Below are 115,343 nucleotides of genomic sequence, written 5' to 3'. Positions count from 1 at the left end.
TTGTACCATACGAGATAGTCATTGCGTTTTAATTCAGTCGCCTGATTATAAGACTCAATAGCTTCCTCATAGCGTTGCATTTGATGTAATGACCAGCCCCTACCATACCATGCTTCAAAATTGTTAGGACTATATTTAATTACTTGATTAAATGATTCCAAAGCTTCAGGGTAGCGTTGTAAAGTTATTAGGATATTGCTCCTAGATAACCCTGCTTGAGTATAATTTGGCTGAGATTGTACCGCTTTGTCATAAGCTATAAATGCATCTTGGTAGCGTCGCAAATTTACTAAAGCGTTGCCCCGGTTATACCATGCTTCTGCATAGCTGGGTTTAATTTCTAAAACTTTGTCGTATGCAGCGATCGCATCTTCGTACCTTTTTAAATTACGTAGCGCTAAAGCCTTATTATACCAAGCTTCATCGTTATCTTTATGCAAATTAATCGCTTGCCCATAAGCCTGAATTGCTTCATCGTATTGCTTTAAATTACTGAGAACTTCTCCTTTCGCATTCCAAACTTGTGGAGATTTGTTATCTAATTCCAAAGCTTTATCAAAGGAAGCAATTGCTTCTTGGTTACGCTGCAAACTCTTTAATACAAAACCTCTACCTATCCAAGCTTCTAAATAATCTGGCTGAAGTTGAATAGCTTTGTCATAAGCCGTTAGTGCCGCTTTATATTCTTTCAATTGAAACAGCACTTTGCCTTGCCCATTCCAAGCTTCAGCATAATCTGGTCTAATTTTTACTGCTTTTTCATAATTAGATAAAGCATCTTGATAGCGCTGTAAATCATATAAAGTATTAGCTTGCTTATATAATTCTGTAGAGTTAACAGAATTGATAGTATAAACAGCGTAGATAGATGCTGCTGTCACTAATCCCACCAAAAATACTGCACTGAAAATTTTGATAACTATATTTTGTTTGCGTTTATTAATTTGGATTGGATTTTGATTTAATAGGCGAGTATGTAATGTAATTGTTTGAGAAATGGGATTATGCAAATCTTTAAGAGCTTGTAAAGCTTCCGTTGCCGAAGGGTAGCGTTGGCGAAAGTCATAGCGCACCAGCTTATCTATAAAATTTGCAAGTTCATGGCTGACTTGGGCTTGATTTTGCCAAATAATTTCATTCGTATCCGTATCTTTTTCTAGTTGATCGGGAGATAAACCAGTGAGAGCTTGAATGCCAATGATCCCGACTGCATAGATATCGCTGCTGTACTTAGGGTTGCCTTGAGCTTGTTCGCCAGGAATATACCCAGGAGTACCAATCGCAACAGTAAATTTGGTTTTACCATTGAGGCTAATCACCTGAGTCGTGATTTCTTTCACTGCCCCAAAATCAATTAAAAATAACTTGCCATCTTGCTTGCGTCTCAGTAAATTATAGGGATTAATATCGCGGTGGATCACCTTTTGTCGATGAACAAAGTCTAAGATTTGCAAAATTTCTTGCAGCAGAGATATTACTTGCTCTTGACTAAAAGTTTTGCCTGGTGTTATCTCTTGGCTAAGATCGTGACCTTCAATGAATTCCTGAACTAGATAAAATTCTTCTTTTTCCTCAAAGTACGCCAAAAGTTGAGGAATTTGTTCATGTGTCCCTAATTTATACAGAACTTGGGCTTCCGTATCAAATAAACGTCTGGCTGTTTGCAATGTGACTGGATCTGTTGTTTGGAGTTTAAGCTTCTTAACAACACATTGAGGATTGCCAGGTAATTGAGTGTCACAAGCAACATAAGTTTCACCAAATCCCCCTCCTCCCAAGTGCTTAAGAATTTGGTATCGTCCAACAAGTATGTTTCCCAGCATCTGGCTTGTCTAGTTGAATAGATTACAATCTGATTCCGATCTTGCCACAGTTCAATGACAGGAGCACCAGGAGCACCAGGAGCAGGGGAGATGAGGAGAGTGAGGGAATAACTACTAACTACTGTACGGGCGGGTTTAGAAGATAAATTGTCGGTTTTAACCGTTCATATCATCAGCAAAACCCGCACGGCAGTCGCACTCGACGCGCTTAACCCGACGCCAGGTGCTACAACGGGGGAAACCCCCGCAACGCACTGGCTCCGCAAGGGCGCGCTGCCTCCCCTACTAAACAAATGACTAATGACAAATGACTAAATCTCAATGATTCCTATTAGCGATAACATTTTTATTTTTACGCGCAGAAAACCGATTGCTGTTTACTGTCTGATTGGTATTAATATTGCTTTTTTTTTATGGGAACTGAAGCTAGAAATTGGTGGTGAATTAGGTAATTTCATTCATAGTTGGGGTTTAATTCCAGCACAGATCAGTGAGGCGATCGCATATGTAAAATCTGGTAACTTTGCTGCTGGATTATTTGTAATCTCACGTTCTACTTCACTATTATCAGCAATGTTTCTCCACGGTAGTTTTAGTCAAATTTTGGCAAATTTGATATTTTTGTGGGTTTTTGGCAAAAACTTAAATAATATCCTTGGACAGGTCAAATTTTTAGGACTTTACTTGATTGGTGGCATCTTGACACAGTTAGTTCAAATTCTTGTTAATCCTAGCTTGACAGTACCACTGATTGGAGCAAATGGCGCGATCGCATCAATTTTAGGTGCTTATGTCTTCAAGTTTCCTAAGGTGAAAATTGACACTGTGTTGCCACTCCTCGTTATATTTATACCTATGCAAATACCAGCAATTTACTATATATTTTGGTGGTTCGTACAACAGTTATCTTATGGCGTTGGTAGTTTAAATATTCCTGGTGGCGTTAACCCGCATAGCATTAATTATTGGGCGCATGGTGTAGGGTTAGCGATCGGTGCAGTTGGGATGCGATTATTACAAAGACGTTAACTACAACTCTTATTTCCGCGCCCAAATCTGTGTTACACGAGGGATACCAAATACTGTGTTTTCACCAGTAGCTAAAGTCTTAATTTGGGCAACCATCTTGTCAATCTCCTCGCGTGTTGTTAGCCCAGCTTCGATAAAAGCATCAGCTGCTTCTGACAGTGTCAAATCAACTAAACGTTTTTCTTCCCCACGTATAATAGTGGGTTGATACATGGAAACTTCTGATACAGTCAACCCTACTTCTTGAAAAATTCGGTATAACCGAATTCCCATACGAAAGTTCTGATTGCGAATATCGCTAAGAGCCAAAAAAAGCTCGAAACGGCGATTGTAAGCAGGAGAAGGCGGATCGCAGAAAACACAGCTGAAGTCTGCTTCTTCGCACACAAGCACTCCATTTGGTTTGAGAAGCGATCGCATTTCATCCACTGCATCAGCTGGGCGAGTTAGATGCATTAGCAAAAAGCGGCAGTAAACTAAATCAAAAGAGTTATAAGGTAATCCAGTTTTGTAAGCGCTGGCTTCAACAAATTTGATGTTATTCAAAGTGAGAGCTTCTGCATTGCGTTGTGCCTGTTGTAACTGTGCAGAGCTACTATCTACGCTGAGTACTAAACCGCTAGAACCAACTTGCTGGGCAAGCCAGTTGGAGACATTTCCAGTACCGCAACCAATATCAGCTACCTGCATTCCTTGCCTTAATCCCACTCTCCCAAGTAGGAATTCTGTATGGGGCATATGGATTCTGTTCAGAATTTCCAGCCGATACGCGCCTAATTCCCCAGTGGCAAGTGTGTAGCGATCATCCTGTGTCATTTTGTCACCCAAGTTATTACAAGTTGTGACTTCGACTTTAAAATTTTAAAACATCTAACGATTCTTCAATTTCTAACTCTAAAATTATTTCACGTGCTTTTTTTTGTCCTGCTAAATTCCCTTCTCGACGATAAATTTCTGCTGCTTGCCGAAAATTCTCAATCGCTGCTTGCTTATTTCCTAAATTATAAAAAGCGTTGCCGCGATTGAAATAAGCATCAGCATCTTTGGAGTTAATATTTATTGCTTGGGTGTAATCGGCGATCGCTCCCTCATCATCTCCCAATTCATAGCGAGTATTGCCACGATTGAAATAAGCATCAGCATCGTTGGAGTTAATATTTATTGCTTGGGTGTAATCAGCGATCGCTCCTTCGTAGTCTCCTAAGTCAGCGCGAAGATTAGCACGCTTTTTATAAGCATCGCCATCATTACAGAGAATCTCAGTTTCTTGATACAAAACTTCAACTGCTCCTTGATAATTTCCTATGGGAGCAGGAAAGTTATGATTTTGGGAATTTGTAGAATCATCATGAGGATAAATTCTTCTTGCTTGAGTGTAATCCTCAATAGCTCCTTGACGATCTCCAATAAAATAACGCACATCAGCACGGTTTATGTACACCTTAGCGTTATTGGGATTAATTCTAATTGCTTGCGTGTAATCGGCGATCGCTCCTTCATAATCTCCTAGTTGGTAGCGTGCCAATCCACTTTGGTTGTAAGCTTTAACATAATTAGGATTAATCACGATCGCCTGAGTATAATCAGGAATTGCTCCTTCGTAATCTCCTAACTGATAACGTGCCAATCCACGTTTGTAATATGTCTCAGCACAGTTAGGGTTAAGTTGTAATGCTTCGTTATAATGAGTAATTGCTGCTTCATACTGTCCTTTTTCACAGCATTCATCACCCAATTTTACGTAAATTCCATTTAAATCTTCACCCTGATAATGTAAATGCTTATTTGCAATTGGAGAGGAGGAAGGTTTTATGAAGTGTTTAATAGGTGATTTAGAAACTGACTCTGATCTAATTTTATATTTATCAATAATGAGATTATTTTCTTGAGCGGGATTGTAATTTATAGAAGATTGTAACTGTTCGAGATAACACCGTAAACCACCACCGTAGAGCAATTGTTCGATCCCAAAAGAGATTCTACCAGTTTTGAGCTTAATCATTTGAGTGGGGAGAAAACCAGCCAAGAAAAGGTGATATTCCGGTTGTGCTTCATTCACTTCTTCTTGAATCAAAATGCAGACTACAACTGCATTTTTTTCAACTTCTTCTGAGCTAATTGACCATCTGACTCTATCAATATTACCACAACGAGATTTAACCTCAACTCCAATTGATGAATCCGCAGTCAGCGTAAAATCTATTTTGCCATCTCCGCCAAATCGTTTTTCATAATCTACTTCCGTAATAAAATCAGCTAAACGTTCTTTAACAACTTCTTCTCCTAATTTTCCTTTCAGATAGTTGAGAAAAACATCACGAACTGGCAAAACGCGTTTATATTTTTCAGCCATCTGCCAGCAAAATTCTCGTAGTACTCTTAATCTTTCTCCAGAAATTATTGTTAATTCACTATACTGACCTTCGATTTCACAATGCAGCAGACAACCTGATGTTAACCTTTTGATGAAGTCAGATTGAAGCGATCGCAGTACGTTGATCCAGTCCATTTATTATTTCTGCGAATCTTTTGATCAGGTGATTTTATCAATATATCAAATTAATTCAATTTCAGATTGCAAATATAAAACCACACTGCGATCGCGGTGTGGTGAAGTATAGTGTAACGCTTATGATAATTGTGAGTGAAATTCTAACGATGAGCGCGTAGTGTTATCGAAAACTACGAAGCCGACAGACAAAATTTTGGCTATCACGCAGATATAGCTTTGATGACAGCCTCAAGAATAAATTATTGACACTTAAAACTAATCTTGGACTATAGCCTTTGCATCTTTTTTGTAGTACCGCACAAAAAACGCTCTTTTCTAACACTGCTAACTAGTCCAAGATAAACAATGACGGAATATTTACCGTTCTATTAACTATTAAGTCTTTGCTTTATCTTAGTAATCTTGTTACCCTAACATCATATTCAGTGCCTCTTGGATGGTCACTTTTAGCCTGGATAAATGCCATACCATCAGCTTTTTCTTTTGTCTCTGCGTCGATCTCGTAACGTGTCGTTCCGCGTTGAAAGGAATTGCTTACCTGGTCAGAAAATTCTTTGATATCAACAAACACCTCGTAAGTGTGAACCATTTTGGAACCTCCTCGTGCTTGATGCACGAACGATGGAAATAGTCTCTAGTTGTATCTAGTGTATTAACATAAATAAGTCCAAATCTCACAGAAACACAATTCTTCTTAGACAATCACAATTCTTTATAATTTTGTTGCATTTAAACATCTGGTTCTATTCCCAAAGCTCTCAGTTGTGCAGCCAAAGCATCAGCGCGTTGTTGAGCTAATTCTTTCTGCTGGCGTTCAGACTCGGCTTGTTGTTGGGCTAATTCTTTCTGTTGGCGTTCAAATTCTGCCACTTCTAAAGGTGTAGGAAGGATTTGTCCCTCTGCGGTAAACAAACGCAGCTTACGTTCGTAGATACCCAAGTACAACTGCAACTGCTGACTCCACAACCATCCTTGGGGTAATGGTTCCAACTGTTGGTATTGTCCATCAACTATGTGGAACCCATTAAATTCTAAAGTTTCTGGATCAAACCAGAAATAATCTGGGGTGCGAAGAACATCTTGATAAATTTGCTTTTTTAATCCCTTATCTACATCAGCAGTACTCTCAGAGAGAATTTCCACAATCACATTCGGAGTTTTGCCTCCTTCTCCCCAAACTACCCAGCTTCTGCGCGGTTTGCGTTCAGTTCCCAGCACTACAAAAAAATCTGGCCCTCGGAAGTCCCGCGATTTAAGTTGGTCTTGATTATAATAAATTGTTAAGTTGCCGCTAGCGTAGAAATCATTGCGGTTTTGCCAAAAGCATTCCAGGGAGTCTATCAACAGCTGCATTTGCTGTCGGTGCAAATCACTTTCCAAAGGCGGTTCATCACTCCATAAATCTGTGGGTGGAATGATAATATCTTCGCCGATATCTTCTGGGATCTCAAAATCTCTAGCAAGGGACATGGCTGCTGGGTGATTAATCTGCGTTGCTGCTATGAGTTTATCCTAAATAAATTATCGGCATTGCTGATTAAAAATGTGAATTTGTCTCACGCAGAGGAGCCACTGCGGTGGACGGGTTTCCCGGCATAAAGCAAGTGGCGTCCGCAGAGTCGCAGAGAGTAAGAGTTTTAAATGCCTGATTTTTAAATTTCATACCTCTATTCAGCAACGCCAAATTATCTATTCACCCAACCCTGTTCCCTCTTAATGATAAATCTGTCGGAGTTCTTCTAGAGTATTCACGGTTTTGATACTGGTGAGAATCACCCTTAATATATCCACGTCCTGTATCTGAGAAATTTCTGGTAATATTGTTAGTCCTTCGCTGCCAAATTTTAGCTCCAATCCCATTGCAATGCCTTCCAGTAACCCTTCCCTCATGCCTTTTTGAATGCTTCTTCTTTCTACGCTGCTAATATACGGCATTTTCTTTTCCTCCTCATATTGAGTCACTTCCGGATTTACATCAGATTAGTGGGTGGTAAAAGTCTGATTATGCCAGAGTTTTGAGGAGTTGGGGAGGAGTGCGATCGCGCTAAAAGTATTCAAAGGAGCCTATTAAAAGCAAAAATCCCAAATTTAATTTGTCGGTTAAACTACCTCAATCCCTTTTCTCGCAACAGTGCATCAGCCCAAACCGCATCTTGTTCTGACAACGCTGGCACAGCTTCTTGACTGTAATCTACCACCAAATCATAACCAGATACGTCATATACTTCATTTAATAATGCCTGCAAATCTATAACTGGTTCATTATCTCCAGAACGTAAAGGTAGAGGAAAGTTCGGAATTGCGTCTTGTAAATTAAAAGCATATAAATCAGCATAAGGACGTCTATCACCCCGACAAACTAAAATCCGATAATGACTGACAATTCCATTATCAAAAAACGGCATTGGTTCGCCTTTACGTAGCAAATCAATTTCAACCAAATTAGTGCGGCTTCCTAATACCTGTTCGCGCTTTTCCTCATACATCTGTCGTCCTTTTCCAGTACGCTTATTACTAGGAGAAAGAATTTCAATAGTAGTAATTAATGCTTCTGTTCCTACTTCTCTTACCTCTAAATAACCTTCTCTGATTGTTAAAGGCATAGGAATTGTAACCCTCATGGGTTGTTTTGTTGGTGCAGCAATTGCCACATTTGTTGTTTTCTCATCTGTTGTAGTCTGCCGACTTTTGACTGTCACATCAGGAATACCAACAAGCAGAGAATTTTCATCGGTTGTTTCATACATTCGCACTTCTACTGCAACGCGATATTTAGGGCGCAATTGCGGAGACAAAAACCTTGCAATTTCAATAATTAGCCAGTGATGTAATCCTGGAAATAATTCAGGATGTTCTAAATAAGGGTTCATTCCTGGAAATGGAGAAGGCATAAAAGTATCTCCCTGAAACACTCTCTTGTTAGTTCTTCTGCATCTCTATAGTTATTTTCTCTCTCTTACCCCCTCTCATGTCGAACAACAGTGGGAGGTGTAATTCAAGAACAACTAGTCAGCGCAGCACCACATTGATCTTCCCTTGCCAACCAACCTTTAATACCTTGATACTCTACTTTCGCCCATTCTCCCTGACAGCCTAACAATTTAACATTCACATTCACAGGAACTCTTGCCAATTTCTTGCTTTTGCGATCGCTACTAGCGTAAAGATTCACACCATCACTACCATAACCCTGCACTGATATGCCCAACGTCGGCAAATAAACCCATCCCGTTCCTTTAAAACCGCCACTCGCATTAGTTATCTGCACCCATTTTCCTAAAACAGCGATGATTTGTACTGTCTCATAGGTGGGTATTTTTCCCAAAATTTTGTCAGCGGGATTTGCACCACTCCGCACTTTTAAACCTTGCGGATCTTGATGAATGATGTAGGCGTAAATATTGCACTTTTGTTGTTTGATTGTTTTAGCTAAAACACTGCCATTACCAATTCCAGTATTAACAAGCACGCTAATACAACAAAATGTCAATCCCACTAGTAGATTGGATGCTCGATTTGCCACAAATTTTCTCCATTCTTTTTGACACCAGCTATAGCGCTGGTGTCTGATTTTACCTCACATCGTATCCAAACAAATTCGGATCAACTTCTCCCAACTGCAAATCAGCCAAACCATATTCTGCCCATCTTTTCTCAACCATCTGTGCCACTTGCGGATCTGACTCTAGGGGCGCACCCCATTCATGTTCGGTTTCTGGCGGAATTTTGGTAGTGGCATCAATTCCCATCCGCCCGCCCAAACCAATTTTCTCGCTGGCAAAATCTAAACTATCAAAGGGGGTGTTTGGCAGAATAAACACGTCTCGTGTGGGATCGACTTTAGAACTAATTGCCCACACTACTTGACGCGGATCTCTGATATTAATATTTTTATCTACAACAATCACAAACTTGGTGTAGGTAAACTGCGGTAATGCACTCCAAAAAGCCAAAGCCGCCCGTCGTGCTTGCCCTGGATAGGCTTTATCAATAGATATAATTGCCGCTTTGTAACTCAAAGCTTCCATTGGCAAGAAGAAATCGACTATTTCTGAAACTTGTTGTCGCAGAATAGGAGTGTAGATCCGATTGAGAGCGATCGCCATCATTGCTTCTTCTTTGGGTGGGCGTCCGCTAAATGTGGTTAAATAAATCGGATCTTTGCGGTGTGTGATGCAGTGGAAACGAATCAAAGGCGAATCTTCTACACCGCCGTAATATCCCATATGATCGCCAAATGGCCCGTCTGGCAATACTTCTGTTGGAGTAATTGTTCCTTCGAGGACAATTTCCGAATCTGCGGGAACTTCCAAATCTACGGTTTTGCACTTTGCCAGCTGCACGCCGGAACCGCCATAAAGCCCAGCAAATAGCCATTCTGATAAATCTACCGGAATCGGTGTCGCCGCAGCCATGATAATTAAGGGATCTACACCGAGAGCGATCGCTACTTCTAATTTTTTGCCACGTTCGGCTGCTTTGCGTAAATGCCTTGCCCCACCCCGCACTGATAACCAGTGAACAGTCATTGTATTTTGAGATTGTAGTTGTAAACGATACACACCTACATTTGGCGTTCCTGTCTCGCAATCCTTTGTAATTACTAAACCTAGCGTGATAATCTTGCCAGCGTCACCGTAATATGGTCGTATCAAAGGTAACTTATTCAAATCTAAATCTTCACCTTGAATCACCACTTGCTGACAAGCAGGGAAAAAATCCCGCCCTGGTTTCGCTTTCAGCACGTCAAACAGCACCTTACCAAAATCAATCGCCTGGGAAATTTTCTTTGGTGGTTTTGGTTGCTGGAGCAGCGCCAACTTCTTCCCTAGTTCCTCCAACTCCTGGGGATGCTGCATATTCATCGCCCAGCAGATCCTCTCCACCGTTCCCATCAGGTTAATTGCCACAGGTATAGATGAACCTTTGACATTTTCAAATAGTAAGGCCGGGCCACCTTTTTGCAGCATTCGGTTAGAAATTTCGGCAATTTCTAAATTTGGATCGACGGATGCTGTAATTCGCCGTAATTGCCCCTTTTCTTCCAGAAGTTTAATAAATCCGCGTAAATCTCTTGCCATTGTGTTAGACAATATAAATCTTTAAGAACTGTGAAGCGCTTTTTATATTATCCGTTAAAGAAGGCAGAAGTACGTAGGCAAGTCAGACTCCCACGGGCAAATAACCCATAACGAGGCGATGAAAATCTCTTTCCCTGTACCCTGTCACCTATCCCCTGTCCCCTATTTTCAAGACAGAATGTTAATTAAGTTAAGGTAAAAATAAATGGCTTGGCAGTTCTCCAACAATGTCCAAATTTACACTGCTCCCAACCTGCATCAATTCTGCCGCTCTGGTAACCACTTTAGCGCTGGCAACAATTTTCTATCCAGCAAGAACACTGTCACAAACACCAAATAACGAGGGTGATGCTACTCCTCAAACAGGTTGCCTGTCTGGATATTCTGATGGTACATATCGCGGCTCCCGCCCGGTTACTCGCTATGAATTTGCTGCGGGACTAAATGCTTGCTTAAATCAAGTGGATAAACTTCTTCCCCCGCATCGAGAGAACTTGGCGACGAAAAAAGATTTTGAAGTTTTAATCCAACGGCAGAAGGAATTGAACGAACAACTGCGTGGACTCAATCAGCGAGTTGATAGAATCTCACCCGCAAAAAAATAATCTTATCTTGATCCAAAGAAATTTGAGAGCGATCGCTTTAACCGCCAATTTTATACCTATTGGATGGTGACGAAAAGTTTTGTTCCAATATAGAATCTCATGGCTCACCCCACATACGGTCAATGGTGAACCCACAATGAAAAAAATCACGATCAGCCAAGTACTTTGTGGTGCTCTGGCCACTCTGGTAGCTGGGCTGATGCCGATGGAAGCGTTGCACGCTTGCACGCGAGTTGTCTATCTCGGCCCGCAAAGTACAATAGTTACCGCACGCAGCATGGATTGGGCAAGCGACATGGGTACAAACCTCTGGGCTTTCCCGCGTGGCATGAAGCGTGATGGTGCCGCTGGAGCAAAATCGATTCGCTGGACTTCTAAATATGGCAGTGTGGTGGCAGCTGGCTTCGACGCTGGTACAGCCGATGGCATGAATGAGAAAGGGTTAGTTGCTAACCTACTCTATCTAACTGAATCAGAATACGTCAAACCCACACCCAATGATAAGCGCAAACCCCTATCGGTTTCTGCATGGACGCAGTACGTGCTTGACAACTATGCCACTGTTGCAGAAGCGGTGAAGGATTTACGCAAGGAGCCGTTCTATGTGGTTCCGACGATGACACCAGATGGTAAACCTGGACAGTTACATTTGTCGATTTCCGATGCCACGGGCGATTCGGCTATTTTTGAATACGTTGGCGGCAAGCTCAACATTCATCATAGTCGTGAGTTTCAGGTCATGACCAACTCACCAGTATATGACCAACAGATTGCCCTCAATAACTACTGGGAGCAGATCGGTGGAACTACTATGCTGCCAGGCACCAATCGTGCAGCAGATAGATTTGTCCGAGCTTCATTCTATATCAACGCAATCCCAAAAACGTCCAATATTAATGAAGCGATCGCGGCTGTCTTTTCGGTGATTCGCAATGCCTCGGTGCCTTTAGGTATTACGACTCCCGGACAACCCAACATTTCTTCAACGCTCTGGCGCTCGGTATCGGATCACAAAAACAAGCGCTATTTCTTTGAATCCACTCGCAGCCCGAATGTCTTCTGGGTAAACCTCTCCGACATGGATTTCGCTGAAGGAAAGCCGACGAAGAAGCTAACGCTGACAAATGGTGCCGTCTTTGCAGGTAATACAGCAGCACAGTTCAAACCTGCCGAACCCTTTAAGTTTCTGGCGGCAGAAGTAAAGTAAGCACTTTTTAAAATTGGCGGCAAAGCATACTAAAGTTTGGTGTAATTATTACGTAAAAGGCGATCGCTAGATTAGGTATCACAATTTGTAGAACCCAAATTCCGCAAATAGGTTAAGAAATTAGATAATATTTTTGGCAAGATACATTTAGAAATATAAGCTACGTCATAGAAATGACAAAGTAAACAGCAAAGAACGCTAGCAAACCAAATATAATCACCGAACCCACAAGGATCGCTAGCGGATTAAATAAGTGATATTTTCTATACAAATAGTCTGCTTTATTTAGTGATTTTACGTTAATTAGGTATCCAACAATGGCTAACACTAGCAGAAAAACACCGAAGGCGATCGCGCTCAAGCCAATGATATGAGCCAATTGCGTATTAATTTGGAGATTTTGCTTAGGAAACGTCTGATTTAATGCCACGAAAATGCGATCAAATGCGATCCCAAAAGCAATCAGAGATAAGCAATTTTGAATCCAGCTTGTTAATGTCCGTTCAGCAGCAGCACGATTGCGCTGTTTAGCCAATTCTGTAGTGGTGGTAGTCGGTTTTGGAGAAGGGCTAGAATTCATAGTGAGCTTTTCAAGCTAAGTGACGATTAAAATATTGCCTTTACCAAAATCCCAACAAAAGCAAACACGCCAATGCAAACGAGTGCGATCGCAACCGTCAAACCCAAAGAGCGGCGGGGGATGTAGAGATATTCCTCTTGGCGCTGGATGCGATAAAGTTCTTGCTGGTGTTCTATCGCTGCAACAACCATTGCATACGTACCCAAAGCAATGAAAGCAAGTCCTAAAATGCGAGAAAGACGCACGGGGTTGATATCTTGAACTGCTTGAAAGTTCTGGATAGCAGCCACAACTCTGTCAATACCAAAGCCAAAGCCAATCAGGGAAAGGTTGGTGCGAATCCATGCCATGAGAGTACGTTCAGCAGCAGCTCGGTTACGCTCTTTGGCAAGTTCAACTTGAATATTGGGTGGTTTGGGAGGAGGAATAGGATCGTTCATGAAGATACCGCTGATGCCTCAATTGATTTTGTTTAGAATTGAGCAATTTTTATAGTTGCAATGAAAATGGCTAACCTGATATCTTGCACCCTTCTTAATAACCGTAGGGTGGGCATTGCGCGTAACGGCAAAATAAAATTTTGAGTCAAATCTAAGCAATGCCCACCTTATAAAAATCGTAATCAACCTGGTAACGAGAAACTCCCCGCGTTGATATAATTCCCCTCGTTCTAATCGGGGGCTTTATCGCCAGAAGATTGAGAATTCTTTGAGAGCGAATTGACTCGAAAGCCAGGAGCAACATAGTCACTAGACAGATACTCACTGGGGATAGTAGTTTGATTCCCGTCACGAATGGCAGAGTAATGGGGTGAGCAAATTTCGATGTTTGCTTCGTTACACTGATCTTGAATATTTTGGTGTAATTCTGAATAAATTGATTCTAGCTTGGTTGGGTGGTTTGTATAGGCTCTGAGTTCGTAGCTGATGTAGAAATCATTGAGTGCAGTTTGCCAAACAAAGGGAGAAGGTTGGGACAAAATATCAGTAGTTGCAATAGCTGCTGTAATGAGAGTTTCATGGGCAGTTCGCCAAGGTGTGTCGTAGCCTAGAGAAACTGTTGTGTGGATAATAATTGGGGTTTGCTGGTCTCTTAGGAGTGTATTGTAGTTAACAATATTACTCGATAATAGGGCAGAGTTGGGAATAGACACCAACACATTGTTCAAAGTACGAATCCGAGTTACTAGCAGTTGTTTCTCTTCCACGAAGCCCATTAAATCACCAATCTCGACGCGATCGCCAACTTGAAATGCACGGGTGTACACTAACGAAAAGCCTGCAACGGCATTAGCGATCGCACCTGACGAACCAAGCGAAATCAACGCTCCGATCACAATAGAAATAGCTTGAAAAGCTGGAGAATTAGAACCAGGCAAGTAAGGAAAGACAATGGCGATCGCAAAAGCGATGACGATAAAGCACACTAGATGGTACGTTGGTCTTGCCCACTCTGGATAAAATCCTTGAATGGAGAGTGTACCTCGTTCAATATTTTCAAAAATAAATTTTAAAAAGTTTAGAAAATAGCGAGTAATTAAAGCAATCAAACTTATAGTCAGCAATTTTGGCAAATACCCTAAAACTCCATTCCAAATAGATGTCAACGTATTTTGAAGGTGGAAAAACAAACTTGCTCCTAATTGACTTGTTTGAGGAAACAGACTTAATACAAAGGATAGATAAAAGTAGAGCAGACTTAATACAACCGCAAAGTGAATGATTTTCGTAAAACCTTGTAAGAGTGCAGAAATTTGTTGAGACGATAACAGTTCAAGATTTTGGACGCGAAGATTAGGAATCAATCTGTCTTGCTGGGCATCTAACCAATGATAGAACTGGGGCATGATGTTCCATAAAATTAGCAAGATTACAGTTAATAAAATTGTACTGACTATTGCTAAAACTCCAGCGCGAGTTAAGTAGCTAGCACTGCGTTTTTCTCGATACTCATTAATTGCATTTTTGATAATTTGTAAGTATTCATTGGCAAGTGCTTGTCGAGTTTGCTTAACAGCTTTAGCATCCACATCTGAAACAGACATAATGGGAATACTTTGAGCATGAATAATTGTGACTGCTTCAGATTCAACTTCTCTAGTTCTCAACGCCTCAGTGGGAATAGCATCATTATCTGCTAATTGCTGAATACTAGATGAGATTAATTTTGCACGCCGCTCAATAGAAGGTGAAAATAACTTGTCTTGAATGAAAAATAGTGTTTTATTCTCTAGCTCAACAGGTACTCCGTTTATAGGTAATTCGGAAGGAGTTTGAGAGAAACTACATAAGGGAGTAATGATAATTACCAACGCAACAAAAATAGCAGTAATAACTGCTCCAAATGGCTGATTTATTTTGAGGATTAAAGAACACGTCATATTTATTATTTAATCACTGTTGGTAAAGCTAAACTTATTAAATTTCTGCTCATAGCTTTTGTTTTTTTAGATTGTAATTGTGACTTTGCGAAATCTGTCGGTTAATCAAAGCATGGTAAAAATTATAAAATACACAAGTTGGAAGTTTAGTTACAAAAAATAACTACAATATAAGAAAGTTATAAGAAAAATTTTATATCCATAGCATGAAAGCTATTTGATTTATTTCAATAAACTTTTAACCAGTACATTAGAATTAATGCAAAAATCTAGTTCTAGGATAATTAAAACTACAGATGTATACAGTAATGTGAAAGTTTGCATACACAAAAATTCATCATTAAAATCTTCAAAAACTATCACTAAAATATTGTGATATTTTTCTAGACTGTGAGCTTGAACACTCCCTTGTAAATTGAATCGATAAATAATTTAAATATTCTTGCTTATACCCAACTAGTTCGGCAGGGGTGGAATAGTCTTCTATGAGAACTTTGAGAAGTACTGGGAGATAATCTAGCTCCCAATATCCCCGTAAACTAGAGAGTTAGCACTTTCGTAAATTTTTGTAGTAATTTGATAGCCAGAAATAGTAATCATCAATTAAAGATAAATAACTAATCTTGATAAATTAGAGCATCAAAATTAAGGAATTTTCTTATGAATCGTACATTTCGGCGCTACCATCGCCAGATAGCGATCGCTTTATCTCTGCCTTTATTTCTTTCTGCAATCACAGGTATAGGCTACACTATCGCTGATGAATGGTTGCACCAAATCGAATTAGCTACATTTATTCTCAATATTCATACTTTACAAATCTTCCGTTTACAGGCAATCTACCCGCTTTTGACTGGTTTGGGATTATTAGGATTGTTGATTACTGGTTTGAGTATGACAGGATTATTTCGCAAACGTCCAAGTGGATGATAGAAAGAGGGACAAGGAGACACGGTGACGCGGGGACACAGGGAGTAATAAACTACTAACCACTAACCACTAACCAATGACTAATGACTATTAATTATGACTTCTGGCATCTACGCGATCGCGCATATTGGTAATTTAAAACTTTATGTTGGTGAATGTAACAAACTTAGCCAAAAATGGCCGCCTATACTTTCCCAACTCCATCACGGCACATATCCGCATTCGTTACTGCAACAGACATGGAATACACAAGGAGATAAGCGCTACTTCACGTTCCACACCAAGGAAGAAATTCTTGGTGATCCGGAAATTGTAGGTGTTGAAGAACTTTTGGCAGAAGTTGCCTCGTAAAGTAACCCAAAATTCCAGCTAACAACCCCTTCTGTGCTTTGTCTAGAAGGGGTTTGTCATTTTCTCTCAAGAAATTAATGAGATTATATTTCAATTATTTAGTTTTTAGTGTAAGCTCTTTTCTAGAGTTGTTGAATATTATTCTCAACTAGTTTAGGCAGGTGTACAATGACAATCTCTACAAGTCCGCTGTCGGTGGAGCAAGACCTTGCCGACTCGCCTTGGTGGGCTGGCAATGCCAGGCTTACTAACTTATCAGGTAAATTACTAGGCGCTCACGTTGCTCATGCTGGCTTGATCGTTTTTTGGGCTGGAGCTATGACTTTATTTGAGCTAGCCCATTTTAATCCAGCCGCACCCATGTATGAGCAAGGCTTAATCTTACTACCTCACCTAGCTGCTGAAGGTTGGGGTGTAGGTGCTTCTGGTGCAGTTGTCGATACTTATCCTTATTTCGTCATCGGAGCTTTGCATCTGATTTCCTCAGCCTTTCTGGGTTTTGGAGGCATATTTCACTCCCTACGTGGCCCAGAAACTCTAGAAGGTAGATTTTCTTTCTTTGGCTACGACTGGAAAGATACGGGCAAAATGACCACAATCCTTGGTATTCACCTAGTTTTACTGGGTTGTGGTGCATTCTTGCTAGTCGCTAAAGCAATGTACTTCGGTGGTTTGTATGACCCAAACGTTGAAGATGTGCGAGTAATTACAAATCCGACATTAAACCCAGCAGTCATCTTTGGCTATCTATTTGGCGGAATTGGTAAATTCTGGATTGCTGGCGTTGACAACCTCGAAGATGTGGTTGGCGGTCATATTTGGGTGGGTGCAATGTTGATTTTCGGTGGATTTTTCCACATTTTGACTAAGCCTTTTGCTTGGACACATCCACTATTTGTTTGGTCTGGAGAAGCTTACCTCTCCTATAGTCTGGGTGCTTTGGCACTGATGGGCTTTATCGCCACTCTTTTCGTCTCGGTAAACACCACTGTTTATCCCGAAGTTTTTTATGGGCCGGCACTGGTAGTAAGACAGAATATCGTGCCGTACTTTTCATCACTCGATCCTGATCTTGTGACTTCCCGGGCTTGGTTAGCTAATGCCCACTTTTGGTTAGCTTTCTTCTTTCTTCAAGGTCATATTTGGCACGCCTTGCGGGCACGTGGGTTCGATTTTCGCAAAGGTAGGGTGAGTCAGGAAGCAGTGATTCCCCAACCTATTAGCTAAATTAATTTTAATGCTAATAATTTGCAAACTCCTTCAAGTACAAGCTCCCAAAAACTGCAAACTATTCTCAAGGAGTACCAAAAATGACAGCAGTAATTACAGATAGCCCATACAAGCAACAAATACCCGATGTTGGTTGGTGGGCAGGTAACTTTCGTCTCACCAATCTATCAGGTAAATTATTGGGCGCTCATGTTGCTCATGCTGCATTGATTTTGTTATGGGCTGGGGGAATGACGCTGTTTGAGCTATCACGCTTCAATCCCAATCTGCCAATGTATGAGCAAGGATTAATCTTACTACCTCATCTAGCGACTCTCGGTTTTGGTGTCGGTGCTGGTGGGCAAGTTATTAGCACCTATCCCTACTTTGTCATCAGCGTTTTGCATCTGATACCCTCGGTGATTTTGGCTGCGGGTGGCATTTACCACTCCCTACTGGGGCCAGAGGTGTTAGAAGATAATCCTACCTTGGCTGGCTTTTTTGGCTATGACTGGAAAGACAAAGACAAGATGACAACAATCTTGGGCATTCACCTGACGATTTTAGGTTTGGGTGCTTGGCTTCTGGTTGCTAAGGCGATGTTTTGGGGCGGATTGTTTGATCCTTGGGTAGCTGGTGGTGGAGATGTCAGGGTAATCAATCATCCAACGCTCAACCCATTCCGCATCTTTGGCTACCTATTTGGAGTTTGGGGAGCAGATGGAATGGCAGCTGTGGATAACCTGGAAGATGTTGTCGGCGGTCATATCTGGGTTGGTTTAATGTTAATTGGCGGTGGCATTTTCCACATTTTGACTAAGCCGTTTGCCTGGGCGCGTCGAGTTTTGATTTACTCAGGGGAAGCATATCTGTCTTACAGCATTGGTGCTGTTGCATACATGGGCTTTTTGGCGGCATACTTTGCGTTAAAAAATAACACCGTCTATCCGGAAGTTTTCTATGGCCCAGTTAACACGATCGCTACTTCTGATGGCTTAGTTTCCGTGCGTGGTTGGTTAGTTACTTTCCATTTTGTCTTAGCGATCATCTTCTTATTAGGTCATATTTGGCACGCACTACGCGCCCGTGCAATTGAAGCCGGATTTGATTTCAAAAATGGTGACATGATTCAGCCACCGCAAGTAAATCGCCCAATGAGCAATCAAGCAAGTGCAGTTAACTCTTCTGATTTGACACTGAAGTTTTTGAAATATTTGCCAATTTATCGCCCTGGTATATCTCCTCTGGCACGAGGATTGGAAATTGGCATGGCTCATGGTTATTGGTTGGTTGGGCCTTTTGCTACATTAGCCTCATTACGCAATGCTGATGTGGGTAACTTGGTTGGTTTAATCGCCACAGGCAGTTTAATTGTCATCGTCACGATTGGTTTTTCGATTTACGGCACTACCAGCTTTGAAAGACAGGTTGCAACAGTTCCCAGCGTGCCACAAGCTATCAATTCTACGGAAGGATGGAGTCAATTTACTGAAGGCTTTTTGATAGGTGGAATTGGTGGAGCAATCTTCGCTTATCTGCTATTGAATAGTCTTGCTGTGTTTGGTGCGATCGCCTAAGCATACTTCGCTACGAACTTGATTTAGTTATGTAGAGACGTAGAATCCTACGTCTTTACAGAGATTAATGAAACATCTGATTGGAGCAAAATATGTCAAAAGTTGGTCTATTTTTTGGAACTACAACAGGTAAAACAGAGTCTGTTGCAGAGATAATTCAGAAAGAATTTGGTGGAGAAAATGTAGTCACATTACATAACATCATAGATGTAGATGATAGTGACTTTGAAGACTATCAATATCTAATTATTGGGTGTCCTACATGGAATATTGGCGAATTACAAAGCGACTGGGAAGGTTATTTTCCTGAGCTAGATAATATTGATTTTAGTGGTAAAAAGGTAGCTTATTTTGGAACTGGTGACCAAGTTGGCTATGCCGATAACTTTCAGGATGCAATGGGTATATTGGAAGAGAAAATTACCGAACTTGGCGGCACTACAGTTGGATATTGGTCTAAAGATGGCTATGACTTCAACGAATCCAAAGCATTGAGAAATGGTAAATTTGTCGGTTTAGCTCTTGATGAAGATAACCAATCTGACTTAACTGACGAGCGTATTAAAGCCTGGGTTGCTCAACTGAAAAGAGAGTTTGGTTTGTAGTTAATAGTTAATGGTTAATAGTTAATTGTTAATTGCCAATCATTAATTGATGAGTTATCAAATAATAATTGTTAGCGGTTAGCCCTTAGCTGTTAACCATTAGCCCTTAGCAGCCTTCACAAAATCGCAACTCTAATTACTTGCAGGAAAAATATAATGTCTCAACAGCCAGATGTCATTTGGTTAAATACAAGCTCTAGTCTATTGTGCTTTGCTCAACCACTGTTATGTGAATTATCACATCATGTCTCTATTGCCCGGTGGGAATATACTCAAACTCAAGATGAAGCAAGTTCCTTAGATGTTGCAATCCAACTGCTGCATAATTATCTTGAATCAAGCAATCAACCAGTGCATTTGATTGGGCATAGTACGGGAGGATTATTAGGGCTACTATATGCTCGTCAATATCCAGAAAAAGTTAAATCTTTAACCCTATTAGCTGTAGGTGCTGATGCAGCCATTGACTGGCAAGCTCATTACTATAGCCATTGCCCGTACTTGAGTCGGCAAAAGATTCTCAATGCGATGGTGTATAACCTATTTGGCTATCAGAATGAACAAACCATTCAGCGTTTAGAAAGGCTATTGGAGCAAGACTTAGATTGCTCGCTCTCACCTCATTCTTTATTTAAGCGGTTAAGTGTACCTCCCTCTCCAGTTCCCGTACCCTTAATGGTTTGTGGTAGCCGAGACGATATCATTGTAGAATCCGACACTTTGCAAGGATGGCAGCCGTTTTTGATGGAGGGCGATCGCCTTTGGGAATGTCAAAAAGGACGTCATTTTTTTCACTTCTTCCACCCAAAGCTTGTGGCAGAACAAATTCTAGACTTTTGGCAATCCCTACATCGCTCCGATGCAGTTTGTAGGAGCCTGAAAGTTTAAGCATCTCCCTGTTAAGAGTTCCCCCAACCCTATTTTCAAGCTAATTTATTGGTTGCTAAACAACTGTCTGTTACTATCCAAAATAAACACCACAATCTCAAGATTATTACTTATGGTGTGGAATCCAGGACAGTCGTTGTTTGGCGATCGCTATTTTATTGAAAGAAAGCTTGGCGAAGGTGGAATTGGGATTACTTACCTCGCCAAAAACAAACGTGGTGAATTGCGAGTAATTAAAACCCTCAGAGAACAAATCCTAAATCATCCCGCCTGGATAACCAAGCAAGACAAATTACGCCAAGACTTCCGGGATGAAGCATTGCGACTGGCTTTGTGTCGCCATCCTCATATAGTGCAGGTAGAAAACGTCTTTGATGAGGTGAATTTGCCATGTATGGCGATGGAATACATTGAAGGTGAGGATTTAAGTGAGCAAATAACTACAGTAGGCGCTTTACCAGAAACAGACGCACTACTATACATTCGGCAAATTGGCAACGCATTGACTGTAGTTCACGAAAAAGGTTTGCTGCATCGGGATTTAAAGCCGAGCAATATCATGATACGCGCGGGGAAACAAGAAGCAGTACTAATTGACTTTGGTATTGCCAGACAATTTATTCCCGGTGGAGTCCAACAACATACACAAAATCTTACCCCTGGTTATGCGCCCCCTGAGCAGTATGTCCCCGATGCCGAACGAGGAGAATATATTGATGTTTACGCCTTAGCTGCAACACTGTATTCTTTGCTGACTGGACAGTTACCCATGCCAGCACCCGCCAGACTGCAAAACTTTACCCTGCAACCACCAAAAGATTTGAATTCCAGCGTTAGCGATAGGGTGAATAAGGCAATTATGAAAGGGATGGCGCTAAATTACAAATTTCGTCCCCAGTCGGTGCAGGAGTGGTTGGATTTGTTGGGTGCAAGTCCCATACCACCAACACAACCAGTAACATCTCCTCCCTACACACCCCCATCTTGGGAATGCATTCACAATATTTTGGGGATTTCTGGAACAACAGCCCTTAGTCCCAAGGGAGATATTATAGCAAGTGTTGCAGGTAGGATTATTCACTTGTTATCACTAAGTACAGGTCAACTTATCCGCACCCTGACTGGTCATTCCTCAGTTGTTAATTCTATCGCCTTCAGTGTTGATGGGCGAATTTTAGCTAGTGGTAGTTATAGTGATGACTACACTATCAAACTGTGGGAAGTAGCAACAGGTAGAGAAATTCGCACCCTGACTGGTCATTCCTCTTATATTAGATCCGTCACCTTCAGTAGTGATGGACAAATTTTAGCTAGTGGTAGTTTCGACCAAACTATCAAACTATGGGAAGTCGCAACAGGTAGAGAAATTTGCACTCTCCGTCATTTTGACTTGGTTAGTTCTATTGCATTTAGCCCCGATGGAAGTTGGCTTGCTGCTGGAGATACTAGCGGAAATATCAAGATTTGGCGACGCGGATGATTTTAGAACTCGTCAATTAGTCCTGTGTTGGAAGAAGGGAACAGGGAACGGAACTAGAGGCTAGACAATAGAAAAGAAATTTTCATGTTTGGTTGTGGGATTTTCCCGTGATTAGCTGTGTTGCAAGTACTTGCATCGACCTGCAATGCGAATGCATCGGCTTGCAATGTTATTGCATCGGCTTGCAATGTTATTGCATCGACCTGCAATGCGAATGCATCGGCTTGCAATGTTATTGCATCGGCTTGCAATGTTAATGCATCAGCCTGCAATGTTATTGCATCGGCTTGCAATGTTATTGCATCGACCTGCAATGCGAATGCATCGGCTTGCAATGTTAATGCATCAGCCTGCAATGTTAATGCATCAGCCTGCAATGTTATTGCATCGGCTTGCAATGTTAATGCATCGGCTTGTAATGTTAATAGACCTCTTGTATGAATCTTCAAAACCTTACCCTAACCCTTAATAAGGGGAGAGAGTAAGATTTTTTCCCCGTTTTCCAAAGACTGATACCATTTCACTAAATGAGAGATACAAATAATTTTCCCTCTGCCCCTCTGCTGCCTATTTGTATCAACCTTAAAGTAAAACAGTATGAGGGGGTTAATTCAACTTTTGTAAGAGGTCTAATATGGTATTCCTAAATCATTCGTAAACAATAAGATCCCCGACTTCTTCAAGAAGTCGGGGATCTGGCTCTCTCAATTTTCACAACTGATTTAGGGTTGTTATATATAGCTTGACTTAAAGCACTACAATAAAAACACATATTATAAATTGTGTCGCGCTGAGTATGACGACTGTAATTGCTAGACCTTCATCCTTACTTGGAAGTATCAAAGTAGAAAAGTTGGATAGTTTTCACCTGTTCAAATTTAACGATGAACTGCAAGCACGAATGGAAGAACTTTTAGAACGCAAAAAGGTTGATTTACTAACTAGACATCTCCAGAAATTAATTCTGCGTTATCTGAAATCCTTGTAGAGACGCGAAATTTCGCGTCTCTACATTCTTTTTCGGAGATATGTACTCCAGAAGAAGTTATCGAACTTGAAGAAATTGGAGAACTTGATAGAATTTTCACCCATATAAATGCGATGCTAGTAGCTCAAAAATGACGATTGATGATGCTACTAAAGAAATTGTGCGAAGACGAGCGAATTATCTGTGCGAGTATTGCCATTCTCCAGAACGCATTGCCACAACAAGATTTACAGTAGACCATTTGATACCAAAGTCTATTGGTGGTTCTGATGAACTTAATAATTTAGCTTTGGCTTGTCACTGATAAAATAGTAAATAGGACTTGCAAACAATCAATCAAATGTCATAAAAATGCTAGAAATAACCAAAAATTACGTCATGGATGAAAATCAGCAACCTATCGCTGTACAAATTCCTATAGCTGACTTTGAAAAAATTGAAGAAATCTTGGAAAACTATGGCTTGGTACAGCTCATGGAAGAATCGAAAGATGAAGAGCGCCTCTCTAAAGATGAAGCTTGGAAATATTACCAGTATTTGAAAAACAAGAATGTGGAAAGCTGAATATACTAAAAGGTTTTTAAAAGATTTGGCAGATTTACCAGAAGATGTTCAAGCCCGGATAGAACCAATTGTATTTCAAGAACTAGAGTCAGAAAATCCATTTGAATTAGGCTATTTGCAAAAAATGAAGGGCTACGATGATAAATATAAGATTCGTGTAGGCAATTACAGAATAGGTATTACTGTTGACAAAGAAACACAAACATTAATTTGTCAACGAGTTGCACATCGTAAAGAGATTTATAAGATTTTTCCATAAGACAATATTTGCCAATATTTTCTATGAATCTTTGGGTAATTTGTAAATATGCTGACACTCAATCTACATATAAATTAGGCGATCGCAACTAGTTTTGTAGTTTAGTATTCGCATCGTTGTGCTAAAGATGAATTGACAAGCGATCGCCTACACTACAATCATGCGATCGCCCTTTCATCACAAACCCATAACAGAACGATAATGGGGTTCAATTTGGGTAACAGTTGGAGATAGGCGTTGAGTATGCCATTGACTGTGGTTAAATAATTGTTGCCGCAAATTATCAACATCAATTGTTGTCACTTTCCCGTTAGCAACAATTTGTTTGCCATTCACCCAAGCGCTATCAACTACATTACTAGGACGTCCTAAAACTAGTAAACCAATTGGATCTGTACGCGGTAGCAATGATAAGTTGGTGAGGTCATACATTACCAAATCAGCTTTTTTCCCAACGCTGAGGCAACCAAGTTGATCAGCCATATTCAATCCTTTGGCACCGCCTAAAGACGCCATTTCTACCGCCTGTCGGGGTGTAATCCAGTGCTGATAATCTAAGTCGGTGACGTTGTGTAAGATAGAACCAATTTTTATTGCTTCTAGTAAATCTTGAGAGTCGTTGCTAGAAGCTCCATCACAGCCGAATGTCACGTTTACCCCAGCCTGACGATATTTTAAAATTGGGGCAATGCCACTGCCTAAACGCAAGTTACTTAAAGGGTTGTGAACAACGGTAGATTGAGTTTCACTGAGGATAGTAATGTCGCGATCGCTCAAGTGAACGCAATGGGCTAGGGTGGTGCGATAGTCTAAAAAACCGATGCGCTTGAGATGGGTAACAGCAGTACAACCGTATTTTTCTTGGGCTAGCTTTTCTTGCGCTTTAGTTTCCAACAAGTGGGAATGACGGCAAAGATTATACTTTTCGCTTAACTCAATACATCCCGCAAATAAAGCATCAGAACACAGTTGAATCCCCGTAGGAGCCACTAAAATACTGATACCCTCCTCCGGATGATGAAATTGCTTTACCGTCTCTTCAATCACTGCCAGCGTGGCTTGAGTCGGGCGAAAATAAGGCTCATGGTTTTGTTGAGTTTCCCCAGAAGGAATGCCAGCAGTTAAAGATTCGTCTTGAATCAAGGGTGCGACAAAAGCACGAATCCCAACTTCTTGGTAAGCACGAACTGCTGTGGCAATTGTTTCTAACTCTTTGCCGGGAATCAACACCAAATGATCTACGACGCTTGTGCCGCCAGAAAGTAGAGTTTCTACTGCTGTTCCCAAAGCACTGAGGTAAACTTTCTCTAGATCTAGAGGTGCAAAATCGTAAAGTTCTGCCAGCCATAATTCCAGGGGCAACATTGACATTATCCCCCGTTGCCACATTTCCGATGAGTGGGTATGGGCGTTGAAAAATCCGGGCAGTAGTAGTTTATTTTTACCGTTAATCTCGCTGCCCATGACATCCAGATCCGGTGCAATAGCACAAATAGTTCCGTCCACAACTTGTACATCAAAAGTGGCGTAACTATCTTCAACAGGAATTAAAACATTCTTAATTGTAAAGCTCACAATTTTAACCTTAATTAAGTAATGACACGCGACAGAAGGAATTCACGCTAAAAAGTAAAACATGGTGTTGAGCGTTGCAACTTATGAATCTACCTCTTCGGCAATTAGGAGTTCCACCAAATGCTTGGGCAGTCAATCAGGCGATCGCAGATATTACTCGTCCTCCTTTAAACCCACAACCCGTTATCTTATCAACAGAAACTAAATCTCTGCGCCTAGATTTAGCAAAAACTGCCATTCTCGTCATCGATATGCAAAACGATTTCTGCCACCCCGATGGTTGGTTGGCGCATATCGGTGTAGATGTTACCCCAGCACGTCAACCGATAAAACCTTTACAAAACTTATTACCAGAATTGCGAGCAGTTAATGTTCCCGTAATTTGGTTAAATTGGGGTAATCGCCCTGATTTACTCAATATTAGTGCAGGCTTGCGTCACGTCTACAACCCTACAGGCGAAGGCGTAGGATTGGGCGATCCGTTGCCTAGTAATGGTGCTAAGGTACTAGTGGCTGGTAGTTGGGCGGCAGCAGTAGTAGACGAACTAAAACAACAACCAGAGGATATTCGCGTTGATAAATACCGAATGAGTGGATTTTGGGATACTCCGTTAGATAGTATCCTGCGGAATATAGGCAGAACAACACTATTTTTTGCTGGCGTCAATGCCGATCAATGTGTTATGGCTACTTTACAAGATGCTAACTTTTTAGGATACGACTGCATACTAGTCCAAGATTGTACTGCCACAACTTCTCCTGAATATTGTTGGTTAGCAACTTTATATAACGTCAAGCAGTGTTTTGGTTTTGTTACACATTCAGAAGCTATTTTAAAGGCAATTAATGGTTAGTAGGGGAGGCAGCGCGTTGCGGAGCCAGTGCGGTGAAGCAGCCTCCGTCTTGGCGGTTTCCGGCGATGGGGGACTGCTGTACGCCGGAGGCGTTCCCGCAGGGTACCCGGAGGGTGGACGGGTTCCCCGGCATAAAGGAGCCAGTGCGTTGCGCGGGTTCCCCGCGTTGTAGCACCTGGCGTCAACTGGCGTCGGGTTCCCCCGGTTGTAGCGACTGCCGTGCGGGTTTAGAAGATAAGTTATCAGTTTGAACGGCAAGATTATCAGCAAAACCCGCCTGTACAGTAGTTAGTGGTTAATGACTAATAACTAATAACCAATGACTAATGACAAATAACCAATGACTAAAAACATATGATAAATTCTTGTGTTATTCCTGTTGTCAAATCTCCCAAAGATTACCAAGCGTATCGCATCAGCCCCCACGATACAAATCGCTTGGCAATAGTGTTCGATCCGGCAATTGCTAATACTTCTTTGACTTGTTGCGTAGAAATTTTTGATGTTGGTGGTAAAACACCTCCAAATCGCCATCAATGGGCAGTAGAAATGTTTTTTGTTCTTAAAGGAGAAGGCAGAGCAAGTTGTGATGGCAAAAGTATGCCAATCAAAGCAGGAGATAGCTTATTAGTCCCTGCCACAGGTACTCATGTCATTGAAAATACTGGTTCAGGACGTTTGTATACTTTGACTATTATGGTTCCCAATGAAGATTTTGCTGAGTTAATTCGTAGTGGCACACCTGTAGAATTAGATGCAGAAGACATGGCGGTTCTTGGTAGATTTGATGCCTTGATGCCATGTTGAAGATGTTGACAACTACAGATAGGTAAGATGAAATAATTATCGACCACAGATGGACACAGATAAACACAGATATATTTGTAGTTTGCTCGGTATATCTGTGTATATATATGATTTAATTTATCGCATAATCCTCTTAATTTCTACTTTAGGACTGCCGAAGTTCATGAGCAGACATACTCTCAGCTGAGAGGCTTTTAGGTAGCTCAAACACTGAGCAAAATTACCATCGTCCAAAGCTCTAACCGCTTTAAGTTCCACCAGTACGCATTCTTCTACCAGCAAGTCAACAAAATATTCTCCCACCACAATGCCATCATATCGTACTTGTATTTTGTATTGTTGTTTTACCTGGAAACCTGCCTTTCGTAATTCATGAGCCAAAGCATTTTCATACACTTTTTCTAAAAATCCAGCACCCAAAACATTACTTACTGTATACGCACAGCCAATAACCTTCTGCGTAATTCTATTTAATTCATCTGTGTCCATCTGTGTCCATCTGTGGTCGAATTAATAATCCATCATACCCATGCTAAAAATCCTTCCCAAACAAACCACGTCCATGTACACTCGCGACGGAGTGCGCCTGGATGCAGATATTTATCGCCCTGATGCCGATGAAAAATTTCCCGTATTGTTGATGCGGCAACCCTATGGCAGAGCGATCGCTTCTACTGTTGTCTATGCTCACCCAACTTGGTACGCTGCTCACGGTTATATTGTCGTGATTCAAGATGTACGCGGGCGCGGTACTTCTGGAGGAGAATTCCAACTATTTGCCCACGAAATTGCTGATGGTGAAGACACAATCAATTGGGCAGCCAATTTACCTGGCAGTAATGGCACTGTCGGGATGTACGGCTTTTCTTATCAAGGCATGACTCAACTATATGCCGCAGCTGCCAAACCACCAGCCCTAAAAACAATTTGTCCGGCGATGATTGGCTATGATTTATATGCTGATTGGGCTTATGAAGGTGGAGCATTCTGTTTGCAAAATAATCTTGCTTGGGCAATTCAATTAGCTACAGAAACCGCCCGGTTGAACAGAGATGAAAAAACTTATCAAGCTTTATATGCCGCTTCTAGAAATTTGCCTTTGTACGATCCCATCCCCACGCAACCAGAAATCCTGAAAAATTTCGCTCCTGATTCGTTTTATCACGAATGGTTAAATCATTCCCAACCTGATGAATATTGGCAGAGACTTTCACCTAAAACACATTTGCAAGATGTAGATTTACCAATGTTCCACATTGGTGGATGGTTTGATAATTATTTACGCGGCACTCTAAATTTATATCAAGATATGGCAGCACGGAGTCAATATCGCCAACAACTTTTAATAGGCCCTTGGTGTCACTTGCCTTGGGGGCGTAAAGTTGGTGAGGCTGATTTTGGAGTTAATGCCATTAGTCCTGTAGATAGAATGCAAATATGCTGGTTTGACCAATTTCTCAAAGGTATAAACACAGGGTTGTCAGAACAAATGCCTGTTTGGTTATTTGAAATGGGAAGTAACAACTGGCAAGGATTTCCCACTTTTCCTGAATTTGACCACAAATCCTATTTTTTGTCAAGCTATGGACTTGTGAGTGTGCGGGAAGATGAAGGCGTTTTAACCACAACTTGTCCGGAAAATAGTGTTGATGATGTGTTAGTTCACGATCCTTGGCGACCAGTTCCTTCTGTTGGCGGTCATGCGGCAATACCTGCGGGTGTATTTGAGCGATCGCATATTGATAGCCGTACAGATGTCTTAACTTACACTAGCGAACCTCTAGAATCTGACTTGCATTTAGCAGGTGATGTAGTAGTGGCAGTTTTGTGTGGGGCTGATAAACCAAGCTTTGATTTATGTGCTGTCATCTCGCAAGTATATCCCGACGGCAAAGTTTACAATTTGACGCAAGGTTATCTGCGTTGTCGGGATGGCATGAATCGGGTGACTAGAAAAATTCAATTGCAGGCGACTTGTGCGCGAATTCCTCAAGGTAATGCCTTACGCCTAAGTCTAAGCGCTGCGTGCTTTCCAGCCTATGCCATGAATTTTGGCAATCATTCAGCATTTGGTATCGATGCACAAACAATTACATTGACAGTGAGTTCTGGGGGTGCTTCCCTTTCCCAAGTTTTATTACCAGTAGTGGCGCGATCGGACTGAAGTTTTAACAAGGATGTTAGCATTTACATTTTCTAATATTTCAGTTAAATCTCGCCTGCTATTCTTCATAAATCATTTTTCTAGTCATTCCCCCATCAATTACAAAATTTTGCCCAGTAATAAATCCTGCGGCATCAGAAATTAAATACTTAATCATAGAAGCAACATCCTCTGGCTTGCCAACTCTTCCTACCGGATGCTGGCGATGATCGATTTCTCTTAACTGAGGCTTTGTTCTTAATCTAGACTTTTGCCATTCACTCACCTCAATCCATCCGGGACTGATACAATTGACTCGAATATCTGATCCCAGACTCATAGCTAAAGCGTGAGTTAAAGCAACAATGCCTCCTTTGGAAGCAGAATAAGCTTCTGTATTTTTCTCTGACTGTAAGGCACGAGTCGAAGCTATATTCACGATCGCTCCTTTTGAGCGACGCAAGTATGGAATGGCATACTTAGACATCAAAAAACAGCCAGTCAAGTTGGTTTGTATGACTTTATGCCAGTTTTCTAATGATAAATCTTCAACCGGGCCGTTGTCTGGTTGAGCAATACCAGCATTGTTAATCAGTCCATCAATGCGTTGAAACCTATTTACAATGGTTTCTATACATTTTCTGACAGAATTTTCTTGAGAAACATCGGTTTCCACAAATAACAAAGCTGCTGCAAAATTTTTGAACTCTTGCAGGCATTCCTCTCCAGCTTCGCGATCAATATCGGCGATCGCAACCTGGTAACCGCACTCCAGCAAACTTAAGCTAATACATTTGCCGATGCCTTGTGCGCCACCCGTCACAATAATGGTTTGATTTTTTGCCATCTTTGGGTAAAGATTTGTTCCTACACCCTATCAATTAGTTTGCGATCGCTTCACTTCTCACTCTAGATGTTTGTGACACTTTTCCCGTAACTACCATCCGTACACCACCAGCAGGTGTGGTAGTAACACCACGGCGAATCGGGCGTACAGGATGGTTATCTGCTAAAGATAGCTGCCAGCGTGACAAAATTGTTGCCAATACAAGTTTCATTTCATACATAGCGAATGCCATACCCAAACAGCGACGGTTCCCACCTCCAAAGGGCAAATATTCATAGGGTGAAAATTGCCGTTCTAAAAAGCGCTCCGGTTTAAACTGCTTCGGCTGTGGGTATATATCCTCCCGGTGGTGGGTTAAATAAATACAAGGAGAAAATCTTGTACCAGGTTCAAAGTCATAACCCATTACCTGAAATGGTGCTTGCAAAATCCGAGAGAAGGTAAATAAAGCAATGGGATAAATCCGCAGAGTTTCTTGGCATACTGCCGTCAGATAGGGCAGGCGAGTAATTTCACTAGGATCTTTATCCTCACCAATACTTGCTAATTCCTGAAGAAGTTTGTCACGGACTTTTGGTAACTTGTGAATCCAATATAATGCCCATGCTAAGGCAGAAGCGGTGGTTTCATGTCCTGCAAACAGCAAAGTCATCAACTCATCGCGTAATTCTCGATCCGTCATTGGCTGTCCTGCTTCGTCACGAGCTGACATCATTAAACTGAGGATATCTTCACCATTCAAGTTAGGCTGTTGCCGCCGTTCCTGAATTTCAGCGTAAATGAGTTTGTCAACTTGCTCCCGTTTGCGCACAAATTTTCCCCACGGACTCCACGCACCTAAATCTTTTTGCAGCGCCTTCACAAACAAGAAGCTAGATTTTAAAGGCGAATCGAAAGTGTTCAACATTTCACATAGGAGTCGCTGTATTTCCTCAAAACGCTCTCCCTCATCAATGCCAAAAACAGCCCGGAGGATTGCTCGCAGTGAAATTTTTTGCATTGTAGGACGGGCAATGAAAGACTTGCCAACAGCCCAGTCATTTGTAACTTGCTCTGTGATATCGCAAATCAATTTGCCATAAGCCCGCATTCTTTCTCCGTGAAAAGCAGGATTCAACAATCGCCGCTGACTTTGATGGCGATCGCGATCTAGCAACAGCAGCGAATTATCTCCTACCAAAGGATGCAATAGTTGGTTAGCAGATCCAGACTCAAACACTTTCGGATCGGCAGTCATAATCTCTTGAATTGCTTGTGGATTACTCAAGACTACAAATTGACCAAGACCAATTAAGTTTGAGCGAAAAATGTCGCCATAGCGCTTTTGATACTCTTCTAGAGTTTCTAAGGGGCGAAACAGTGTTAAAATTAGCTGTAATGCTGGGGATATTCTTGGCCCATCAGGAAGTTTCATAATAGTTTGAAAGTTACTTATTTATATTTTTCTCCACTATAGCAATATAGCAATTCAAGACGCAGATGCCACTGATTTTTCTTGATGCTCAATAATGTAAATAAATTAAAATAACAAATAAAGTAGTTAGTTTTTGCTCTACTTGTTAAGTATATTATTATAGTTAAAAATAACTCAATACTTTATATATATTGGCAATAAAAATCAAAATTGAAAAATTTATCTGAGTAGATAGACATAATTAAAATTAAAATTTCCTTCCCTAAATAGCAGACAAGAATAATCTTTTTCCTTTTGCCCCCTGCCGTCTACTCTTCGGTTACTCTAAGGTTTGATTTGTGTGTTATTTGTGTCGCTCATGGCGAGGCGATCGCAGATAATTGCACTCAAAAATTGCGTGAAGCTACTGCACGTTTGTTGTAATCTCATGCGCGTTAAATTAACAGTTCGCCCTACTCTTAGAGCAAATGCGATCGCCCCACACCAAATGGCGATCGCTAAATATCTAAATATTGTTATGACTTACGCAAAATCCCTCTCAAATCCTCATTCCTCAGTGTTCTCTGAGTTCTCTGCGGTTTATTATTCTATAACTTGTGTGTAAGTTCAGTCTTCAAAAATCCCTGCTCGTATAGAAATACGAAATCTCACAATTGTTATGTGTGGTTCTTTATTAATTACCTCTCCACTAACTTCAACCAAGATTTGAGATTGGCTGGTAACTCAGAGACAAGACTTAACGGCAGTTGAGATGTAGATAGGGATTGAGCGTAAGCTGGTGTAAGAAACTGTTGGTAAGATTTTGCTTCTGGTGTTAGCTGTTTGACAAACGCTAAACTCACACCTTGCAATAGCTGGCGTAAAGCTTTAGTTTCCTCTCCTCGCCTTTCTCTAACAATGGTATTAGCATTACTTCCCAAATATCTTGGATCACTAATACTCAAATGAGTACCACCGATCGCACTTAACAAATACTTTTCACCCTGCAATTGGCTAAAAGGTGCTATTTGATGCTTCAAGGCTGGGGTAAGAGCATCTTCGGTTCCAGTTAAAATTAAAACAGGCTTACTAACTTGAGTTAATCCGTTTTTTCCAAACAGGTTGCCAACCAGAGGATTAAGTGCGATCGCGCTATTTACTCTTTCATCTTTGAGCCGTAGTTTTTTCCCTGGCAAAGCAGCAGCAGCACATTGCAACCAGTCACCAGGAGCTTCGCCGATAGTTAGAGAATTTTGGCAGAATTGCCGCAACTGTGGCAAGTCAATCTCTCCTCCTACCAATGCCAAGGCGGTATAACCTCCCAAAGAATGCCCAATTACTGTTACTTTGTCTGTATTTAGTTTTCCCTGAAGCGAACCTGGTTGAATATTGAATTTCGTCAGTTCATTCAGTAAAAAACTAATGTCTTTTGGTCGATTCACAAATTCAGATGCTGGTAGTAATTTTGCTAAACTCGCTTTATTGTTGGCTCTTGCCACAGCAGCAACGTTGCTATCTGGATGTTCAATCGCGGCAACAGTTAAACCGTGAGAAGCAAGATGACGTGCTAAATAACTAAAAAATCTGCGGTTTGCTCCAAATCCGGGAGATATGACAACTAATGGATCTTGGGCATTACTGCCGCCCCAATAAATATCTACAGGTATGCTACGATTTCGCTGTTGATCCTGCAAAATAAATGTTTGCTGCTGAATTGTTTCTTTACCGATCGCTGCGGGATCTAAGTTCTTTGGGAGATTGCTATTTTTGGCTGGAAATGATTCCCGCGCCAGCAAGGCTCCAAAAACTTGGCTTTGCCAGTAATTAGGATTAAATTCCACTGCCAAAGACACAGCTTGAGAAGCATCTACCGTAATATTTTCCTCTGGATATGCCCGCAAGAAGCCCAACGGACTCAAACCGTTAGCTTGCCGTAGTGCTAGATTCAGAGCTACTTGCAGGCTCTCAATGCTGCTGCCTGGTATTGCTGCTGTTAATGATGATACAAATTGTTTGCCTGCTGGATTGCGGTTCAATTCATCAAAGAATTTATCTGCAAAAGCTGGATCTACTTGCAAACGCCTTGTTAGCAATTCTCGAACTTGGGGCGTTAATATCGACGAAAATAATTGCAGATTGTCTGGCAGTTTCCCAGTTTTGGCAAATTGTTCTAAATCGGCGATCGCGACAGACTGCTGAAACGGCCCTAAACGAATAGTAACCGTTTCTGCCGCTAAAGTAGAAGGCATTCCCATACCCCAACCGCAAACAACGGTAAGACTGCATAATATTCCTCGCAGCCAATACACTTGACGCCGATATCTACTCAGTTGAGATTTTATATTAGTCATTAGTTAATTAGTTATTGGTAACTAATAACTAATAACTGATTATTCACAACTTTTGTTTCCATCACAAGTCTGGGGACTATGTGCTTGAAAAGCGCCCCCAGTCACAGATACACCTAAAACCCGGTGAATATGGTTCTGATAATACCGAAGACCGTACCGATAGGATTGAAGATAGCGCCTACTGAATCACCAGTTTTCGCTACTCCAGAGCGGTAAACTACCACAACATCATTATTGCGGAGGATGGGATTGGTTTTGTCGTTAATATCAGCAGAAAAATCCATTTTTACTTTACGTTTGGTTACAGAACCATTCGGATTGAGACGGATTAAATCTACAGCAGATCTGCTTGCTCTGGCATCATTAAATCCACCCGCCGCCAGCACAGCTTGATTCAAAGTACTATTTGGCAGCAGTTGTAATCTGCCTGGATTTTTGACTTCCCCAACTACACCCACTGTAATTGTTGCCGGAGATAAAGTAGTTTGGGCTAATTCTTGAGATTCTGCTGGATTCAGTGCGGTAGCAGTAGCAGTAGGAATAACAATCGTATCTCCATCTTGTACGATTATGTCTTGATTAATGTCACCCTCTCGCAACAGTCTCCACAGATCAACATTGATTGTTTGCTCTGTACCAGTTCTTGTCGGACGACGGACTACAATGTTACGAATATTCGCTTCTGGTCTAATTCCTCCGGCAAGTTGAAGTGCTCTTGACAGAGTTGGCTGCCCGGAGGCAACTGTCGCACCAACTGTACCACCAGCAGTATCAGTAGCCCCACCATTAGTTCCCGCTCCTTGGGTGACAAGATAGGTGCCCGGACGGTAAACTTGACCAACTACTGCTACTGAGCGAGGCCTGGTGGGGTCGGCAGCAAAGCTAGCAGCAGATAAATTACGGGCTTCTGCTAAATTTAAAGTAGTTGCTGTTGGTACAAAAATGGTGTCGCCGTCCCTTAAAGTCACATCCTGCGGCAACCTGCCTGATTGTAAGTAATCTCGCAAATCAAGACTGACTATTTGCTCTGGCCCGCGTCCAAGCTTGCGTCGTAATTGTACTCTAGTTATATCTGCCGCCTGAGTAACTCCCTGAGCTGTCGTCAGTGCCGCTAATACTGTGGGATACTGCACCCCAGGATTATCACCTGCACCTCCTTGCAAATTGAGAGCGTAAGCTCCTGGACGTGTCACTTCTCCTGCAACGTTGACATTGATGGGACGAGGTGATAGGAGGTTGACTGAAATCAAAGGACGTTTGAGAAAGCGAGAATATCTTTGCGAAATATCGTCAGCGGCTTGTTCTGGTGTTAGTCCTTCAACAGGAACACTACCAATCAACGGTAGGTTAATTGCTCCGCCAGGAGGAATTGTATACTCGCCTGTGTATTCAGGAACTTCAAATACGTTGACGCGAATGCGATCGCCTCCACCCAATGTGTAGCTAGTATCTACTTGTGTAGACGTAGGTGAGGGTACTGATTGTGAAGGTGGAGCTACAGGTTGTGAAGGTGGAATGACAGGTTGTGAGGGTGGGACTACAGGTTGTGAACGTTGGAAAATTGGTTGTGAAGGTATATTTGTTGGTTGTGAAGGTTGAAATATCGGTTGTGAAGATGGAGCTATAGGTTGTGCTTGTTGAGCAAAACTAGCCCTGGGAAAAGTTATGGAGAAAGCTGTTAACAATGCCATGCCTAAAACGGGCTGGCTAATAATTTTAAGCAAACAAGCGTTGAGCATACAGTCCTCACACTACAACCATGAACAAAAGTGTTGTCTAATCAATCTATATATTGACTATACTTAAGTATTTGAGTTCCTCAATAATCTTATTTTCCGAAAAACCCATGTTTCTCAGGACAACAATTATATATTGGAATTGAATTTTTAGTGAAGTTAATTTAAAGAAGTCTCCTGTGAACACAGTAAAACTAGAAAAATAATAGTGCCAATCATAACATTTCTCTGCACTTGTCAACACCAAAAAAAATTAAATAGTAATACGAATATTTACTGAAATATAGTCTCAATGAAAAGAAGCTTGGCTCTCATCGCTTTCATTTCTCAGTTCAAGTAAAAACGAGTAGCTCAGAAAAGTTTTTAGCAGCCCTTGTATGCAATACTAATGCAACACTCATACAACACAGGAGCACTATGTGCTCGTAATTTTGTTAAATTGCTGCAAAAGTTTATGCAAGCACAGATAAAGAATAGATAAAAAGACTAATTAGTCGAATTTTTGTGTTTTTCAATTTGTTGGATAAAAAACTCTTCTAAAGAAGGACGAAACAATTTCATCGCTAATATTTGTCCACCCATAAGATTAAGACTGGCAACAAAATCATACATATCGCCTTGTAATTCACCTTCCCAAGAAGTATCTGGCTGAAATTCTATATTAGGAAGCCATTTTTGCAGAATTTCCCAGTCACCACCTTGCCCTTGAATATGATATGTGTCACGAGTTCCTAAAAGCTCATTGAGGGAACCAGAGCAAATTAACTTACCTTGAGCGAGAATGGCAACGCGATCGCAAATTAGTTCCACCTCACTCAGCACGTGACTGTTGAAAAAAATCGTTTTTTCAGCAGCTTTGAGCGACAAGATAATTTCTCGCATTTGGCAACGTCCAACTGGATCTAAACCAGACATAGGCTCATCCAAAAATACTACTTCTGGATCGTTAATGAGTGCCTGTGCCATACCCACACGCTGAAGCATACCTTTAGAGTAGCGACGCATCTGCTTTTTGCGAGCATCAGCTTGAGATAAACCAACTAAGTCTAACAGTTGAGGAATCCGTCGGTTTTGCACACTTTTCGGAATTTGGAATAGCCCCGCTGCTAGCTGTAAAAATTCCCAACCCGTCAGATAGTCATAAAAGTAAGGATTTTCTGGCAAGTAACCAATACGTTGCTTGATGGCGCGATCGCCCAATGGCTTGCCCAATAATAATCCCCTCCCAGAAGTAGGACGGATAACTCCAAGTAATAATTTTAACAATGTGGTTTTGCCAGCGCCATTCTGTCCTAGCAATCCAAAGGTCTCTCCCTTGTAAACTACTAAAGAACAGCTTTTGAGAGATACGATTTTTTGATTTAAAAAGAAACCTGCACTGTATACTTTTCGTAACTCCGATGTAAGAACCACTGGGGGTCTATCTTGTGTATTCGTTTCAAAATTAGCAGTGTCTATAATAGACGTCATCTGAGCTTGGCTGTGTCTAAAAATACATTCAATATCTTATTAAATTAAGTATAACGTTGTAAATAAATAAGCATTATTTTATACTACATTTGTAATATAAAGAGCTATTTACAGTACCTATAAGGACAATTGCCCAATCTTGAGACATGGAAAACTTAGCATCACAACTACATCATGTAACTATAAATTTTAAAATAGGTATATTTAATTACTTACTTAAAAAGGGTTTCACTAATTATAATTAATACTTATTATGGTTTGCTTACAATATTAATACTAAGCAAGACTAGTACTAAGCACAAATAATCTGCTCAGATCCACAGGATGGTTGATGTCAATCTTCATCTCAAACCCTTAATTTATTAAAGTCTATAGTTAAGCAAAGATTATCAATTCAGCCCTTATATAGTCATCAATTATTTATTAGTTGAGTTTAAAGATTGAGGAATAATGACTGCAGCCGTTGGTAAACTACCCAATGGCACTAAATATTTCCAATTACCGCAAAAAGTGAGGGAGAGAAATTCATGAGTAAGTACGATAGAATTTTTAACTCAGAAGAGGTTTTGGAGGAATCACTGAGTCCGGAAGAAGCAGTAGCTGCGATCGCAGTTGTCACAGCAGTTGCCGATTCTTCTTTAGAAAATGTAGATGCAGATTTTTTGGTGGATATCCTTTGGGGATTTGAGATTTTTGAAGAATATTCAGATGACGAATTGTTAGAAATAGTTGATAAACTTATATCTCTTGCGGAAGATGAAGGAGTTGGGACGCTGTTTAATACTGCCTATGAATGCTTGGCAGATGAATTAATTCTGGATGGTTTTGCCGCAGGGGTAAGTGTACTAGTAGACGAGGAAGAATTAAGCATTCCTCAAAGTAAAATGACTTTGCTTAAAAATTTACAACAAGGTTTAGAAATTGAGGATGAAGAAGCAAAAGAGGTTATAAACGAAGTAATTGACTCTTTTGAAGAATTAGAAGAAGAAGATACAGACGACGAATATGAAGGAGTTTTTGAACAATTCTTTGAGCAAGAAGTATATGAATCGCCTTTAGGTAACTTTACAGTTATAATTCCCGTTAATCTCCAGCAGGGCGGCAGGGTTGATAGCCAAGAAGGGGCAGTCAGCTTTTCTGATGACTTTGGTACTTTGCTGAGAATAGATTATTATTCCCTACCATCACAAGAGTTTGTACAAATTGACGCTGTAGGACAGGAGGAATATCTGCGATCCATTCTCTTAAACAAGTATGTGCCTGGTGCGATCGCTGCTAATGTGCTAGATGCTTCTGTCGGTTACACCGAATATTTACCAGACACACTAGAGGGTGCTTATTTTGCATTGATTGATATGCCTGGGGGTTCAACAATTTCAAAGACACAAAACAACGGCACTGCCGTGAGGTTAAATGCCTACCGAGGCTTGTTAGCATTTATATACAGAGATTTTTTGTACATCGTCAACAGCCAGCGCAGTTTTTTTGATGGTGAAACTCCTGGTTCTATCAAAGAAGAAGCCCAAGAGTTCAAACGGAAACTTCTCAGTTTTATCAACACCATAACCTTTACATAATTACAAACATCCAACTAGAGGGCGATATTTCAGGAATAGTTACCCCTGGAAGTGTACAAGTATTTGGTGTAATAAGTGATTTTTATAACTTGACTTATGTCCTCCTAATTTTTCAGAGAGTACAAGGCTGCTTATCTTGCTACACTACCCAATAACTAGCATTCTTCACATCTGCAATTACACAAAAACTGACGGAGATAGCCATCATGGCCAAGTACGACAAAATATTTAAATCCGAAGGAACTTTAAAAGAACCAATCAGTTCAGAGGAAGCGGTTGCAGCGATCGCTGTTGTGACTGCGGTGGCTGATTCTTCTCTAGAGGAGGCGGATGTAGAATTTATCGCTGATTCCCTTTGGGAACTTGAGGTTTTTGAAGATTCCTCGGATGACGAATTGATAGAAATGGTGGATAAACTTTTATCCCTGGCTGAGAAAGAGGGAGTAGGAGCGCTGTTTAATACTGCTCGTCAATCCCTTTCACAGGAGATGCTTCTCGATGCTTTTGCTAGCAGTGTCATTCTCCTAGTAGACGAAGATGAATTACGGATTCCTAAAGGGAAAAAAAATTTACTAAAAGAAATCCAAAAAGGATTAGAAATTAATGATGAAGAAGCACAGGAGATTATTGACGAAGTGCTTTCGAGCTTTGAAGACTTAGAAGAGGAAGAAGAAACATAAGCAGCAGAGATTACTTAGGCTTCTTTGACAAGTTCAGTTTACTTAGTTGCCACCAGTGCTCATTGTTTTGAAAAGTGAGCCTACCCTGGCCAAAAAGTCTTACAGTTTCTCTGGCAAGATTTTTATTGGTGAAAGAATAACTAGCACAATAAGGTAGACGGCAGTAGGCAGAAGGTAAAAAGTTTATCATATAAATTTTTCAACCTTCTCAAACGGTATGTTTATTTCCGTCGTGTTGTACTAGTAAATGCGTTCTCATAACTTAGGGGTGATTTTACCAATGCCCTAATTGAGCAGTGGTCATAATCAGTTATGTCAAAATCGCCCCACCCATTAATCGTTCATACCGATATTTCAATTCTTCTTTCATTAAATACCAACGCTCTATAGTTGCATCTATTTGTATAATTTTTTCTGCTGCTTGTCGCGCTAGCATCAACACTTCTTCATCTTCTACTAAACTCGCCAGCGTAAAATCTGGCACACCAGATTGCCGAGTTCCTAGCACTTCACCAGGCCCGCGAAAACGCATATCCATTTCGGAAATAAAAAAGCCATCCTGAGACTGTTCCAATACCTTCAGTCGTTGTTGTGCATCGGGGCTTCTAGAACTGCTCATCAATAAGCAGTAAGACTGTGCGGCACCCCTACCAACCCGCCCTCGTAATTGGTGTAACTGAGACAAGCCAAAACGTTCCGCATTTTCTATGAGCATAACGGTAGCATTCGGCACGTCTACGCCTACTTCAACAACGGTTGTAGAAACCAAGATTTGAGTTTCGTTGTCACGAAATTTACTAATCGCCTCGTCCTTATCTGCTGAACTCATTCGACCGTGGAGTAGCCCCACCCGAAACTCTGGAAAGACACTTTCTTGCAGCTTTTTATACTCCTCAACTGCCGATCGCAAATCCAGTTTTTCAGATTCTTCTACTAGGGGTAAAATTACATAAGCTTGTCTTCCTTGGGCAACTTCTCGGCGGATCAGATCGTAGGCGTTTTGGCGTTGCTGACTCGTTAGCGCCGTTGTTTGAATTTTTTGCCGTCCTGGTGGCAATTCATCAATTTGGCTGACATCCAAATCCCCGTGAATTGTTAGTGCCAATGTCCGAGGAATGGGTGTTGCCGTCATAGTTAAGACATGGGGTTGCTCGCCTTTTTGCTGCAAGCGCGCCCGTTGCTCTACACCAAAGCGATGTTGCTCATCAATTACCACCAAACCCAAACGATGGAAATTAACAGGGTTTTGAATTAGAGCATGAGTTCCCACCAACAAAGGTAATTCTCCCGTTTCCAACTGGGCGTGAATTTCCCGCCTTTTCACTGTTTTAGTCGAACCTGTCAGTAATTCCACGGGCAAATGCAGTAAATTAAACCAACTTACTAACTTGCGGTAATGCTGCTCTGCCAAAACTTCCGTGGGAGCCATAAGTGCCGCTTGATACCCAGATTGAATTGCAGCGAGAATGGCAACTACTGCCACAACTGTTTTCCCAGAACCAACATCACCCTGTACTAAACGATTCATCGGCACTGATTTTTGCAAATCATTGAGAATATCGTTGATGACTCGTTTTTGGGCATTGGTGAGTTGAAAAGGCAGTATCTCGTAAAATCTTTCTAATAGCTGTCCTTGAGGAGCCAGTATGGCGCTGGTTTGAATTTGTTTGGCTCGATGCTGACGTTGCAGTAAACCCAACTGTAGATAGAAAAATTCATCAAACACCAAGCGGCGACGAGCAGGTTGGAGAGTGTCGCTGTCTGGAGGGAAATGAATATTAGCGATCGCGTCCTTCAATTCCATTAACCCATACTTTTCCCGCAATCCACTGGGCAGAGGATCTTTGAGATGAACCACAGCAGCTAAAGCTGCAATCACCGCCTGCCGTACCAAATCTGCTCCGACTCCTTCCGTAAGAGCATAAATTGGCACTACTCGTCCAATAGTTAACGAATCAATCGTATCGCCTGGATGAGCTAAAACTTCCAATTCTGGATCTTCCAGCGTCAGACCGTATTTACTCTCTTTCACCAAACCGCACGCTGCCACAATACTACCAACTGGGTAGCGACGTTTTAAACTTTCTTGCCAAGCACGACTGCTAAAGCGTGTACCTGCGAAAAAACGACTAATTTTCAGCCGACCAGTATTATCCCGTAACAACAGTTCCAAGATTGTTAATTTCTTATTCTTAGGGCTAGTAAAGCAATTACAACTCTTGACTTTTGCCACTATCGTCACCGTCTCGCCCGCCTGCAACTCACAGATATTCACCTGTCGGGCATAATCAATATGGTCGCGGGGATAGTAAAATAACAAGTCGCGTACAGTGTATAAACCAAGACGCGCTAACTTCTCAGCCTTTCTCAATCCAATTTCTGGTAAATCCTTGAGTTTTTGGTCAAGTTTTGGGGCAAGAGTGCGACTAACTTCAGCAACAATTTGAGATTTAGAAAAAGCGGAGAAACTTTTATTTACATTTCCCGCGTCTCCTTGTCGACGGACACTTTGCTCAACGGAGGGAACCTCCGCACGCAAGTGTCCTCCCCTTGTCCCCTTGTCCCCTTGTTCTCTTTCCCCGTGTCCCCGTGTCCCCGTGTCCTCTTGATTCCCCTTATCCTCTTGCTGTTGTTGCAGTTGATATAGATACCTGCGAGTATTGGCTACTAAGTTTTGCCTACCTTCTCGTTCCAGATTGGGATAGCTAGCAAACTGAGTCGCTAGTTCTTGCCAGCGCAGACGCTCAGTACTTGGTAAAGCTGTTGGAAATTTACCAAAAGTGAGGGTGAGAAATTCGCTAAAGCGGTATTGTTTGCCTACCAAATCACTGAAGCCTTGTTCTGCTTCTATCGCCAAGGCTTTTTGTAATCGTATCCAATCTGGTTTGTCGGTAGTCATTGGTCATTAGTCAGTAGTCATTCGTCATTCGTCATTAGCTATTAGACATTTTGGACAAAGGACAAAGAATTAATCATCAAACCAACTAGCACGCCATGCTGATTCGGCTTCAGCAACCGATCGCTCTCGCTGTTTTTTTTGGTAGTCCAGCCCAATTTTATTGAGTTGAGCTATTATATTGCGGATCTGTTTGCGCTCAGACGAAAGTTTTGTGTCGGCAAATTCAATTTCCCCAAGTCGCAGGTTAATAGCCATAATCTGTGTCAGATTCGATTCTTCTGAGTGCTTGTCATTTTCAATTTCTATCACTAAATTTAGAAGGTTGGGCGGGCCTGGTACTACTTCGGCAGATGCTTCTGATACTGCCGCAGCCGCTTCTAAAATTGGTTCTGGCAATTTCTTAGGTAGAATCCCCGCTTTTTGTAACAAAAGATTTGCCTGACGAGAAACTCTTTTGAGCGTGTTTTGGGTAGAACTTTCCAGATACTGTTGCCATTTCATCAGTTCTATTGGATTAGAGGTATTTGGCGTCACCAGAGTTTTTGAGACTAGAGTAGCAGGAGAATCTGCTTCTAAAAAGAGGATATTAGGGATACTATCTTCCTCTACTTCCTCTACTTCCTCTTCTTCCTCTTCTTTATCTGCTTCTGTTGTTTCTTCTGCTTTTATATCTTCTGGTTCTTGTTGCAGCTGTGATTGCTCATGCTCATTTTGAGTCAAAGCTAACAACTGCTCAGTCGCCTGTTTACCCAAATTACGAATGCCCTGTTGTAAATTTTGCCGCTTACTCAAGGTTAATTTCAAAAAATTTTCAGGATACCCTTGAGTACACAGGTGATAGCTAGCCAGAATCAGTTGCTTTTGTAAAGCTTTTCCCAAGCTGGTTAAATAACTGGCATAAGCAGTTTGGAGTTCTTTTGCGATCGCGTCTATCGCCTCTTCTAAGACTGCAATATCCCGCTCTATTCGCTCAATTGGTCTTGCCATATCTTCTCGTTATTGCCCATTTGAACCAGAACAATTTGGTACAAATGTACGCTTACATTATTAGGATCACTATACTAAAGGATTTTAGATTTTGGTTAGATTTACAGTTAACGAAAGACAGGTCAAGCAATTATGGTTGACCTGTCTTGAAATAAGTTGCTCAGTAAGAGAACAACAACTGAAATTATTTGCCACCCATTTGTGCAGCTACTTCTTCAGCAAAGTTAGTTTCTTGTTTTTCAATTCCTTCACCGAGAACAAAGCGAACAAAGCGACGTACTTGAATGTTTTCGCCCAGTTGAGCGATCGCTTGTTTCACTAGTTCATCTACAGTGATACTTTGGTCGCGAATATAAGGCTGATCCAGCAAAGTCAATTCCTTCAGGCGCTTTTCAATTCTGCCCTGAACAATTTTTTCTTTGACTGCCTCAGGTTTGTTGCCTAAGTCATCTCGCCCCATTTCAATTTCTTTTTCCTTGGCGACAACATCGGGTGGAATGTCTGCTACTTTCACATACTCGACATTCGGACAAGCCGCTACCTGCATAGCCACGTTCCGCACCAGATTTTGAAACTCCTCGCGGCGAGCAACGAAGTCAGTCTCGCAGTTCACTTCAACTAACACACCAACTCTACCACCAGTGTGGATATAGCTGCCGATCAGTCCTTCTGCCGCCACCCGATCTGCTTTGGCTCCAGCTTTGGCGATACCTTTCTTGCGCAGCCATTCTTCGGCTTTCGCCATATCACCATCGTTTTCTTTCAGCGCTTTTTTGCAGTCCATCATGCCAGCGCCTGTTTTTTGGCGTAGCTCTTGGACAAGTTTTGCAGATATTTCCGCCATTTTGCCTCAATTCCTACTTGACTGACAGTTGTAATTGCTCTCGGATTTTGAGTATTGTTTAGTTAACAGTAAACAGTTATCAGTTCTCAATATGGTAGCTGTTCGCTGGTAACTGGTAACTGATAACTGACTACTCTTCGTCTTCGTCGTCGGGAATCAGCGAATCACTATAGTCGCTTTCTTCGTAATCGTAATCTTCTTCAGCACCTTCGTAGTCTTCGTATTCCTCTTCTACATCCAATTGACCGTGACGCCCTTCATAAATTGCGTCCGCCAATTTGCCAACGATTAGCTTAATTGAGCGAATAGCGTCGTCATTTGCTGGAATCGGAATATCTACTACATCCGGATCGCAGTTTGTATCCAACATTGATACAATCGGGATTCCCAATTTAATACATTCTTGAACTGCGTTGTATTCCCGTCTTTGGTCTACAATTACAACCACATCTGGGACTTTGCGCATGGTTTTAATACCGCCCAAGTATTTCTGAAGCTTTGCTAACTCTCGGCGTAACATTGAGGCTTCTTTTTTGGGTAGTAAGTCAAGAGCGCCGCTCTCTTCCCGGCGTTCTAAGTCTTTAAGACGGTCTACCCGTGTTTTGATGGTTGCCCAGTTGGTGAGCATTCCGCCCAACCAGCGTTGGTTAATATAATGAGCGCCACAACGAGAGGCTTCTTGAGCAATGATGCCAGCTGCTTGCCGTTTAGTGCCAACAAAAAGAAACTTCTTGCCTTGCTCCGCTTGCGATCGCATATAGGTATATGCTTCTTCCATCAACTGAGCAGTTTGCACCAAGTCAATGATGTGCACTCCGTTGCGGGCGGTGTAGATGTAGGGAGACATTTTTGGGTTCCACCTACGAGTCTGATGACCAAAGTGAACCCCTGACTCCATCATTTGAGCCAATGAAACAACTGGCATATTCTCTGAACTCCTATTCGGGTTAAACCTCCATCCAGGCGTATTTCTTAGTCAGAAACACCCGAAATCCTAGATGTGCGGAATTAAACAACCATACTAGGGTAACATAAAAAATGATGAATTATGAATGCTAAATCATGAATCACAGTACTACTCTTAATTTCATAATTCATGTCTAATATGAATTAGCCGAACTCATCTTGAGTTGCACCAAATTATAGATTGATTGCGAAATCCAATTTTTAGGCGATCGCGACCACAGATAAACACAGATGCACACGGATAAATTATCTGTGTTCATCTGTGTCCATCTGCGGAAAGTTTGAGCGGAGGTTTCCTCCGATCAAAGCTTTCCAAGACAGTGGTCGATTTCTAAAACATGATTTTTGCTTACCGTTTTAATTCACATCAGCCGTAATTCACAATTCATAATTTAGTTGAGCATAGGCTTCATAAACACCTTTAACGTTATACCAATTCAGAAAAATTCGAGCGATTTCTAAAGCCAGTTGGGGTTTACCCAAATTAATCAACCATCGCAAAAATGGAGCCATTGTGCGTTCATTCAACGTGCCGTTAAGCGAGAGAATCCCCCACAGTAAGCGGTGTAACCAAGTCATTTGAATCATCATTCGCACTTCCCAAGTCGGGTGCTTTTGATAAAACAAAACTCCCATGCGTCCCCGCTGAATTTCTTTGTCAATCAGACGGGGAATTTGTTCTAAGTTAAAGGGCGGATGCCAGTGATAACCAACAGCAGCAGGACATTTAACCAGTTTCAAACCCAGGTTTTTAAGCCTTACGCCTAACTCTAAATCTTCCCAGCCATAGAGTTGAAAGCGAGTATCAAACAGTCCTGCTTTTTCTAACCAATGCTTGGGAATGGCTACATTGCCTGTCGCAAAAAAAGCCGCGGAAAAATCTGTGACTTTGTATGGTTCAGAGGTGGGGTTGTCGAAATTACAAGTATTAATCACCGCACCATAAGTGAAAAAGCGATCGCTCCCCATATTTTTTTGTCCCTGCACTAACGCATCAGCATGAGCTTGCAGGAAATTCTCTGTGACGACTAAGTCGCTATCTATAAAGATGATGATATCTCCTCGTGCTTGCTCTACCCCCAAATTCCTTGCAGCAGCAGGCCCTTGATGGTCTTGCTGAAAGGTTTGCACGTGGGGAAACTCGTCTTTGTGTTCTGCTAGCCACTCCAATGTGCCATCAGTGGAGCCATCATCTACTAAGACAACTTCGTAATCACTCACTGAACTGGACACGCTCAACTGTTGTGCCTCCAATGCTTTGAGACACTTTTGCAAAATCGGCTTGCGATTATACGTAGGAATAACAACGCTTAAAAACACAGTCTCACTCACAACACTATTGCCCACTTCTAAGATAGGACAACCTGGATACAAACACTGTTCCTTTACTAAATCTAGTTTTGCAAACTGTTCAATTTGTTCGTCAAGCCAGAATTAAGAGGTGGCAATAAGATAACTTCTGACAATGCACAAAACATGATTTTTGGGAAATAATAAATTATTCATATAATTTCCTATTTTGAAATATTATTTTTAATTTGTGCACATAAAGTTTTTTATTTCTTTAATACAGATTGGACGTTTTTATAGTAAATAGACTATTTTAATATTTGCTTAATCAATAAATAATCTATTTTTAATCATCTAAATTCTATTTAATTAACCATTACATAATCTATTCTTAATATTTATTTTTTAAATTATATTTTGTCGAAATTAAATTCTTCTTACATATATATTGCAAAAACCTTGCTTGGTTTTATTGTCAAAATCAGGCTGTAAGCGATGTTGAATATTGATGTAGATTTTGCTATTGCACTTAAGTTAGTTTTTGAATTCTTTAAAGTTAAAAGTTGAATTTAAAATCGGCTTAGTGTAAGCAAGTTGAAAACAGGGACAGAATTTTTAGATTTTGTAGATGTATTATCTACAAGCTATGTTTTATTTGTTGATTAAACATAATTTTGTAGAGCAAAAATCAAATACTGAAGTTGGATAGTCGTATGTTTTAAAAGATTAATTTCAGTTTTTTCTAATAGGAAATCAAAGAGCAACAGCTTTGATTTTTGAATACATATTTCCCCAAGAAAATCAATAGTAACTTTCTCAATCCTAAATGGAGTATTCAGAATGAAAGGTTCCCTTCATCCTAAAAACAATGTGACAATCAATCCATCCGGCAATGAGTCAATCCGTGATGTGATTGAACGCGTTAGTATGAGTCGGCGGCGGTTCATATTGACAGCGGCAAGCACATCTGTGCTTACCGTTATGGGTGAGGTTTCCATTGGCGGCTTTCTTCACAGTGTTGAAGCAGCACCGATCCCACCAGGGCCAGGATTTGGTGGCATTGGCTTCAAGAGTGTCCCACCGAATCTGAATAACCCAGCTACGGGACTTCTAGAAAAGGATCTTGTCAGTGTTCCTGAAGGTTACAAAGTTGAAGTACTTGTTGCCTGGGGCGATCCGATTATGCCCGGCGCGCCGAACTGGCGATCGGATGCTTCACAAGATGCTGCGGCACAGGAAAAGCAGTTTGGGATGCATACCGATGGGATGCACTACTTCCCACTCAAAGAACGGAGTTTGTTTAGACGGAAGCAGACATCAAATCGCGGTTTACTGTGCGTGAACCATGAATATACCCACGAGGAAATCCTTCATCCTGATGGTCTGACCTTTATTCCAGCAACAGAGACTGCACCTCAATTCGGGCTACCTGGTTCACAAGTCACAATTGAGAAAGTACGCAAATCTCAGGCTGCTCACGGCGTGTCTGTTGTGGAGATATTCAAGACTGGCAATGGCTGGAAAGTCAATCGTAATTCATCTTATGGTCGCCGCATTACCGCCAACACTGAGATGTATATTTCTGGCCCGGCAGCAGGCGATGTACTTTTGAAATCGAAGAAATTCTCACTCACGCCGAATGGCTCGATTGATACTGGCACACTCAATGATGGCTACACGGCATACGGCACACTCAACAACTGTGCCCACGGCTATACTCCTTGGGGTACCTACCTAACTTGTGAGGAGAACTGGAACGGTTACTTTGCTAACCCTACTGAAGATGTAGTTTCGATTCCGGGAGTTGAGAAGTCAGATATCTTGACACTACAAAAACGCTATGGCATCTCAAAAACGGGATTCGGTTATCGATGGCATGAGGTTGATCCACGCTTTGATGCCAGCACAAATCCGCTTGAACCCCATTTGTTCGGTTGGGTAGTTGAAATCGACCCCTACAACCCACAAAGTACACCATTGAAGCGTACTGCGCTTGGTCGCTTCAAGCACGAGAGCGCTCAGGTTGTGGTTGATGACAACAACTATGTGGCTTTTTATATGGGCGACGATGAGCGCAACGAGTATATTTACAAGTTTGTTTGCGCCAGACCTTTAAATCCGTTCAATCGCGCTGCCAACAGCGATATGCTTGATCACGGTGTCCTATACGTTGCCAAGTTTAAGGATGATGGTACTGGTGAGTGGCTTCCTTTGGTATATGGTCAAGGTGGATTGACACCCGAAAACGGATTCAGAAGCCAAGCGGAAGTGCTTGTCAAGACACGGCAGGCAGCGGATCGAGTTGGTGCAACGATGATGGATCGGCCAGAGTGGGTTGCCGTGCGTCCTCGAATCGGCGGATACCAGGAAATTGAAGTTTACTGCACCTTGACAAACAACAATCGTCGCGGAGCTACTCCAGCCTCTTCTAACAACCCTGATGGTACAACAAGCGCAGGCAGTGCCCGTCCTCCGGTCGATGCTGCCAACCCTCGCCCTGACAACCGTTACGGTCATATCATCCGGTGGCGCGAAAATGGGCGTACCGTTCAAGCCACTACCTTCACTTGGGATCTTTTCGTCGAGTGCGGTGATAAACTTGCTTCTGAGCCAAATCTTGTCGGTAATATTAACGGTGACGACTTTGGTGCTCCGGATGGTCTGTGGTTTGATGACTTCGGCCGCCTCTGGATACAGACCGATCAGGCAGGTGACGGTCTCGGCGATTGGAAAAACATCGGTAGTAACGTAATGATGTGTGCCGATCCCAATACTAAACAGATCAGACGTTTCCTAACTAGCCCGATGAACTGTGAGGTGACTGGCGTCATCTCTACACCGGATGGCAAAACTATGTTCGTAAATATCCAGCACCCAGGTGAGGATGCGGTGGCTTCAAATCCCACAAAGTTCAGCAACTGGCCTCACAGTCAAGGATATGGCCCGTCTGGACGCCCGCGTTCTTCAACGATTGTGATTACACGTAAGGATGGCGGCATCATTGGTGGACTGTAAAAGTGTAATTTTGTTTAGCGATCGCTTTTTTTAAGCCAGTTACATACCGTAGAAATTTGTCTATCAAACTCTACGGTATTTTTTTTGCATTTTGTAATTCTTAATTTTTCAAAAAAATATGATATTTTTGCATTCGTGAATGTAGATAATACCAATACAGGTTTCTCTTAAAAGCTTTATATAAAAAATTGGTTTGTGATGAAAATTTAATAAATGCTTGTGTGTGGTTGCAATTACCCAAAATTAAATCATCAGACTGATTCTGTATAGATTTTGGGGTAAATCACTACCAATTATATTGATGATGAAAATATGTAGTGATGAATTGTATATAATAATCACTCACTCTTTGCTTTTTTAACTGGAGAAACTGATGGGTCGTGCCAAAAAGGTTGTGCTGGCATATTCTGGCGGAGTAGATACATCTGTATGTATTCCTTACCTCAAGCATGAGTGGGGTGTAGAAGAAGTGATTACCCTAGCAGCAGACTTGGGACAAGGAGACGAATTAGAAGCAGTTAAAGAAAAAGCCTTAAAATCAGGTGCTAGTGAATCTCTAGTAGTAGATGTAAAAGACACTTTTATCAAAGATTATGCTTTTAGCGCTATTCAAGCCAATGCTCTATATGAAAATCGCTATCCTCTGGCAACAGCCCTTGCCCGTCCGTTAATTGCTAAGGCACTAGTAGAAACTGCACAAAAATACGGTGCTGATGCGATCGCTCACGGTTGTACTGGTAAGGGTAACGATCAGGTTCGTTTTGATGTTGCCTGTGCTGCCTTAAATCCAAATCTGAAGATACTCGCACCAGCCAGAGAATGGGGAATGAGCCGAGAGGAAACTATTGCCTACGGGGAAAGATTTGGCATCCCAGCACCAGTTAAAAAATCTTCTCCCTACAGCATTGACAAGAATTTATTAGGGCGGAGTATTGAGGCTGGTGTACTCGAAGATCCAACATTTGAACCACCAGAAGAAATTTATGAAATGACTAAGGCGATCGCCGACACCCCAAACGAGCCAGAGTACATTGAAATTGGTTTCACCAAAGGCATTCCTACCAACCTCAACGGTGAACACAAAAACCCAATTGAGCTAATCGAGCAACTCAATCACTTAGCAGGAAATCACGGTGTCGGACGTATCGATATGATTGAAAATCGTTTGGTGGGAATTAAATCGCGGGAAATATACGAATCTCCCGCAATGGTAGTTTTAATTCAAGCTCACCGTGATTTAGAAAGCCTAACCTTGACAGCAGATGTCACCCACTACAAGCGGGGCATTGAGGAAACTTACAGCCAATTAATTTACAACGGATTGTGGTACAGTCCCCTAAAAGCAGCCCTTGATGCATTTATTCAAAAAACACAAGAGCGTGTATCTGGAACTGTGAGAGTGAAGTTATTGAAAGGCAACGCTACTATTGTTGGGCGTCGTTCCGAAAACTCTTTGTACACTCCCGACTTAGCAACTTACGGAGCCGAAGATCAATTCGATCATAAGGCCGCTGAAGGCTTTATCTACATTTGGGGTTTGCCTACTCGCATTTGGGCACAGCAAACTAGGGGCTAGGAGGTAGGAGCTAGGGGCTAGGGGCTAGTATGAGATACTTTAACAAGTCAAGAATTCAGAAGCCAGAAGTCAGAATCAAGAATAATTCGCCAAGTCTGTATTCTGTATTCTTCGTTTCATAATAATGTCCATTCTTTAATTTACTAGTCCCTAGTCTCTAGTCCCTAATCCCTAGTCTCTAGTCCCTAATCCTTTGCTCCTAATCCTTCTTGCCGAGCTTCCAACCATATAGGGATAACAATCACAGCTACAAGGATGAGTAATGCTGCGATCGCAAATTGGCTCACCCAGGCAACTAACTGTTCTAGGGAGACGATTTTGCCTGCAAAGAAAGCCAGTGTTACCATCACACTAGCCCAGACGCTGGCCCCCAACAGGTTGAAAAATAAGAATTTTCCAAAGGGCATTTGAGCTATACCAGCCAGTGGAGCGGCAAAAATTCGCAATAAAGCAAAGAAACGCCCAAAAAACACTGCTTTTGCTGCATTTTCACTAAATTTTTCTTTGATATTTAAAAGTCGAGCTTCTGATATTCTAAACAGGCTGCCAACTCGCACTAGTAAAGGCCAGCCGCCAATTCTACCAATCCAATAACCGCAAACCCCCCCAATCGCTGCTCCTGCGATCGCGTCACCTAGAACTAGCCAGTAACTCAGTTCGTGGCTACCAGCCAGGAAACCGCCTACTAGTGTTACGGTTTCACCAGGAATGGGAATGCCCAAATTCTCTAATAAAATTCCCAAAAAAACTGCCCAATAGCCATACGCATGGGCAATTGCTTGGATATTTTCTAGCGAGATGAATTCAACAGACATTCAGCACCGCTGCCTTTACAAATTTTTACTTTTACTATCATCTTGTCTCCTTTTTAGTGAATGTGTCAATCAACAGATTGTGTTTCATGATTTTCCCGTATTGGGGATTGGGAAGAGGACAAGGCGAAAGATTTTCCCCCTCTCCCCCCTCTTCAAGCGCCCCTATCCCCTTTAAAGGAACATACAGAAAGTAAAGCTGAAATCAAAACTCAAAATTCAGAATATTCTCGCAGAACAGAGTTCTTAGCTTGGCTAAAAAAACGTAAACTCACTAAGCATTTTTACTAAAAAAGCAAAAAATTGGTTTTTTAATTACCCAAATTTTATTAATTTATGCAAAATTAGATGGTTTTTCTCAAAAATTTGTTTTATTACTTTAAAATTAGTATTATTAATCACAAAACTTAGATAATATTGGTGGTAATGAGATACCATATACTTAGACTTACTTAGACAAGAATATTTTTCATTTTATTAAAACTTTATAAATAGCTTGGAATTTTATAAAAATTTGTTAAAAGATACAGATGCTACCAAAATTCTTGGGCAGTTATGCCTATATTGGGGTAAGTTAAAACAAATTATACGGCATGAATACTGATATTACTCCTTGCAATTCTATGGCTGTAGATTCCGAAAAGTTTGGATGAAGCAGCAGGTTTAGTCTTTGCAAGTGAGACAGTGTTTGTGCCAAATTTCTGCTTTTTTGTTTTAGTCTTTCAACTACCCAGTTAAGTTCATGACTCTAACATCAGAACATCAAGTGATATTGTTCAAGCCCCAAGGACGCATAGACTTACACGGTGGGATGGCTTTGAGTGAAAAGATGGCTGAAGTTTTACCCCAGCAGGATCAACTCTGGGTAATTGACTTAGCCGAAGTAGATTTCATGGATAGTTCTGGGCTGGTTTCATTGGTTCAAGGGTTAAAAGCCGCCCGTCAAAGTGGTTGTCGCCTGGTACTTTGCAATATGCAAGATCCTGTCAGGTTGCTTTTAGAGCTTACCCAACTGGATTCAGTATTTGAAATTGTTAATACTTACGAAGACATCCCAGAATCATTAACAAAAGCAGTCTGCTGCTAACAGAGACAACAAGTGGATTCATGCAAAAAATAACGACTATAGCAGGTAAGTGACAAAGGCTATAGTTATTTCTTCTCAAAAGAGTGGTATTTTGTCTGCAAGTACCACTCATAATCAACAACCTCAATCCCTCGCTACTGGCAAATACTGTGCAAAATGCTGATTAAGCCAAGGCGCTTAGAGGCATTTTGTACAGACAAAATATTAATCTAACCAGATATTGGGCGCGAAAAGTTGGGTAGATCGATACCACTATGAGAGGCGGTACGAGTTTTTAGGGCCAGGCGGTAACTCACACTTTGCAGTTCTGCTTGCAGCTGGCGGTTTTCTCGTTGTAGCATTGCTACCTTTTCCCTAACTGGAGCCATACGCTCCTCAAACTTACGGCGATAAATTTGAGGTAACTCCTGTACTACTTGCTCTAACATTCGGCTGCGATCGCTTAGTTCTTGCACTGACTGACGCAATTGGTAAATTTCACTATCGCGAGTTGCTATTTGCTCTTGGTAGAACGTCAGCTGCTCCTCAACGGCTTGTATTTGTTCTTGTAAAGCCAGGAGTTCGCTTTGATGACGCTCTGACACCTCAGGTTGAGGCATAAAGTTAGTGTTACCCTTCACTAGTCGGAAGAGTTCTTGAGACAACTGCTGTACTAATTGATCGCGAAGTTGCAATTCTTGGCGCAACTTCGATACTTCTATAGAGAGCGTTTGGATCGTAGATGTATCATTTTGGCTCACAGTGGCAACTAGCTCCCATGTCAGAACTTTTTATATATTTTAAGTAAAAACACGGAAGTGCTAATTTAGGCAAATCCTTCCGAGTACTTGCTAATTTAGCATTCTCGGAGAAATCAGCAAGTAGGAAAATGCAAATTTTTTTACTTTTTTACAATTTTATCTAGCTAGTAGTTAGTAGTTATTGGGAAACAACTAACCACTAGCCTAATTTAGGCTGCTTCTGTGGAAGCTTGGGATTGTTGTACTTGTTGCTTAATAGTCAAGTAGCGAATTACTTCTTCACTCAAACGCATAGCGCGTTCTAAAACAGCGATGATGTTTCCAGGGGCGGTGTAATTCATTTGAATGTAAATACCATCCCGTTGCCTATTAATTTCATAAGCTAAACGCCGTTTGCCGCGATTCTGAATCTGGATGTTGTCAGCCCCTTGTTCTCGAATCAAGTTTTCGTATTTAGAAATTGCCTGTTCTACCTGCTCGTCTCCCAAGTCGGGGCGCAGGATATACATTGTTTCATAAACTATTTGCACGATTTCATCTCCTTATGGACAATAAGGTCGCTGATGTCAATAGGTACTTATTGTTATTTTTAATACAAATTCCCATCAACATCTAAAGCAACAAGGAATTATAATCTTACCAGTTTTCTATTTTAATAATTAGCTAAATTTATTCAGTTAGTCATTAGTTTACGATCTGTGAACTATAGACTATTGACTTTAAAAGGTGATTTGATCTCAAACAGTAGAATATTTATCAGTGTTATGGCCCAGCGCTATGTACGAGTTCAAAATCAAGAAGGACAGATTTACTATGGGTTACTACAACTCTCATTGACGGTGCAGGTGTTAGATGCTCCGCCTTGGTTACAAGGTCAACCTACCGATTTGATTCTGGAACCAGACAATTACCAAATTTTGGCTCCTTGCGCCCCTTCAAAAATTGTGGCAGTAGGGAAAAATTATGCAGATCATGCCGCAGAAATGGAAAGTGAAGTGCCAATAGAGCCGCTCCTTTTTTTTAAACCGCCTACCTCTGTGATTGCTTCTCTGGCAGAAATTCAGTATCCGTACCAGTCGCAAAGAGTAGACTACGAAGGAGAGTTGGCTTTGGTGATAGGCGATCGCGCTATTGATTGCACAGCAGAGGAAGCTCAAACAAAAATTTGGGGTTACACGATCGCCAATGATGTGACAGCGCGGGATTTACAAAGAAAAGATGGACAATGGACGCGAGCTAAAGGATTTGATACTTTCTGTCCTTTAGGCCCGTGGATTGTCCGCGAACTAAGCCCCGGAGCCAGGTTGCAGACTTTCTTGAATGAGAGTGCTACTCCTGTACAATCTGCGACTATCGACCAGATGGTTTTTTCTCCAGATTTTCTGGTTTCTTATATCAGTAAAATCATGACACTTTTACCAGGAGATGTGGTGCTAACGGGTACACCTGTTGGAGTTGGGGCGTTAACCATCGGCGATCGCATCCGGGTGGAAATTGAAGGCATAGGTCGCCTGGAAAATAAAGTGGTGGCTCGTGAAAAGCTAGCGCGGTAATTGCATATACACAGCATCAGAAATAGCGGGGATTTCTGCGTAACGTCCCCACAACGACTGGGCTATGGAATAAACGACTGCGACTACTATGCCTATAAAGATAGTACTTGCTACCGTTTGAAGTGCAAAACTTAAACCAGGAAGCGCTACAAGGCGCACAATAATGCCACACAGATACACAATAATGTTTAATAATAGCGCCTGTAATGTGTTAAACCTAATAAAGTGATTGATTCTTTCGTTTCTTACCACTAAAAGAAACAGAGCAAAGAAAATAATCAGTTCTCCATATGGCCCCAAGATACCGTAAAGAACAAGTACGGGTTGAAGTGGTACAAATAGCACTTGTAGTGCTGGGAATTGTTGGAATAAATATAAGCCAAATCCAAGTACACCAATTAAGGGCAACAAATAAGGCAAGCTAGCAAAAATTCTATCTTTAACCGTTGTAGACCCGCGCCAAGCCATATTGCGTTCTCCTATGGTTAAACTGCAATAGTCATATGAACCTAGAATAACGCAGTTAAGTAACTACTTACATCTTGGGGATTTCAGTTCATTCAATATTAACAATCCGAAAACCCATCATACACTCATACTGGTCAGGCTGCTGTTCAGCAATTTTACGGAGTACATGACCGCAGCGGAGTTGACCTTGACGCCACCGAGGTTGACCACTACTGTCAGCCATTAAACAAGATTGACAAACCTGCTGAGGGGCAAGGATTTGATCCTCCATTAAAATCACTAGCATCCAATCCCTCCTGTAGTTCCTCAATTGTTTCCCATATTTCCTCTTGGGCTAATTGTTTTGACTATGGTTGGCGATCGGGCTGTAGCAGATAATTGATTTAGGTTGACAAATTACAGACTTCGTTAAAATCCCGACTCATCCCTTATCTTCTCTGTTGCTATATTAACTGCCTTTCCTTAGTTTGGAAAAACTTAGCTGATAGCAACCCAAGCATAATTACCCAAGTGGACTTTAGTTTATTGTAAGTTGGATATTTAAATTTGTAGTAAAAACCAATACATAAATTCACGAGAACAAGTTGCAATCAGAAATAGTTCATACTTGATATTAAGAAAAGAGCGTTATGATTATTAACGCACTTATCGAGCTTGCGTCTGGTAATTCAGTTCAGTCAAGACAAATAAATCTCAAAAGTCATCAGTCAATTGTCAATAATCAAAAAAATATTGAATCCTGGACTCTTGAGTTTGGAGTCTTGACTGTGGACTCGAATCTATACGCTGCTGCCTTGTACTTTACATCAACTGTTGTGCAAATTGACCTAAGGATAGCTGAAAGTGACTCTAAATAATTCAGATTTTCTTGCTTCCTCCGATCCGATCGTTGCGGAGTTAATTAACAAAGAACTAAAGCGCCAACGCGATCATTTAGAGCTGATTGCTAGTGAAAACTTTACCTCTGCGGCTGTACTGGCTGCACAGGGTTCAGTGCTGACAAATAAATATGCCGAGGGATTACCCGGTAAACGTTATTATGGCGGTTGCGAATTCATAGATCAAATTGAACAGATCGCAATTGACCGAATCAAACAACTGTTTGGTGCTGCTCATGCCAATGTTCAACCCCATTCTGGCGCACAGGCAAATTTTGCAGTGTTTTTGACACTCTTGGAACCAGGAGACAAAATTATGGGCATGGACTTGTCTCATGGAGGGCATCTTACCCACGGTTCACCTGTGAACGTGTCTGGTAAGTGGTTTAAGGTTGTTCATTATGGTGTGGATCGGGAAACAGAACAATTAGACTATGACCAAGTTCGGGAGCTGGCGCTAAGGGAGCGTCCTAAGCTGCTGATTTGCGGTTATTCTGCTTATCCTCGTGTTATTGATTTTGAAAAATTCCGCAGTATCGCTGATGAAATTGGCGCATACTTACTAGCAGATATTGCTCACATCGCTGGTTTGGTTGCTAGTGGTTTGCACCCCAATCCCCTGCCTTATTGTGATGTAGTAACAACAACTACTCATAAAACTTTACGTGGCCCCAGGGGTGGTTTAATCATGACCCGCGATCCAGAATTGGGTAAAAAATTGGATAAAGCAGTTTTTCCTGGAACTCAAGGTGGGCCGCTAGAACACGTCATCGCTGCTAAAGCAGTATCTTTTGGAGAAGCCCTCAAGCCAGAGTTTAAGACCTATTCTGCCCAAGTAATTGAAAATGCCCGCGCTTTGGCTGCACAGTTGCAAAATCGAGGTTTTAAGCTAGTATCTAATGGAACAGATAACCATTTAATGCTAGTAGATTTGCGTAGCATTGGATTGACAGGTAAGAAGGCAGAACAGTTTTTGAGTGATGTAAACGTCACTACTAACAAAAATACTGTTCCTTTCGATCCAGAGTCACCCTTTGTAACTAGCGGTTTAAGGCTAGGTTCTCCAGCAATGACAACACGGGGTCTGGGAGTTGCAGAATTTACAGAAATTGGTAATATTATTGCCGATCGCCTGTTGAACCCAGATGCTGAAGCAGTTGCCGAAGATTGTCGCCGACGGGTGGCAGCTTTGTGCGATCGCTTCCCCTTATACGCCCATTTGGAAATCTCTGTACCAGCTTTAGCGTAAGGAATTGCTAATAGCTAATGGTTAATAGCTAATAGCTAATAGCCATTAGCTAAACCCAAATAAAAAATGTATCAATTCCCCTACTGATCCGTACCTAAAATGTAGTAGATATAAAAACAAGTACCTCTCGGCATATTTTTATTTCATAACCAACTAAATTTAAGATCCAAATGCCTGCTCAGATTTATCCTCTGATCGCTTTCCTTGCTGCTGCTGTTGTCGTTCTTTGGACTACGCCAGATGTCAAAAACATTGGTATTAAAAGTGGACATTTAGATCAGCCCGATTCCCGCAAAGTTCATCAACGCCCAATAGTGCGGTTGGGAGGAATTTCTATCTTTGCAGGCACCATAACCTCTCTACTAATTGTGTGGTGGCTGGGCGGATTTGGAGTTCAGCCTCCTGATAAAGAATGGCAAATTTGGGGCGTTACTCTGGGCAGTATTGGTTTTTTTCTCATTGGTTTAGCAGATGATTTACTAAGCCTATCTCCGATCGCACGTTTAGTAATGCAAGCGATCGTGGCAGCTGGTGCATGGAAAGCAGGCGTAAGTATAGATTTCTTAAGCCTTCCGACAGGAGGGTTAATTCACCTTGATTGGTTGAGTCTGCCCATCACAGTGATTTGGCTAGTGGGAATGGTAAATGCGATCAACTGGATTGATGGATTAGACGGTTTAGCAGCTGGAGTGTCTGGTATTGCAGCGATGGTAATGTTGGTTGTAGCTTTGTTTATGCAGCAAAGCCCAGCTGCCTTAATCGCCGCGGCTCTAGCTGGTGCAACCTTAGGATTTCTTCGTTACAATTTCAATCCTGCCCAAATCTTTATGGGGGATGGGGGATCTTATTTTATTGGATTTACCCTAGCATCTGTTGGCGTGATTGGTTTAGTGAAAACTGCTGCTGTTACTGCCGTTTTATTGCCCTATCTAATTCTAGCAGTACCAATTGTGGATATGTCAGCGGTAATTTTGGCAAGGCTACGCCGAGGCAAATCGCCTTTTGTGGCAGATAAAAGCCATTTGCACCATAGACTGCTACGTGCTGGTTTGTCCCATAGAAGGACGGTGTTATTCATTTACTCTTTAACACTCTGGGTTGGAAGTTTAGCATTGGCTGTCGCTGGTGTACCTAGTGGTGTTGCTTACGCTTTTGCCGCTAGCTCCTTGCTCAGTTACACTAGCTGGCGAGTTTGGAAACAGTCGCGGCAATCATAGATACTGGGGAGTGGTTAGTGGTAAGCAACCAACTACCAACTACTAATTGTACAGACGCGATGAATCGCGTCTGTATCTACCAACTACCAACTACTAACAATCCCTATTCCCCATTCTCATGAGTGCAGAAATTATTTGTGTTGGGACTGAACTACTACTAGGAAATATACTCAACAGCAATTCTCAATATTTGGCAATTGAGCTAGCAAAATTAGGCATTCCTCACTACTATCAAACAGTAGTAGGAGACAACCCACAAAGGCTCAAGCACGTGATCGAAATTGCTAGTCAAAGAGCAGAAATTCTGATTTTTACTGGTGGACTTGGGCCTACACCTGACGATCTCACCTGCGAAACTATCGCCGACGTTTTTGGCGTCCCCTTGGTAGAACGCCCGGAAATTATTGAGGATATTGCCCGGAAATTCCAACAGCGCAATCGCACAATGACTCCTAGTAACCGCAAGCAAGCTTTGATACCCAAAGGAGCAGAAATTTTACCTAATCCCACTGGCACCGCACCGGGTATCATCTGGCAGCCTCGTCCTGGATTGACAATTTTTACCTTCCCTGGTGTACCGAGTGAAATGCAAAGAATGTGGGAAGAAACAGCAGTACCTTATCTAAAAAGCCAGGGTTGGGGCAAGGAAATCATCTACAGCCGGATGTTAAAATTCTGGGGCATTGGTGAATCTGCTTTAGCAGAAAAAGTTGCTGCCTATCTCAAATTGCCTAACCCAACGGTTGCACCCTATGCCAGTAAGGGAGAAGTTAAGCTACGAGTTTCTGCCAAAGCTACTTCGGAAACCGAGGCACAAGAGTTAATTGCTCCTGTAGAAAAACAACTTCAAGAAATTGCTGGGCTGGATTATTACGGTGCTGATGATGACACACTTGCTTCCGTAGTTGGTCATAGTTTGCGTAAGACAGGAGAAACCCTTTCCGTTGCAGAATCCTGCACAGGTGGTGGATTGGGGCAGATGTTGACCGAAGTATCTGGTAGCTCTGATTACTTTTGGGGTGGGATAATTTCCTATGACAATTCAGTAAAAGAGAGGCTTTTAGGGGTTAATCCAGAAGACTTAGCCAAATTTGGGGCGGTAAGTACTACTGTGGCAGAGCAAATGGCATTGGGAGTGCGATCGCGTCTGGGCACTTCTTGGGGATTGAGTATCACTGGTATCGCCGGGCCTGGTGGTGGAACACAGACAAAGCCAGTGGGTTTAGTATACATCGGTTTAGCAGGGCCAAATGGCGTGGAAAGTTTTGAATATCGCTTTGGTACAGGGCGAAGTCGGTCGTTTGTTCGGCATTTGAGCGCGTGTACAGCATTGGATTTGCTGCGACGGAAGTTGTTGACGAGGTAATAAATATGGTAAGCTTGTCATACTAATGTATGACAAGTAGAAAAGACAATGCGAATTAATGCCCGATTAGATGAAGAGTCTGCTCGCAAACTAGCCTGTATTAAACAGCAAACCAATCAGGCAGTGACAGATGTGATTAAGTCTGCTATTGACTTGTACTATCAAAAGCTTCAGCACCAGCAACAGAATCCCCATAAATTGCTAACAGAAACTGGTTTTATTGGTTGTGGAGAGGCAGAACCAAGTTTATCTGTAAACTACAAGTCTATTTTGAGAGATAACTTAAAAACCAAATATGGTTATAGTTGATACGGGGTTTTGGTTAGCTTTGGCAAATCGAAATGACCAGTATCACGCTCAGGCAATAGCGATACTTGCCAATATAAACGAACCTTTAATTACAACTTGGGCTGTCGTTACTGAAACTTGCTACTTACTCCTCACTACGATAGGCAACCATGCTCAAGTAAGTTTCATAAATAACTTATCTTTAGAAGTAATTACAGTTTTTGATTTGCAACCCCATCATGGCAGACGCATTTGTGAATTGATGGAACAATATGCAAACTTGCCAATGGATCTTGCCGATGCTTCGCTGGTAGTTTTAGCAGAGCATTTAGGGCACGGAAGAATTTTATCGATAGATTTTAGAGATTTTAACGCTTACCGTTGGAAGAATCAGTATCCGTTTGAAAATTTGATGTTGTTGGATGGTTGAAGAGTGGAGGGCGATCGCCACTATCCAGCTACAACTAAACCATCCTGAACACGAATAGTCCGTTTTGTTTGAGCAGCAATATCTGGCTCATGAGTCACAATCACAATCGTAATGCCTTGGTTATTCAATTCTGTTAGCAATTCCATGACTTCGTGGGAAGTTGTGGTGTCTAAAGCTCCTGTTGGCTCATCCGCTAAGACTAAAGCCGGTCGATTTACCAAAGCACGAGCAATGGCAACCCGCTGTTGTTGTCCGCCCGACAATTGGCTGGGACGGTTATTAATGCGATCGCCTAAACCTACCCTTGTTAGGGCTTCAATTGCTCTTTGACGGCGTTGTGGTTTTGGTACATTGGCATAAACCATCGGTAGCATGACGTTATCTAATGCCGTCGCCCGCGACAAAAGATTAAATTGTTGGAATACAAAACCGATGCGTTGATTGCGGATATACGCTAACTCATCATCGTCAAAGGTAGTCAGGTTTCTGCCCTCAAGGACGTAATGCCCTGTTGTCGGACGGTCGAGACAGCCAATAATATTCATGAGAGTGGATTTACCGGAACCCGACATACCCATAATGGCAACGTATTCTCCTTCCTCAATAGATAAATCAATTCCCTTGAGTACTGGGACATCCACTTCTCCTAAGCGGTAGGTTTTGGTGATAGACTCCATCCAAATCATACGATTTTAGATTTTATATTTTAGGTTTTGGATTGTTCTTCAAATTGGCCTTGAATTTTTAATTTTTAATCACTTACGCCTAATGTGAATTAGTAGAACTCACGTTGAGTAGCGCCAAATGATAGATTGATTAAAAAATCCAATTTTATGATGATAACGAACACTGTCTTGGAAAGCTTTGAGCCTCGCTCCGCGAGGAGCTACGCTAACGCCGGAAACCGGCGCACCCTACGGGAAGCCGCAAAGCGTCTACAAACTTTCCGCAGATAAACACAGATGCACACGGATAAATTATCTGTGTTTATCTGTGTCCATCTGTGGTCGATTTCTAAAATATGGCTTTTGCTTGCCCTTTTAATTCACATCTAACGTCACTTCTGCCTCCTGCTTCATTAGTCGCTCCGTAAAGCGGCAATTGGATCTAATTTGGCGGCGTTGCGTGCAGGGATCACCCCAGCCAATAGCCCAACTATGAATGAAAGTCCAAATCCGGCGATGACTGATAAGGGAGAAACGACAAACGGAAACTTGAAAATAGCGGCGGCGGCGGCGGCAATAAGAATACCGGCTCCCATGCCAATGCCTCCTCCAACGGTAGAAATGGCGATCGCTTCTGCTAAAAATTGATTGAGAATGGCTGCATAGGTTGCTCCTACTGCTTTGCGAATGCCAATTTCCCGCGTTCGCTCGACAACGGAAACCAGCATAATATTGGCGATCCCAATTCCCCCAACTAACAATGAAATCCCGGCGATCGCTACCACCATCACCGTAAATAAACTCACCACATTAGTAAAAGTATTGACAATATCAGCTTGATTAGTTAACCGAAAATCATCAACTGCTGGTGGATAAATGTTGTGACGCAGGCGCAATATATTAGTTACCTGAAATTGAGCAGCCTCTAACTGCTCCTGATTGCTAGCTTTAATTAAAATTCCACTGACGGAAATACCTGCCAAAGCATTATTACCAACTAATCTCCGTGACATACTAGTGAGGGGAATGTAAATTTGGTCATCTCTATCCATAGGCCCCTGAGAACCCTTTGGCTCCATTACCCCAATTACTTCGTAAGCTTCTCCCCGAACCCGAATTTTCTCACCAACAGCGTTAGCACCTTCTCCAAAAAGTGTTTTTTGTACTGTAGGGCCAAGAACAGCAACTTGCGTGGCAGTATCAAGTTCTTCTTGAGTAAAAAATCTGCCTGCTTGCGGGTAGACATTTCTTACTTCCGGGTAGTTCAAATCTGTGCCGTAAATTGTTGTGGATGTGTTCTGCCCGCCGTACACAACTTGTGCGTTTCGCTGTAAGTAAGCAGAGACAACCTGAGCAGATGGCGCTTGCTGGGCGATCGCCTCGGCATCTTCCCAAGTCAAAGTACTGGTAGAACCAAGTCCCTGACTGATAAATCCGCTTCTCGCAGCACCAGCTAATACTTGCAAAACATCTGTACCCAATGCTTGTATTTGTTGTTCGACTCCTTTTTGCACACCTTGACCGACAGAAGTAATCGCAATGACAGAGGAAATCCCAATAATTACACCCAGCATAGTTAGTCCGGTGCGTAATTTATTACTCCACAGTGCCTCCGCAGCCATTGACAAGATTTCTACTAATGAAACTGTACGGGTACTCTTTTTTCTGTAAAAACCCTTAAGCATAACAGTTGCATTTAAAACTTATTTTACAGAGATCTGCCACCTCGACCACCACCTCCCATACCAGGCAAGACTCCACCTCGCGGTGTTGATTGCGGTCGCGCTCCTGGTGGGAAGCTCAGTAATACCCTTTCAGTTCCTTGCAAACCAGATTTGACTTCTGTATAGTTATTGACCGTAGCGCCGGTTTTAATCGGAGTAAATACTGTTTTGTTATCTGCTCCTGTCACAAACACACCTGTGCTTCCTTGCTGACGCACAACTGCTGCTGTAGGCACAACAATAGCATTTTGCAATTGACCAACTTGGAAATCAGCTTCCACATTCATCCCTGATCGCAGTAAATTTTGGGAGTCAGAGCCAAGTGAAATTTTGACTTGAAAACTAGTAACATTTTGTTCTACTGTCGCCTGAGCAGCAATTTGACTGACTTTGCCCTCAAAAGTTTTGCCTGGGAAGGCATCTGCTCTAATCTTGACTTTTTGCCCCAGACGTATTTTAGAAATATTTGTCTCAGCTAAATTTGCGACAACTTGATTTGTAGAAGCTAAGGACAATATCGAAGAAGAGGTGGCTGAGGAAACATCACTGCCTGAGGTTGTTGGCGTCACAAAAGCCCCTGGATCGGCGTACTTTTGAGTCACAACGCCATCAAAAGGCGCTCTCAGTACAGTGTCATTGATTTTTGTTTGGATCGTTTGCAACGAACCACGAGCAGAAGTCACCTGAGCTTGGGCTGCGTCAATATCTTCTTGGCGCGTTCCAGCTTTGAGGAGTGCTAGGGCTTGTTCTCTTTGCCTGACTACCGCCCGCAATTGCTCAATATCTTCTGAACGCGATCCTGCTTTTTGCAATGCCAATGCCTGCTGGGCTTCATTCACCTGAGCCTGTACACTGTCACGATCGGCACGTGCTTGGTTTAAAGTTTGAAGGGAAACAGCCCCCGCATTGTACAGCTGCTGATTGCGGCGGAAATTATCTTCTGCTTTTGTCAAAGTGGCTTGAGCATTTTTTAAACGTGCCTCAGCCTGTCCAATATCTTGGGGGCGGTTGCCTGCGATCGCCTTTTGTAAGTTTGCTTTTGCTTCGTCTAATTGTGCCTGTGCTTGAGCAATATCTTGAGGACGATTGCCCGCGATCGCCTTTTGTAGATTCGCTTGTGCTTGTGCTAGTTGTCCTCGTGCTTGGGTGAGTTGCCCTTGTAAATCAGAATCATCCATCTGAGCAAGTATTTGCCCTTGTTTGACTGTATCTCCTTCTTTGACTAACAATGCTTTGAGTACACCTGATTCTTTAGGGCTAACATTAATCGAGCGTTCGGGCTTAACTGCACCATTAGCTGAAACGGCGATCGGTAAGCTCTGCCTTTGTACAGGAGCAGTTAAAATCCTCTGTCTTGCATTGCGAGTGGGAACAATTACCAGTTGACGATACACGGCAAAACCAACTCCACCCGAAAGCAAAAGAATGAGCAGCCAAGATAGCCAACCAGTCCTTTTCTTTTTCTTTGCTTCTAGAAGGAAATTTGATGTGTCTAAGGGGTGCGAGGTATCAATTTTCATTTATCCTGTTCTGTTTAGGAGTACTGGCTACACAGAGGCACTGCTGCAAGAATTCGAGGTAACTGGATTTTGGTAGCTCTAAAGTTGTAATTTTCTTATCTGTATTATTTCAATTATCTATTTATAGAATGTTCCCATTGGCAATTTTGATGTAACCATATACTTAGGTCTCACAATCCTCCAGTAGGAGGAATATCTCTATTGGAAGGTTTCAGCTAACTCTGGGACTTACGCACAAGTCACGGAAGAACAAGAATTAGAAGAGTATTTTGCGTAAGTCCTGTAACTTTGACGAAGTCTAATTTAGATTTGCGTGTTGTGACTACATGATTGCTCGGATGTTCTACTGTTGCTGCAACCCCATCGTATAATTCACTCTGGTGCTAGTGCATAGTGCAAAAGTCCCAATTTTATACATGACCTAAGTCACATATTTTGCTGAGATCTAATCGGATATCTTGACCGATCTATCAGCACAATCAATCGCCAAAGACTTGCTGCATCCTTCACAATTTGTTACAAAAATACAAAGAACTTCTAGAGGCATCAACTCAATGTTCGGCGGACTTACAGGTTTAACAGATCCCAAAGGCACCGACTGGGGAGAGCGGATGCTCAACACCGTTGCGAGCCAAACGATTCGCCACCTATTCACCAAAAGCGAGTCAATAGAAGTCTTTGTCCGCTGTTATCCCTCCAGCAAACTCTTACAAGGCAGTATTGACAGTTTTAAAATGAGTGGTCGTGGCTTAGTGATTCGTAAAGATTTTGCAGTGGAGGAAATGTCTTTTGAAACCGATGCTGTTGCGATTGATTTTGGTTCTGTTTTGAGTGGCAAGTTAAATTTGAAGCAACCAACACAAGCGATCGCCCAAGTCGTATTGTCAGAAGAAGGTATCAACCAGTCTTTTCAAGCAGAACTGGTAAGAAATCGTTTAGTGAATTTATCCTTACCTGCTTTGACAGCCTTATCCGGTGGCAAACCAGTCTCTTTTAGCGAAATCAAGGTGCAGTTGTTACCCCAAAATCGCCTCAAACTTTGGGCAAAAGCAGATTTAAACAACGGCGAACTCGTGCCGTTGAATATGACTGTAACCATAGCTGTAGAAAGGCGCAGACGCATTTCTTTTCAAAACCCGGAAGTTGAACTTGAGCAAGTGCCAGAAGCACAGCGAGAAATGTCTAAAACCTTAAGTCTGGCGCTAGCGGAAATTTTGGATAATATGGTTGATTTAGATCGCTTTGATTTGGATGGAGTAAAAATGCGGCTTAATCGTTTGGAAACCGAGGGAAAACGGTTAATTTTTAGTGGTTATGCGGAGATTGAACGCATACCTCGTAGCGGTTAATTGTTGCGATCGCTCTTTCTAATCCTGCGTCAAAATCCCCACTAAAATCTGCATCAAGACTTCTAAATCGGTGGGAACTCGATACAGCATCAAATCCTGAGTTACCACCCGCGAGGAGCGATGAAAGTAAATTAATAGCACCCTTAACCAAGTTCGCTCCTAACTCCTTGAGAATATCTGCCGGAGCAAATTTCATCAAAAAGTAACTGCGGAAAGTATACGTCTCATTCGGTTTAAGAATCGGGGGACGTGGTGTTCGTTGTGTCAAAGCATATGCTCCCCAAGTACATATTGTTACTCTTTTGAGTGTAGTGCGATCGCATCATTTTGCTAAAAGTGTGTAATGGTAAATTGCAGAAAAGTGATCGGAAAGAAAATGCCAACCTACCAACAGCTACGCACTTGCTTTATTCTCAGCTATCAAAATACTAGAATGTACTTACCAATTTATTTGGTGACAATTGACCAGCGAACAAAACACGTAGTCATTCTTGCAGGCTAAGAAACCGAAATTGTCATTTATCCAAATGGAAAGTGGCGGTACGTATGAGCAAACACAATTTTACAACAATGAATCGTGCAGAATTAAGGCGCTACATCCTAGCCCACAGAGAAGATCAAGAAGCACTACAAGCATATATTGATCGATTTCAAGACCCTGAGGCTATAGTTTTCCCCGCACCTGAATCTGTAGAAGATCTAGAGCATTACCCAGAGCTACACAGACAGTACCAAGACAGAAAACATCAACGTGACTAAAGAGGGATTACTTTAGTAAAATAGCCACAATATAAAAATCTTTTGTCAACTTCGTGAAAACTGACAGTATTTTTTATCGTCTTTTTCAAGAATTCCCCGATATCTTTTTTGAACTCATAGGTGAACTAACACAAGAGGCTAACACCTATCAATTTTCATCAGTTGAAATCAAACAAACAGCATTCAGAATTGATGGTGTATTTCTTCCCACACACGAAGAAAGCCCTATTTACTTTGTTGAAGTGCAGTTTCAAACTGATGCAAATATTTACGCTCGATTGTTTGCAGAAATTTTTCTATACCTACGGCAAAACTCACCACAAAATGACTGGCGTGGTGTGCTCATATATCCCAGCAGTAGTGTAGACACGTCGAATATACAACATTATCGAGAATTCTTTACAAGCCAGCGAGTCCTACGTATTTATCTTGATGAATTAGGTGAAGTGACTTCACTACCTATTAGTATTGCGACTATTAAATTAGTGATTGAAAATGAAGATATAGCTATTTCACAAGCAAGGCAACTAATAAATAGAACTAAACAAGAGATAAGCTCTAAACCGAAACAGCGGCAGTTATTAGAATTAATAGAGACTATTTTGGTTTATAAGTTTCCCAGGATGAGCAGGGAGGAAATAGAAACTATGTTTGGCTTAAGCGAGTTAAAGCAGACACGATTTTATCAAGACGCATTTCAAGAAGGCAAACAAGAAGGCAAACAAGAAGGCAAATTAGAAGCAGTACCTCGGCTATTGGCTTTGGGATTAACTGTAGAACAGATAGCAGAGGCGTTAGGTTTAGAAGTCGCACAAGTCAGGGAAGCCTCACAAAATCAATCCTCCAGTTGATGTAGCAACTATCAGCCTATTGCTAGCCAAAATTTTTCTCTGTCTTCAAGGAATTGATTGTGCCAAACTTGGAGTTAAATTTTGTTAAGATTAGACTCGACGTGAGTCTGCCTTCGCTGCCAATTGCCTACCTTGGAGACACCCGATGTTGCGACTAGAACATATCAGTAAAATTTATCCGACTGGCGAAGTCCTCAAGGATATCAACTGGGAAGTCAAATCTGGCGATCGCATTGGTTTAGTTGGTGTCAATGGAGCCGGAAAATCAACACAACTCAAAATTATTACTGGCGAAGTTGAACCGTCTTCTGGTGAAGTTATTCGTCCTGCCAGCTTACACATAGCTTACCTCAACCAAGAATTTGATGTTGATCCCTCTCGCACAGTCAGAGAAGAATTTTGGACAGTCTTTAAGGAGGCAAACCAGGTAAATCAGTCTTTAGTGCAAGTGCAGCACCAAATGCAAACTGCTTCCCCAGAGGAACTGGAAAAACTGATTAATAAATTGGATCGTCTCCAGCGACAGTTTGAAGCTTTAGATGGTTACGGCTTGGAAGCACGCATTGGCAAGATATTGCCAGAAATGGGATTCGAGCCAGAGGATGGCGATCGCCTTGTCAGTGCCTTTAGTGGTGGCTGGCAGATGCGGATGAACTTAGGTAAAATTTTGCTGCAAGAACCGGATTTGTTGCTGCTAGACGAGCCGACTAACCACCTAGATTTAGAAACTATTGAGTGGCTAGAAAATTACCTGAAAGGATTAACCACACCGATGGTAATAGTCTCCCATGACCGGGAGTTTCTTGACCGTCTGTGTACCCAGATTGTGGAAACTGAACGTGGTGTTTCCACTACCTACTTTGGCAATTACTCGGCATACCTGCAACAAAAATCAGAAAATCAATTAGCGCAATTATCTGCTTACGAACGCCAGCAGAAAGAACTAGAGAAACAGCAGGCGTTTGTTGATAGGTTCCGCGCCAGTGCCAATCGCAGCACCCAGGCAAAAAGCCGAGAAAAGCAACTAGAAAAAATTGAGCGCATCGAAGCACCCACCTCTGATGTCAAAACATTGCACTTCCGTTTTCCGCCTGCACCCCGTAGCGGACGAGAAGTGATAAAAATCAAAGATTTAACTCACATCTACGACGATAAAATTTTATTTTTGGGAGCAAATCTCTTAATTGAAAGAGGCGATCGCATTGCTTTTCTTGCTCCTAATGGTGCTGGTAAATCCACGTTATTACGGATAATTATGGGTATAGAGCAACCCACGGAAGGCAATGTTAGCTTAGGCGAGCATAACGTGATCCCCGGTTATTTTGAGCAAAACCAAGCGGAGGCTTTAGATTTACAAAGAACTGTCATGGAAACTATCCATGATGAAGTCCCTGATTGGAAAAATGAAGAAGTCCGCACGTTACTAGGACGCTTTTTATTCAGTGGTGACACGGTGTTTAAAAAAGTTGTCGCTCTTAGCGGTGGAGAAAAGGCACGTCTGGCGTTGGCAAAAATGCTCTTGCGCCCGGCAAATTTACTGATACTAGATGAACCAACAAACCATTTAGATATTCCAGCCAAAGAAATGCTGGAAGAAGCACTGCAAAATTACGAGGGAACCGCAATCGTTGTTTCTCACGACAGGTATTTTATTTCTCAAGTAGCAAATAAAATCGTGGAAATTCGGGATGGGGAATTCCGTGTATATCTAGGTGATTATCACTACTACCTAGAAAAAATTGCTGAAGAGAAGGAACAAGCTAGACTAGCGGCGATCACTGCCGAAAAAGCTGCCAAGAAAGCTGCTAAAGCCGCAAAAGCAGCTGCGAAAAAGAAATAAAACAGCAGCTAAAATTCATAATTCTGAACACTCCACCCCTCAAGGGTGGAGTTTTGTTTTCACAAGTAGGCTGAGTTTTACAGCTTCTAGCTTCCCTTAACCTTCAAAGATTGGTTCAAAAAACCTAGAAATGACCAACCTAGTAGTTTCTCTGTGTTGCTTTGTCAACATCTAAGTGAGTTTGCCCTGGTAGGGTGAGCAAATCAGTTAAATTTTTGACTCATTCACAGAACCCCCTGATGCAAAAATGCGAAAACTTAAAACTATACCAAAATACCCAACTAGAAAAAATTACACATCAGGGTACTATGCAGCAATTATTAGATTAGTTATTTTAACTACAGATTGAGGTGTGCAATTAGCAGTGGAGCAGAAAGGTACTCTTAAGTTGTAAAACACTTATGCTGACTGCCTTTCAATGAGCTTTATCTGGTTTGGCAACTCAATTCTGACAAGTTCATTGTTTTATTTACAAGGAGTATTCCATGTCTAAGAAAAATACTGCTACCAATAAGCCAGAAAAGGAAGTTCGCCAACAAGAACAGAACCAAACTGAAATCACCGAACTGTCCTTTGAAGCAATGGAAACCATTTCTGGTGGTGCAACTCTGCACAAAAGCTCTCTATTGTAATAAAAAATACATTTTCAGTAAAAGGACTGCAAGCGGTTGAGACCAATTTCTGAAAATGTATGTATTTAAAGTAACTCGTGAGTGAGTTACGTTAAAAAAGCTAGTGCTTTATTAAGTGACGTTAACTATATCTTACTACACTAGCTTTTCCTAAAAATTCCACGCATCTAGCATTTTTTGTCAAGTTATAGTTTTTAGGAAAGTCACAAATGTTTTCCATAGAGAGTTCCCCAAAAGCTTGGTTGCATCAAGTTTATTTAGATTTAGGTAACTTCCAAGCTGTTTCACCCCATCATTATAAAGTTCAGTTTAACTACAATCACTTGGTTGAGCAGACTTCAGTTCCTTACCAAGTGCAAATAATTCTTCCAGAATCTTTCCGAGAGTGTCTCATCCGTGAATCAGGGCTATATCAGTATCAGGTGAAAAATCCCCTGGAACTAGCACCTGAGTTACGCACACCAAGGTGGCAGATATTATGCGATTATTTAACTAATTATTCGGGACTAACTAAAGCTACTCAAATTCTCGTCATTAGGCTGTTAAGTAGCTTGTGTTTTCATCAAGCTGTTGTAGATTATGTGCCACCTATTTCCGAAGCTGAACTAAAAAGCGATCCTAATAATGCGACACTGTACTTCTTACGAGCTATTTCTAATTTAACAATAGAAGCCGATCGCTACTTGCCTTACAATTTTAAAGAATTAGAAATCATCGCCTATAATGCACCATCAGGGCATATTACCAAGATTTTAGCTGGATTACAAATCGTAGTCCAATTAGCCAGAACCTTAAAGGATTTGCAAGGCGCAGAGTATTGGCGCGAGATTGTGACTAAAGAGCTTGATTCTACTTTATCCTCACTGGATGATTTTACCGCCAAACTCTTAATGAGTGTTTATTATCGGTCTTGTGTATTTGTTCCGCTTTTGAAAAAAGAGAAAGAAAAAGTGATTGCAGAGATGGATCTTTGCCAATCTTATGCTGAAAGTTTGATCCCAGAAAATCACGAGCAAGAAATTGTTGCCTACGAGAATCGAAGCAATATACAGGAAAGTCGGACAAAAGAGGCACTCTGGTTGCGAGATTTCGATTTAGCTGAAGAACGCGCTCGCCAGCTCGTCGAAAGAAATATTTCAGATCCAAGATATCGGCTGGAGTTAGGAGAAGTTCTCCTCAAGCGGGAGAAAATTGAAGAAGCTGCCCAAGTTTATCGCAGTGCAACTCGTTTAGGCCCTCCAGGTACTGCCGTAGCTTGGTTTATGGCTGGACAGTGCTACCAGTCATTAGGAGATGTACAGTTGGCTTATGATTGTTACCTCGCCTGTTTGCACTTCGATCCTTTAGCTATTTCCGCCGTCAAGCGTTTGAGCCGAGTTGCATCTTTTTTGGGAGATCGCAAAATTGTTAGTTGGTGTGAATTGCGCTTATCTCAACTAGAGCAGGAAAAACAGAACATGGTAGCTACGGGAAGTAATGCTCCTGCTTATGTACCGGCAGTGCCTACGCTAGTGCAGGCAAGTTAATTTATGGCTGTTAATTTCCCCAACTGAATTGAAAACAAGCTTATGAAGTATCACAATGTACTCCAACATAACGAAGAAGATTGTGGAGCAGCTTGTTTAGCTTCAATTGCCAAATATTATGGACGTACCTTTACACTCAATCGTATTCGGGAAGTTGCTGGTACTTATCGCTCTGGCACAACTTTACTAGGCTTAAAGCAAGGAGCAGAGGCACTAGGATTTACCAATGTCCGAGCAATTAAAGTTTCCCTGAAAGTCATTGATGAGCGTTCTATTTCTCTTCCTTGTATCATTCATTGGAAAGGAAATCACTGGGTTGTCTTGTATGGAAAACGGGGCAAAAAATATGCGATCGCCGATCCTGGAATTCATGGTATCCAGTACCTTGAGCCAAAGTGGCTGCTAGAAGCTTGGACGGATGGCATTTTATTAACTCTTGAACCAGATCCCGTTCACTTTTTGGCTCAAACCGACGATCGAGAAAAAATCGGTGGATTGGGGCTGCTTTTGCGGCGAATGTGGCATGAGCGTTTCCTATTTGCTCAAATATTGCTCCTGAACTTAGTAGTTGGATTAATCGCCTTAGCAGCTCCTTTACTGATCCAAAATTTAACAGATGATGTACTGCTGAGAGGAGACAGTCAATTACTCACTCGCATAGTCATTATCATCTTAATTATGAATTTAATTGGGAGTAGCTTAGATTGGTTACAAGCCAATCTGATCTCTCATTTCGGTCAGCGATTAGAATTGCACTTAATTCTACAATTTGCCAAACAAATTCTGCGCTTGCCTCTGAGTTACTACGAATCTCGTCGGAGTGGGGAAGTAACTAGTCGATTAAGAGATATCCAGTCGATTAATCAACTCATTTCTCAAGTACTCATCCACCTGCCTGGTCAATTTTTTGTGGCTGTAGTTTCTTTAGGATTCATGGCTTATTACAGCATCAAAATGACTATCTTGGCAGCTTTTCTCGCCTTTTTAATGCTCCTCTCTACCTTGATGTTTTTTCCCATTCTGCGGCAAAAAACTCAGAATGTTTTGAATAAAGAGAGCGAAAACCAAGGGATTTTAGTAGAAACATTTAAAGGAGCAACCACACTCAAAACTATTGCTGCTGCTCCCCAATTTTGGGATGAATTTAAATTTCGTTTTAGCCGCCTTGCTCGCACCTCTTTTAGCACCATTCAAATTAGTATTGCTAACAATACTTCTTCTCGTTTAGTCGATAGACTTGGCGGAATTATTTTTTTGTGGCTTGGTGGTACTTTTGTAATCAACCAAGAATTAACCACAGGGCAATTACTGGCACTTTATACTCTCAATCGGAATATTTCTCTATTGATTATTAATTTAGTTACTTTTGCCGATGAATTCGTGCGAGTAGATGCAGCAGCACAAAGACTGATAGAAGTAATTGAAACCCCTGCCGAAAATGCAACAGACAGTGATAAAGCTGTAGTTAAGCTCAGGAGTGATGTAAACATTACTTGTACTAATCTTACTTTTAACTACACCGGACGCATGACGCTTTTAGACGATTTTACCTTGACTATACCGGGAGGAAAAGTTATTGCCCTAATTGGTGAATCTGGTTGTGGAAAAAGTACTTTATGCAAACTCATAGCGGGCTTATATCCTCTGCAATCAGGGAATATTCGCATTGGTGGTTACAATATAGATGATGTTGCCCTTGATTGCTTACGCCGACAAGTTGTTTTAGTATCTCAAGAGCCTCACTTTTGGAGCAGGAGTATTACAGATAATTTTAATATTATCGATTCTCAAGTCACTTTTGAGAATATTGTCAATGCTTGTCAGATGGCTGGAGCAGATGAGTTTATTAGCGATTTGCCAGGTCGATATCAAACTGTTTTAGGAGAATTTGGTGCTAATATTTCAGGTGGGCAAAGGCAACGATTAACTATTGCTAGAGCTATATTTAATGACCCACCAATTCTGATTTTAGATGAGTCTACCAGTGCTATCGATCCCATCAGTGAAACTAAAATTTTAGATAATCTTTTACAACACCGCCAAGGAAAAACGACAATTTTAATTAGCCATCGCCCACGAGTAATTCAGCGTGCTGATTGGATTGTGATGCTTGATAGAGGACGCTTAAAAATTCAAGGTACTCTTGAAGAATTACGCCAAAAACCTGGCGAACATTTGAATTTTCTGATTTCCTAATCCGCAAAAAGTTTGAAATTTACTTAGAGGAATTGTCTATTTTGAATAATACAGAAGAAGCTTTTTTCTTTGTAGATGAGGAACAAGAATTATTACCATCTCTCAGTCGTTGGATGAAGTGGGGTGGGTTGTTGATTGTGGTAACGGTGGGAGTGACAACTATTTTGTCCTCAGTCTTCAAATATAATGTTAGCGTTCAAGCACCAGCTATTATTCGTCCTGATGGAGAATTGCGACTTGTTCAGCCAGGGATTGAAGGACAAGTTAAACAAATTTTCGTGAAAGCAAATCAACAAGTGAAGGCAGGAGATATCCTAGTATCACTGGATGATACTCGCCTACAAATTCAAAAAAGTCAACTGGAAGCTCGCCTGCAACAATCTCAATTGCAGTTGTCACAAATTAAGGCTCAAATTCGCGCTCAAGATGCTGAGATTGTGGCAGAAACAGAAAAAAGCAATCGGGCTATTGTTTCTGCTCAAGCTCAACTGAGTCGTTCTCGTCGAGACTATCGAGATCGACAAATTACTAGCCAAGCAGATGTAGAAGCAGCACAAGCTAAGGTAAACAGTGCTAGAGAAAAGTTGCAACAGACTCAGGCAGAGTTAAAAGCATTCGAGGCTAACTTGCGATCGCTGCAAGCTTCTTTCAATGCAGCGACTGTCAAGCGCGATCGCTATAAAACTGTAGCCGAGCAAGGTGCTTTAGCACTAGATCAATTAGAGGAAGCTCAACTAGCAGTCAATCAGCAAACAGAAGCATTAGCAGCTCAAAAAGCAACTAATCAGGCTCAACAAAAACTAATTGCCCAGCATCAACAAGACTTGACAGCCGCGATCGCTAACTTGCAGAGAGTGCAAGCTTTTCTGAAGCCCGATGCAGCCGAGGTAACAATCGCAACCGAAAAGATTTCTCAAGAGAAAGCCACTATTAGTTCACTCCTAGCAAATCTGACAAAAGAGCGAAATGCACTGATTGAACAGCAAATTGGTTTACAAAAACAGATAAAAATTGATTTTAAAGAACTACAAAAACTTACTTTTGACTTACAACATACTCTCATTAAAGCTCCTGTCGATGGCATTATTTTAAAAATTAATCTCCGCAACCCAGGTCAAACAGTTACAACCAACTCAGAAATCGCTCAAATTGCTCCTAGTAATACCCCGCTAATCATAAAAGCTTTAGTAACGCCTCAAGATGTAAGTAAAGTGAAACCTGGTCAAAAGGCACAGTTTAAAGTTTCTGCCTGTCCTTATCCAGATTATGGTACGCTCACGAGCAAAGTCCGACAAATTTCTCCAGATGCCATTCCTGTTGACAACTATAATGCAGTTTCTCCAACCACAACAAACAATATCGATCGCACTGTTTATGAAGTTACTATTGAACCTGAAACTCTGGCTTTAAAGCAAGGAGTAAACCAGTGCATGATGCAATTGGGGATGGCAGGTAGAGTTGAAATTATTTCTAAACAAGAAACAATTCTGCAAAATTTGTTAAGAAAAGCGAGATTACTGACAGATTTATAGTGAGATTTATGATTATTGTCGGCGCTTCGCATGAATATTTTTCATATGCTTCTTGACAGTATTTATTGTTATGTGAAGTTGAGAAGCAATTTCTTTATATGTATATTTAGCTCGATATAGTTGCCAAATTTCAGTTTCTCTGGGAGTGAAATTATATTGCTCTATTTCCATGCAAATTTGATTTTCTAAGCACTTATATTGATTTTCAATTATTACCAAAAAATATTTTTTCGCCAACCTTTCTAATTTTAATAGTCTTATACAAACTCTAAATGCTTTAAAATTATCTAGTAAAATTTCATCAAATATTATAAAATTGTCAATGTGGATACTTTGATTATTTATTAATTTTTGACAAATCTTCCAGATTGTAGGTGGTACAAAGTTATATTCAAAATATTCTGGATTTATTTGGTAACAGAAAGTATTAGCAGAAGCGTTTGCATAAACTAGATCACCATTGACACCAATAATTAAAATTCCATCATCTAATATTTCTACCATTTCTTCTAAAACATCAAGTGATTCAACCCTATCCTTTAATCTAAAATTTGCTTGATGCATTTCAGTTTCTCTTGGTTTTCGTGGTTTTGATTGCTTCTTAAAATTACTCATATATTTTAGGCAATACCTTCAAAAATCATTAAATATGAGTGATATGTAATGTAAGTGAAACTGGTTGCACTGGAAGAATGAAAACATAAAAAATTAGGAGAGTAGGGGAGAAAAACTACCCGTTTTCTTGTGAGGTTTGTACTTCTAAACTGTAATAAAACTTCATAATTGCCTAAAATTTAAAGGGATCTAAAAGTATTTGGCACATCTTTAAGAACTTTTAAAACATCTTCTTTGCATCTTCTCTGCTCGACTTGATCCAAAATTAAGAACTTGAAGTTGGTTCTCCTTAGAGGGCAAAAACCCTAGCTTTTTGGCACAAACTTTTTCTATGTCATTCATTACAAATACTGAAATCACCTCTGAAGATACTTGTTCCGCAAAAATACAATAAAATTTAGTTAAAATACTTGAGTGTTCAAGCTAGTTCAGCAGATATACAAGTCTATATAGACTGCACAGCAAGCTTTATACGCTTTTTGGTACAAATGCACTTTACTTCTAGTCGAAGAAAATCTAAAAAAGATGGATTTATGCCATAAAAGAAGTTGGTAAGCAGAAATTCACTTGCGGCTGGGGTTAGCAGTGGTATCATTCGGGTATTACAAAAAGTAAAGGGCGATTTTATTATGACCAAAGCACCTGTTGCTCCCGTGGTGCTAGTCATTTTAGACGGATGGGGCTACTGCGAGGAGATACAAGGAAATGCTATTGCCGCTGCTAATACTCCGGTAATGGATAGCTTATGGGCAGCATATCCGCACACCCTTATCCGCACATCAGGAAAAGCCGTGGGGTTGCCAGAAGGTCAAATGGGCAACTCTGAAGTTGGTCATTTGAACATTGGTGCTGGGAGGGTTGTACCCCAAGAGTTGGTACGCATTTCTGATGCCGTCGAAGATGGTTCCATCCTGCAAAATCCAGCACTTGTCAACATTTGCCAACAAGTCAAAAGTCGCAATGGCAAGTTGCACATAGTCGGGCTTTGTTCTGAGGGTGGGGTACATTCGCACGTCAGCCATCTATTCGGACTACTTGATCTAGCTAAAGCTCAAGGAATATCAGAAATTTGCATACATGCCATCACTGATGGTCGTGATACCGCTCCCACAGAGGGTGTCAATGCAATTGCGCTGCTCCAAAATTACATCGAGCGCATTGGGGTAGGACGCATAGTTACCCTCAGCGGGCGGTACTACGCGATGGATCGCGATCGCCGTTGGGATCGCGTTAAACGCGCCTATGACGTGATGACACAAGATAGTCCCGGCAGTGGTTGTTCTGCTTTAGAAATTCTGCAAGCATCATATGCAGAAGGTGTCACAGATGAATTTGTCGCTCCAGTCAGAATTGCACCTGGAGCCGTAGAAGCAGGAGATGGGGTAATATTTTTCAATTTCCGTCCCGATCGCGCCAGACAACTAACTCAAGCGTTTGTTAGTCCGGAATTTAACGGTTTTGAAAGACAGCAAATTACCCCATTGGAATTTGCCACTTTCACTCAGTACGATCCAGACTTAAAAGTTGCAGTCGCTTTTGAACCGCAAAACCTTAGCAATATTTTGGGCGAAGTTATTTCTCAACATGATTTAAAGCAGTTTCGCACCGCAGAGACCGAAAAATACGCCCATGTCACCTACTTCTTCAACGGCGGACTAGAAGAACCTTTTCCAGGAGAAGACAGGGAACTAGTTAACAGTCCAATGGTTGCTACCTATGACAAAGCACCGACAATGTCAGCCGAAGCAGTCACAAATGTAGCAGTAGCAGCAATTGAAAAGGAAATTTACTCTCTTGTTGTGATTAACTACGCTAATCCAGACATGGTGGGACACACAGGGCAAATTGAGGCCACAGTTAAAGCCATTGAAACTGTGGATAGCTGTTTGGGTCGATTGCTGGCAAGCGTGAGCAAAGTTGGAGGTACAGCAATTATCACTGCCGACCACGGTAACGCAGAATATATGATAGATGAGGGGGGTAATCCCTGGACAGCTCACACTACCAACCCAGTTCCCTTAATTGTGGTGGAAGGAGAGAAAGCAAAAATCCCCGGACATGGCGCAAATGTTGCCTTGCGAAACGATGGTAAGTTAGCCGACATCGCCCCCACAATTCTGGAGATTTTACAGATTCCTCAACCGCCAGAAATGACCGGGCGATCGCTGGTAAATTCTGCCGAGTATGATGTGCAATTGCCTCGCACTCCCGCGCAGGTTGGGCTGTAGAAGAATAATGAGTTATGAATTATGAATGAAAATTCAGTAAAATTCATAATTTATAATTCATAATTATCCATTACATTTACATTGCTACCATGACCGTTAGTAACGTCGTACAAGGCATTTGGGTTTTTTCTGCTATAGCTTTGGTTGTTCTGGTCTTACTACATAGCCCCAAAGGTGATGGCATTGGAGCCATCGGCGGACAAGCCCAGTTATTTAGCAGCACTAAGAGTGCAGAAAATACTTTAAACCGAGTTACTTGGGCACTGACAGTTATTTTTCTCGGTTTAACTGTGGTTTTAAGTGCCGGTTGGCTCCCTAAATAAGGGTAGGGGGATAGGGAGATGGGAGGAAAAACCCAACACCCCATATCCAACACTCAAAAAAGTTTTATTTGGCGGCGTTTACTGGCATTTTTAGGATTAGCTGCGATCGCTGGACTGCTCGTTATCTTAATTAACGTGCAGTCTTTTGCTATGTTTCCACAGGCGCGCGATTTTTTAACCAAAACACCACAATATCCAAAAGTTACTAAAATTCCTTCCCCAAAACCCCATTCCCTACCACCCACGTTAGCTCAGTGGCAAGATCCCACTAACAGCGGAGATTATTTTTCCCAAGTAGCACCTACGCAAGTAGGCTATTTAGTCTGGTCGCAATTTCCTGTTACGGTTTACATAGAAACCCCAAAAGCTATCAGCACCCGGCAGGCTGAAACTTGGGTAAATGAAGTTTTACAAGCTGTGCAAGAGTGGAATCCTTATTTACCTCTAAAAGTAGTAGAAACACCTGAAGTGGCTGATATTACAATTTTGCGGAAAGCTCCACCACTTCAGTTTTCCCCAGGCAATAAATTTCCTCGTGCCCGTTCTGCGCTAACTACTTACGTTTTATATACAAAAGAAAATTTTTTATACCATCGCTTTAACATCTTGTTGCATCCCAGTCAAACAGGTAAATATCTTTTGGCAGCAGTACGCCACGAATTAGGACACGCACTGGGGATATGGGGACACAGTCAAATAGAAAGTGATGCTTTATATTTTTCCCAAGTTCGCAATCCACCGCCAATTTCTCCTAGAGATGTAAATACGCTGAAGCGGGTGTATGAACAGCCAACAAGTTTGGGATGGACTTTGTCGAAGGCAGAGAGAACTCAGAGCGCCCTCCGGGTTCACAGTTCCCTGGGCGTGGGAAACCCGCCTTCAGGACTGATTCACCGCACGGCGTTAGCGTAAAGCCCTGCGGGCATGGCTGCGCGGTAAGCGCAGCGTGTCGCTTTGCGACTTAGCTCCTCCACAAGGAGGCTCTGAAGTTCGGTGGGGCAGTAGGCAGAAGGAATGAATTTTATTTAATCAATTTTTGAGAACATAGAAAAAATGCAATCTGAATTCAACTTTTTTCAAAACTGGTATCCTATCTTACCTATTGAAGATATCGATCCCCATCTGCCAACTGCTGCAACTATTTTGGGAATTAACCTCGCAATCTGGAAACCCAAATCATCTGAGACTTATCGAGTTTTTTTAGATCAATGTCCTCACCGTCTGGCTCCTTTAAGTGAAGGGCGTGTTGATGAAAAGACGGGTAATCTAATGTGTAGCTATCATGGGTGGCAATTTGATGTTCAAGGAATATGCACCCACATTCCCCAAGCAGAAAATCCCGAATTGGTGACTAAAAATCAAAAAAATTTGTGCGCGGTGGCGTTACCTTGTCGCCAACAAAATGATTTGCTGTGGGTTTGGCTCGATCCTCAATCTGCAGAACAGGCAGAAACTACACCATTACCTCTGTCACCCCAAATAGATGCAAGCAAAGGTTTTGTTTGGTCTTCTTTTGTACGCGATCTGGAATATGACTGGCAAACACTAGTTGAGAATGTAGCAGATCCGAGTCATGTTCCTTTTGCTCATCATGGTGTGCAGGGCGATCGCAACAAAGCAAAACCAATTCCAATTGAAATTGAGGAATCAACAGCAAATTTGATTGTGGGGGCTACCTCTGGGCGCTTTCAAACCACAATTACGTTTGAGCCGCCTTGCCGTTTGGAATATGCTATTGGTTTTGGCAATGGAGGAAAGCAGATCGGACTAATTACCTACTGCATTCCGGTATCTCCGGGTAAGTCTAGAATTATCGCTCAGTTCTCCCGTAACTTTGCCAAAACACTCCATCATCTCACTCCACGTTGGTGGGATCACATTCATAACCGCAACATGGTTATTGACGGAGATATGATTCTTCTACGTCAACAAGAGTATTTGCTCCAACAACAACAATCAGTTGCCAGCTGGAAAACTGCTTACAAGATGCCTACAAGTGCAGATCGCTTGGTAATTGAGTTTAGGAATTGGTTTGATAAATATTGTCATGGTAGTTTACCGTGGAGCGAAGTTGGAATCAGTGTTCCAGAAAGCTCGAATATCAATGAAAGCCGCGAAGTAGTCTTGGATCGCTACAGACAACACACCCAGCATTGCAGTAGCTGTCGAGGGACACTGAAAGTCATACAGCGCTTGCAAGCTTTTCTTTTGGCATACTTTGTGATTACTGTTTCTGGAGTTGCTATACTTCCCGATGCTCTGCGATTGAAGTTTGGTTTACCTCTTGTTGCGATCGCACTACTGGGTTTGGCAGCTTATAGTTGGCTAAAGTTATGGCTGATGCCTAAGTTTTATTTTGTTGATTACGTACACGCGGAACGGAAATAAAGGGGAACGGGGAACAGATAAAAAAAGCCTCTCAGAACGAGAGGCTAGAACTAGATTCAGCGGAGACAACTTAAATTTATTTACAGCACAAAAGCTACTGCAAGTGCCCCTGCCAGTGCAGAGAATACGCCAGAGACGATCGCTGTAGCAAATAACCACCAAGCTGCCGATGCTGCGGCTTTGCGGGTTTCTTCGGCTTGGCGCTGTGCTTGATGCTTGACTTCTTCTAAGCGCCGCTGGGCTTCTTGTTGGATGCGTTCTGCTCGTTGTAAGACGCTATTACGTGCCCGTTCAATTTGATCGACAATGCGGTTAGCATCTTCCTCAGAAATGTCATCGCGGGAACTCAAGATTGCAACATATGTCTCGCGATTAAAAGCAGACAAGCGATCGCGTAATGCTTCAAATCCTGCTTGTGGATCTTCAAACAACTTGCGCACATCTCGCTTGATCCCGTCGTAGTTGAGTTCCGGACGCTCTAAGGAGTTGAGGTAGTTGCGGATACGGGCAAAAATTCCCTCAATCGTGTCTTGAATACGTCGCTGAATACCCCGCACTTGTTCGACAAAGTTATCACGTACTGATACTATTGTATCTGCAATTCGTGCCGCTTCTTCATCGCTGAGGTCTTCCCGCAGTTTTAACAGGGCAATAATCGTGTCGCGATCAAAGTGGGAAAGGCGATCGCCTAAACTTTCCATACCCACACGCGGATCGTGTAACAACAAAGACAAATCGCGTTTGATGCCTTCTGGATTAAGTTCATCCTTGCCAGTACGCCGGAGATATTCTTCCAGATAATCCCGGAAATTTTGCACTCTTTGCTGTGTCCGAGTGGCTAAACGACGCGGAGCACGTACAATGTTGCGGATTGAGTTTTGTACGGAATCGATGACTTGATTAACTTGCTCTTCGCTCAAATCTTTACGTTGACTGAGCAATTTTACTAAGGTATCTCGATCCACTTGCGATAAGCGTCGCCGTAGAGCGATCGCTCCTTCTTTGGGATTTTCAAACAATCGATTCAAATCCCGCTGAATACCTTCTGGATTGAGTTCATCTTTCCCAGTATTGCGCAGATAATCTGCAATTATGGTCGTGACAGAATCGTACTGTTCCTTGGCTTTATCTAATGCTACTTGCGGCGCGTGGCGAACACTCTGCCACGATTCTTCAACCGAATTAATAATTTGATTTACTTGATCTTCGCTCAAATCTTGCCGCTGACTGAGCAATGTCACTAAAGTATCGCGATCAAATCGAGATAAACGCGCCCGAATCGCCGCCATCCCAGCTTGCGGATCTTCCAGAAGTCTCTTTAATTCGGCTCTAATGGCGTTGGGATTTAGCTCATCTTTGCCAGTATTGCGCAGATATGACTCTAGATTTAACCACAGCGATTCTGCTTGATATTTTGCTTGATCTGCCAGCCCTTTGGATTCTACTAAAACGCGATCGCGCTGTCTTTCCAATTCGTCTAGAATTGCGTCTGTTTCTTCGGGCTGAATATCATTGCGTGACAGCAGTATCTCTCGCATTGATTGGCGATCAAATGCTGATAAGCGCCGAGAGATAGTTTCATAATCTGCATCGGAATCTTCCAATAAAGGTTTAAAACCTTGCGAAATACCTTCTGGAGTTAATTCTGATTTCGGAGTGACGAGTAAATAGCTCTCCACGCGGCGTTGCAAGTCTTGTGCTATCTCTCTTTCTTCCTCGGCGGTAACCGTGACTAACACCGATTGGCGAACAGCTTCCAAATTATCAGCAATTCGTTGGATTTCTGCTTGAGTTAAAAGACCGCGTTGTTGCAGAATATTAACAAAATCGCTGCGGGAAAGTCTCTCTAACTCCCGCCGCACTGTTCCCGGATCGGCAGCAGGATCGTAGATGACATCGCGAAATTCTTGAGCAATTCTGTCCCCGCTCAACTGCCAAGCATAGGTGTTGAGCAAGTAGTTTTCTACATCTGTACGGATAGGACTGTAAGGCTGCTTTGGTGTAGGCAATCCTAACTTATCTGCTTGTTCGGTGGCTTTGTCTTTAGCTGTGGTCAGAATACCTAAGATTTTTTCCACATCCAAATCCGACAAATCAGTACGTCCCAAAACAATACCAGTTAAAGCTGTGATCCCCTGTTGTAATGTCCGTTGGATCGGCCCTGGGGTTGTCTCTTGGGCTGCTTTTTGATCCGCTTCTTTCGCAGAACGCATTTCTGACATCAACTCATCCAGCTTGCGGTTGAGTTCGTCTGTGTTTGTCTGTCCTGGCTGAAGAGACTTGACATAGTCAATCAATTCACCCATCCTGTCTTGGGGACGAGCTTGCCCTCCTACTGTCTGCTGCCAAACACTATATAAGGTATCAGCAATCCGCTTGACTTCTCGCTTGGAAAGGTCGGTACGGCTGCTAACTAAGTTGACAAATGTTTGGCGATCAATGTTGCGAAGGTCACCGCTAGCAGCGATTTCCCTAACTTGGGGATCGCTAAGTAGATTTTCAAAATCCTTGCGAATTTGTGAAAAATCTAGCTCTGGAGGGCGCACCATTTCTAAATAGTCTTCAATTTGGTCGCGCACGCTACTAGGGTCGATCGCACTACCTAGCTCTCGGCGTACCGCAGCAGCCGCAGCTTCAGCAGTTGCCACAACTTGCTGGTTCACGGCTTTTGCACCTAATGCAGCGGTGGCTGTGCCCATAATCGCCTGCAAGCCAGCAGTTGCAGTGTTAATGATATTACCAACGAAAGAACCTACAGTCGTCGAACTAACCCAAACTAGCAACAAAAAGTAGGCACCCCAAATTACCAAACCCAGGATTGCTCCCAGCCCTGGACTGAAAATCACTAAACTAAGCTTGACCGCCAAAAAACAAGCGATCGCTAAAGCAATAGTCACTGTGACTAATGTCCAAAGTCCCACCGCAGTACCTATTTTGCGGATTGTTCCACCGAAACTACCAACTTCTCCGTGGTCTGAGTCCGAACTGGATGGACGTCCCAAGTAAGAAATACCTGCAGCAACGGAAAGATTAGTTAATACCAATTGGATTGCAAAAGCCAGGATCACGCCAGAGAGTAAAGCGGTAAAAAAGCGTGGCCCGGCAGTCAGAACAGATGTTTGTGCTGGCGATACCGGTGCTGGCGGGTCTACTATAACTTGTGCTAGCCAAAATAGTGGTTTATGAAGTCCTAGCGTGATTTCCGTACTCTGAAACATTTTATTTCCTTCCTCTAAGCTTTATGCTAGGTATAAAAAAATACTAACTTTGCCAATCAACTTTTACCTCTTTATCTGTAGCCATACCCAACTCTTTAGCTCAGAATCGTGGAAATTAGCCTCCTACGGCATCCATCGTAGGTCTGATACCTGCATCCGGCATTGGATATAAGTTTTTCTCACTAATGCACTAGCTTTGTATCTGCTGTATCTTTTATGTAAATATACTTAGTTGAAAGTTAAAATTAACATTTATTTAGAGTTCTATTTTTTATCACTCTCTTAAGGTATATTATCTGATTCAAAAAAAGCTGTAAGAATCGGCCATTAGAAGTGCCTGTACTTTGTACCCATAGGAATACGGCAACACAGTTATGGGTAGCTAAATTTAAGTTATGTAAAGAGCAGTTCCAAATTATAAGGTTTAGTTATTAGCACACTAAAAAGTACTAATAACTAACAGTGACTAAAAATAGTCAGCAAAATTAATTTTGGGGGAAAAATGGAATCTCGTCCTTCTACTAATTTGCCACCAATTGCTACAGAATATAACGGCAAAGATCGTAATGCTTTTCTGTTTGGCTGGAATCCGCAAGCTGAATTGTGGAATGGCCGTTTAGCAATGATTGGTTTCCTTGCTTATTTATTGTGGGATTTGGCTGGTTATAGCGTCCTACGTGATGTTTTGCACCTAATTGGTTACTAAATAACTTTTTTGGGTTTGGGGTTAGGAAATTGCACTTCTAACTCAATATATAGACACAAGTAATTGTGCCTTAATCGATCATCATGAACTAGATTCTGGAGACAAAAAAATGCAAACTAAAGAAACTCGTCCTTCTACCGATATACCACCAGTTGCTCAAGCTTATAACGGTGTTGATCGCAATGCTTTTCTGTTTGGTTGGAATCCCCAAGCCGAGTTGTGGAACGGGCGTTTGGCAATGATTGGCTTTTTGGCTTATTTGCTTTGGGATTTAGCAGGTTATAGCGTTTTGCGCGACATATTACATCTTGCTGGTTACTAACCTTCAGTAAATGCAAAACAGTTAATTTTGAAGGAGAAAAACAATGGAAACTAAAGAAACTCGTCCTTCTACCGATCTACCACCAGTTGCTCAAGCTTACAACGGCGTTGATCGTAATGCATTTATCTTTGGCTTTAATCCCCAAGCTGAGTTATGGAATGGGCGTTTAGCAATGATTGGCTTTCTAGCTTATTTGCTGTGGGATTTAGCAGGTTACAGCGTTTTGCGCGACGTATTGCACTTGATTGGATATTAATTAAATAAGAAGTGAGGAGTGGGGAGTTAGGGATCAAAATACTAACTCTTCATTTCTTAATTTCAAGGCGATCGCGTGTGGTAACAGTGAAACTCTCGTTACCAGGTTAAACCTGGTAACGAGAAACTTCTTGTTCCTCACTTTTAGTAGAGTAATTTTTTTGAGATTAAGCAATCGTATATCCAGCGTTGGCGATCGCATTCTTGATTGCTGTTTCTGGTGCGTTAGTTTCTACTAACACTATTTTGGTTTTAGTATCTGCTTGCACAGTAGCGCTAGCATCTATTGTTTGAACCGCTTTAGTAATAGTATCAGCACAAGCGGAACAAGCCATATTAGGAACTTTTAGTTGCAGTGTCATAAGCTGAAATGAGTTATCTGTTGCAGATTGAAATGAGAAAATGTACTTCCCATCATTGCAGTTTGGGTGTGCTGCGTTCAATCTTGAATTAATCATAAAATCTTCACTTAACTGGAGAGTCAAGGGTAAATTTATAATTTACGTTTAATGTGAATTCAACATAAAAAGCTGGTTGTAAACTAGCCCAATTGTTTTTAGGGAAGCGAACACAGATGGACACAGATAAACACAGATAAATCATCGGTGTCATCTCGTGGTTTATCTGTGATCGATTTTCAAAATCTAATTTTTGCCCATAGTTTTTAATTCATATCAGGCGTAATTTAGTGGTTATTAATTCTCTTGTTACTGTAGAGATGCAGTGTTTAAAGCATCGTCGCTTTTGGTTTTGGTAGACGAAACCAAAATGAAGAACCGCCTTGTGAACGAGGTGAATAATGAATCTCACCACCCCAGCGTTCTAAGGTAATGCGGCAAAAATAAAGTCCAAGACCAATCCTACCTGATTTACTTTTAGCTTGGGAAAACTTTTCAAATAAAGTCTCTACCATTTCTGGAGGTACACCGCTACCTTCATCATCTACTCTAACAAGAATATAGTCACCATCTTGTTGTAAATCAACAGTCACTACAGATTCTGGTGGACTGTATCGAAAGGCATTTTCTACCAAATTAGCAATCACCCTATCTAGACGCGATTTATCACCAACAACTTTCCAGTCTGCTGTCCTATCAATATTAGAAGCAAGTTGCAGCTGCATTTTATTCAGAGCAAAAGTAGGGGTTAAAAGTTGAATTACCTCTTGGGCACAAGTGAGTACATTTGGTGCTTGCTTGGCATCAACAGTAAAAGACTCTAGTGAATTTACCTCAGCAGAAAATGCATCTAATATTTCCCGAATCAGCATTTCTTGTTTGAGAGTTTGCATCCTACCAATTTCTAAATGCTCTTTCCCTTTTGATGTTAAATTTTCAAAATCTAGCAGTGCTAGGCAACAATTTATAGCACTTAGATGTCCAGCAATATCATGTATAATACAGTGAATTAAAATTTCCTTTTTTTGAATTTCTTTTAACAAATATTGATAATCTAACTTGTTCTCTCTAGCTTTTTGGATCAGATTTTGTTTCTCTTCATACTCTTCATCTAATAACTCAATTAGAAGTATTTTTTGGTTATTAACAGAAATTGCTGTAGCTTCAAAATGATATTCTTGATTAAATAAATCTTGCTGATCCCATATACCTGATTTTAATTTTTTATTATCATTTCTTGCCCATATCTCTTCAGCATCAATTAAAAAATTTTCTAAAAAAGGGAAATCTTCTTCGGGTATTAGTACCTCCATTTCTGGTTGAACTGGGCGACGACAAAATTGTTGCAACCAATTTGGGGGAGTTCCAGTAAGTTTAAAACGCCCAAGATGCATTCGCTTTAATACTAAAATATTCAAAGTAGCAAAAAGTTCTGATGCGATCAAGTCACTCATATTTTCTAGACACAGTAATACTTTAGTCTTTACTAAAAGTTATTTATTTAAAACTCTTGTTACTTTTTCTTGATTCAAAGTTAAGTCATGTACTTGTTGTTGAATTATCGAGAGTTGCATTTCGTCCAAAGTTGCATCTAACAGTAAAACCCAATCTCCTTCGTCTGAAGGAAAAATATGCACATCTGCACAAATTCCATATTCAGTTTTCATGCGCGGTAAAAATAAAGGAAAATCATCAAGTGGAAGAAGTCCTTCTAGAAAAAAAATCTGTTGTCCGACATTCTCACCTTTTTTGAGATTAGAAATACCGTATACTTCTAACTTTCCACCCCATGAGAACAAACAACCATCTTTGTTGACTAAAAGAAAAGCCAGAGAACGTGTCTCTATCATTAAACTAATAATATAATCACTAACAGAAGCAGGGACATCTTGCATTTATCCCTCCAATATTTTCTGAGCAAGATTTTGGAAAACTTCTTCTACACCTAAGCCAGTTTTTGCACTAGTTTTAATTGCGCTCCAACCTTGTTGTGTTATTGTGGCAAGTTCAGTATCTGTAATTTCCCATTCATTTGTCAAATCCCATTTGTTAAGTACAAGAATAAAAGGTACTTTTCCAATAGCATTCTCTACTATTTTTTGTAAATCGAAAGCTTTTTCTAAGGTGTTTTTCCTAGTACCATCTACTACTAATAAATATCCAGATGAACCCCTTAAGTAGGATATTTGTATCTTCTGAAATTCATCTTCTCCATATAAATCCCATAAAATAAAGTTTATCTGTTTATCTTGAATATTTATGATTTTTTTATCAATTTTTACACCAACAGTAGTTTGATACTTTTCTGAAAAAATACTATGAACAAACCTGGATACTAAACTAGTTTTACCTGTGGCAAATGCACCTACCATGCAAATTTTTTTTTGGATCATATGTGGATCAGCCTTCATTTACGAGTATCTGCCAAGAATATCTTAAATGATACCCTGGGTTGAACTTGTTTATCCTGTTGTGTAAATCCTTGTTTCAATGGCTGACTAGAACCCACACCCACGGCAGTAAAATTACTTGTGTCTACTCCTTGGGAATTTAGATAAAATCGTATTTTATTAGCTCGTTCTTGGCTAAGTATGATATTTCTTGATTCTATTCCGGTGGTGTTAGCGTGTCCGATAATTTGAATACGCACACTCTTACCCAAATATTTAGCAGTATCTAAAAGTTTTTGTATTTCCCTCACTAAATTTGTAAGTTTATTATTTTCACCTGATATAAATTCTGTAGCTCCTTCTACAAAAAAGAGCATTTTTTGTTCAATTTGCTTTTTAGATGACTCCAGTTCACTTATTTCTAGTTCAACTAAATTTTCATCAATATATTGAGTAACACCTGGAATAAAGCGCCATAATTTTCTTGCTGATAAAATCCACTCACGGGGTGCAGTTCCTGTAGCGTAAAGATTACCATTTGCATCTAAGTTCAATGATACGGTTTTTGGTGCTTGTAGCAATTCCTCCGCTCTTTTTTTGGTAAATGGAGCTTCAAAAGAAAGGAAAGGCTCCCATTGAGCGATCGCTTTTTTCGGGTTCAGTTTTACTTGTTTCATCAGCAGTTGGGGATCTGCTGCTAGCGGATCGCGCATTCCAGTAACAAAATATTTGCCATGTCGCTTCTGTGCTTTGATGACGACAATGCCTGGCTGAGAGTTGAGTTTTTCCAAATATGCATTCCAGCGTAGCTGTTCTCTGATGGCAAAAAAACCCCAAATTCCTAAAGCGATCGCACTCGTAGCCAATAAACTCCATGCATAGGCATAATTTTTTTTAACTGGAGTTTTATATCGAGCAGACAGGCAGGCTTGCAGATAAGATTTGCTAGCTGTAAATGGTTCTATATCTCCTTCAAAAGTATTAAGTTCTTGGTTTAACCTGAAATGTATTTTTTCTAGTGCTTCTTGAAAAACTAATCTTAATTCTTCAGGAGCGTTTCCCCGAATAATTCCTGCTAGTATAGCTTGTGGCCCTTCTTCAACCCAAACAATCAGTTCTCCAAACTGTAAACTTTGCAGCGTCTCACCTTTTTTGATATTAAAAGAATCTTTAATAAAATCTTGGATCGCTGTTAACATTGCAGAAATTAAATCCGGATCTTGAGCAGTTACCAAAGGTGCGACGATGTGTTGCAGCAACAATCCAGTTTTTTTGTGAATTAAAAATACCTGTTCCACCCGATAAATCAGCGTGCGTAACAGTACAACTTCGGCAAATGATTTTCCTGTCTGTCGTGCTTCTAACCTCCATTTAAAACTTTGTGGTGACAAACTATGTTCTAGAGTTTGATTCAAAGATTGAATCATCTCATCCAAAGCTGTGGCGATCGCCTTACGAGTAGCTGGCCCTATAATGGGGAAAAACGCCTCGGAAAGAACATTTAAGTCTTTTTTCACAGAAGATTGAATAGCTTGCTCAACTGCAGGCACCATTGCTTCGGCTAGCAGTTTATCTTGTATTGTTCGTAAAATTACAGCTTCCGGAAGCAAGCGGCTGATATCTTCTGCTTGAATTTGTGGATTATTTAATCGCTCATATAATTTTTGTAGTTGTGTTGGCTCAACACCTAAAAGTAAACTGCGGAGTTCCCTTAGTTCATCACTAGATAGATCATAGTTATTTGCAAAGTTTCTGTCGCGACTCCCGCCATTAGAGATTTCGGGAGGCTTTGGCGCGAATTCTTTTTTAGAATAGTCAGTCATTACCAAGAATCTCCCAGATCGGGAATAGGGGATAGAGGATCGGGAGATGCAAAGACATGGAGAATAATTCTTCCACTATCCCCCTCTGCTCCTGAAGCTCCTGAAGCTCCCCTTTTTCCAATAACTTTTCAGAACCTATGATTTGGAGTTTAGCCGCATTGCTAATTCTGTAAACATAGCTGCAAGGGCAGAGCGATCGGTTTTTTCGGCACGAATTTCTTGGGCTTCCCGCTGTAGCAGGGCCAATATTTCTTCGTATTTTTGCCGGATGTCATCGTGTAGCGTTTGAGATTGATTAAGAATTTGCTGACGCAATTCCCGTGCTTTTGTGGTAGTTTGTTCTTCAAATTGAGCTAGTTTTTTGTCTACAGAAGTGGTGAGATTTTTTTGTTCTTCACTCAATGCTTTCACTGCTTCATCGCGTTTTGCTTGCTCGTTTTTTAGTTGTTCTGCTAATGCTTCAATTTCTGTTTTTAGATAGTTTTCCAGGGTATCTAAACGTTTTTTTGTCTCATCCCGCAAGTTACCACATTCTTTAACAAGTCTGTCTTCTAAGCGTGTAAATCTTTTTTCAAATTCTCGTATTTGGTTACCAAAAAGAATCGCCCTAACTTTATCTAAACTGGTACTTTCACCAAAATTATTATTACTAAATGTTGCCGGATATCTCTCCTGGGCTGATAGCCCTGAGGTGGAATCTGTAAAATTATTATTATTATGTTCTTCTTCTGGGAGATTCATACATTTAATCCTTTTTAAAGTTCAATTGATTTTATTTATTTTCGATTATTTATTAGCAATATGGTAATAAAACTGTAAGTTTAGAACTTTGATTAAGATGAGCAGCTTGCAAATTTTTTGCTTATTCTTAAATAGTATCGAACTTTAGCATTTTAGATATATTAGTTTATTACTCCCTGGTAGGATGATGGAATTAAATAGCAAATTGCATCTACCAAAAGGAAGAAATATACTTCAATAATGGAAAATTTTCCGATACCCTGGAAGGGTGCCGCTATACAAACTAAGCCTGCGGAGGCAGGTTAGTACATAGATAATTAGTATGAAATAAGACCAGTAAATTAGTGCCAGATAAAAATTTGTGCTTCCCATGCGCCTAAATCAACTTTCAACTGCCCATTCGCAGATTGAGTATTGTAGTCTTTTGTCCATTCATGCCAATTGCCATTAGCAGGGCAATTGGGAATGCAGTAATTTCCCAGATACCGATCAGAAAAATTTGCTATCACTACAACTCGTGAGCCTTCATCATTCCAACGCACATATCCAAATACATGATTCTCTAGATTTTCGTGGAAAAACTCGATATTGCTTGTTCGCAAAGCAGGATTTTGTGTGCGGAGTGCAATTAATCCCTTGTAATACTCTAATAAGTTGTGATTCAAATCGTTCTTTACTAGAGGCCATTCCACTCTACACTGCTGAGTTGATGATGTTTTGTGGGTGTATTCACCAAACTCTTCTCCCATCCAAATCATGGGAACTCCTGATGCTGTCATCAAAATTGCCACCCCTAATTTCACCCGCTCAAAAGCAGCTGCCTCAAAAATACCGCGATCGCCTAACTCAGCGAAAAGGCGATCATGATCGTGATTGCATAAATAATTGACTACACTAGTTACACCCTGAGGATAATTCTGGCGGGTAGGATCTAAAACTTCTTTGAGTTGCTCCAAATCAAACGTCTCCCCCAACAGATGTGCTTGCAGGCAATGGTAAAAACTATCATGCCAACAGCCATCCATAGGCCCATTAGGAGTAACAAGTTTCGGAGTTTCGGGAATATTTTCACCTATATTATAAAAAGGTTTAGAGCCTGCATATTCTTTGGCTTTCTGAGTAATCCAATACAGGAAGTCGTAGTTATCAAGTTGTTTCAAGGCATCGTAGCGAATACCATCTATGTGATATTCGTGTATCCAAAAGCGCACTACATCATCTATAAATTGCCACGCAGGACGAATGCCTAGATTTTCGTCTTTATACTCGTAATTAAACTCTGGCCCCCAGTAATCTTTTGGATTAGCATTGGGATGGTGGCGATCGCGGTAGTACCAGTAATCGCGGTCAATGTGTAGTAGCGGGTGTTCTTCTGAAGAGTGATTATACACCTGATCTAAGATGACGCGAATACCTCTAGCATGGCACTCATCAATAAAGCGCTTTAAATCTGCTGTTGCCCCGTAGTTAGGTTGGGGAGCAAAAAAGTAGCTGGGTGTATAGCCCCAGTTATATTCGCCAGGAGCTTCATTGACAGGCATCAACTCGATTGCGTTAATTCCCAATTCGTGTAAATAATCTAATTTTTCAATAGCGTTTTGGTATTTACCTTGTTTTTCAGGAGCATCTGTGTCGCTACAAAAATCTGAAACTAGAAGCTCGTATATCACTAATTGCTCATTGCTAGGTAGTGGTTTAGCATCATGTTGCCAAACATATTCATCAACAATTTTTTTACCATTTTTAATCCGTACCAAACCATTGCCTGTTTTATAGTCAATCTCTGTGACGTAGGGATCGTTGATTTCTACCCACTCATTCGACTTGTTTGAGGAACTTTTAGACTGCACCCGAAATTTATATTGATAAATTCCTTCCTTCAGTTCTATCGATGTATAAAAGTAACCTCGCTCATCTTTTTGTAGGGGAATCTCTTGCCACTCAGAAAAAGATCCTAGCAGCGCTGCTTTTTGATTCTGCGGCGCAAATAATTTGAATTCAATGTCATTACTCATGCAGTTCTCTTTTCCCAAACAGCTTGATTGGTTTCCATACGCAGTTTGAAAATACAAATTAAGTGGACTGCGATCGGCTTTTTGATCAAAAGCAAAATCAGCAGTCCACTAGAGCGCGTTCTCCAAGCTTTTACGCTTCTGCTTATAATGCAAAATTAGCTTTTTTTAAGTTGGTTTTGCGTCTCTCTTTAGTTGGGTATTTTTGATAAGTTGAATTCAACTTTTAACTATCACAACCATCTACTCATTCCAACCTAAAGGTGGTTCGATGATATTTTGTTCCACCTTACCGGCACGAGCACCAGGTTTATCAACAATCTTTACCGTACTCGCTTGTGGCCCTTCTTCACCAAGTTCTACGAAACAACTTACACCTGTGCCAATTTCTAGACGCTCAAAGTCATCATGAAGCACGCTATTACGGTGGAAGTAAATTTCTTGTCCGTCTAGAGTTCTCACAAAGCCATAACCCTCTTCTGGAAATAGCTTGGTAACTAGTGCCGTTGTTTGTTGGGTGTTATCTTGAACTTTGGCTCTGTCATACTCATGCTGCTGCTCGCTGAGTTTTTTGAGCTGGCGAACAGCTGCATTAAAAGCATCTCGGATTACCGACTCTAAGGGTGGATATTGGTTGACATCTGGCGGATTGCTCTCGGCTACGAGTTCGTGCCCAGGGGGTACTGTCATGTCAATTCGCACCCGATATGGTGAACCAGCACGCGGGCGATCGTGAATTTTTTCAATAGCAATGTGGCAGCTACTAATGTAGTTACAAACTTGTTCTAGTTTGGCAATCTTTTCGTGAACTAAGGCATCAATAGCATCAGTTTTTTCTAAGTTGCGATAAGTAATTTCTGGTGGAACTTTCATCTTTTATTCTGTTACTGCAATGGATAAACTTTTATCGAAAGTTAGTAGGGGCGGGTTTAGTAGTTAGTTTTGTAGGGTGGGCACTGCCTAACTTTCTTCAAACCCTTATTTTTAGGTTGTGGACACTGCCCACCTTACAGTGAATTGCGTGCGATCGCGCTTAATCTAATTCTTATGGTGTAGATAATTTACTTGCTTTATAGGTTGCAAGTTCTAACCACTTTCCTAATTCACATCTTGCACCAGTTTTTTAATTGCGATTTTTGTAAGGTGGGCATTGCCCATATCGTAAAAATAAGGTTTTGAGCCAAATCTAAGCAATGCCCACCCTACGGTTATTGAGAAAGGTGCATGATATCAGCTAAACATGAATTGCTGATTCCCGATCTCGCTTTGCTGCTTTTTCTAACAAACTTCGCACTTCTTCATCCGAGGTTTGAGGAAAATTCTCGTACCACAAACCAACGCTGTAGAAAGGGGTAGGTGTGACGGCGCAAACAACTTCATCTACTTCAGATTCAAGCTCTTGGCAAGTTTGGGGTGCAGCAACAGGCACGGCAACCACAAGCCGCGCTGGTTGTTGTGTCAACAATGCCATAATAGCCGCCCGCATGGTTGCACCTGTTGCTAAACCATCATCTACTACAATTACGGTGCGCCCGCGTATAACTGGGAAAGGGCGGTTACCCCGATAAAGGCGTTCTCGTCGCTCCAATTCCTGTCGTTGTTTTGCCTCTTCTCGGCTGATTTCTGTCTCTGTCAAACGAAGCGATCGCACTATATCCTGATTCAAAACTCGCACACCACCACTGGCTATTGCTCCCATTGCTAGCTCTGGCTGATCGGGTACGCCTAGTTTGCGCACCACAAAAACGTCCAAGGGAGCATTTAGGGCTTTAGCAACTTCAAAGGCAACAGGTACGCCTCCCCTTGGTAATGCTAACACCAGTACATCTGGGCGGTTAGCATAGGCAGCTAACTCTTTGGCCAAAAATTGACCTGCTGCTGTTCGATTTTTGTATAGCACAGTGTCCACGCTCCTAAAAATGTTTCTTATCGATCTAAAAAAATTTATCCACCACTGAATATGCCAGTGGTGTGGTTATTTAAACTTCCTATTAGAAATTGACAACTAAGCATTCACGCGCATCGTTCCTTGGCTACCAGCTTCAAATAGTGGATTGAACTCTTCTGGAAGTTGGGCGCGAATGTCATTTATTTCACCTTGGCTCACTGCTTCTTGGAGAACTTCTATCACCGCACGAGCATGGAAGACAGCTTGAGGTAATTCTACACCTTCTCTGACACTAACTCGCTGGAAGAATTCATCCAAAGAAAAACGTTCCCCCATTCCTGCGTCTATATGTTGCATATAGTCGGCAATGCCCCTTGGCAGTTGAGAAGCAGCGTTGATCGGCTCGTTGTCAGCCAAGCGTTCAGCGAGTGTCTCCAAGGTTGCACGGGTTGCCACTTCTGCATCGCCCCGTGAACTCAGACGAGCACGATGTTGAACTTGTCCAATAAATTCATCGTGTTGCATTTTCCCTCCTCATAATTTTTCAATTCTTGACTTGGGATGTTCGATGATACCTGTAATCCTTGCTTGAAATTTTTCTTCTGAACCAATCCTAATAAACCTGAAAAAGCCCTTTCCTCCAACTTATGGAAGGTGATTCTCAATTTTATGATCTGCTGAACGAAAGAGTTGTACAAATTCTGGATTTTTGATATTTCTAAAAATTCGAGAAAGCGATCGCACGAAGATCTGAATCGGGAAATTACGTATAAAATCAGGCATGAAGCCTAAATTTGCGTCAAAACAAGGATTTAGCAATTTGAATTAACAAACATAAAAGGTGAAAGGTTAGTAGATAGTAGAAAACCACTAACCACTGTATGGGCGGGTTTAAAAGATAAATTGTCGGTTTTCACCCATAGATCATCAATCAAACTCGCCTCTACCATCCACTAAAGAGTATTGTGAATCAACCTACCACAGGGATAGGTGGCTACTTCTTCTGCACTATCCGCTACGGCAGCAGGTATTTTCTCTGTTGGCTGGGTTTTCGCTGCAAAATAATCTGCCTGCAGTTTTTCTAGCATTTGTTGGCGCTTGTCATACAGTCGCTTTAGAGAACGAGGTTGACATCGGTTAATTACATATGCAGTTACTAGGGGCAGTGCGATCGTGCTGTCGGTGTAACAAACAATCGTGCTGGGTAACTCATCCGGATCAATTTTGCCCCAACTGACTGCTTCTGAAGGCGTAGCCCCCGACAAACCACCAGTATCTGGGCGAGCGTCAGTAAATTGGACAAAGTAATCGTGTCCTCGTTCTTCTAGCCCCAATACTTCATGAATTTGCGGTTGAGTTTGGAGCAAAAAGTTTTTGGGACTGCCACCACCGATAATGACTGCTGCACTCCTACCTTCTGCTTCGCGGGCATGGTAGACGATCGCTGCGGTTTCATTCACGTCAATGGCTGGATCTAATATTAACTGGGAGCCTTCTAATGCTAGGGCAGCAACGTTCATGCCAATAGAGCTATCACCAGGAGAAGATGTGTAAATCGGTACGCCACATTCATAAGCTGTTGCTAACAAGCAAGAATGCTCAATTCCTAGTTGCTTTTCTACCTCCCGAACATACTTGCCTAGCAGATAATGGAATTCCGCAGTTCCCATCCGCTTTTGAAAAGGTTCTGCTTGCAAAATCTTCCGAATAAAAGCATCTGTTTCTAACAATACATCGTAGCTAAAAATAATGTCATAAATACGGATAGTACTTTCTTGACGCAGCTTGACATCGTTTAAAAATGGATTGCCAGCAAATACTTCAAAACCCAAGCCATAGTGCATATCATGATAAAGATTGGCACCAGTACTAATTATCCAGTCAATAAAACCATTACGCATCAATGGGGCGATCGCCGAAACCCCAAATCCTGCTGGTGTCATTGCACCGGAAAGGCTAACTCCTACCGTTACACCTTCTTTGAGTACGTCTTGACTAAGTAGCTGGCATACTTCCCGCAACCGTGCCGAATTGTAGGCAGTGAAGTAATTATCAATCAAATCAACTACCCCAATTTCTTTGGGCATAGGTGTGGGTGTGATTTTCTTGCCCAGCTGTTTTGACATTTTTGATAGTCCCCAAAACGATCGTGAATAAATTATTGCCGATGCGCTTCCTGTCGGTTAAAACCTGCGAGGAGCGCAAAACAAGTTTGCAAGACAAGCACCTTCACGTCAAGAAGAAGGGGGTAGGGGGGGCTTGCCCACACTCTGTTCTCGCTCACAAAACCGTATTAATTTCTTTCAAATAAACTCTTGTAAACGGTTCATCTTCTCCGAGTGTGTACTCTTCTATCAAACCTTGGCGTTGAATGAAAATATTATCTTCTTTTTTAATCACTACAGTTGAGCCATCAATAACATCCCGTACCAACATCATCTCAATTTCAGTGGGATTATTCAGAACCACCATATTGCTACCGTAGTAAAACATACCTTCTTGTTCCAGGGTGTCTTGCTCATACTCAGCAATCAACAAGTCCAACTTGGGATTGCGTAACAAAGTTTGGACGTTGCTATTGTAATCCTGATGCAAAAATTTTTTTGACCGATTAATAAAAACTCCATCACCACAGATAGCACCTATCGTCCAGTCTGGATGCAGTGACAAAATATGGTCAATAGTTTCTTGAAGTTCGTGAACTGAGATTTGGTTAAAGGTAATAATTGGTATCCTGGCGTCAGCACCTGTTTCAAAAAAGGTTTCCAAAATATAGGAAGGCACATCTACGCTTTCACCAACAGCAGGATTAAGATGCATCAAAACACCAGGAGCAGCGTTGATTTCCAAAATTGCAAAGCTACTTTCTTTCCAAGATTGGGCAAGATTTTCAGCTATTACATCAATGCCCAAGCAAACTAACCGAAAATGTTGGGCAACGTCTTGCGCCAAAACAATATTGTCGGGATGAAGAGTACGAGTTGCATCAATGCTCACACCACCTGCCGAGAGATTGGCAACTTTGCGCAGATAAACAGTACGATCTCTTTCAATAATGCTGTCTAATGAAAAACCCTGTTCTTCAAGGTAAAGTTCCATCGCCTCGTCGCGCTGAATTCTACTCATGGGCGAGGTAGGTGTATCTAAGCGAGCGGGTTTTCGATTTTCTCGTTCGATTAACTCGTCAATCGTTGAATATCCATCACCTACAATGGATGCGGGGCGGCGTTCGGTAGCTGCAACAAATCTACCGTTGACGCATAATAAACGATAATCCTTACCGCGAATACTTTTTTCGACAATAATCCGAATTCGCTCGTTTTCTGGAATAGCCTCAACCGCTCTCCTAAAAGCAGATTCTAGTTCATCTTCGTCTTGAATATCGGCAGTGACACCAATTCCTTTATGACCGATTACAGGTTTAACCGCAACTGGATAGCCGATTTTTCTTGCTACAGCAAAAGCTTCTTTTTCAGAAACAACTATATCACCCTTGGGTACCGGAAAACCCAAGGTTCCTAAAAATGCTTTGCAGTCATCTTTGCGGGTAGTAAAGTCAGAATCTAAATGACTATCGCCATCAAATGTCGTTGCTATACCACGAACTTGTTTTTTCCCATAACCGTACTGCATTAATCCTTCTTCCCACAGATAGAAGGTGGGAATACCTTTTTGATGAGCTGTTCGCAATAAGGCGTAAATTGTTGGCCCTCCGTAAACAGACTGCCGGAATCTTCTTTGCAGCACTCGTAATTGTTGTTCAAAGACAATGTCTTCTTCTTGAGTAATCGCTTCAAACCAATCCCAAACAAAGTAAACTACAGCTCGTGTTGTGGCTTCGTGTAGCGATTGCACGGCAATTTTTACGTATTTACCATTCGGTTTGATGCTCCAGCGATCTAGGTGCAAATCCATATCCAACTTTCCCACTTCCGCTACGGTGCAGGCAAATAGCTGGGCGTAGGATTCGTAGGTTTGGTTGCTTAAGTGTGGGTAGCGATCGCTAATAATTGATACATAATCTTCTATAGGTAGAGGTCGCCAATTCTCAGTCAAATTAAAATCAAATACTAATGCTCCTGTATCTAAGTAGGGGTTTGGCCCAATATAATGCTTGAAGTTGAAGATATCAAAAGCATCGGTTTTTCTAGCATTAACCCGGACTGTATCAGTGCTTTTCTGTTGAATCATTAGAATATATACCTTTAACGAAACACCCTGGTATCAGTATGCTGGTTTACTTTGCTCCAGATTTACTGTCTATAAATTTATTAAAGTAAGTATGGGACTGTAAGCAATTGCCTTGCAGTTTACTTGAGCATTGAATCATTATTTATCTGTATCAGTTTAATCCTATTGATAGAATTTTTTAGCTATCTAAAGGTATATTCAAGCTGTATAGAATCTTCCTCACCCAATCAGCCTAAGTACTGGTACTGAAGTTAATATGAACTCTGAATACAGAATTGGTAAATTATTCTGGCTCTTAACAACTGAGGCACTCAACTTTTTTCTTGATCAAAGTTAAATGTCAGTCTCATAAAGATATAACTTTTGAATGGTGCAATATGATGCCAAAATTTATATAAATAAAAATACGCAAAAATTTTTAGGAGACAGCAAAGTATGCATATTACCCAGGCTGCTCTCAGAAATGAAGTTCGCCACCTTGCTGAGGAAGCTTTTCACCGTAAACTCATTTCTGGTTATGGAGATGGCCCAGATAAAAACGAGTTTCAGATTGTATTCCAAGGTAAACCCAGACATTTTCCATTGGAAGAAGCCCATTCTTTTTTAGTAAATCTACTTTTCAACAACCAGACAAATTAGCAAAATTTTTTATTTTTTACGTTTGAAGTATGATTTAACAATCACGGTTGAATAAAAATTTTTATATTTTACTCTCGCTTAGTATATTTTTCATCGAGAGTATTTTTTTATCTAAATAGAAGCCAGAAGTCAAAAGCCAGAAAAAATTCTTCATTGTAACTTCTAAATTCTGTATTCTTATTCAAGAAATACACAGATATTCGACCTCTCAAAAAGTCGGATATCTGGCAGGAAATTCTCATAAATACATATTTTTTTCAAAAAATCTCTAATTAATTAGATATATTTTAAGAATTAGATTTACCCATTTATATTCCCAACTATCAAAATTAACTGTCAGAAGAAACAATATAAATATATCATAAGAATGATGCGATAATAGCAATAAGTATATAAAAATAAAAAATAGAAAATATAGAAATTAAAAAATAGGAGTATTAATTATAATTACGGTTGGTGAAATTTTAGATGTATAAATAACTCGATTAAAAAACAACCGTAAAAATATAAAGTAGAAAAATGATCTTTTGGCTGAGAAAAATATAGGGGTGTATTGTTGTCAGTATTTAATTAGTATTCCCCTAATTTCTACAATCACTTACCTAAGTTCTTATGCAGTTGTGGAACACTGCTAATTAGGTAAGTATATCTTGTTTCTGGTTCTCGTTACCAGATTAAACCTAGCCACGAGGTTTTCGAGGCACTGTCTCCAGGCAGTTAGGACTGGTGCAAGACTCTCATGGGCGACTGCCCACAATCAGGGCATGAAAAATCGACCACCGATACACACAGATAGACACAGATACATACAGATGGGTTACGGGTGTGCTTCGTTAGCTCCCTTTTAACCCTCTTTCAAGACAGATGTAAATTTTCAAATACTGTAAAAATCGTCAACATTTGGTCTTCGACCAAAGAGATGTTTTTATACATTTAATTGTCATGTTTTCCTAATATTAACTCACAATCGGAGGCACTATGGCAGGGGATGGAAGCAAGCGGCAGTTAGTAATTATTGGGGGAGCGGAAGATAAAGAGGGAGATTGCCAAATTCTACGGGAGTTTGTGCGCCGATCTGGGGGTACAAAGGCGCGAATTGTAATTATGACGGCAGCAACAGAGCTACCTAGAGACGTAGGAGAAAATTATATTAGAGTTTTCGAGCGTTTAGGAGCAGAGGAGGTGCGCATAGTTGATACAGAAACTCGTGAAGATGCCTCTTCATCTACTGCTTTAGAAGCAGTGAGGAAGGCAACCGGAATATTTTTTACTGGTGGCGATCAAGCTCGCATTACTAGTATTCTTAAGGATACCGAACTCGATGCAGCGATTCACAAGCGCTTTTCGGAAGGTGCGGTGATCGGAGGCACGAGCGCGGGAGCGGCAGTGATGCCAGACGTGATGATTGTGGAAGGCGATTCCGAAACAAATCCTCGTATTGAAATTGTCGATATGGGCCCCGGTATGGCTTTTCTGCCTGGGGTGGTAATTGACCAACATTTCTCACAACGTGGGCGCTTGGGGCGCTTAATTTCTGCTTTGGCACAGCAGCCTGCCGTTTTAGGCTTCGGTATTGATGAAAATACCGCTATGGTTGTTACTGATAGCCAGATTGAAGTGATTGGAGAAGGCTCTGTCACTATCGTTGATGAATCAGAGGTTATACACAGTAACGTTGAAGAAATTTTGAGAGATGAACCCTTGGCAATATGCGGAGCAAGACTTCATATTTTGCCCCATGGATATAAATTTGACTTAAAAACCCGCAAACCAATTCTAAATGGTCAGCAGTCTATGGCAAATGCTCCTGTAGCTGCTCAACCAGCAAATGCTTAGGGAACTCGGTACTGGGGACTAGGGACTAGGGACTAGGGACTAGGAAGAGGAGCAGACGGAAAGAGGGGAAGAATTCTTCTCCTTGTCCCCCCATCTCCGTGTCCTTTTCCCAATCCCAATCACTAATCCCCAATACCTAACAGTAGTTGGGCTATTTGCTGATTGATGTTTTCCACATCAAAACGTTGACTGGCGATTGTCTGTCCACATTTGGCGATCGCTTCAGTCTCATGGGAATTGCCAAGACAAGCAGTAATTACTTGTGCAAGTTCTTGGGGTTTTCCTGGTGTAACTAAAAAACCATTAACACCGTGTTCTACTAATTCCAATGCACCACCTGATGCAGCTGCTACTACAGGTCTGCCACAGAGCATAGCTTCTACAATTACCCTACCAAAAGGTTCTGGAGCTGTAGAAGTATGCGCCACTAAATCACAAGCTGCCATTAATTGAGGAATGTCTGAGCGAAATCCTAAAAATTTAACTCGGTTTTCTAGTTTCAGGGTAGCGACTAGTTGGTGCAATTGCTGGACGTAATCTTGCTCGCCGAATAGGGCATCACCTACTAAAATTACTGTTACTTGTTCAGGACATTGAGTTAGGGCTTCTATTAATATATGCTGTCCTTTCCAAGGAGCAAGACGGCTAAAATGTCCAACTACAAATTTCCCATTTAGTTCTAGTGTTTCTCGGATTTGATTAACAACAGAACTATCGGTTAGATAATTTTTTGGATTAAAACCGTTGTAGACAATTTCGGTGATATCTGCGCGTCCTCCCGCTTCCAAAAAAGCTATTTTACTAGCTTGGGAATTAGCAATTACTAATGAGGAAAAACGATTTGCAGCCGTGACAGCAATGCGACGGTTAATCTGGCTAAAATGCTCCAGCGTAAGAATATCATGTAAATGATAAACTAGAGGACGGCGGCTGAAAAAACTAGCTACTGCCCCGACAACTAATGCTTTTTGTGTATTGGCATAGATAAAATCATATTTACGAGCTATTTGTGTAACTTTAACAATTAACGGTAGAAGTTGCCCGATACTTCCCAATCCTTTGAGCAGGGAGCTTTCCTTACGAACTTGTATGGCTTGAGTTGTTAAAACCTGAACTGGGATATGATTTTCTTCTAGCAATGTTTTAAATGAACCATCGGCAAATAAACCAACTAGACAAGTATCTTGATAAGGTTTGGCAATGTCTATCAAGCAGAGTTCTGCACCACCGGGTTTACCGCTTTGATCTAAAAAAAGTATTTTCATTTATGTAGGTTGGTAAAAATAAAGTTAACTAATTAAGGTTGTCATTAGTCATTGGTAGGGGCGGGTTTATTTAGATATTTCATCATCCTAAAAAGATTGTTGTTAAAACCCGCCCGTACTTCCAATCATTTTACATTCCTTAACTTAGTTGCTTTTATTCTTGCCTACCTATTTAATGTTTTACGCCTAATAATCTAAAACGGCAGATAGCCATATTTAATACAACCCCGCAATTGCCCGCCCCGCCATGCCAACTCCATTAAACATTGAACTAAGGTAACTTTGTTACGGACTTGTAGCAGCAGGCGTAAAGGCAACATTACCCCTGTTTTGAGTAGGGTTTTCCATGATATCAATTGAGGCATTCCTATTGGTCGATGTTTTTTATACAACACAGCTTCTTGGCAACCCATCTTCCATGCACGATCGCATATACTCATAGTGCTGGTACGGAGCCGAAAATGAACAACTGCGTCTGTGACTTCATATGGTTTTGCTCCAGCTTGTTGCAGTCTCCAGCAGTAGTCAACATCTTCGAGTTGTAATAAAGTTTCATCAAAGCCGCCGATCGCTTCGTGTAGAAAACGCTTGACACCCAAATTATTACCACTCAGCATTGGTAAATAGGGATGATTATATATTCCACTACCTTCCTCGCATCCAAAAACTTGTACTATCCAAGGCTCATTTAACTTCCAGTGTTCATCTCGACCTCCAACAAGGTCATACTTAGATAGAGCCTCACCCATTGCTGCTACCCAACCAGGTGCAACCTCGTCGTCAGCGTCACAAAATGCTAAATATTCTCCTCTAGCAACAAGTGCACCAATATTGCGGGCGTGTGCAGCCCCTGGTTTATAAGAGGCATCGACAATTTGCAGGTTTGGTAATTTTGCTAAATACTCATGAGCGATCGCTAACGTGCGATCGCAAGAACCATTGTCAGCAATAACTACTTCCCAAGCTTTAGAGTATTCCTGTTGTGCTAGTGCTTCTAGTTGCACGGCAAGCGTTTTCTCTGCATTGAAACAAGGTAAGATCACGCTTAATTTCATAACTAATTACATTCCTAACCAGAATTCTTAGTTTGGTAAATTTTTCACGTTAATTTTTTTGATAAGTAAGGCTATATTGTCTGTCATGACCTTACTTTCAAAATATTATTTGCGATTCACTTTTACCATACACAATTTTTTTTTCTTGGCAGGATGAATTTTATTAGAATTAATTATGAACGATAATTAATACTCAATAATTTATGATTTTTGACTATGCTTAAGTATAAGAAGCATCGAATTACTGAGTAATTAAAAAATTTCTATAGCAATCCTAAATCGTTTATTAACAATTTCTGTTCCCTGACCTCATGAGCTAATTTTCAACTCAAAACGGTGATGCTAACATAACTTTTCTGACTGATTGAGCTATTTTATGCCAGTCAAAGTTAGCAACTGCATATTGATAACAGTCTTCTCTTGAAGGTATTGGTACTGTCCTTAACAGCACTTGTTCTAATCTTTCAGCAATAGCTGATGCTTCAGTAGAAGACGTAATTAACTGGGGTGAAAATGGTTCTAAAATTTCTGGCATACCACCTACAGGAGTACACAATACGGGAGTACCACAGGCGAGGGATTCGACTATTGCCAATCCAAAACCCTCAAAAGACTGACTAGGCATTACAGTTACATCAGCTGCTTGATAAGCTATTGGTAATTGCTCATCGGGTAAAAACCCTAAAAATTTGACGCGATCGCTCAATCCTAGTTCTGCTGCTTGTTCTTGGAGCGTTTGTTGCATATGACCGCGACCGGCGATCGCCAGCAAAAAATCAGGTATTCTTGGCTTAATAATTGCGAGGGCTTCCAGCAACTTGTCAATTCCAACTCGGCACACCAAGCGGCGGGTTGTAAAAATAATCGGACGATCTTGCGGCCAGCCTAATTTAGCACGAGCTTCTTGTCGTGATAAATTGGTCTGAAACCGATTAATATCGACTCCACCAGGAATAATGTGGATTTTGTCCCAGGGAACTTGATATTTTTGGTGTAATATTTGACCAAATGCTTTGCTGAGGACGATAAAGCGATCGCTGCGATCATAAGTGCTTTTTTCGATCAGCCGATGTTTTAGCAAAACAGTGATCTGTTGATGAACAACCTCTTGCTTGCTCTCGTATGCCCAAGGCCCGTGAAAATTATAGGTAATTGGTACTCCTTTGGGCAACAAATCTAAAATCGGAAAACTATATAATGCAAAATGCAAATTAATTGCATCTGGCTTAGTCACTCTTGTTTTTTTGAAGTTATTGCGAATAGACCACAGCCGTTGCAAAATAGGAGCATCTGGCGAAGCCAGGTTAGTTAATTTAATCTGCGAATTCGGTTCAGATTCTGGTAAACCAACTCCACATATTTCAATGCGATCTTGATTTGCAGCTAATTTCTGAGTCAGTTCATAAACATATCTTTCTAACCCTCCGGGTGTTTTGGGAAACCATCCTGCTCCCACACAAAGAATATATGCAGATACTGAAGTATCGTTTTCTTGGTTACTTTTCACCTCTTGTTCTCCAATGATCCACTGCTTGCCTTTATATTTGTTTTTACTGATTTTCACCACCTTTTTTGAAAATAGCAAGGCTTGGGTGGTGATTCTACTGATATTCTCTGATTGTAGATATTATCAGTAAATAAAACAGTAAAACCACAGATAGATTTTTAGAATAATTTCTATCTAATTTCAGATGATTTTTACTTTAAGTACTACAGGAATCTATATTTTATCCATAATACAACTATTAATAGTGAATTGAATAGGAATTTTGGATTCAAAATTCAGAATATTTTCTTCATCATGCTGAATTATAGCCACAGATGACTCTATTATCTCTTGGCAAAAGTAAAAACCAGAAAAACATCAATTTTGTTTGTTTTAATGGTGAATTATGTATAAATTAAAATCGCCATATTTATTTCATACATATTTTAAGATGTAATTATGAAGAGAATGTGATCGTCAAATTATTTATATAAAAATACTGAGAAAATATGAGCTTTCAGAATTATTTTTCTGAGTTAAATAAATTTACAATAAAAAAATAATGTATTTTTTATAAAGTTTGTGTAAACTAACGCCTTTAATCTACAATGTCCGATATTTTGTATAAGAATATGATTGACAATGTTAATTATCAATATTGTTAGTAATAAGAAGAATGTAATTTTAGTATATATTTTTTGAGTATAATTAGCCACTGTTAATAAATAAATAAAAATCAATAGACGTTATTGAAAAGTTCTTAGATGTTAGGTGTTATGGATTTTTATTTGAAGGTAAGGTTTTGTAATTAACTAGATATGAACAACAAATTGCTACGTTATCTCAGCAAACTCAGCCGAAAGCAACTTAGTAGAATGCAATTACTCTATCGACAAATCAAGAATTTGTTTTGGGGTAGGAATTTCCGATCTGATCAATATTTCAAGTTTTTACTTAGTCTGATTCTTGGAATCACAACTGCAATTGTAGTTGCAATGTACGTGAGTGCGGACGTTACACCTAAAAATGTGACTGCAAAAGCTACGCCGGAAAGTGTGACTGCAAAAGTAACACCTGACAATGCGATCGCACAAGCTACTCCTGCAAACGTAACTGCGGCAGTTACGCCGGAAAATTTGACTCCAGAAGTTATACCTGAAAATGTGACTGCCGAAGCTACTCCTGAAAGTTTAACTACGCAGGTTGCAGCGGCTGCTAAACCTTACACAACTTCTTGGATTGGTAATTCTTTTGGCGGTGGGAAAAAGTGGGTACAAATTAACGTACACGATATATATGTTACTCCTGACGGTACAGTCTATACCAATACGCCGTGGGATGAAGCGGGGCGAGAAGTTGGAATTTATAAAAATGGCGATGTGATTGGCAAAGCCGAGCAAACCCATGGATGGGGAAGATTCGGGGGAGTTGCGATCGCTGTAGATACAAAATATATGTATGTTGCAATGCACCAGTATCCTGGGGGTAAAGCAGAAGAAGATTATCCTCGCGAAGGAACTGAATGGCATTGTATCCGCCGCTATGACTTATCGGGAGAGCCTGCACCTTTTCCTGGTGGGCGTGGCTGGGATAAAAGTATGTTAATCGTCAGCACTGCCAAGAAAGGTGAAGTGACTGGGTTGGCAATTGCAAACGAACTTTTGTACGCCAGTGACAAATTAGCCAATCGAGTCCGTGTTTACAATAAGGCTACGATGAAGGAAATACGTAACTTTGCAGTTCCTAATCCAGGCAAGATAACGATTGATAAAAAAGGAAATTTGTGGATTCTTCAGCACAAACTTCAACATAAAAATGACAAAACCCCTATCAAACTTTTGCATTATTCTCCAACAGGGAAGCAGTTGCCTGTAGGAATTGCAGATATCGTTGAACCATCAGCGATCGCAATTGATAACCAAGGTAGGCTATTAGTAGCAGACAATGGGCCGCGTCAGCAAATCCTAATTTATGACATTACAAATAAGCCAAAACAGGTTGGCACTTTTGGTATTAAAGGTGGTATTTATGCAGGTAATCGTGGTGAAATTGGCGACTTGAAACTTTACGGTGTTAGCGGCGTCGGTACAGACGCAGCAGGAAATATTTATATTAGTAATGTTGCCTTTGGTTACAATGGTTCAGGTACGGATTTGCGGGCATTTACTCCATCAGGAAAATTAAAGTGGCAGTTGCTTGGTTTGAAATTTGTAGATAGTGCTGATGCCGATCCTGGTACTGATGCGGTAGATGTATATACCAAAGAAGAACATTTCACTATGGACTACCGTAAAGGTAGCGGGAAGGAATGGAACTATAAAGGATACACGTTAGATAAATTCCGCTATCCTAACGATCCACGACTACACATGACGCCTTCAGCTGCTTTTGTTCGTCGCATTCAAGGAAAACGTTTCCTGTATATGTCTGCGGATATGATGGCAGAACGGTTGTTAGTCTATCGTTTTGATGGAGAGACAGCTGTTCCATGCGGCATTTTTTCTAAAACTCATAGTAATTGGCCGACTAATCAGTCAATTAAAGGTAGTTGGTTATGGCGAGATGTGAACGGTGATGGTTCGATGCAGGCTAATGAATATCAAAGCCTGGGTGAAGATGACATTTCTGTTTGGGGTTGGGAAATTGATAGCAAAGGGGATGTTTGGCAAGCAGCAGAAGCTGGCTACATCAAACATTTTCGTTCGCAAGGATTAGATGCTCATGGCTGCCCTGCTTACAGCCGTACTGCTGTAGAAAAGATTCCCATGCCAGCACCTTTTAAAACCCCAACTAGAATCGAGTATATTCCCGAACAAGATGTGATGTATTTGTCAGGATATACAAGCGATCGCCCCAACATAGATGGTGATTGGGGATTAGCAGGTACAGAAATAGTCCGCTACGACAACTGGAGCAAAAAGAGAAATGTGCGCTGGCGAATACCTTTACCTTATGAACCCCATCGCGATCCAAAATTGCACATGAAAGCGATTGATGTGGCTGGGGACAGAGTTTTTGCCGTTAGTAGTAAAACCGCAGAAGTTTTTGTTTACGATGCGAAAACAGGAGCGCCAGTAATACAATTAAAACCCGGCCCGGAAGTTTTTGGCGAAAGTGGCTGGATTGATATACCTTACGGTATCCGCGCTTTTCGTCGCTCAAACGGTGAGTACTTAGTTTTTGTGGAAGAAAATTCCAAAGCGAAGATACTAATGTATCGGATACCGGCATAGGGGATAGGGGACAGGGAACAGGGAACAGGTGATAGGGAACAGGGAACAGGAAATAGGGAACAGGGGATAGATAAGTAAAATATTCCTGTAACCTGTAACCTATAACCTATAACCTCATCGCCATGTCCACATCTGCCACTAACAGTCAAGACACAGCGGCTATCCAAGCAGCACAAGAAGGAGTTGCTATATGCGATCGCTCTCATTGGGGGCGCATTAAAGTTGCTGATGACGATCGCCTCCGCTTTTTGCACAATCAAAGCACTAATGATTTTCAAACACTAAAACCAAATCAAGGTTGCGATACAGTTTTCGTGACATCCACCGCCCGTACAATTGACTTGGTAACAGCCTATGTGATGGAAGATGCTGTTCTGCTGTTGGTTTCGCCAAATCGGCGTGAGTTTTTGATGCAATGGCTAGATCGTTACATTTTCTTTGCTGACAAAGTACAGCTAACCGATGTTACTGATGAAACAGCTACCTTTAGCTTACTAGGGCCGAAAAGTGATGCAATTGTAGAAAAGCTTGGTGCTGGAACTATTATCGGTCAAGTTTATGGAAATCACTTAAGTTTTGATGGGATACGTGTAGCTGTTGGTAGTGGCTTGGCTTCTTTTGGGTATACTTTGATTTTGCCAGTTGCTTTGAAAGAAACAGTTTGGAACAAAATTGTAGAGTTGGGTGCAGTACCAATGAGCGATCGCGCTTGGGAAGAATTGCGAATTACTCAAGGACGCCCTGCACCAGAACACGAACTAACAGATGATTATAATCCGTTGGAAGCAGGTTTATGGCAGACAATTTCGTTTAACAAAGGTTGCTACATCGGACAAGAAACTATCGCTCGTTTAAATACTTATAAAGGTGTAAAACAGCACCTCTGGGGTATAAACTTAAATGCTGGTGTTGAACCAGGAACAACAATTACAGCCGGGGATGAAAAAGTAGGCAAGCTGACTAGCATTACGGAAACTGCGGAAGGCTATCGTGGTTTAGGATATATTCGCAGCAAAGCAGGTGGAGCGGGCTTGCAAGTGCAAGTTGGAGAAGTTGCGGGTGAAATAGTAGAAATTCCCTTTGTTTCTCATGAGTACCCAGAATAATGGGGATTGGGAAGAGGACAAGGTGACACCCAGAAGGAGTGAGGGTATGAAAGAGGGAAGGTACGAGGGTATTTACTCTTATTCTCTCGCTCCCACGCTCCCTCATTCTCCCCCTCTCCCACTCTCCCCCTCCCCCCTCCTCTTCCTAGTCCCTCTTAAAATGGAATAAAAATAGCTTCTTCTTTATCCCATCCCACACCCTGACAAAAGTCATCTATCCAAGCAGTAAAATTAAAAAGTTTCTTAATCGAAAATGAGTTAACATGATCCTGAAATTCTTTTAGTGGCATTTTCACAAGTTTGTCTTTACTTTCCACCTCGTTAGCAATAATTGCAGGTAAAGATTCAAATTCGCTTTCTACCTCGTTAGCAGCAACGACTGAAGGCAAAGGTATGCAGTTACTTTCCTCAAAGTAGCTGGCAAGTACCATCGATGATACAGCTTCAGCATGACTTTCATTCCTGCTAATTAACGTCAGTAATGGAGCAGGTTTGTTGTTGTCAGCTTTTGCGATCGCTGTTAATGAAGGCAAAGGATATAGCTTGCGATCGCCTAAATTTCTATGGTTATACTTTTCACGAAGTATACTCATCACAGCAGAGTCATCAGCATCTTGATGTTCATCTGCATTATTTTCCTTGATTAAGTGCAAATGCTCTTCCGGATTAAAATTGAGATTTAAAGCTGCAACTATGCGATCGGGATTCCTATTTAATTCCAACAAAAAAGGCAGAACTTCATCCAACTGTGGCTCCAAAACTGACAAAGTCGCCAAAATAAAATCAGAGGAAGGACGACGCTGACCATTATAAGTGCCCCAGATACGCATTTTTGTTAACCAGGGACGATTTTTACAATAATACTTTACCCATTGTAGTTTTAAAGATTCACGTAGCTGCTCAATATTCATGAGATATCTCGATTCAGTCAACAAAAGTGCAGACTTCTATCAGCTATTAATAACCTTATCCCTGGGAATGAAACCGATAATAAAGCATCTTTGTCACTTTTTGATTGCCTAACAAATGCTGTTCGACTACCAAAGGCACTTCATCTGGACGGACGCCACTATACCAGATCATATCTGGCAACACCAGCACCATAGGCCCATTACCACATTGTCCTAAACAACCGCTACCCATTACCGTTACCTCAGGGATGGACATAGCCTCAAAAGCTGCTAATACTTTAGCAGCACCTTGTTTGCGGCAGGTGCGATTTTGGCAGATACGTACACATCGATTAGAAACAGGAGGTGTTGCAGGAGAGTTTGATGGTTGAGTGCTAGTCATTTGTCAAGAAGCAAGAGTAGATGTCAATACTAGAGACGCGATTAATCGCGTCTGTACAAAAGTCAAAAGTCCAGAGTTCCTTGCTATTGACCAATAACTAATGACTAATGACTATTCTGTTAATAACCCTTTTGATTGTAACCATTCACGGTTAAAGATGCGTGACTGGTAACGGGAACCGCTATCACACAAGATGGTAACAATAGTGTGTCCTGGCCCCATCTGCTTGGCAAGGGCAACAGCGGCAGCAACATTGATACCAGTAGAACCACCCATAAATAAGCCATCTTTCTGCAACAGTTGATAAACTACCCGTATCGCGTCCTTATCATCAATTTGAATAGCATCATCTGCTGGAGCGCCTTCCATATTTGCAGTGATCCGGCTATTCCCGATGCCTTCAGTAATTGAATTGCCTTCTATTTTAATTTCGCCAGTTTTGATATAGCTGTAAATACCGCTACCCATTGGATCGGCAACCACGCATTTGATTTCTGGATTTTTTTCTTTCAAGAACATGGACACACCCGCATATGTGCCGCCAGTTCCGGTGGATGCAACCCAAGCATCTACTGTACCATCTGTTTGTTTCCAAATTTCGGGGCCTGTAGTTTCGTAGTGGGCGTGACGGTTGGCTAAATTATCAAACTGATTTGCCCAGATGGCGTTTTCCATCTCAGCGGCAATTCTGCCAGATAGCTTAACGTAGTTGTTAGGATCTTTGTAAGGCACAGCAGGAACCGGACGAACTTCTGCACCTAATGCCCTTAAAGCATCCATCTTTTCTTGCGACTGGGTATTAGGAATGATAATCAAGCATTTATAGCCTTTGGCATTGCAGATATGAGCTAGTCCAATGCCAGTATTTCCCGCAGTTCCTTCTACTACTGTACCACCGGGTTTGATTAAGCCTTTTTTTTCCGCATCTTCAATGATATAAAGTGCAGCACGGTCTTTCACAGAACCTCCAGGATTGAGAAATTCTGCCTTAGCGAGAATTTCGCAACCAGTCTCCTCACTGAAGCTATTTAAGCGAATCAGGGGTGTGTTGCCAACGGTGCCTACAAAGCCGTTCTTAATATCCATTTTGAATTAACCTATGTTTTACTATAAAAATTCTTACCTATAGTGGCACTGGGATTGAATGAAGCTTGAGATTATTGCCTAGCGATCGCAGTTCCATTTAAAAATCATGACAAATAGGGCAAACCTTTGCTGCTGTTGTAATGAGAGAGCATTCTACCTTTCAAGTTTAATATATCTGATCGCCCTATTCCCTGTTCCCTTGCCTCTACCCGTAACTTTAATTTTGCCTAACCATTTATACCAATTATGGATACTTCGATAAGCTCAGTACAAGTTTTGGATTTTAAATTTTGGATGAAAACCATTGATTAATAGGCTACTTTAGAATCTTGAAACAAAACTCCCACATATAAATTTAGTATTATTAGTGGTTACAGTCTACTTAAGTGGACTTGGGCTATAAGCCAAGAAATTAATTTCTTGGCGGGCTAGGGTACTAATTGAGAATAGCAAGCCAGTACGAGCTTGAGTGTGCTGCCCTTTGAGCGCCTCTAAAAATCTAGTTCAACCCAGGGAATATACTTAAATTTATTGTTTCAAATTAATATTATGTAGATACGATAATTGCACTGATGGCAGTATAAGTATCTGTAATTTAATTTACATATAAGGCACTACTTAGTGCTGATATTCTTTCATTTGTCTTGGATGGGATGAACTAGGGTGGAATCTGAAGAAGATAAATACAAACACCTCCAACGTATAGAGCATCAACTGCGACAAAAAGAGACAGAACAGCGACTTCAGGAATTGGAAGCGGAAATTCATGCTAAAGATATAAATGTCTATAAACCTATTAAAGATAAACCTGAAGCTTCAGGAAAACTTAGACAGACGCAAGTAATTCTGGGACTTAAATTATTTGCGTTTGCAATTGTAACAATAGCAGCGGTGAAAATAGCGTCAGTTTTGGCAGGAGTAATCATCGTAGGCACGATTGGTTTTGTTGCCTATAAACTCTTTTTTACCGAGAAAAAATAATAATTTTTCAAAAAAAGTAATTAACATGGATTATCAAACAAAAACAGATGTTTTTATTAACGACTTGGAACGAGTTGTTAAAGTAAGACAAGAAGTAGCGATCGCACTAGAAGAAATTGCACAAACAATTGATAAAGCGGAATTAGCTGGAGAGGCAGGCTCTGGTAAATTAAGTTTAGAGCGTGATATTGAAGATATTAAGGTAGTCAGCAAAAATCTCCGCCAAGGCGTCTTTCGCCTATTAGTTTTAGGAGATATGAAACGGGGTAAAAGTACATTTCTCAATGCTTTAATCGGTGAAAAAATCTTACCGAGTGATGTTAATCCTTGTACTGCGGTATTAACAGTTTTACGTTACGGCGCTGAAAAAAAAGTTACAGTACATTTTAATGATGGCAAAAGTCCGCAGAATTTAGATTTTGATGAATTTAAACATCAATATACAATTGATCCAGCAGAGGCGAAGAAACTAGAGCAACAAAATAAGCAGGCATTTCCTGATGTCAGTCATGCTGTAGTCGAGTATCCTTTACCATTGCTGGAAAAAGGAATTGAAATTGTCGATAGTCCAGGATTAAATGATACAGAGGCGCGTAACGAATTATCCTTGGGTTATATCAATAATTGTCACGCAATTCTATTTGTGCTGAGAGCCTCTCAGCCTTGTACATTAGGTGAGCGGCGCTATCTGGAAAATTATATTAGAGGTAGGGGGCTGTCGGTTTTCTTCTTAATCAACGCTTGGGATCAGGTACGCGAAGCCTTAATCGATCCAGATGATGAAGAAGAGCTAAAAGAAGCTGAGGAGAGACTGCGGCAAGTTTTTCAAGCAAATTTGGCTGAATATTGTATTGTAGACGGACAAGATATTTACGATGAGCGCGTGTTTGAAATCTCTTCCATTCAAGCGCTACGGCGACGGTTGAAAGATGCTCAAGCTTCCCTAGAGGGAACTGGCTTTCCTGAATTTATGAAAGCACTCAATACCTTTCTTACCAGAGAAAGAGCGATCGCCGAATTGCGACAAGTACGAACATTAGCAAGACAAGCGTGTGATCGCACTCGTGAAGCAATTCAAAGACGGATACCATTACTTGAGCAAGATGTTAACCAATTGCGAGAACGTATTAATTCTGTAGAGCCAGAATTTACCAAACTCAGAGGTATCCACGAGCAATTCCAGCAAGAAATCAGAAATACTAGGGATGCTCAAGCAAAAGCGATCGCTGACTCATTCAAAACTTATATTTTAAACTTGGGCAATACTTTTGAAAGTGATTTTCTCCGCTATCAACCGGAATTAAATTTATTTGATTTTCTCAGCAGTGGTAAACGAGAAGCATTTAACGCCGCCCTGCAAAAAGCTTTTGAACAATATATTGCCGATAAATTAGCTGATTGGACTTTAACCGCCGAAAAAGAAATCAGTGCAGCATTTGTACAACTATCGAGAAGTGCTGCACAATATGGTGCTTCTTACAGTCAAGTAACAGACCGCATTACAGAAAAATTAACAGGAGAAAAAATCAAAGTCAATCCCGCCACTACTACAGAAGAAGATAACTCTCCAGGGTGGGCAAAATGGGCAATGGGTTTGTTATCATTCACAGGAGGAAATTTAGCTGGTTTTGCAATGGCTGGGGTAGGATTCGATTGGAAAAATATTCTGTTAAATTACTTTACTGTCATTGGGATCGGCGGAATAATTACGGCAATCACAGGTGTTTTTCTTGGGCCAATTGGATTTGCTCTACTAGGTTTAGGTGTAGGATTTTTACAAGCAGATCAAGCGCGAAAAGAATTAGTGAAAAAGGCAAAGAAAGAGTTAGTAAAATATTTACCCCAAGTAGCAAACGAGCAATGGCATACTGTATACAATGCAGTTAAAGAGTGCTTTGACTCTTACGAAAGAGAAGTTAGCAAGAGAATTAACGAAGATATTGCTGCTCGTAAATCTGAATTAAATAATTTGCTCCAGCAAAAAGAAACTCGCGAGATTAATCGCGATACTGAATTAAAGCGATTGAAGATTCTAGAAGAAGATGTTGTAACCAAATTACAGAAAGTTGAATATGCATATAGCAATTTATTAACTTACTACAGCT

General features: G+C 41.2%; 106 protein-coding genes (1 of these 106 running past the window's edge). 51 read left to right on the top strand and 55 right to left on the bottom strand.

Annotated features, from left to right (window positions below; translation table 11 throughout):
• On the bottom strand, positions 1 to 1,823 hold the 5' portion of the coding sequence (locus UYC_RS0122700; RefSeq protein ID WP_016875007.1) for a serine/threonine-protein kinase. 277 nt of this gene lie to the left of the window's left edge; 1,823 of the gene's 2,100 nt are visible here — the first part of the coding sequence; its start codon is at positions 1,821 to 1,823; its stop codon lies beyond the left edge, outside the window.
• A gap of 321 nt (positions 1,824 to 2,144) precedes the next feature.
• On the opposite strand from UYC_RS0122700, the gene UYC_RS0122695 reads away from it, so the two are divergent.
• A complete protein-coding gene (locus tag UYC_RS0122695; RefSeq protein WP_016875008.1) occupies positions 2,145 to 2,852 on the top strand; it encodes a rhomboid family intramembrane serine protease in 708 nt (235 codons plus the stop codon).
• A 9-nt stretch (positions 2,853 to 2,861) separates the two neighbouring features.
• On the opposite strand, the gene UYC_RS0122690 is transcribed toward UYC_RS0122695, so the two are convergent.
• From UYC_RS0122690 to UYC_RS0122655, 8 genes are all read right to left on the bottom strand, one after another.
• A complete protein-coding gene (locus tag UYC_RS0122690) occupies positions 2,862 to 3,668 on the bottom strand; it encodes a methyltransferase domain-containing protein (protein ID WP_016875009.1) in 807 nt (268 codons plus the stop codon).
• Positions 3,669 to 3,705: 37 nt separating this feature from the next.
• Positions 3,706 to 5,361 (bottom strand): tetratricopeptide repeat protein, encoded by a 1,656-nt coding sequence (locus UYC_RS0122685; RefSeq protein WP_016875010.1) that lies wholly within the window; start codon positions 5,359 to 5,361, stop codon positions 3,706 to 3,708.
• A gap of 391 nt (positions 5,362 to 5,752) precedes the next feature.
• Positions 5,753 to 5,953, bottom strand: a complete 201-nt coding sequence (locus UYC_RS0122680; protein WP_016875011.1) for a hypothetical protein — start codon at positions 5,951 to 5,953, stop codon at positions 5,753 to 5,755.
• 140 nt (positions 5,954 to 6,093) lie between these two features.
• On the bottom strand, positions 6,094 to 6,834 hold the full coding sequence (locus UYC_RS0122675) for a Uma2 family endonuclease (RefSeq protein WP_016875012.1): 741 nt from the start codon (positions 6,832 to 6,834) through the stop codon (positions 6,094 to 6,096).
• A gap of 243 nt (positions 6,835 to 7,077) precedes the next feature.
• The gene (locus UYC_RS0122670; protein ID WP_016875013.1) at positions 7,078 to 7,299 is read right to left on the bottom strand and encodes a hypothetical protein; all 222 of its coding nucleotides are present in this window, start codon (positions 7,297 to 7,299) and stop codon (positions 7,078 to 7,080) included.
• Positions 7,300 to 7,469: 170 nt separating this feature from the next.
• Positions 7,470 to 8,255 carry a DUF4058 family protein gene (locus UYC_RS0122665; protein ID WP_016875014.1) on the bottom strand — a complete coding sequence of 262 codons (786 nt, stop codon included), beginning with the start codon at positions 8,253 to 8,255 and terminating at the stop codon, positions 7,470 to 7,472.
• Between the two features lie 104 nt (positions 8,256 to 8,359).
• Complete coding sequence (locus UYC_RS0122660; RefSeq protein ID WP_016875015.1) at positions 8,360 to 8,887, bottom strand: SH3 domain-containing protein; 528 nt, start codon at positions 8,885 to 8,887, stop codon at positions 8,360 to 8,362.
• A 49-nt stretch (positions 8,888 to 8,936) separates the two neighbouring features.
• Positions 8,937 to 10,445: a UbiD family decarboxylase gene (locus tag UYC_RS0122655; protein WP_016879671.1), complete on the bottom strand. Its 1,509-nt coding sequence runs from the start codon at positions 10,443 to 10,445 to the stop codon at positions 8,937 to 8,939.
• Between the two features lie 227 nt (positions 10,446 to 10,672).
• Here UYC_RS0122655 and UYC_RS0122650 point away from each other — a divergent pair, with 227 nt between their 5' ends.
• Both UYC_RS0122650 and UYC_RS0122645 read left to right on the top strand, forming a co-directional pair.
• Positions 10,673 to 11,050, top strand: a complete 378-nt coding sequence (locus tag UYC_RS0122650) for an S-layer homology domain-containing protein (RefSeq protein WP_016879670.1) — start codon at positions 10,673 to 10,675, stop codon at positions 11,048 to 11,050.
• Positions 11,051 to 11,186: 136 nt separating this feature from the next.
• On the top strand, positions 11,187 to 12,257 hold the full coding sequence (locus UYC_RS0122645; protein WP_016879669.1) for a linear amide C-N hydrolase: 1,071 nt from the start codon (positions 11,187 to 11,189) through the stop codon (positions 12,255 to 12,257).
• A 160-nt stretch (positions 12,258 to 12,417) separates the two neighbouring features.
• Here UYC_RS0122645 and UYC_RS0122640 read toward each other — a convergent pair whose 3' ends face one another.
• The 3 genes from UYC_RS0122640 to UYC_RS0122630 all read right to left on the bottom strand — a co-directional run bounded on the left by UYC_RS0122640 (position 12,418) and on the right by UYC_RS0122630 (position 15,217).
• Positions 12,418 to 12,837 (bottom strand): YidH family protein, encoded by a 420-nt coding sequence (locus UYC_RS0122640; protein ID WP_016879668.1) that lies wholly within the window; start codon positions 12,835 to 12,837, stop codon positions 12,418 to 12,420.
• Between the two features lie 26 nt (positions 12,838 to 12,863).
• Positions 12,864 to 13,277, bottom strand: coding sequence for a YidH family protein (locus UYC_RS0122635; RefSeq protein WP_016879667.1), 414 nt, complete (start codon positions 13,275 to 13,277; stop codon positions 12,864 to 12,866).
• Between the two features lie 230 nt (positions 13,278 to 13,507).
• Positions 13,508 to 15,217 carry a mechanosensitive ion channel family protein gene (locus tag UYC_RS0122630; protein ID WP_016879666.1) on the bottom strand — a complete coding sequence of 570 codons (1,710 nt, stop codon included), beginning with the start codon at positions 15,215 to 15,217 and terminating at the stop codon, positions 13,508 to 13,510.
• 660 nt (positions 15,218 to 15,877) lie between these two features.
• Here UYC_RS0122630 and UYC_RS0122625 point away from each other — a divergent pair.
• The 7 genes from UYC_RS0122625 (at position 15,878) to UYC_RS0122595 (ending at position 22,257) form a co-directional block, all read left to right on the top strand.
• Positions 15,878 to 16,147, top strand: coding sequence for a hypothetical protein (locus tag UYC_RS0122625; RefSeq protein WP_016879665.1), 270 nt, complete (start codon positions 15,878 to 15,880; stop codon positions 16,145 to 16,147).
• Positions 16,148 to 16,243: 96 nt separating this feature from the next.
• Complete coding sequence (locus UYC_RS0122620; RefSeq protein ID WP_016879664.1) at positions 16,244 to 16,498, top strand: GIY-YIG nuclease family protein; 255 nt, start codon at positions 16,244 to 16,246, stop codon at positions 16,496 to 16,498.
• Between the two features lie 168 nt (positions 16,499 to 16,666).
• Positions 16,667 to 17,725: a chlorophyll a/b binding light-harvesting protein gene (locus UYC_RS0122615; RefSeq protein WP_016879663.1), complete on the top strand. Its 1,059-nt coding sequence runs from the start codon at positions 16,667 to 16,669 to the stop codon at positions 17,723 to 17,725.
• An 83-nt stretch (positions 17,726 to 17,808) separates the two neighbouring features.
• Complete coding sequence (locus UYC_RS0122610) at positions 17,809 to 19,284, top strand: chlorophyll a/b binding light-harvesting protein (protein ID WP_016875025.1); 1,476 nt, start codon at positions 17,809 to 17,811, stop codon at positions 19,282 to 19,284.
• A gap of 92 nt (positions 19,285 to 19,376) precedes the next feature.
• On the top strand, positions 19,377 to 19,889 hold the full coding sequence (gene fldA / locus UYC_RS0122605; protein WP_016875026.1) for a flavodoxin FldA: 513 nt from the start codon (positions 19,377 to 19,379) through the stop codon (positions 19,887 to 19,889).
• A 156-nt stretch (positions 19,890 to 20,045) separates the two neighbouring features.
• Positions 20,046 to 20,777, top strand: coding sequence for an alpha/beta fold hydrolase (locus tag UYC_RS0122600; protein WP_016875027.1), 732 nt, complete (start codon positions 20,046 to 20,048; stop codon positions 20,775 to 20,777).
• Between the two features lie 112 nt (positions 20,778 to 20,889).
• The gene (locus tag UYC_RS0122595) at positions 20,890 to 22,257 is read left to right on the top strand and encodes a serine/threonine-protein kinase (protein WP_016875028.1); all 1,368 of its coding nucleotides are present in this window, start codon (positions 20,890 to 20,892) and stop codon (positions 22,255 to 22,257) included.
• A gap of 53 nt (positions 22,258 to 22,310) precedes the next feature.
• On the opposite strand, the gene UYC_RS35705 is transcribed toward UYC_RS0122595, so the two are convergent.
• Entirely contained in the window at positions 22,311 to 22,706 is a 396-nt protein-coding gene (locus tag UYC_RS35705; RefSeq protein ID WP_016879662.1) for a hypothetical protein, read from the bottom strand.
• A 347-nt stretch (positions 22,707 to 23,053) separates the two neighbouring features.
• Between UYC_RS35705 and UYC_RS39555 the strand changes: the two genes are divergently transcribed.
• The 4 genes from UYC_RS39555 to UYC_RS0122565 all read left to right on the top strand — a co-directional run bounded on the left by UYC_RS39555 (position 23,054) and on the right by UYC_RS0122565 (position 24,068).
• Positions 23,054 to 23,245 (top strand): hypothetical protein, encoded by a 192-nt coding sequence (locus UYC_RS39555; protein WP_016875029.1) that lies wholly within the window; start codon positions 23,054 to 23,056, stop codon positions 23,243 to 23,245.
• Positions 23,246 to 23,375: 130 nt separating this feature from the next.
• Positions 23,376 to 23,549: an HNH endonuclease gene (locus tag UYC_RS36765; protein WP_016875030.1), complete on the top strand. Its 174-nt coding sequence runs from the start codon at positions 23,376 to 23,378 to the stop codon at positions 23,547 to 23,549.
• A gap of 47 nt (positions 23,550 to 23,596) precedes the next feature.
• Positions 23,597 to 23,809 carry a hypothetical protein gene (locus UYC_RS0122570; RefSeq protein ID WP_016875031.1) on the top strand — a complete coding sequence of 71 codons (213 nt, stop codon included), beginning with the start codon at positions 23,597 to 23,599 and terminating at the stop codon, positions 23,807 to 23,809.
• Positions 23,796 to 24,068, top strand: a complete 273-nt coding sequence (locus tag UYC_RS0122565; RefSeq protein WP_016875032.1) for a type II toxin-antitoxin system RelE family toxin — start codon at positions 23,796 to 23,798, stop codon at positions 24,066 to 24,068. The genes UYC_RS0122570 and UYC_RS0122565 overlap by 14 nt, the downstream gene beginning before the upstream one ends.
• Before the next feature lie 177 nt (positions 24,069 to 24,245).
• Here UYC_RS0122565 and UYC_RS0122560 read toward each other — a convergent pair whose 3' ends face one another.
• Positions 24,246 to 25,643 (bottom strand): amidohydrolase, encoded by a 1,398-nt coding sequence (locus UYC_RS0122560; RefSeq protein ID WP_016875033.1) that lies wholly within the window; start codon positions 25,641 to 25,643, stop codon positions 24,246 to 24,248.
• A gap of 83 nt (positions 25,644 to 25,726) precedes the next feature.
• Between UYC_RS0122560 and UYC_RS0122555 the strand changes: the two genes are divergently transcribed.
• Positions 25,727 to 26,497, top strand: coding sequence for a cysteine hydrolase family protein (locus UYC_RS0122555; protein WP_016875034.1), 771 nt, complete (start codon positions 25,727 to 25,729; stop codon positions 26,495 to 26,497).
• A 354-nt stretch (positions 26,498 to 26,851) separates the two neighbouring features.
• The gene (locus UYC_RS0122545) at positions 26,852 to 27,304 is read left to right on the top strand and encodes a cupin domain-containing protein (RefSeq protein WP_016875036.1); all 453 of its coding nucleotides are present in this window, start codon (positions 26,852 to 26,854) and stop codon (positions 27,302 to 27,304) included.
• A 117-nt stretch (positions 27,305 to 27,421) separates the two neighbouring features.
• Here UYC_RS0122545 and UYC_RS0122540 read toward each other — a convergent pair whose 3' ends face one another.
• Positions 27,422 to 27,793, bottom strand: a complete 372-nt coding sequence (locus tag UYC_RS0122540) for a GxxExxY protein (RefSeq protein WP_016875037.1) — start codon at positions 27,791 to 27,793, stop codon at positions 27,422 to 27,424.
• A 73-nt stretch (positions 27,794 to 27,866) separates the two neighbouring features.
• Between UYC_RS0122540 and UYC_RS0122535 the strand changes: the two genes are divergently transcribed.
• A complete protein-coding gene (locus tag UYC_RS0122535; RefSeq protein ID WP_016875038.1) occupies positions 27,867 to 29,468 on the top strand; it encodes a CocE/NonD family hydrolase in 1,602 nt (533 codons plus the stop codon).
• A gap of 58 nt (positions 29,469 to 29,526) precedes the next feature.
• On the opposite strand, the gene UYC_RS0122530 is transcribed toward UYC_RS0122535, so the two are convergent.
• Together UYC_RS0122530 and UYC_RS0122525 are read right to left on the bottom strand one after the other, a co-directional pair.
• Positions 29,527 to 30,294: an SDR family oxidoreductase gene (locus UYC_RS0122530; protein WP_016875039.1), complete on the bottom strand. Its 768-nt coding sequence runs from the start codon at positions 30,292 to 30,294 to the stop codon at positions 29,527 to 29,529.
• Between the two features lie 34 nt (positions 30,295 to 30,328).
• Entirely contained in the window at positions 30,329 to 31,708 is a 1,380-nt protein-coding gene (locus UYC_RS0122525) for a cytochrome P450 (protein WP_016875040.1), read from the bottom strand.
• A gap of 349 nt (positions 31,709 to 32,057) precedes the next feature.
• Here UYC_RS0122525 and UYC_RS38025 point away from each other — a divergent pair, with 349 nt between their 5' ends.
• Positions 32,058 to 32,312, top strand: a complete 255-nt coding sequence (locus UYC_RS38025) for a hypothetical protein (RefSeq protein WP_127011401.1) — start codon at positions 32,058 to 32,060, stop codon at positions 32,310 to 32,312.
• Positions 32,313 to 32,385: 73 nt separating this feature from the next.
• On the opposite strand, the gene UYC_RS0122520 is transcribed toward UYC_RS38025, so the two are convergent.
• The 3 genes from UYC_RS0122520 to UYC_RS0122510 form a co-directional block, all read right to left on the bottom strand.
• A complete protein-coding gene (locus UYC_RS0122520; RefSeq protein WP_026087479.1) occupies positions 32,386 to 34,029 on the bottom strand; it encodes an alpha/beta hydrolase in 1,644 nt (547 codons plus the stop codon).
• A 122-nt stretch (positions 34,030 to 34,151) separates the two neighbouring features.
• Positions 34,152 to 35,777 (bottom strand): polysaccharide biosynthesis/export family protein, encoded by a 1,626-nt coding sequence (locus tag UYC_RS0122515; RefSeq protein ID WP_016875042.1) that lies wholly within the window; start codon positions 35,775 to 35,777, stop codon positions 34,152 to 34,154.
• A gap of 483 nt (positions 35,778 to 36,260) precedes the next feature.
• On the bottom strand, positions 36,261 to 37,244 hold the full coding sequence (locus UYC_RS0122510) for an ABC transporter ATP-binding protein (RefSeq protein WP_016875043.1): 984 nt from the start codon (positions 37,242 to 37,244) through the stop codon (positions 36,261 to 36,263).
• 527 nt (positions 37,245 to 37,771) lie between these two features.
• Here UYC_RS0122510 and UYC_RS0122505 point away from each other — a divergent pair.
• Positions 37,772 to 38,821 (top strand): tellurite resistance TerB family protein, encoded by a 1,050-nt coding sequence (locus UYC_RS0122505; protein ID WP_016875044.1) that lies wholly within the window; start codon positions 37,772 to 37,774, stop codon positions 38,819 to 38,821.
• A 206-nt stretch (positions 38,822 to 39,027) separates the two neighbouring features.
• Positions 39,028 to 39,501: a tellurite resistance TerB family protein gene (locus UYC_RS0122500; RefSeq protein ID WP_016875045.1), complete on the top strand. Its 474-nt coding sequence runs from the start codon at positions 39,028 to 39,030 to the stop codon at positions 39,499 to 39,501.
• Between the two features lie 310 nt (positions 39,502 to 39,811).
• Here the strand turns inward: UYC_RS0122500 and recG are convergent, their stop codons facing one another.
• The 5 genes from recG to UYC_RS0122475 all read right to left on the bottom strand — a co-directional run bounded on the left by recG (position 39,812) and on the right by UYC_RS0122475 (position 46,544).
• Complete coding sequence (gene recG, locus UYC_RS0122495; protein WP_016875046.1) at positions 39,812 to 42,400, bottom strand: ATP-dependent DNA helicase RecG; 2,589 nt, start codon at positions 42,398 to 42,400, stop codon at positions 39,812 to 39,814.
• Between the two features lie 69 nt (positions 42,401 to 42,469).
• Complete coding sequence (locus UYC_RS0122490; RefSeq protein ID WP_016875047.1) at positions 42,470 to 43,387, bottom strand: hypothetical protein; 918 nt, start codon at positions 43,385 to 43,387, stop codon at positions 42,470 to 42,472.
• A gap of 184 nt (positions 43,388 to 43,571) precedes the next feature.
• Positions 43,572 to 44,231, bottom strand: coding sequence for a translation elongation factor Ts (tsf, locus tag UYC_RS0122485; RefSeq protein WP_016875048.1), 660 nt, complete (start codon positions 44,229 to 44,231; stop codon positions 43,572 to 43,574).
• 130 nt (positions 44,232 to 44,361) lie between these two features.
• Positions 44,362 to 45,156: a 30S ribosomal protein S2 gene (gene rpsB / locus UYC_RS0122480; RefSeq protein WP_016875049.1), complete on the bottom strand. Its 795-nt coding sequence runs from the start codon at positions 45,154 to 45,156 to the stop codon at positions 44,362 to 44,364.
• Between the two features lie 419 nt (positions 45,157 to 45,575).
• A complete protein-coding gene (locus tag UYC_RS0122475; protein WP_026087480.1) occupies positions 45,576 to 46,544 on the bottom strand; it encodes a glycosyltransferase family 2 protein in 969 nt (322 codons plus the stop codon).
• Between the two features lie 783 nt (positions 46,545 to 47,327).
• Between UYC_RS0122475 and UYC_RS0122470 the strand changes: the two genes are divergently transcribed.
• Positions 47,328 to 49,502: a PhoX family protein gene (locus UYC_RS0122470; RefSeq protein WP_016875051.1), complete on the top strand. Its 2,175-nt coding sequence runs from the start codon at positions 47,328 to 47,330 to the stop codon at positions 49,500 to 49,502.
• Between the two features lie 373 nt (positions 49,503 to 49,875).
• A complete protein-coding gene (locus tag UYC_RS0122465; protein WP_016875052.1) occupies positions 49,876 to 51,078 on the top strand; it encodes an argininosuccinate synthase in 1,203 nt (400 codons plus the stop codon).
• Positions 51,079 to 51,263: 185 nt separating this feature from the next.
• On the opposite strand, the gene UYC_RS0122460 is transcribed toward UYC_RS0122465, so the two are convergent.
• Positions 51,264 to 51,893, bottom strand: a complete 630-nt coding sequence (locus tag UYC_RS0122460; protein WP_016875053.1) for a DedA family protein — start codon at positions 51,891 to 51,893, stop codon at positions 51,264 to 51,266.
• Between the two features lie 739 nt (positions 51,894 to 52,632).
• Between UYC_RS0122460 and UYC_RS0122455 the strand changes: the two genes are divergently transcribed.
• On the top strand, positions 52,633 to 52,977 hold the full coding sequence (locus UYC_RS0122455) for an STAS domain-containing protein (RefSeq protein WP_016875054.1): 345 nt from the start codon (positions 52,633 to 52,635) through the stop codon (positions 52,975 to 52,977).
• Between the two features lie 209 nt (positions 52,978 to 53,186).
• Here the strand turns inward: UYC_RS0122455 and UYC_RS0122450 are convergent, their stop codons facing one another.
• Together UYC_RS0122450 and rpsF are read right to left on the bottom strand one after the other, a co-directional pair.
• Positions 53,187 to 53,717, bottom strand: a complete 531-nt coding sequence (locus UYC_RS0122450) for an Npun_F5560 family protein (RefSeq protein WP_016875055.1) — start codon at positions 53,715 to 53,717, stop codon at positions 53,187 to 53,189.
• A 209-nt stretch (positions 53,718 to 53,926) separates the two neighbouring features.
• On the bottom strand, positions 53,927 to 54,247 hold the full coding sequence (gene rpsF, locus UYC_RS0122445) for a 30S ribosomal protein S6 (RefSeq protein WP_016875056.1): 321 nt from the start codon (positions 54,245 to 54,247) through the stop codon (positions 53,927 to 53,929).
• A gap of 234 nt (positions 54,248 to 54,481) precedes the next feature.
• On the opposite strand from rpsF, the gene UYC_RS0122440 reads away from it, so the two are divergent.
• Positions 54,482 to 55,270 (top strand): fumarylacetoacetate hydrolase family protein, encoded by a 789-nt coding sequence (locus tag UYC_RS0122440; protein WP_016875057.1) that lies wholly within the window; start codon positions 54,482 to 54,484, stop codon positions 55,268 to 55,270.
• Here the strand turns inward: UYC_RS0122440 and UYC_RS0122435 are convergent.
• Both UYC_RS0122435 and UYC_RS0122430 read right to left on the bottom strand, forming a co-directional pair.
• On the bottom strand, positions 55,259 to 55,738 hold the full coding sequence (locus UYC_RS0122435; RefSeq protein ID WP_016875058.1) for a Tic20 family protein: 480 nt from the start codon (positions 55,736 to 55,738) through the stop codon (positions 55,259 to 55,261). The two genes, UYC_RS0122440 and UYC_RS0122435, sit on opposite strands and share 12 nt — an antisense overlap.
• Positions 55,739 to 55,826: 88 nt before the next feature.
• A complete protein-coding gene (locus UYC_RS0122430; RefSeq protein WP_016875059.1) occupies positions 55,827 to 56,024 on the bottom strand; it encodes a hypothetical protein in 198 nt (65 codons plus the stop codon).
• A gap of 557 nt (positions 56,025 to 56,581) precedes the next feature.
• Here UYC_RS0122430 and glyA point away from each other — a divergent pair.
• From glyA to UYC_RS0122400, 5 genes are all read left to right on the top strand, one after another.
• Positions 56,582 to 57,865 carry a serine hydroxymethyltransferase gene (glyA, locus tag UYC_RS0122420; RefSeq protein WP_016875061.1) on the top strand — a complete coding sequence of 428 codons (1,284 nt, stop codon included), beginning with the start codon at positions 56,582 to 56,584 and terminating at the stop codon, positions 57,863 to 57,865.
• A 170-nt stretch (positions 57,866 to 58,035) separates the two neighbouring features.
• Positions 58,036 to 59,082 carry a glycosyltransferase family 4 protein gene (locus UYC_RS0122415; protein WP_016875062.1) on the top strand — a complete coding sequence of 349 codons (1,047 nt, stop codon included), beginning with the start codon at positions 58,036 to 58,038 and terminating at the stop codon, positions 59,080 to 59,082.
• Between the two features lie 118 nt (positions 59,083 to 59,200).
• Positions 59,201 to 60,448, top strand: a complete 1,248-nt coding sequence (locus tag UYC_RS0122410) for a competence/damage-inducible protein A (protein WP_016875063.1) — start codon at positions 59,201 to 59,203, stop codon at positions 60,446 to 60,448.
• 48 nt (positions 60,449 to 60,496) lie between these two features.
• Positions 60,497 to 60,757 (top strand): ribbon-helix-helix domain-containing protein, encoded by a 261-nt coding sequence (locus tag UYC_RS0122405; protein WP_016875064.1) that lies wholly within the window; start codon positions 60,497 to 60,499, stop codon positions 60,755 to 60,757.
• On the top strand, positions 60,744 to 61,166 hold the full coding sequence (locus tag UYC_RS0122400) for a type II toxin-antitoxin system VapC family toxin (RefSeq protein WP_016875065.1): 423 nt from the start codon (positions 60,744 to 60,746) through the stop codon (positions 61,164 to 61,166). Before UYC_RS0122405 ends, UYC_RS0122400 begins: the two co-directional genes overlap by 14 nt.
• A gap of 20 nt (positions 61,167 to 61,186) precedes the next feature.
• On the opposite strand, the gene UYC_RS0122395 is transcribed toward UYC_RS0122400, so the two are convergent.
• The 3 genes from UYC_RS0122395 to UYC_RS0122385 all read right to left on the bottom strand — a co-directional run bounded on the left by UYC_RS0122395 (position 61,187) and on the right by UYC_RS0122385 (position 65,075).
• Positions 61,187 to 61,852, bottom strand: a complete 666-nt coding sequence (locus UYC_RS0122395; RefSeq protein ID WP_016875066.1) for an ABC transporter ATP-binding protein — start codon at positions 61,850 to 61,852, stop codon at positions 61,187 to 61,189.
• 392 nt (positions 61,853 to 62,244) lie between these two features.
• Entirely contained in the window at positions 62,245 to 63,516 is a 1,272-nt protein-coding gene (locus tag UYC_RS0122390; protein WP_016875067.1) for an ABC transporter permease, read from the bottom strand.
• A gap of 23 nt (positions 63,517 to 63,539) precedes the next feature.
• On the bottom strand, positions 63,540 to 65,075 hold the full coding sequence (locus tag UYC_RS0122385; protein ID WP_016875068.1) for an efflux RND transporter periplasmic adaptor subunit: 1,536 nt from the start codon (positions 65,073 to 65,075) through the stop codon (positions 63,540 to 63,542).
• Positions 65,076 to 65,629: 554 nt separating this feature from the next.
• On the opposite strand from UYC_RS0122385, the gene UYC_RS0122380 reads away from it, so the two are divergent.
• Positions 65,630 to 66,424, top strand: coding sequence for an LmeA family phospholipid-binding protein (locus UYC_RS0122380; RefSeq protein ID WP_016879661.1), 795 nt, complete (start codon positions 65,630 to 65,632; stop codon positions 66,422 to 66,424).
• Here the strand turns inward: UYC_RS0122380 and UYC_RS36760 are convergent.
• Positions 66,381 to 66,692, bottom strand: a complete 312-nt coding sequence (locus UYC_RS36760) for a hypothetical protein (protein WP_071588443.1) — start codon at positions 66,690 to 66,692, stop codon at positions 66,381 to 66,383. The two genes, UYC_RS0122380 and UYC_RS36760, sit on opposite strands and share 44 nt — an antisense overlap.
• Positions 66,693 to 66,800: 108 nt before the next feature.
• Here UYC_RS36760 and UYC_RS39980 point away from each other — a divergent pair, with 108 nt between their 5' ends.
• The 8 genes from UYC_RS39980 to UYC_RS0122340 all read left to right on the top strand — a co-directional run bounded on the left by UYC_RS39980 (position 66,801) and on the right by UYC_RS0122340 (position 75,760).
• Positions 66,801 to 66,926, top strand: a complete 126-nt coding sequence (locus UYC_RS39980; protein ID WP_085951649.1) for a DUF6888 family protein — start codon at positions 66,801 to 66,803, stop codon at positions 66,924 to 66,926.
• 44 nt (positions 66,927 to 66,970) lie between these two features.
• Positions 66,971 to 67,183, top strand: coding sequence for a DUF6887 family protein (locus UYC_RS0122375; RefSeq protein WP_016875070.1), 213 nt, complete (start codon positions 66,971 to 66,973; stop codon positions 67,181 to 67,183).
• A gap of 53 nt (positions 67,184 to 67,236) precedes the next feature.
• Positions 67,237 to 68,034 (top strand): Rpn family recombination-promoting nuclease/putative transposase, encoded by a 798-nt coding sequence (locus UYC_RS0122370; RefSeq protein WP_016875071.1) that lies wholly within the window; start codon positions 67,237 to 67,239, stop codon positions 68,032 to 68,034.
• A 145-nt stretch (positions 68,035 to 68,179) separates the two neighbouring features.
• Positions 68,180 to 69,874, top strand: coding sequence for an ABC-F family ATP-binding cassette domain-containing protein (locus tag UYC_RS0122365; RefSeq protein ID WP_016875072.1), 1,695 nt, complete (start codon positions 68,180 to 68,182; stop codon positions 69,872 to 69,874).
• Positions 69,875 to 70,359: 485 nt separating this feature from the next.
• Positions 70,360 to 70,506, top strand: a complete 147-nt coding sequence (locus tag UYC_RS39055) for a hypothetical protein (RefSeq protein WP_016875073.1) — start codon at positions 70,360 to 70,362, stop codon at positions 70,504 to 70,506.
• 209 nt (positions 70,507 to 70,715) lie between these two features.
• The gene (locus UYC_RS0122350; protein ID WP_016875074.1) at positions 70,716 to 72,032 is read left to right on the top strand and encodes a tetratricopeptide repeat protein; all 1,317 of its coding nucleotides are present in this window, start codon (positions 70,716 to 70,718) and stop codon (positions 72,030 to 72,032) included.
• A 42-nt stretch (positions 72,033 to 72,074) separates the two neighbouring features.
• Complete coding sequence (locus tag UYC_RS0122345) at positions 72,075 to 74,228, top strand: peptidase domain-containing ABC transporter (protein WP_016875075.1); 2,154 nt, start codon at positions 72,075 to 72,077, stop codon at positions 74,226 to 74,228.
• Positions 74,229 to 74,269: 41 nt separating this feature from the next.
• The gene (locus tag UYC_RS0122340; RefSeq protein WP_016875076.1) at positions 74,270 to 75,760 is read left to right on the top strand and encodes an HlyD family secretion protein; all 1,491 of its coding nucleotides are present in this window, start codon (positions 74,270 to 74,272) and stop codon (positions 75,758 to 75,760) included.
• Between the two features lie 12 nt (positions 75,761 to 75,772).
• On the opposite strand, the gene UYC_RS0122335 is transcribed toward UYC_RS0122340, so the two are convergent.
• On the bottom strand, positions 75,773 to 76,324 hold the full coding sequence (locus UYC_RS0122335) for a helix-turn-helix transcriptional regulator (protein WP_235181629.1): 552 nt from the start codon (positions 76,322 to 76,324) through the stop codon (positions 75,773 to 75,775).
• A gap of 680 nt (positions 76,325 to 77,004) precedes the next feature.
• On the opposite strand from UYC_RS0122335, the gene gpmI reads away from it, so the two are divergent.
• The 4 genes from gpmI to UYC_RS0122315 all read left to right on the top strand — a co-directional run bounded on the left by gpmI (position 77,005) and on the right by UYC_RS0122315 (position 81,314).
• Entirely contained in the window at positions 77,005 to 78,603 is a 1,599-nt protein-coding gene (gpmI, locus tag UYC_RS0122330; protein ID WP_016875078.1) for a 2,3-bisphosphoglycerate-independent phosphoglycerate mutase, read from the top strand.
• Positions 78,604 to 78,692: 89 nt separating this feature from the next.
• Positions 78,693 to 78,926, top strand: coding sequence for a preprotein translocase subunit SecG (gene secG, locus UYC_RS0122325; RefSeq protein WP_016875079.1), 234 nt, complete (start codon positions 78,693 to 78,695; stop codon positions 78,924 to 78,926).
• 18 nt (positions 78,927 to 78,944) lie between these two features.
• Positions 78,945 to 79,838 (top strand): hypothetical protein, encoded by an 894-nt coding sequence (locus UYC_RS0122320; RefSeq protein WP_016875080.1) that lies wholly within the window; start codon positions 78,945 to 78,947, stop codon positions 79,836 to 79,838.
• A gap of 141 nt (positions 79,839 to 79,979) precedes the next feature.
• The gene (locus UYC_RS0122315; RefSeq protein ID WP_016875081.1) at positions 79,980 to 81,314 is read left to right on the top strand and encodes an aromatic ring-hydroxylating dioxygenase subunit alpha; all 1,335 of its coding nucleotides are present in this window, start codon (positions 79,980 to 79,982) and stop codon (positions 81,312 to 81,314) included.
• 80 nt (positions 81,315 to 81,394) lie between these two features.
• On the opposite strand, the gene UYC_RS0122310 is transcribed toward UYC_RS0122315, so the two are convergent.
• Entirely contained in the window at positions 81,395 to 84,532 is a 3,138-nt protein-coding gene (locus tag UYC_RS0122310; RefSeq protein WP_016875082.1) for a hypothetical protein, read from the bottom strand.
• 502 nt (positions 84,533 to 85,034) lie between these two features.
• On the opposite strand from UYC_RS0122310, the gene UYC_RS0122305 reads away from it, so the two are divergent.
• From UYC_RS0122305 to UYC_RS0122295, 3 genes are all read left to right on the top strand, one after another.
• Entirely contained in the window at positions 85,035 to 85,238 is a 204-nt protein-coding gene (locus tag UYC_RS0122305) for a chlorophyll a/b-binding protein (protein WP_016875083.1), read from the top strand.
• Between the two features lie 109 nt (positions 85,239 to 85,347).
• A complete protein-coding gene (locus UYC_RS0122300) occupies positions 85,348 to 85,560 on the top strand; it encodes a chlorophyll a/b-binding protein (RefSeq protein WP_016875084.1) in 213 nt (70 codons plus the stop codon).
• Positions 85,561 to 85,603: 43 nt separating this feature from the next.
• Complete coding sequence (locus UYC_RS0122295; protein ID WP_016875085.1) at positions 85,604 to 85,816, top strand: chlorophyll a/b-binding protein; 213 nt, start codon at positions 85,604 to 85,606, stop codon at positions 85,814 to 85,816.
• Between the two features lie 166 nt (positions 85,817 to 85,982).
• On the opposite strand, the gene UYC_RS0122290 is transcribed toward UYC_RS0122295, so the two are convergent.
• The 13 genes from UYC_RS0122290 to UYC_RS0122230 all read right to left on the bottom strand — a co-directional run bounded on the left by UYC_RS0122290 (position 85,983) and on the right by UYC_RS0122230 (position 99,258).
• Complete coding sequence (locus UYC_RS0122290) at positions 85,983 to 86,177, bottom strand: heavy-metal-associated domain-containing protein (protein ID WP_026087482.1); 195 nt, start codon at positions 86,175 to 86,177, stop codon at positions 85,983 to 85,985.
• A gap of 365 nt (positions 86,178 to 86,542) precedes the next feature.
• The gene (locus UYC_RS0122285; protein WP_016875087.1) at positions 86,543 to 87,667 is read right to left on the bottom strand and encodes a sensor histidine kinase; all 1,125 of its coding nucleotides are present in this window, start codon (positions 87,665 to 87,667) and stop codon (positions 86,543 to 86,545) included.
• Positions 87,668 to 87,706: 39 nt separating this feature from the next.
• A complete protein-coding gene (locus tag UYC_RS0122280) occupies positions 87,707 to 88,108 on the bottom strand; it encodes a hypothetical protein (RefSeq protein ID WP_016875088.1) in 402 nt (133 codons plus the stop codon).
• Positions 88,109 to 88,606 (bottom strand): Rab family GTPase, encoded by a 498-nt coding sequence (locus UYC_RS0122275; protein WP_026087483.1) that lies wholly within the window; start codon positions 88,604 to 88,606, stop codon positions 88,109 to 88,111.
• A gap of 14 nt (positions 88,607 to 88,620) precedes the next feature.
• On the bottom strand, positions 88,621 to 90,426 hold the full coding sequence (locus UYC_RS0122270) for an OmpA family protein (protein ID WP_016875090.1): 1,806 nt from the start codon (positions 90,424 to 90,426) through the stop codon (positions 88,621 to 88,623).
• A gap of 135 nt (positions 90,427 to 90,561) precedes the next feature.
• Positions 90,562 to 91,167 carry a hypothetical protein gene (locus UYC_RS0122265; RefSeq protein ID WP_016875091.1) on the bottom strand — a complete coding sequence of 202 codons (606 nt, stop codon included), beginning with the start codon at positions 91,165 to 91,167 and terminating at the stop codon, positions 90,562 to 90,564.
• 341 nt (positions 91,168 to 91,508) lie between these two features.
• Entirely contained in the window at positions 91,509 to 93,182 is a 1,674-nt protein-coding gene (locus UYC_RS0122260) for an alpha-amylase family glycosyl hydrolase (protein ID WP_016875092.1), read from the bottom strand.
• 240 nt (positions 93,183 to 93,422) lie between these two features.
• Complete coding sequence (locus UYC_RS0122250; protein WP_016875094.1) at positions 93,423 to 94,052, bottom strand: HPF/RaiA family ribosome-associated protein; 630 nt, start codon at positions 94,050 to 94,052, stop codon at positions 93,423 to 93,425.
• Between the two features lie 361 nt (positions 94,053 to 94,413).
• Entirely contained in the window at positions 94,414 to 95,079 is a 666-nt protein-coding gene (locus UYC_RS0122245; protein ID WP_016875095.1) for a phosphoribosyltransferase, read from the bottom strand.
• 105 nt (positions 95,080 to 95,184) lie between these two features.
• Positions 95,185 to 95,592: a DUF2267 domain-containing protein gene (locus UYC_RS0122240; RefSeq protein WP_016875096.1), complete on the bottom strand. Its 408-nt coding sequence runs from the start codon at positions 95,590 to 95,592 to the stop codon at positions 95,185 to 95,187.
• Positions 95,593 to 95,712: 120 nt separating this feature from the next.
• Positions 95,713 to 95,850, bottom strand: coding sequence for a hypothetical protein (locus UYC_RS38015; protein ID WP_157171266.1), 138 nt, complete (start codon positions 95,848 to 95,850; stop codon positions 95,713 to 95,715).
• Positions 95,851 to 96,020: 170 nt separating this feature from the next.
• Positions 96,021 to 97,193: a homospermidine biosynthesis protein gene (locus tag UYC_RS0122235; RefSeq protein ID WP_016875097.1), complete on the bottom strand. Its 1,173-nt coding sequence runs from the start codon at positions 97,191 to 97,193 to the stop codon at positions 96,021 to 96,023.
• 154 nt (positions 97,194 to 97,347) lie between these two features.
• The gene (locus tag UYC_RS0122230; protein WP_016875098.1) at positions 97,348 to 99,258 is read right to left on the bottom strand and encodes an ATP-binding protein; all 1,911 of its coding nucleotides are present in this window, start codon (positions 99,256 to 99,258) and stop codon (positions 97,348 to 97,350) included.
• A 435-nt stretch (positions 99,259 to 99,693) separates the two neighbouring features.
• Between UYC_RS0122230 and UYC_RS0122225 the strand changes: the two genes are divergently transcribed.
• Together UYC_RS0122225 and UYC_RS0122220 are read left to right on the top strand one after the other, a co-directional pair.
• Positions 99,694 to 99,897 (top strand): hypothetical protein, encoded by a 204-nt coding sequence (locus UYC_RS0122225; RefSeq protein WP_016875099.1) that lies wholly within the window; start codon positions 99,694 to 99,696, stop codon positions 99,895 to 99,897.
• Between the two features lie 978 nt (positions 99,898 to 100,875).
• Positions 100,876 to 101,733 carry a cyanophycinase gene (locus UYC_RS0122220; protein WP_016875100.1) on the top strand — a complete coding sequence of 286 codons (858 nt, stop codon included), beginning with the start codon at positions 100,876 to 100,878 and terminating at the stop codon, positions 101,731 to 101,733.
• Positions 101,734 to 101,855: 122 nt separating this feature from the next.
• Here the strand turns inward: UYC_RS0122220 and UYC_RS0122215 are convergent, their stop codons facing one another.
• The 3 genes from UYC_RS0122215 to UYC_RS0122205 all read right to left on the bottom strand — a co-directional run bounded on the left by UYC_RS0122215 (position 101,856) and on the right by UYC_RS0122205 (position 105,560).
• Positions 101,856 to 102,998, bottom strand: a complete 1,143-nt coding sequence (locus UYC_RS0122215; RefSeq protein ID WP_016875101.1) for a glycosyltransferase family 4 protein — start codon at positions 102,996 to 102,998, stop codon at positions 101,856 to 101,858.
• 194 nt (positions 102,999 to 103,192) lie between these two features.
• Positions 103,193 to 104,053 (bottom strand): glycosyltransferase family 2 protein, encoded by an 861-nt coding sequence (locus UYC_RS0122210; protein WP_016875102.1) that lies wholly within the window; start codon positions 104,051 to 104,053, stop codon positions 103,193 to 103,195.
• A 328-nt stretch (positions 104,054 to 104,381) separates the two neighbouring features.
• The gene (locus tag UYC_RS0122205) at positions 104,382 to 105,560 is read right to left on the bottom strand and encodes a glycosyltransferase family 4 protein (protein ID WP_026087484.1); all 1,179 of its coding nucleotides are present in this window, start codon (positions 105,558 to 105,560) and stop codon (positions 104,382 to 104,384) included.
• 797 nt (positions 105,561 to 106,357) lie between these two features.
• Here UYC_RS0122205 and UYC_RS0122200 point away from each other — a divergent pair.
• Both UYC_RS0122200 and ygfZ read left to right on the top strand, forming a co-directional pair.
• Positions 106,358 to 108,772 carry an NHL repeat-containing protein gene (locus UYC_RS0122200; RefSeq protein ID WP_016879659.1) on the top strand — a complete coding sequence of 805 codons (2,415 nt, stop codon included), beginning with the start codon at positions 106,358 to 106,360 and terminating at the stop codon, positions 108,770 to 108,772.
• A 122-nt stretch (positions 108,773 to 108,894) separates the two neighbouring features.
• Positions 108,895 to 109,878: a CAF17-like 4Fe-4S cluster assembly/insertion protein YgfZ gene (gene ygfZ / locus UYC_RS0122195; RefSeq protein ID WP_016875105.1), complete on the top strand. Its 984-nt coding sequence runs from the start codon at positions 108,895 to 108,897 to the stop codon at positions 109,876 to 109,878.
• Between the two features lie 155 nt (positions 109,879 to 110,033).
• Here ygfZ and UYC_RS0122185 read toward each other — a convergent pair whose 3' ends face one another.
• The 3 genes from UYC_RS0122185 to UYC_RS0122175 all read right to left on the bottom strand — a co-directional run bounded on the left by UYC_RS0122185 (position 110,034) and on the right by UYC_RS0122175 (position 112,257).
• Positions 110,034 to 110,789 carry a DUF5331 domain-containing protein gene (locus UYC_RS0122185; RefSeq protein ID WP_016875107.1) on the bottom strand — a complete coding sequence of 252 codons (756 nt, stop codon included), beginning with the start codon at positions 110,787 to 110,789 and terminating at the stop codon, positions 110,034 to 110,036.
• 55 nt (positions 110,790 to 110,844) lie between these two features.
• Positions 110,845 to 111,171, bottom strand: coding sequence for a (2Fe-2S) ferredoxin domain-containing protein (locus UYC_RS0122180; RefSeq protein WP_016875108.1), 327 nt, complete (start codon positions 111,169 to 111,171; stop codon positions 110,845 to 110,847).
• A 111-nt stretch (positions 111,172 to 111,282) separates the two neighbouring features.
• On the bottom strand, positions 111,283 to 112,257 hold the full coding sequence (locus UYC_RS0122175; protein ID WP_016875109.1) for a cysteine synthase A: 975 nt from the start codon (positions 112,255 to 112,257) through the stop codon (positions 111,283 to 111,285).
• Positions 112,258 to 112,920: 663 nt separating this feature from the next.
• Here UYC_RS0122175 and UYC_RS0122170 point away from each other — a divergent pair.
• Together UYC_RS0122170 and UYC_RS0122165 are read left to right on the top strand one after the other, a co-directional pair.
• Positions 112,921 to 113,238, top strand: coding sequence for a hypothetical protein (locus UYC_RS0122170; RefSeq protein ID WP_016875110.1), 318 nt, complete (start codon positions 112,921 to 112,923; stop codon positions 113,236 to 113,238).
• A gap of 25 nt (positions 113,239 to 113,263) precedes the next feature.
• Positions 113,264 to 115,343, top strand: a 2,080-nt coding sequence (locus UYC_RS0122165; protein WP_016875111.1) for a dynamin family protein, incomplete at its 3' end; no start/stop codon positions are given.

Origin of the sequence: Chlorogloeopsis fritschii PCC 6912, from assembly GCF_000317285.1 — a bacterium.
Lineage (GTDB): Bacteria > Cyanobacteriota > Cyanobacteriia > Cyanobacteriales > Nostocaceae > Chlorogloeopsis > Chlorogloeopsis fritschii.
The sequence above is the reverse complement of the archived record's forward strand: the minus strand, read 5'-3'. Positions and strand labels throughout refer to the sequence as shown.

Bases quoted from the DNA above. Each gene is read 5' to 3' on its own strand.
- UYC_RS0122695 (WP_016875008.1), top strand. From the start codon at position 2,145: ATGATTCCTATTAGCGATAACATTTTTATTTTTACGCGCAGAAAACCG.
- UYC_RS0122690 (WP_016875009.1), bottom strand. From the start codon at position 3,668: ATGACACAGGATGATCGCTACACACTTGCCACTGGGGAATTAGGCGCG.
- UYC_RS0122685 (WP_016875010.1), bottom strand. From the start codon at position 5,361: ATGGACTGGATCAACGTACTGCGATCGCTTCAATCTGACTTCATCAAA.
- UYC_RS0122680 (WP_016875011.1), bottom strand. From the start codon at position 5,953: ATGGTTCACACTTACGAGGTGTTTGTTGATATCAAAGAATTTTCTGAC.
- UYC_RS0122675 (WP_016875012.1), bottom strand. From the start codon at position 6,834: ATGTCCCTTGCTAGAGATTTTGAGATCCCAGAAGATATCGGCGAAGAT.
- UYC_RS0122670 (WP_016875013.1), bottom strand. From the start codon at position 7,299: ATGCCGTATATTAGCAGCGTAGAAAGAAGAAGCATTCAAAAAGGCATG.
- UYC_RS0122665 (WP_016875014.1), bottom strand. From the start codon at position 8,255: ATGCCTTCTCCATTTCCAGGAATGAACCCTTATTTAGAACATCCTGAA.
- UYC_RS0122655 (WP_016879671.1), bottom strand. From the start codon at position 10,445: ATGGCAAGAGATTTACGCGGATTTATTAAACTTCTGGAAGAAAAGGGG.
- UYC_RS0122650 (WP_016879670.1), top strand. From the start codon at position 10,673: ATGTCCAAATTTACACTGCTCCCAACCTGCATCAATTCTGCCGCTCTG.
- UYC_RS0122645 (WP_016879669.1), top strand. From the start codon at position 11,187: ATGAAAAAAATCACGATCAGCCAAGTACTTTGTGGTGCTCTGGCCACT.
- UYC_RS0122640 (WP_016879668.1), bottom strand. From the start codon at position 12,837: ATGAATTCTAGCCCTTCTCCAAAACCGACTACCACCACTACAGAATTG.
- UYC_RS0122635 (WP_016879667.1), bottom strand. From the start codon at position 13,277: ATGAACGATCCTATTCCTCCTCCCAAACCACCCAATATTCAAGTTGAA.
- UYC_RS0122630 (WP_016879666.1), bottom strand. From the start codon at position 15,217: ATGACGTGTTCTTTAATCCTCAAAATAAATCAGCCATTTGGAGCAGTT.
- UYC_RS0122625 (WP_016879665.1), top strand. From the start codon at position 15,878: ATGAATCGTACATTTCGGCGCTACCATCGCCAGATAGCGATCGCTTTA.
- UYC_RS0122620 (WP_016879664.1), top strand. From the start codon at position 16,244: ATGACTTCTGGCATCTACGCGATCGCGCATATTGGTAATTTAAAACTT.
- UYC_RS0122615 (WP_016879663.1), top strand. From the start codon at position 16,667: ATGACAATCTCTACAAGTCCGCTGTCGGTGGAGCAAGACCTTGCCGAC.
- UYC_RS0122610 (WP_016875025.1), top strand. From the start codon at position 17,809: ATGACAGCAGTAATTACAGATAGCCCATACAAGCAACAAATACCCGAT.
- fldA (WP_016875026.1), top strand. From the start codon at position 19,377: ATGTCAAAAGTTGGTCTATTTTTTGGAACTACAACAGGTAAAACAGAG.
- UYC_RS0122600 (WP_016875027.1), top strand. From the start codon at position 20,046: ATGTCTCAACAGCCAGATGTCATTTGGTTAAATACAAGCTCTAGTCTA.
- UYC_RS0122595 (WP_016875028.1), top strand. From the start codon at position 20,890: ATGGTGTGGAATCCAGGACAGTCGTTGTTTGGCGATCGCTATTTTATT.
- UYC_RS39555 (WP_016875029.1), top strand. From the start codon at position 23,054: ATGACGACTGTAATTGCTAGACCTTCATCCTTACTTGGAAGTATCAAA.
- UYC_RS36765 (WP_016875030.1), top strand. From the start codon at position 23,376: ATGACGATTGATGATGCTACTAAAGAAATTGTGCGAAGACGAGCGAAT.
- UYC_RS0122570 (WP_016875031.1), top strand. From the start codon at position 23,597: ATGCTAGAAATAACCAAAAATTACGTCATGGATGAAAATCAGCAACCT.
- UYC_RS0122565 (WP_016875032.1), top strand. From the start codon at position 23,796: ATGTGGAAAGCTGAATATACTAAAAGGTTTTTAAAAGATTTGGCAGAT.
- UYC_RS0122555 (WP_016875034.1), top strand. From the start codon at position 25,727: ATGAATCTACCTCTTCGGCAATTAGGAGTTCCACCAAATGCTTGGGCA.
- UYC_RS0122545 (WP_016875036.1), top strand. From the start codon at position 26,852: ATGATAAATTCTTGTGTTATTCCTGTTGTCAAATCTCCCAAAGATTAC.
- UYC_RS0122540 (WP_016875037.1), bottom strand. From the start codon at position 27,793: ATGGACACAGATGAATTAAATAGAATTACGCAGAAGGTTATTGGCTGT.
- UYC_RS0122535 (WP_016875038.1), top strand. From the start codon at position 27,867: ATGTACACTCGCGACGGAGTGCGCCTGGATGCAGATATTTATCGCCCT.
- UYC_RS0122530 (WP_016875039.1), bottom strand. From the start codon at position 30,294: ATGGCAAAAAATCAAACCATTATTGTGACGGGTGGCGCACAAGGCATC.
- UYC_RS0122525 (WP_016875040.1), bottom strand. From the start codon at position 31,708: ATGAAACTTCCTGATGGGCCAAGAATATCCCCAGCATTACAGCTAATT.
- UYC_RS0122515 (WP_016875042.1), bottom strand. From the start codon at position 35,777: ATGCTCAACGCTTGTTTGCTTAAAATTATTAGCCAGCCCGTTTTAGGC.
- UYC_RS0122510 (WP_016875043.1), bottom strand. From the start codon at position 37,244: ATGACGTCTATTATAGACACTGCTAATTTTGAAACGAATACACAAGAT.
- UYC_RS0122505 (WP_016875044.1), top strand. From the start codon at position 37,772: ATGAGTAAGTACGATAGAATTTTTAACTCAGAAGAGGTTTTGGAGGAA.
- UYC_RS0122500 (WP_016875045.1), top strand. From the start codon at position 39,028: ATGGCCAAGTACGACAAAATATTTAAATCCGAAGGAACTTTAAAAGAA.
- recG (WP_016875046.1), bottom strand. From the start codon at position 42,400: ATGACTACCGACAAACCAGATTGGATACGATTACAAAAAGCCTTGGCG.
- UYC_RS0122490 (WP_016875047.1), bottom strand. From the start codon at position 43,387: ATGGCAAGACCAATTGAGCGAATAGAGCGGGATATTGCAGTCTTAGAA.
- tsf (WP_016875048.1), bottom strand. From the start codon at position 44,231: ATGGCGGAAATATCTGCAAAACTTGTCCAAGAGCTACGCCAAAAAACA.
- rpsB (WP_016875049.1), bottom strand. From the start codon at position 45,156: ATGCCAGTTGTTTCATTGGCTCAAATGATGGAGTCAGGGGTTCACTTT.
- UYC_RS0122470 (WP_016875051.1), top strand. From the start codon at position 47,328: ATGAAAGGTTCCCTTCATCCTAAAAACAATGTGACAATCAATCCATCC.
- UYC_RS0122465 (WP_016875052.1), top strand. From the start codon at position 49,876: ATGGGTCGTGCCAAAAAGGTTGTGCTGGCATATTCTGGCGGAGTAGAT.
- UYC_RS0122460 (WP_016875053.1), bottom strand. From the start codon at position 51,893: ATGTCTGTTGAATTCATCTCGCTAGAAAATATCCAAGCAATTGCCCAT.
- UYC_RS0122455 (WP_016875054.1), top strand. From the start codon at position 52,633: ATGACTCTAACATCAGAACATCAAGTGATATTGTTCAAGCCCCAAGGA.
- UYC_RS0122440 (WP_016875057.1), top strand. From the start codon at position 54,482: ATGGCCCAGCGCTATGTACGAGTTCAAAATCAAGAAGGACAGATTTAC.
- UYC_RS0122435 (WP_016875058.1), bottom strand. From the start codon at position 55,738: ATGGCTTGGCGCGGGTCTACAACGGTTAAAGATAGAATTTTTGCTAGC.
- UYC_RS0122430 (WP_016875059.1), bottom strand. From the start codon at position 56,024: ATGCTAGTGATTTTAATGGAGGATCAAATCCTTGCCCCTCAGCAGGTT.
- UYC_RS0122415 (WP_016875062.1), top strand. From the start codon at position 58,036: ATGCCTGCTCAGATTTATCCTCTGATCGCTTTCCTTGCTGCTGCTGTT.
- UYC_RS0122410 (WP_016875063.1), top strand. From the start codon at position 59,201: ATGAGTGCAGAAATTATTTGTGTTGGGACTGAACTACTACTAGGAAAT.
- UYC_RS0122405 (WP_016875064.1), top strand. From the start codon at position 60,497: ATGCGAATTAATGCCCGATTAGATGAAGAGTCTGCTCGCAAACTAGCC.
- UYC_RS0122400 (WP_016875065.1), top strand. From the start codon at position 60,744: ATGGTTATAGTTGATACGGGGTTTTGGTTAGCTTTGGCAAATCGAAAT.
- UYC_RS0122395 (WP_016875066.1), bottom strand. From the start codon at position 61,852: ATGATTTGGATGGAGTCTATCACCAAAACCTACCGCTTAGGAGAAGTG.
- UYC_RS0122390 (WP_016875067.1), bottom strand. From the start codon at position 63,516: ATGCTTAAGGGTTTTTACAGAAAAAAGAGTACCCGTACAGTTTCATTA.
- UYC_RS0122385 (WP_016875068.1), bottom strand. From the start codon at position 65,075: ATGAAAATTGATACCTCGCACCCCTTAGACACATCAAATTTCCTTCTA.
- UYC_RS0122380 (WP_016879661.1), top strand. From the start codon at position 65,630: ATGTTCGGCGGACTTACAGGTTTAACAGATCCCAAAGGCACCGACTGG.
- UYC_RS39980 (WP_085951649.1), top strand. From the start codon at position 66,801: ATGCCAACCTACCAACAGCTACGCACTTGCTTTATTCTCAGCTATCAA.
- UYC_RS0122375 (WP_016875070.1), top strand. From the start codon at position 66,971: ATGAGCAAACACAATTTTACAACAATGAATCGTGCAGAATTAAGGCGC.
- UYC_RS0122365 (WP_016875072.1), top strand. From the start codon at position 68,180: ATGTTGCGACTAGAACATATCAGTAAAATTTATCCGACTGGCGAAGTC.
- UYC_RS39055 (WP_016875073.1), top strand. From the start codon at position 70,360: ATGTCTAAGAAAAATACTGCTACCAATAAGCCAGAAAAGGAAGTTCGC.
- UYC_RS0122350 (WP_016875074.1), top strand. From the start codon at position 70,716: ATGTTTTCCATAGAGAGTTCCCCAAAAGCTTGGTTGCATCAAGTTTAT.
- UYC_RS0122345 (WP_016875075.1), top strand. From the start codon at position 72,075: ATGAAGTATCACAATGTACTCCAACATAACGAAGAAGATTGTGGAGCA.
- UYC_RS0122335 (WP_235181629.1), bottom strand. From the start codon at position 76,324: ATGCATCAAGCAAATTTTAGATTAAAGGATAGGGTTGAATCACTTGAT.
- gpmI (WP_016875078.1), top strand. From the start codon at position 77,005: ATGACCAAAGCACCTGTTGCTCCCGTGGTGCTAGTCATTTTAGACGGA.
- secG (WP_016875079.1), top strand. From the start codon at position 78,693: ATGACCGTTAGTAACGTCGTACAAGGCATTTGGGTTTTTTCTGCTATA.
- UYC_RS0122320 (WP_016875080.1), top strand. From the start codon at position 78,945: ATGGGAGGAAAAACCCAACACCCCATATCCAACACTCAAAAAAGTTTT.
- UYC_RS0122315 (WP_016875081.1), top strand. From the start codon at position 79,980: ATGCAATCTGAATTCAACTTTTTTCAAAACTGGTATCCTATCTTACCT.
- UYC_RS0122310 (WP_016875082.1), bottom strand. From the start codon at position 84,532: ATGTTTCAGAGTACGGAAATCACGCTAGGACTTCATAAACCACTATTT.
- UYC_RS0122305 (WP_016875083.1), top strand. From the start codon at position 85,035: ATGGAATCTCGTCCTTCTACTAATTTGCCACCAATTGCTACAGAATAT.
- UYC_RS0122300 (WP_016875084.1), top strand. From the start codon at position 85,348: ATGCAAACTAAAGAAACTCGTCCTTCTACCGATATACCACCAGTTGCT.
- UYC_RS0122295 (WP_016875085.1), top strand. From the start codon at position 85,604: ATGGAAACTAAAGAAACTCGTCCTTCTACCGATCTACCACCAGTTGCT.
- UYC_RS0122290 (WP_026087482.1), bottom strand. From the start codon at position 86,177: ATGACACTGCAACTAAAAGTTCCTAATATGGCTTGTTCCGCTTGTGCT.
- UYC_RS0122285 (WP_016875087.1), bottom strand. From the start codon at position 87,667: ATGAGTGACTTGATCGCATCAGAACTTTTTGCTACTTTGAATATTTTA.
- UYC_RS0122280 (WP_016875088.1), bottom strand. From the start codon at position 88,108: ATGCAAGATGTCCCTGCTTCTGTTAGTGATTATATTATTAGTTTAATG.
- UYC_RS0122275 (WP_026087483.1), bottom strand. From the start codon at position 88,606: ATGATCCAAAAAAAAATTTGCATGGTAGGTGCATTTGCCACAGGTAAA.
- UYC_RS0122270 (WP_016875090.1), bottom strand. From the start codon at position 90,426: ATGACTGACTATTCTAAAAAAGAATTCGCGCCAAAGCCTCCCGAAATC.
- UYC_RS0122265 (WP_016875091.1), bottom strand. From the start codon at position 91,167: ATGAATCTCCCAGAAGAAGAACATAATAATAATAATTTTACAGATTCC.
- UYC_RS0122260 (WP_016875092.1), bottom strand. From the start codon at position 93,182: ATGAGTAATGACATTGAATTCAAATTATTTGCGCCGCAGAATCAAAAA.
- UYC_RS0122250 (WP_016875094.1), bottom strand. From the start codon at position 94,052: ATGAAAGTTCCACCAGAAATTACTTATCGCAACTTAGAAAAAACTGAT.
- UYC_RS0122240 (WP_016875096.1), bottom strand. From the start codon at position 95,592: ATGCAACACGATGAATTTATTGGACAAGTTCAACATCGTGCTCGTCTG.
- UYC_RS38015 (WP_157171266.1), bottom strand. From the start codon at position 95,850: ATGCCTGATTTTATACGTAATTTCCCGATTCAGATCTTCGTGCGATCG.
- UYC_RS0122235 (WP_016875097.1), bottom strand. From the start codon at position 97,193: ATGTCAAAACAGCTGGGCAAGAAAATCACACCCACACCTATGCCCAAA.
- UYC_RS0122230 (WP_016875098.1), bottom strand. From the start codon at position 99,258: ATGATTCAACAGAAAAGCACTGATACAGTCCGGGTTAATGCTAGAAAA.
- UYC_RS0122225 (WP_016875099.1), top strand. From the start codon at position 99,694: ATGCATATTACCCAGGCTGCTCTCAGAAATGAAGTTCGCCACCTTGCT.
- UYC_RS0122220 (WP_016875100.1), top strand. From the start codon at position 100,876: ATGGCAGGGGATGGAAGCAAGCGGCAGTTAGTAATTATTGGGGGAGCG.
- UYC_RS0122215 (WP_016875101.1), bottom strand. From the start codon at position 102,998: ATGAAAATACTTTTTTTAGATCAAAGCGGTAAACCCGGTGGTGCAGAA.
- UYC_RS0122210 (WP_016875102.1), bottom strand. From the start codon at position 104,053: ATGAAATTAAGCGTGATCTTACCTTGTTTCAATGCAGAGAAAACGCTT.
- UYC_RS0122200 (WP_016879659.1), top strand. From the start codon at position 106,358: ATGAACAACAAATTGCTACGTTATCTCAGCAAACTCAGCCGAAAGCAA.
- ygfZ (WP_016875105.1), top strand. From the start codon at position 108,895: ATGTCCACATCTGCCACTAACAGTCAAGACACAGCGGCTATCCAAGCA.
- UYC_RS0122185 (WP_016875107.1), bottom strand. From the start codon at position 110,789: ATGAATATTGAGCAGCTACGTGAATCTTTAAAACTACAATGGGTAAAG.
- UYC_RS0122180 (WP_016875108.1), bottom strand. From the start codon at position 111,171: ATGACTAGCACTCAACCATCAAACTCTCCTGCAACACCTCCTGTTTCT.
- UYC_RS0122175 (WP_016875109.1), bottom strand. From the start codon at position 112,257: ATGGATATTAAGAACGGCTTTGTAGGCACCGTTGGCAACACACCCCTG.